This window comes from Vibrio sp. 1978 (assembly GCF_033344345.1).
Genome location: NZ_JAWPOP010000003.1, coordinates 57,291 through 172,633, shown reverse-complemented (window position 1 = coordinate 172,633; position 115,343 = coordinate 57,291). Strand labels below are relative to the sequence as shown.

The window sequence follows — 115,343 nt, the reverse complement described above, 5'->3', positions numbered from 1 at the left end:
AAAACGTTAACCGTCTCATCGGAGACCGATGATTCTGCGCCAGTCGCTGGCGTAAAACTCTCTTGGTAGAAGTTCGTCATGTCAAAACCAAGATCATTCAAATAGCCGTGAACATCTTGCATAAACTGGCTTGGACCACACAGGTAAACGGTGCGTTGCTTGAAATCAGGAACAAGCTCTTTAATCCAGTCGGCATTCAAACGACCTTGTGGGTGTGACGTTCCTTCACGGTTTTTCAGCAACAGCTTTAAATGGAAGTTGGGATATACGGCGTCTAACGTTTCTAGCTGATCGTAGTAAATCGTCTCTTCTGGGCTGCGTGCGATATGAAGAAATGCGATGTCCACATCGTTTTCGTTTTCATCTTGATTACTCAGCCAGTGTTTTGCCATCGAAAATACGGGCGTGACGCCGCAACCTGCACTGATAAGCAAGGCTTTTGTTTCGCCATCACGTAACACGGGTGGATGGTCGATGCAGTTAAATTCGCCTGCTGGTGGTAATGCTTGAACAGTATCACCGAGCAGCAGCGAGTCAACGATGTAGTTCGATACTTTACCGCCAGATACTCGTTTGATGGTGAGTTGAAGGTGATCGTCTTCATTGATCGAGCTGATTGAATAGGAACGAAACTCCATTTTTCCATCAATTTCGACGCCCAAGTTAATAAACTGGCCAGGCTTAAACTGAAACAGAAGTGATTCGGTTAGTTCGGCCAATTTGATGCTGACGGTGTCGTGTGTTTCGAAGTATTTGTCGATGCAACGGAGTGTGACGGGTTGGTTACCTTGCCATTCAAAAAACATAACGATCTCTTTGGTTGTGGCTATTTTTGGTTCGAAATAGATAGCGCCTCCGCGTAAGGAGGCGCGTAACAAGCAGGTTTATTAGGCTGCTAGGATGGCTTTTAGATCATCCTGAACATTGCCAATACTGCGCATATCGAACTTCTCTTGGATGATGGCGATTAGGTTTGGCGTTAGGAATGCTGGTGCAGTAGGGCCTGTGTAAATGCCTTTCACGCCCAATGCAAATAGCGTTAGCAAGATAACGATCGCTTTTTGCTCGAACCAAGAAAGCACAAGCGTGAGTGGCAGTTCATTGATGTCACAGTCAAACTCTTTCGCCAGTGCAAGTGCAAGCTGGATTGCAGAGTAAGCATCGTTACATTGGCCCACATCCAATAGGCGAGGGATGCCGTTGATATCTCCGAACGTATTCTTGTTGAAGCGGAACTTACCACACGCCAAGGTCAGGATTAGCGTGTTTTCTGGCGCTTCAGCCGTAAAATCGGTGTAGTAGCTGCGTTCCGCTTTATCACCATCACAACCGCCGACTAGGAAGAAGTGTTTGATGTTGCCTTGCTTCACTTGGTCGATAACCGCAGGGGCGGCGTTCATCAGTGCATTGCGACCAAAACCAACCGTGATGTGGTGTTCGATTTCATCGTGTTGGAAACCGTCTTGCGCTAGAGCACATTCAATCACTTGGCTAAAATCATCGCCTTCGATGTGAGCCACACCAGGCCAGCCAACAATACTACGAGTGAATAAACGGTCTGCGTATTGACCCACATTTGGATTCAACAAGCAGTTTGACGTCATTACGATTGCACCAGGGAAGTTGGCGAATTCTTTCTGCTGGTTTTGCCATGCGCTGCCGTAGTTACCGACAAGGTGAGAGTATTTCTTCAGCTCAGGGTAGCCGTGTGCAGGCAGCATTTCACCATTGGTGTAAACGTTAATGCCTTTGCCTTCGGTCTGTTGCAGGATTTTTTCTAGGTCATGCAAATCATGGCCAGAAACAAGAATACATTTACCTTTTACTGGCTTGACGTTCACCGTGGTTGGTTCTGGATGGCCGAAGGTCATTGTTTCACCTTGGTCGAGCATTTCCATCACTTTGTAGTTCATCAGGCCGATGCGCATTGAGCAATCAAGTAGTTCGCCGAGATCTTCAGGGTCTGTGCCCAACCACGCCATGATTTCATGGTATTCGGCATAGATATCGTTGTTGGTTTGCTCAAGAACACGTGCGTGCTCCATGTACGCGGCTGCACCTTTAAGGCCGTATAGGCAAAGTAGACGCAGGCCAATCACATCTTCATGTACTTGGTCTTTACCACGGTTAACGGCAACTTGAGGAGCAAAAGCTAAGATCGCTTCTGCGCTATTTGGTAGCTCAAAGTGAGCAACAACAGGGATGTCTGCAACTTCGGTATCAGCAAGCGTTGCTGCCGATATCACTTGCTCTTTTAGCAATGCTTTGTACGTTGCTGCTTGAGAAGTTAGCTCTAGGACACGTTCAGGGTCAAAGTTTACGTTCGTCAATGTAGAGAAAAATGCTTTTGGTGCCCATTGGTTGATTTCATCGTTAATGATGTTGAATTCAAGTGCTTTTGATGCCCAAAAAGAAACCCCTTGCAGTGTGTAAACCAACACGTCTTGCAGGTCAGATACTTCAGAAGTTTTACCACACATACCTTGTGCAAAAGAACAACCTTTAACAGCAGGGGTTTGAATTGTCTGTTCACATTGAATACAGAACATATTGGGTTCTCCAGTGATTGTTTTAATAGTCGTGATGTTGACCGCTAGAGAGCAGAATGTGTGCCAATTTTTATTTTGTTGATTTATATAGGATTTTATTGTTTTTAGGTGAATGATTGATGTAATTAAGACAACGGGGGTGATGTCTTAATTACATCGGCTTCTTGTGGTTGGTTATTTATTGATCCCGAGCTTTTTACCCATCCGATATAAGTTCCCGCGATCCATTTGCAAAAACTCCGCTGCTTTTGCCCAAACGCCACCAGTTTGGCTTAAAGCATGTTCAATTAAATCACGTTGATAGCTTTCTATCAGTTCTCGCATTGGTTGGCTTTCTTTGGGTAAATAATGCGATGTGTTTTTTACATCACCGAGAGCCAATGAGGTGTCAAAATGGTTAAGCATGATCGTGCTTGCACCTTGTTGAATGGCGTGTAAAGCCGCGCGAGTTAAAGTGTGTTCGAGCTCGCGTACGTTTCCGTACCAAGGTAAAGACTCCAGTTGAGTCAACACTTTAGGGTGAACGTGAAGATTGGACGCATTAAATTGTTGGCGTACCTTTTCTAACAGATATCCGGCTAAAACGGGAATATCACCGTCACGGGCACGAAGTGGGGGGACTTGGATTGGGAATACGTTTAAACGGTGGAAAAGGTCTGCTCGAAACGTGCCAGCTTCGACCTCTTTTTCTAATTGTCGATTGGTCGCGGCGATGATGCGCACATTGACCATCAAATGCTGATCGCTACCCACACGTTGCAGCTCGCCTTGCTGAATTACGCGCAGCAATTTTGCTTGCAAAATCATAGGCAGTTCGCCCACTTCATCAAGGAAAATCGTTCCACCGTCTGCCAGTTCAAACTTACCGGCACGGTGGCTATTAGCACCTGTAAATGCGCCTTTGACATGGCCAAACAGTTCACTCTCAGCCAGACCTTCAGGCAGGGCCGCACAGTTGACGTAAATCATCGGCTTATCGCTACGATGAGATTGCGCGTGTACCGAGTGCGCGACCAGTTCTTTACCAGTACCGGTCTCTCCTGTGATAAGTACTGCGTAATCTGATTGAGCAACAGTCGCAATGTTGTTTCGTAACTGGTTGACCTGTGGACTCAAACCCACCATTTCGCCATGTTGAGAACGGGCTTGCTGGATAAGGGTTTGAGTGACGCTTTTTTGCTTCTGGTTTTGCGCTTTGAGCGCTTTTAACTGAGCAATGTTACGCAATGTCGCAGCGGTCAAAGCCGCAAAGGTTTCGATAGCGACAGGATCGATGCCATCAAACGCGCCCACCGTTAGTGCATCCATCGTTAGTGCGCCAACAAGTTGGCCTTCGACATACAAGCTAAAGCCCATGCAATCGTGAACATCAATGCATTGGTCTTCAGTTAATAGTGTGCCGTCGAAAGGATCCGGCAGTGAACAATCGGCATCGAAACGCACCGGTTCACGGCTATGAATAATGGCATCTAAGCGAGGGTGCGCTTTGGGGAAATAGCGACGACCTAAGACCGAGCTGGATAAGCCTTTTACCGCGACAGGAGTTAGAAACCCATCCTCATCGAAGATAAACAGGCAGCTCGCATCACATGGGAATACTTGCGCGACCCCATCAATGAGGTTTTGATATTGCTGCTCATGAGAGCGATTAGAGCTGAGGTTTAGCGCGATATTAAGGAGTACGTGGTCAACAGTCGGTGTCATAACAAGCCCAAAGTTATCTGGAATGGGCTCATGCTAGCAACTTGATGTCATTTGAACATCGAAAGGTATGGGAGATTGATGTTCCATTGACGACGATCAAGTTTGATACGAAAAGAAACGCGCAAGTTAACAAGCCAGTGATGTAAGCTTGCGCGGGTTAGGTGTTTAAATTAAAGCAGGCCAAAGGTTTGGTTCGTCCGAATTAACGAGGAACGACTCTGGCGTCATTACCAGAAACATTGATTTGGACCGCTTGGCCTGGTTGGAAAATCATGTTTGGATTTGCTTCTTGAACAATAGAGATAATCTTTCCGTCCTCTAAACGAATGGTCAGATTCACGCCATTTCTTTTCGCGGTTGCTTCAGCCGCTTTGCTGCCTGCATAGCCACCCAATAGACCACCACCAATGGCAGCGATATCCGAGCCAGAACCGCCCCCAACTTTTGAGCCTAAGATCCCGCCCACGGCAGCACCAGCGATGGTGCCAATGGCATTGGATTGGGTAGAGGCATCAATGGTTACGGGTTCTACTTTTTCTACTGTGCCGTAGTAAACCTGCTGAACTTTGCGAGTGTCGGATGAGCCGTATGCATCTCCGTACGGGTTAGGTGAGCTACAGCCGCCAAGCACGAGCGCACAAGTAATGGTGAGCAACATGCCTAAATTGATCTGTTTTTTCATATAGCCTCCGAATGGTTTCTTCATTCAAAGAGTATATACCCCAATTTAACCTGCGTTTTGGTGCTTTATAAAACAGTGGCTTAGCGGCCTGTCCCTTAAGGAAACGCGATTGTCTAAGCAGTATTAATGATCGTTAAGCGTATGAAACCCTGAATAAATACGTGTAAAAGTGGTAAACCAGCATGCCGCGCCAAAGATATATGCTATGACGGCAAAGTGTTGCGGTAGCAAACAAAATAAAACCAAACAGCCAATGGTTTCTGTACCTTCGGTTAAGCCGCTCATGTAGTAAAGCGATTTGTTTTTATATACCGGATTATCGATGCCTTGTTTTCCTGCCATGATGGCAAAAGCTAAAAAGCTACTACCAGTGCCGATGAAGGAAAAAATCAAAAATGCGCCTGCAACGGCATTGTGCTCTGGGTTGGCAAGCACAAAGCCAAAAGGAATCAACGAATAGAACAAAAAATCTAAGCTGATATCAAGAAAACCACCCGCATCGGTAATGCCTTGAATCCTTGCCAGTGCACCGTCTAACCCATCACAGATTCTGTTCAGCAAAATAAACAGCAACGCCAACAAGTACTGTTCGGCGATCAAAGCAGGCAGGGCAAAACAGCCAAGCACAAAACCAAATACTGTCGTCTGATTTGCAGTGATACCACATTTATCGAGATATGTCGCACTGAGTGCCAGCGGTTTGCGGATGAGCTTTATACTCAGGCTATCAAGCATGATTTTTCTCCCACGGCCAGTTTAGGCAGCGGCTGCCATCAGGAATATCGTCTTCATCGTGCGTTACCATCAAAGTAGGGATGTTCGCTTGCTGCAATTGTTCGAGCACCCAATTGCGAAATTGCACGCGCAGGTCTTTATCCAGCTTGCTATAGGGCTCATCAAGTAGCGCAACTTTCGGCTTTGCTAGCAGCATACGAGTCAATGAGATACGGGCACGTTGCCCTCCCGAAATTTGGTCAGGAAAGGACTCTGCTAGTTTGGTCAATGAAATGTTCTTCAGTGCTTGCATAGCGTGAGCTTTACGCTCTTCACCTTTGATTGAGTTTGGTAGCGCGAAGGCAAGGTTCTCCCACACCGTTAAATGAGGGAAGAGCAAATCTTCTTGGAATAGAATACCGACCTGACGCTTATGGGCAGGGAGGGCATCCAACTTTTCGTTATCAAGCGTAATGGATCCAGAGTAGTTGAACTCGGCGGATAGGTGCCCGGCAATGGCATCCAACAAAGTGGATTTACCACAACCGCTAGGCCCCATCAGGGTAACGATTTCACCTTTTTCTACGGTCATGTTGAACGCTGAAAAAAGCGCGTCGCCATTGGTTTTACGGATGGCGAGGTTTTCGAGACAAAGACTCATTCAGTAGTAAACCTTTTATAGACAAGCGGCGATACTTCCTGTGCAAGTGGCTAAGCAGTATCGCAAAAGAAAAGAACAAGAATGGCAGCAGAGCTTGCCAAATGGCGTAAATAGCGGTGACACGTCGGTCAAAACCACTGGATAGTGCAACGGCTTCGGTTGTGATGGTGCTAATGCGCCCAGCCCCTAGCACCAATGTTGGTAGGTATTGCGCCAGGCTGACACTAATACCGACAGCCCACGCGAATGCAATTGCAGGCAGGAGGATTGGCAGTTTCACTTTTAACCAAGCTTGCATCGGTGATTTACCCAAGCTGAGTGCGACGCGAGTTAAGCCGTTATCGAAGCTGCGCCACGGACCGTCTAGCGAGAGGTAAATAAATGGGAACGCAAAGAATACATGCGCCCAACATACCCAAAAGAAATACGCATTACTGTTTAAGTACAGCGTCACTACTTGCATACCGAATAGCACGGATAGCTGAGGAATCAGCATTGGGATGGCGATGATGTAACCGGGCACCTGCCAGCGATAACGGAGACGATACTCATGTGCTATTAAAGCAAGAACTAGCGCGACAGTCGCGCTGATTAGGGCGATTGACATACTTTGTTCTAGAGTCCCTAGAATACTGTGCCATTCGTATTCCCAAAAACGCAGGCTGTAACGGCTTGGGAGCAAATCTGGAAAGCGCCAACGTTGGGCAAAGCTCCACAGCACCATGAGTGGAATCATTAGAAGTGCAAGTAGCGCGACCAGTGAAAATAGGGTTTTACCGGGTAAACGAAACCCGTTTCGACCAGAGTACTGCCAGCGTTTGAACCCTTTGGTAATACACCATTCCATTAAGCGTGCAAATCCAATCAAAAGGCTTGCGAACGCAAACAGTATTACTGCGCCAGCGGCCGCTCTTGGTAGGAGCGATAAATCTGGATCGTTAAACCATTGCCATACCAAAACCGCAAACGTGGGTGGGTTGGTAGGGCCAATAATCAGGGCGACATCGACAACGGACAAACTGTAAGCCAATACCGCCAGCATTGGGAAACGAAGTTTTGCTAACCATTGCGGAAATACGCATTTCCACCACGCTTGCGCGGAACTGTAGCCCATCGAGTGACTGACTTTTTCAACCTTATCGACTTTCAATTGCTGAAGGATCGGAATACTCATCAACAATAAAAACGGCACTTCTTTAATCGCAAGCATGATGACCAAACCGAGTGCATGTGGGTCCTTAATCAGCAATGCTAAGTCATTCACCGTTTGTGCATTCGGGTCGTAACCAAACAGTTGGTTGAGAACACGAACGCCCATACCAGTTGGGGCAAACAAGAACGCAAAGCCAATTGCAAACGCGACGTGCGGCATCGCGAGAAGTGGGGAAAGGCTAACTTCAATTTTTCGCCAAAACTTACTGCCCCAAGAGGCTTGTAGAATTGCAAATGCGATGAAGCAAGCCAAGTAGCTACTGAAAATGGCGGAGTAGAAAGTAAGCCCGATGGATGTCCAAACACCTTCCCAATCAAAGACGGCATTGAAGCCATCAAAAGAAAAGTGGTGTAGACCGATAGGAGGTACATAACCGAGCGCAGAGACCACCACTCCAAGTAGTCCCGGAATGGTAGGCAAAATACAAACTGCGATAATGACTAAATACAGCGCTCTTAACATGGATTCTTACTAATTCCCGTAGCGTTTCAACCATTCTTTTTCCAACGCCGCTTGCCAACTTGGATGTGGCTCAGCGATAGATTTGAATTGTTGAGTGTTTTTGGCCGAACCAGTTAGGTATTGGTTGCTTAGTACCGAAGGGTCGCCCCAGATGTTTAGGTTACCTTTGCGAGACTGTGCTTCAGGGCTCAATAAAAAGTTTATCGCAACTTGTGCACCAGCACTGGCATTTGCGTTCCAAGGAATCGCTAAAAAGTGGATATTTGAGAGTGCTCCTGCGTCCATTGCGTACGCTTTGGTGCTCTCTGCAAGATTACCGCTCGACTGCGCAGAGAAAACCGCGTTCGGGTTAAAGGTAATCGCCAGGTCAGTCTGACCATCATCTAGTAGCTGAAGGGTTTCTGCTGTACCGCCTGGAAACTGCTTACCACCGCGCCAAGCGACTTTATGGAACTCATCTAGATAAGACCACAGCGGTTGAGTGACTTGTTCAAACGTGTCATCGGTAACTGGTTGTTGCAGCTCAGGGGCGTTGTTAGACAGTTCAATGAGTAATGCTTTGATAAAGCTTGTGCCATGAAACTCTGGTGGTCGAGGGTAAGTCAGGCGATTCGGGAACGCTTTTGCATAGCTCAGCATTTCTGAGAATGATTTTGGAGGGTTATGGAGGGTTTGCTCGTCATGGATAAACACTAATTGTCCTACTCCCCAAGGTGCTTCTAGACCTTCTGTTGGCTCGGAGAAGTCCACATCAATTGGTAGAGATTTATCCACATATTGCCAGCTTGGCAAACCTTCGACAAAAGGACCAAATAGCAATTGGTTATCCTTCATTGATTTGAAGTTTTCGCCATTGATCCAAACCATATCAACACTACCACCGCTGTTTTTGCCTGCCGCTTTTTCTGCGATAAGTCGAGTAGTGGTCTCAGAAATATCAGTTACTTTAACGTGGTTTAGCGTCACGTTATAACGTGATTTTAGCTCTCTACTCGCCCACTGTATGTAGCGATTAATTTCTTGGCTCCCGCCCCAAGCATGAAAGTAGACGGATTGCCCGTCGGCTTGCTGTTCGATTTTTTGCCATTCGCTATTCACTGATGAATCGGCAAAAGAAGGTGTCGCAAAAGTCGTGGCTAAAATGCCAATGCTGCTGAGTAGCTTTTTCATATCTATTCCGTGTTATGTCTTTTGGTGCTTGCTTTCGTTTCTATTGATGTTTTCGCAAGTCGTTCCGCTCTGTTACAAGGATAGTAATTCATCTCTCTCTATTATCAATGCCAATCCCAAACGGAATCACTTATTGATTCAAAGAATTACTCTCAATGTGAAGCAAAACGAAGAAAGGACAAATTTGGTGTCATTTAGGAGCGGACCGTTTGTTTGAGGATATTCTTTCAAGTAATTGAAAATTATTGTCCCCAGAGATATGAATAGGTTGTTTTACAGAGCAAAATTGATGTCTAAAGCATGGAATTGAGGGCGAAAAGAGAAAGAAAGTTGGCCATTTAAATGACTTTAGCATGCATGACTAACGATTCATCGATATAAAAAAGCAGCCGTCTGGCTGCTTTCAAAATACTATTTGGTTTACTTAGTTGGGATTAGTTTACCCAGTCACGTAGTGTAAACGTCAATTCGTGATCGGCACTTTTCAGAACAAGACCATCTTTAGTTAGCGTGATATCGCTCCAGTTAGATAGTGTTTGTGTCATTGCGTTTTCGATCTTCATTTGATCTTCCATACACATCTTCATGGTCATGCCCATTTTTTCGATGCGTAGTTGGTTGTTTTTCAGCTCGGCTTGACCGAAGAAGTTGTTACAACCTGCGTTGCCGTTTGCGGTTAGATTTTCACCGATTTCTAGGCGAGCAGCTTTTTGGTGTTCGTCTAGAACGATATTTTTGCCATCAACTTGAACAAGTTCCCAGTTGTGGTGCTGCAAATCTTGAGCCGTTATTTCTTTCACATCATCACCGTTGCTAGCACAAGCAGTCATAAGAACAGGGAGAGAGATTGCTGTAACTAACGTTTTTAGGCTAAGCTTCATTTTATAGACTCCGTTTTTATATACGCGGTAAGTATAAGTAATAAAACACTGTTTTTGTCAGCATAAGGTTATGGTTTCGTATGTTTTTGACATAACGAAGTATATAGCAGATTTTGTTGCTGACTAATCTTCTCATTATTTAAACTAGGCCAATACGCCCTAATATGGAAAGAGCGGTTTTAGTATGGAGCAACTGGAGTTTTTTACTGTCCCAAGCCCTTGTGTTGGAGTATGTACCTCCGATGAAAAAGGGTATTGCAAGGGATGTATGAGAAAGAGAGAGGAAAGGTTTAATTGGCTTAACTTAACCCCCGCTCAGCAGTTGCACGTTATTAAGTTGTGTCGTCAAAGGTACAGAAGAAAGATGTTGGCGGGGAAGACGAAGCCAGAACAGCTTCAAGATGAGTCATCGCCTCAACAAGACTTATTCTAGAACTCTTGTTCAGTCTGTGGTGTTACGCCTTCGCTTTCGGTTCTGCTTAGGCTTTGACATATTCCCGGTCCTGCAAGGTGTCCTTTAAGAACCGGGAATCTCTTATCCATTTTCCCTATAAAGCGGTAATTGGCGTTATTTCATCGACCAACGGTCGCTAACCCAGCCTCCCGCTTGTTCGTCGAAGTGATTTCCTGAAAATCGATGATTGAATTCAACATCTAATTTACTTGTTGGGCGTTCATCCATGAGTTGATGAATGTATCTCGCCATAGGATCCGTACAAGCTTCACGCTCTCTACGGGTAACTACTTCTTTGATCATTTGGAGTCTGTAGCTATTGCTGGCTCGTTTCATTTTTGACCTCCAGAACTCGATGGCAGCAGTTTGAACACATTGACGTCCAGATCGCTGCTCATTAGTGTGCGCGTGGAGGCACATCACCATCGTTTGAAGTCCAAAGACAAATTGTTTGAGAGCAGTGTTTGTAACGCCATTCACATCTTTCTCAGAATCATTGACTGTGCGATTAAAAATGTTTCGCGAAATTTAGCCGATGAACCTGCATATTTAAAAGACCTTATCAAACATAGAAGCCCAACACAGGGGCGTCAATAACACAAATGAACAATTTTTGAACATATTGTGAAGGTGGCGAGTTTTCAGTAATTTATCGAAAATAAAAAACCGAAGCACAAAGCTTCGGTTTTGAGGAAAGCCCTGACGAAATTGCTTGTAAAAGCTCTTAGTGCCAGGGGTAAGGTGTTGAGTATTAGCTACCAGATGCAGGACAGCCTTTTACTGGTTGGCCATTACTGAAGTACTTGATGTTCTCTAAGTTCTTGTTGTAGTTATCCGCAGAGATTTGTTGGTTGTTTACGAAGAACTCGCGCAAAACATATGCATCGGTTAGCTGTGTAGATTGAACATCGATGATTGGATAGTTATCGCCACCAGCAGCACTGAAGCTGATTACAGAGAATGTGTACGTTGCGTCTAGATCGAAGCCTTTATTGTTAATATCGGTAATGGTTACTGAGCCAGCATCACAATTTACATCTAAAGTGATGTTATCTAGTTGAGCGTAAGCACCAGAGCCTGCAGATTTCGTCGCAACCACATCTAAGTATTCTTTAACTTCTTTACCTGTCATAGTTGCTTTAGTCACGAAGTTACCAAATGGCTGAACCGTTAGTACGTCACGGTAAGTGATATCACCATCTTGGATTGAATCACGCACGCCGCCAGAGTTCATCACACCAAAGTCAGCATTTACCGTTTTGTAAGTACGGTATGCCTCGCCGAGTAGGTGACCTAGGTTAGTTTGTTGAGAGCGAACTACGTTACGATCACCTTCTAACTTACCCGTCGTATTAGAAATCTTCTCATCTAATAACTCTTGACCTTGTTGTTGGTATGGCAGTAGTAACGCTTTTACCGTTGCATCTTGTTGAATTCGTTCACCGATAACTTCATCGTTTTCGTCTAGAAGGTTTACAGGAATCAGTGCGTAATTCGCTAAGTGAAGCTTGCCGTCGTAGTATTCGAAGTCTGCACGACCCACATATTTACCCCACTCATGCGCTTGCATAATCCAAGTGCCTTTTTGTTGGTCTGGGGCACAATCATCCCCAGGTTTGAAATCAGCATACTCATTGGTACCTGGTTCCATACATACAGGGTTTTGTGAGTGACCACCGATGATAGCGTTTAGCTGTCCTTCTTCAAGAGAGCGAGCGAGTTTCACGTCACCTGGTGCTTCACTACCGTTTTTACCATCTTCGTAGTGACCCATGTGCGTCGTTGCAAATACTAGGTCTACCTTTTCGTTCTCTTCGATTTCCTTCAGTACCTTTTTGATTTCTACTTGAGGGTCTTCGAAGTGGATGTTTGATACGTTGTCTGGATTGACTAGCTTCGCAGTGTCTTGCGTTGTTAGACCAATAACAGCGATCTTAAGGCCGTTGATAGTAAATACTTTGTAAGGGTCGAAGTAACGCTCGTTTGTATCTTTTTTATAGATATTCGCAGCCAGCATAGGGAAGTCAGCTAGCTCGGCTTGCATATCGAGAATATCTAGTGAGTTATCAAATTCGTGGTTACCGACAGCCATTGCATCGTAACCAAGTAGGTTCATCCCTACGAAGTCTGGAACCGCATCTTGCATGTCTGATTCTGGTACACCGGTATTAATATCACCGCCAGATAGCAGAATGGTTTCACCGCCTTTTGCTTCGACTTCTGCGCGGATAGATTCGATTAAAGTGTGACGTGCAGCCATGCCGTATTCGCCGTCGCTGTTATGCCAAAAGCGACCATGGTTATCGTTAGTGTGGAGAACGGTGAACTTAGTACAAGAATCTGCAGTCTCGCAGGTTACTGGAGAATTGTCGCTGTCTGAGCCGCATCCTGCTAGCGCAGCGCCCACTGCCACTACCAAAAGAGATTTGGAAAACTTCATAAGGGATCCTTTCTTTGTGATTTTGTTATTGTTACGGCGTGAAATATACGGAATTAATGTGAAACTTTAGTGATCTATCTCTTATTTATACTTCTATCGGAGAAATGAATTAATAAGCCTGCAAACTACGTCTATAAATAAACAGAATTGGTATTTAGTATTTATTTTATATCGCTAGCTCTATTTTTTGTGAGGTAGTTAATTGAATGTGTGTTGTTTGTGTGAATCAATGCGCATTTTTACGAAGTATTACGCTGATTTTGGTGATTATTTTGCCAAGTTTATGTTTTTCCTAATAGGTATGACACAAATCGTTATAAATTTTCGCTCTGATGATGAGGGGTGGCGGTTTGTATGCATAATGAACAGCACAGAGCTTAAACTCATTTGATCATGGCTTTATTCTGCCAAACTCTATCAAAAATTGTATTTATCTCTTTACTATAATTGCGATCGTTTAGAAACGTTATGCTTTAAGCATCGTTTATTTATCCTCATCCGATACCTTATCGTGCTTATTCCGCATTTGACACTCGAGTGTTTAAACAAATAGATTCAACCTAATGAGTCAAAATGAAAAGTAAATAATGGATCGTTCTTCTTCGAATATTATGATGTGAACTATCATTTAATTAATGAAAATGAAATGGATTAATGTAAAGCGTTGCGACTGTAGCCGTTATCTTTGAGCTTTGGTTTAAAGGGTAGGGTTAAAAGAATTTGTAAGTGGTGAACGCTAATAAAGGATGCTTATGAGATACACAGTAAGGGACGCACTCAAAAAGGAAGCAGCCCAAATCGCCAAGATACACGTTGATTCTTGGCAGGTGGCGTATAAAGGATTAATGCCAAAGAGCTACATAGAGCAGTTTACGATTGAGCGTCGAGAAAGGATGTGGGCACGAGTGATGACGGAGCAACTGGCCCAATTGATCGTAGTTGAGAGGCAAGGAGAAATTGTTGGCTTTTTAAGTTACGAGTTACCTAACCACACCAGCGAAGATAAAACGGCATTAGTGACATGTTGCTACGTTACGCCGCTACATTATGGGCAAGGAGCAGGAAGTGCACTGTTAGATGAGTTAGAGACACGTTTGCTCTCTACGTCAGTTATGCAGATCAGTTTGAAAGCACTGGATACTAATCAACAGGGGCTTAACTTTTACAAGAAGTGTGGTTTTGTGCGTACTGGAGAGGAAGAGTCGGAAGTGATTGAGAGTATGACGCTGACCGATCTCACTTTAGTGAAGTATATTGCCCGCTCATAAATCAAATGCTATATGCCAAATATAGTAAAACCCCGGAGGTGGTAAGACTCCGGGGTTTTGAAATTTTTTAGATGTCTCGGTTGGTAAGTCCGATTATCTTTTATGCAAAAGGTTTGGATTTAATCCGATTAATTCCTTGGTAGGGAATTAGATACGGATGAAGTCCATGTGTTCAACTTTTGGCTTGAACGCGTGACGTTGAACGTCTTGTGGCTTAACTTTAACTTCTTTGCCATCGATAACTAGAACGATGCCTTCGTAGAATTCAGGCTTGTCCATTTGGTTTACGATGTCGTCGTGGTTAAGAACGATAGCTACTGCTGCTTCTTCACCGCCGTATACAACTGCAGGGAATTTGCCAGCGTGACGTAGGCGGCGGCTCGCACCTTTACCTAGTTCAGTACGTACTACTGCTTCGAATTTCATAGTATTTACTCTCAAATTAGTAAAAATCAAATGTTCACAATCAACAATGCGACCTTGTTGTTCGTGGTAAAGCTTGAAACAGGAACTGTTCAAGCGAGCGCGGATACTATCATTCCACTTATAAATGGGCAACCCAAATCGTATCCAAATCAACAAAAGGTATGATTTAGCGGGGTGGAAGGCTATCCCTTTTAACGCTTTGCTTGGATTTTGTTCACATCGACTTCATTTTCATCGGTTTACTGATCATGGTCCGAAAAACAAAGTTTATGTGTTATATGCTTTATGTTCGGCTGAGATGTAAGACTAAAGATGCTTTTAATCCACCTAAAGCGCTTGTATCCAATGTTAATTGACCTCGGTAACTGTGTGCCATTTCACTGACTATGTTTAGACCAAGACCTGAGCCAGGGGTTGTTTCATCCAATCTAACTCCTCTCTTGATTACTTGACTCAGTTTCTCTTTAGGGATGCCTGGCCCATCATCTTCAATAATGATGTGTATATTTTCCTTATCCTGAGAGGAGTGCACACGAATCATGCTGTTGGCCCACTTATAGCCATTTTCTAGCAAGTTACCTAGCATTTCATCGAGATCGGTCTGCTCTACTGCTACATTCAGCTCTGAATCAAGTTCATTAATTAAGGTAATGCTTCGGCTCGCATACACTTTATCAAACGCCATTGAGATAGCATCCACACGATCTGCTGGGTTCGACTTCACTGATAATATGTTCATCGATCCGGCCATACGGGCACGACCCAAATGGTAATCGATATGGTCTTGTATTTGATTGATTGGAGCTCGGAGACGGGATTGTGCCTCAGGTTCTAACGTCTGAACTTCATTTTTTAGAACAGAAAGTGGCGTTTTAAGTGCATGAGATAGGTTACCTGCATGATTGCGAGCTCTCTCTAGTAATTCTTGGTAATGGAACAGCAGAGCGTTGAGGTCGAAGATTAGAGGAGAAATCTCTTTTGGGTAGGTTTCTTCTAGACTCTTTTTATTACCAGACTTCAGCTCGGCTAATTCTTTTTGTAGCTTTGTAAGCGGACTCAATGACCAAGCAATTTGCAGTAAAATGACGGTAAGTACGCCCGCGAATAATAAACCCAAAATAAGCCAAAGTTGGCCGATTAACGTTTGAAGGGTATTTTTAATGGGCTCTTCGTCAATACCAATAATAATGTGAATAGGACCATCGTAATCAGGAAGATACAGTGCTTTTTCTAGCGTAATTAGTTTTTCGCCTCTTGCTCCATACGCATCTTTATCCAAACCTTTGTATTCGATTTTTTTGTCCCACAACGAACGAGAACGTTCGAGGCTTGCCTCTGTAGAGGCACTCCAATACAAACCACTGTAAGGTCGGTTAAATCGAGGGTCTGATAGCTGAGCTGCGAGTGAAAGATGCCCGGTGTTATCGACTTCTAACTGTGCTGCGACTTCATCCATAAAAATGCTGAGCTGTGAGCGAGTGTCATCAACCATATAGTTGTAGACCTGCGTCGGTATCGTCACACCAGCGGCGAGGATCATTGCCGTTAACCAAACGATCGCCGCTAAAACGAGGCGACTTTTGATACTCAGTCGTTTTATTGCGTTCAACGGTAGCCTGTTTCTATTCGGCATTTAATTGGTATCCCAACCCTCGGACAGTTTTGATGATCTTTGGTGCGATTTTTTTGCGAATTCGGCCGATAAAAACTTCGATTGTGTTGGAGTCACGATCAAAGTCTTGTTTGTAAATGTGCTCGACGAGTTCGGTTCGAGAAATCACTTTTTCCGGGTTATGCATAAAGTAAGCGACCACTTTATACTCTAGCGCCGTCAAGCTTATCGCTTGACCTTGCCACATGACTTTAGAAGTGCGTGTATCCAAGCTCAAGTCGCCAATTTGCATCACAGGAGAGGCATTACCAGAGGCTCTTCGAAGCTGTGCACGAATACGAGCGATAAGCTCAACCATTTCAAATGGTTTAGTTAGGTAATCGTCTGCACCTGCGTTTAAGCCTTCAACTCGCTGCGTTAGGGTGTCGCGAGCGCTTAGAATCACGACAGGAGTATTAATGTTTTCATCTCTGATGCCTTTTAGGACGGTAAGACCATCCAGTTTTGGCAAGCCGAGGTCAAGAACAATGGCGTCCCATTCTTCCGAAGTCGCGCGATACAGAGCGTCTATGCCATCTTGGGACAATTCTGGTACCCAGCCGGTACTTTCTAATGTTTCGATGATTTGCTCGCCTAAACGAGGATCATCTTCAACAACAAGTATTTTCATATTGATGATTCTTATTATGTTTGGATTTTTATCGAAGTAAGCTACGCATCGTGTCTGGATGACGCATTAGACAAGTTTAGTTGTTTTGCGGCTTTAACGCTTTGTTAAAGCTGCGACCTTTGATCTCAAGCATTTCTAGCGTGGCGGCGTCGTACTCAACTTTCAGGACGCTGTTGTTGTACAGAATTTTCAATTCATACACCCAAGCATCATCATCTTCTTCAAGCTCGACCTTGATGATTCGGCCGTATAGGTCGTTTTCTACTGCGGCGTAAAGTTCCGAAAATGGTCGTATATATCCTTGTTGAACCGCGCGATAGACCTCATCTTGATCTTCATCGAATTCGATGCGTGTTCCTGGCTTTTCGACATCTTGCACGATGGCGTGGCCATTTTGTGATGTGTACTCGTTGTCATGCTTGGCAAAACTTGGTGCACACATGAATGTCGCAATAAGGCCGAAAAGTAACGCAGAATGTAGAGAAGTCGTTGCTTTATACATAGTCAAACCTTTTCTGGAGCGTTAGCCGCAGTATATCGGATATAGATGAACAGAGAGTGAATCAGCTAATTAAGTTTTGCCATGTGTTGTGGATGTTATTTCAACTCATCTTCAAAAATTTTATCTCGCAGCTTCCAAAAGCGACCAGATTTTCTAGCAATAACAAACTGAGGCAAACGGAAACGATGTTGATTAGCGACAACGCGTGTCGGTGAAGCCTCTTCAAAAGGGCGATGCTTGTCTGCTAAGTGGGGGCGTACGAACTGATCTTTAAACGTTTGTTTTTGTTTTTTGGTACTCAATGACCAAAACTCATGAACTAACGCATTGCCTTCGCCTTGGTATGGTTCACCAGAATACGTCACCTTTAGCTGAGATTTACCATCACTGGACTTAAATACAGATAGGTCCATTTCTGTGCATTCAAAGATTAATGCATCTTTGAGATTAAGGGCTTCTTTTAGCTTTTTATCTGGGTCTACGAGCGTCGCATCACACTCATGACAAATTCGTGCAGCGATATCGTTGTCTGCACCACATTCACCGCAGTATTTGGCACGAAAACGGTAGCCACAGTGTTCACGTTCGCCTGTGTCTTCATCTTCAAAGTAACCTTGGCAACGTCTGCCAAAATGTTCAACCAAGAAACCGTTACTATCCAACTTACCCCAGAAGTTGTTATTGAATCCGCAAGCCGGGCAAGGAATCGTGATAATTTCACTGTCAGAGTCTGGTTTGGGATCACCGACTTCAGGTTGGTATAAATCGTAGCTGTTGCCTGCGTAATCAAGCACTAAACATTCTGATTTTCCGTCTGATAAGCGTAATCCTCGTCCTACTATCTGTTGGTACAGACTGACTGACTCTGTTGGTCGCAAAATCGCGATTAAATCGACATGCGGCGCATCAAACCCGGTTGTCAGTACCGAAACATTGACTAAGTATTTTATTTGACGATTCTTGAACGCTTGGATGATCGCATCGCGCTCCGGCGTAGGTGTATCACCAATGACGATTTCAGTTTCGCCTTCTGGCAATAAACTGTGTATCTCCTGTGCGTGTCGAACAGTTGCAGCGAAGATCATGACACCTTGACGCTCTTTCGCATATTGCATGATTTGCTCAACAATTTGTGGAGTCGCACGTTTGGCTTTATCGATCACCATGTCCATTTCTGCTTCTTTGTAGCGTCCGGTGTTAGCGGGCTTCAGCTGAGAGAAGTCGTAAGACAAAACGGGCGCATCCATCATGCGGGCTGGAGTGAGGAAGTTTTCGTCGAGCAAGTAACGGATCGGCAGTTCGAAAATACAATCGCGGAAGAATCGAGGCTCTTCGGTTCGCACTTGACCTCGGGTGTGATACTGATAAATCCAGCCCATTCCTAAACGATAGGGCGTTGCAGTTAGTCCTAGCACCTTAATGCCAGGGTTCAGTTCTCGTAAGTGAGTAATAACTTTTTGGTAGCTGCTGTTTTTGTCATCTGGCACACGATGGCACTCATCAATAACGAGCAGAGAAAACTGGTTTTTGAACGAATCTAAGTTACGTACGACCGATTGAACCGAAGCAAACACGACTTGCTGGTCAGTTTCTTTTCGTCCCAATCCTGCTGAGAAGATGGAACCTTTTAAACCATAACCTTCATACTTTGCGTGGTTTTGCTCGACCAGTTCTTTTACGTGGGCGAGGACTAACACTCGTCCTTTCGCAAGGCGAGCAAGTTCTGCGATCACCAAGCTTTTTCCTGCACCGGTTGGCAGCACGATCACTGCTGGTGTCGAGTGTTTACGAAAGTAATGAATAACGGCTTTAACCGAGTCGGCTTGATAAGGACGAAGTGTGTACATGAAAATATGTGAAATTGCTCAACTATTCGAACGAGGAACGCTATAATACCTGACTTTTATACCCAAGTGACCTTTAAACCAAGATTTAGAGATCACTTGGGTATAATTCAATGAGGTATTCATGCGTTTAGATAAATATTTGTGTGACGCTCTGGGTGCAACACGCAAACAGGCAACAAAGATCATCAAAAGTGGAGACATCACTGTTGACGGTGAGGTTCAAAAAAGTGGTGCATTTAAAGTACCTAAAGGTGCGGAAGTGATGTGGGAAGACCGTGTTATTGGTGCTCCTGGTCCTCGTTACATTATGTTGTATAAGCCTGCTGACTTTGTTTGTTCACATGAAGATGGCTACAACCAAACTGCATTCGCATTGCTTGATGAGCCTAAAATTGAAAACCTTCACTTTGCGGGCCGATTAGATGTCGACACAACTGGTTTAGTGTTGATTACGGATGATGGTAAGTGGTCTCACCGTATTACCTCACCTAAGCATAAGTGTGAGAAAACGTACCGTGTTTGGCTCGTCGATGCTATTCAGCCTGATTATGCGGAAAAGCTCGAACAAGGCATCATTTTGCGCAATGAATCAGAAGCAACATTGCCTGCTCGTTTGGAAATCGTGAACGAGGCCGAGAATGAAGTATTGTTAACTATCGTGGAAGGTAAGTATCACCAAGTGAAACGTATGTTCGCGGCGTTAGGAAATAAAGTTGAGTACTTACATCGTGAGCGTATTGGTTCTATCGAACTTGATGAGGCACTAGAACCAGGTGATTATCGCTACCTCACGCAAGAAGAAATCGATTCTATTTGGAATTAATTGTCGGCATGGGAAATTCTTTAGTTCCTAATAGGAACTAGTCTTTTGGTAGGAATTGGCTCAAAATAAATTTTCCTACCAAAATTAGTGCCTAGACAATTCCGGTGTGCTTACTCATCTCAGTGATACGCCTTTGCATTTAGCTGAGGCATGCATACTCTTATTGCAAAGCCTTCGGCTACGGTGAATGGAATGATGGTGTCAACGCCATCATTTTTACTGCATTGTGTTTGTTTCCCATAAACACATTTCGCTTTCACATGCTTTTCTATGTCGAGTTCGTCAAGGTCACTCCTTGGTACATATTTGCCCTTATGATTCTCGAACGTTGGATAGAACAGGTTTTTGGCTTCTACATTCAGCGATATGAGAACTGTCCGTTATTTTCACTTTGTTCTGCAAGTATTGACGGTAGGGCTCCAACAAGAGGTAAAAGAATGACAGAAAAAGCTCAAAGTGCTCCGCAATCCCAAATCAGTTTTCTATTGTTTCTGGTACTAGGAGCGATTGGTGCTTTGACGCCTTTGGCGATCGATATGTATTTGCCTGCGATGCCGACAATTGCGAAAGATTTGGGGGTCGCGCCTGGCGCGGTTCAGATTACGTTGACGGCTTATACCGCGGGTTTTGCGATCGGCCAGTTAATTCACGGGCCGCTCGCCGATAGCTTTGGTCGCAGACCTGTGTTGATTTTAGGCGTACTTTTCTTCGGCTTGGCTGCCGTTGTGAGTGCGACAACAAATGGCATTGATGCGCTGACCTATGTACGTACGGCACAAGGTTTTGCTGGCGCGGCAGCGGCGGTCATTATCCAAGCCGTCGTGCGTGACATGTTTGACCGTGAAGACTTTGCACGCGCAATGTCCTTCGTTACTCTGGTCATTACTATTGCGCCGTTGGTGGCACCGATGATCGGTGGCCATCTCGCGATTTGGTTTGGTTGGCGTTCCATTTTTTGGGTACTAGCTATTTTCGCTGTAGTTGTGATTTTTCTCGTACTTTGGAAAATCCCTGAAACGTTACAGCCTGAAAATCGTCAGCCTCTTCGTTTCCGCACGACGCTGAGAAACTACGCCAGATTATGCTCCAATCCTGAAGCGATCGGTTTGATGCTCTCAGGTGCGTTTTCATTTTCCGGAATGTTTGCATTTTTGACGGCGGGTTCGTTTGTTTATATTGATTTATATGGTGTTCGACCAGACCACTTTGGTTACCTATTTGGTTTGAACATTGTGGCGATGATCATCATGACCAGTATTAATGGTCGCTTGGTGAAGAAAGTTGGTTCCCATGCCATGCTTCGTTTTGGGTTGTTCGTGCAACTTTTGGCGGGGATTGGTTTATTCGTAAGTTGGTTAATGGACTTCGGATTATGGGGCATTGTACCTTTTGTTGTGCTGTTTATCGGTACATTGTCGACGATAGGTAGTAACGCGATGGCGCTGCTTTTAAGTGGTTACCCATCAATGGCGGGTACGGCGTCGTCTCTAGCGGGGACATTAAGATTCGGTATCGGTTCATTGGTTGGTGCGCTGGTGGCATCACTGCCCGGGAATGTTGCTTGGCCGATGATCATCGTAATGTTTGCTTGTTCTGTGCTTTCAGCACTGTTTTATTGGACTTTAGGAAGAAAGGCGTAATGTCGAATTACACCAAAGAAATTCAAAACTTGGTTAACTCAGCACTTGAAGAGTTAGATCAAGAGCATCGCTCAGGTAAGTTAGCCAATGCCCCTGTTGCGAATAACCATTATTTAGTGCGTTGGGTAACAAAGGCGCTAAAATCACAACGTTTCGGACGTACGGTAGGCGATGACTTAACGCGTTGGCAAAAAGCAGGTCGCTCAAAGGGGAACGATGCTGGTTTGTTGTTTATCTTCAAGCGTATTTCTGCTTTTTATGCGCAATTCTTCCCTGAAGGTGAAGACTCCAAAGTGTTCAAAGATTCAGATATTGAGTCTTTTCTTGATTTGATGGAGCAAGCAGGCTGGGAAGTCTCGACGTCTGAGCAACTGATTGGGTGCGGCAAAGTACAAATCTTCACTGAAGGTCAAAACTCTTTAGCGTTATGTGCAGACCAATGCGAAAGCTGTTTTGATGGCGAGTTGCTCGTAAAGCCAATGAGTTGGTTTGTACGTGGCAATCATGCTGAGTTTGTTGAGAAAGCAGCGCAAGCGGGCTTTATGGTACATAAGGTAACAGACTACAAATCGATGGTGAAATACCATGGCGAGTACCTTATTTTTCCAGCAAACGAAGGCAACCAGTTAGCCGAAATTCCACTCTCGTTCAAAGCTGACTAAAGTGACATTTTGAGTGTTTAGAAGCCCCTGTTATTGGGGCTTTTTGTTTTCTAAACGGTTTGCTTCTTTCGCGATGGCTTTGACCATGCCTTTAAATATGAAAAGATGGGCTGGCATCATTGCAAACCAATAAAGCAGCCCAAGAAACCCTTGCGGGTGCCACCAGGCGGTAATATCCAGCTCTCGTTCGTCACCGAGATCTTTGATGGTAATTTCTAAACGCCCAAGGCCTGGGCCTTTCATACCAAAAAACAGTGAAAGAAACTGATTATTATCGCAGCGAATCACTTTCCAAGAGTCAATAAAATCACCGACTTTAAGCTCTGGTCCAGGAGGAGAAACGCGAATCGGTTTTCCGCCACCAAAAAAGATATCGAGCCATTCACGTGTACGCCACAAGATGTTGGCAAAGTAATAGCCTTTTTCGCGACTCCCGATCTTTTGCGCCACTTTCCATAATGCCGCAGCGGAGGCATGAGTTTTAATGCTCGCTCCAGCTTGTTTTGGGTAATAGCCATATCCTGGTTGCCATCGACGAAGCGCTGCGGGTTCAAACCCCCAGACATTACTGCGTACAAATGTGCCTTCATCTTGAATGGTATCAGTTACCGCTTGCTCGTAGCTGATCAGCGTTTGAGGAAATCGTTCTTCAATCGCTTTGGAGTCTGCAATGTAGTTGTGCTCTAAGCCCGCAAGTAATGCTTTACCGATACTAGTTGGCACTGAGGTAACTAAACCTAGCCAGTACGATGCCATTTTCGGAGTAAGTAGCGGGGTCGACCACAGCCGATACGGCTTGTTCGTGATTCGGCAAATGACTTTGAACTGCTCGCGGTAGCTAAGTGTATCTGGCCCTCCAACTTCATAAATTTCACTTTCTTCTGGATAGGGAGCTTCTGCTAACTTCAACAAATAGTGGTTGAGATTGGGCAAGGCGATAGGGTTCGCTTTTGAGTCGACCCATTTAGGCGCGATCAAAATAGGTAAGTTGTAGACAAAGTCACGCATGATTTCGAAAGCGGCAGAGCCGGGACCGATGATAACGCCAGCACGCAATTCAGTTACTGGAACACCAGACTGTCGAATTATTTTTCCCGTGGCTTTACGAGCGGCTAAATGGCGAGAGTTTCCGGTTTGAGGTTGAATGGCACTCAAATATACAACATGCTCGACGGAGCTTTGTTCCAACGCATATTTGAAGTTCAAAGCAAGGTTTAGTTCGTACTCAACAAAGTCATCACCTTGAGCCATCCCGTGCACGAGAAAAAAGACTAAATCAAAATCGTTCACTACAGCCTTCGTGGTCTCTGCGTCAGCCAAGTCGAGATACCTTAACGTTAAATTAGGGTGAGGCTGAGTTCTTGACTCTAAATAATCAATATGTCGCGCCGCTGCTGTGACGGCGTAACCTTTATCTAAAAGTAACGGAAGAAGTTGAGAGCCAATGTAACCCGAGGCGCCTAGCACCAACACCTTTTTCATTATCTGTCCTTTTATCGTTGGTGGAATAAACACCACAGAGTATAATCATGAGACACTTTCCCCATTCTATCAATAAGTTGTCGTTGGAGCGCTTGTGACTTTTCTTTCTCAACTCTCAATACACGCAGATAAAGCATTCTTACGTCGTTTATTTGCAATCGCGTTACCAATTACACTGCAAAGCATGATGTTTTCTAGCAGAAGCCTCGTCGATGTTCTTATGCTTGGTCAACTTGGTGAAGCTGAAATTGCCGCTGTTGGAGTTGCTGCGCGCGCGACTTTCGTCACCACCATCATGTTAGTTGGGGTGACAACGGGCGGTGCGTTGTTAACCGCTCAATATTGGGGGGCTGGCGATAAAGTTGGGGTGCGTCGCAGTACCGCTTTAACATGGATGATCGCAATGATGTTTGCTGCGATTGCTGTTGCTTTGTTTGTTGTTTTTCCACAGCCCATCATGAGTTTGACTACCGATTCACAAGAAGTGATTGAGCTAGGGGCCAGCTATCTCATTATTTCGTCGGTTAGCATGTTTGCTGTTGCATGTGTGGCCAGTATGTCGGTGGGCCTAAGGGCGATGCACCAACCAGGCCTAAGCACTTTTTTTAGTGGTATAGGCATTTTATCTAATGTGTTTCTTAACTGGGTTTTAATTTTTGGTCAATTAGGCTTTCCTGCTCTGGGTATTACGGGAGCAGCGATCGCAACGGTAATCAGTGGCGCGATCGAAGTAGGTTGCTTGTTTGGTTATCTATGGTTGAAAAAACACATAATCGCATTTGGTTGGGATGATATACGCGCAGGATTGGTCTTAGATAAAATTACGCGTTTCTTGAGCCTCTCTTTGCCAACCACATTTAACTTCTTGGCGTGGGCTGGTGGGCTGTTTGCTTATCACGCCATCATGGGGCAAGCAGGTGTACAAGGTTTGGCGGCACTTTCCGTAATGACACCTGTTGAGTCGATCGCATTGGCGATGATGATTGGTTTATCGAATGCGGCTGCAGTTCTAGTCGGGAACCAGCTCGGCGCTCGTAATTTTGAACCCGTTTATTATCAAGCATGGGCTACGGTCATTTTGAATGTGCTTATCGCATTTGTGGTCGCCGTCTTGTTGATAGTGTCAAATCAATGGATCCTTAATGCGTTTAGTGCACTGACAACAGACACTCGCGAGCTAGCTGAACAGTTTATGGTGATTCTTGCGTTGGGTGTCGTGCTACGCTCGGTGCCGATGATGGCGATTGTTGGTGTATTACGCGCGGGCGGTGATGTTAAGTTTTGTTTGTATCAAGACATCTTGGCGCAGTGGGTGATCGGGATTCCACTCGCAGCATTTGCAGCGATTTATCTCAATTGGGATCCACAATGGGTTTACTTACTCTTTTTGACGGAAGAAGTTGTGAAGTGGGCGATTTGCTTGCCAAGAATGGTTAGCCGAAAATGGATGAAAAACCTGATTGGCCAGTAAGAAGGAACAGAGTTTATTTTGGCTGCAAAAATCTGCTCAAAACGTCAACAAAATTAGCAACAGAAAGTGAATCGAGTTGCATTTGTACTTCCATAGTGTGATCAAGCATTCAAAATACTTTCTACTAACAGGATTTTAGTGTAGATTCTGATCCCAATTTTTAAACACCATCCGAGCGGCATAATCAATGTTAAAACTGTCAGACCTATGTAAAGGCTATGTAGACGGGGGAGAGTTTCACCCTGTATTACAAGGGGCAGAATTAACATTGCAGCAAGGCGACCAAGTTGCTCTGATGGGAGAAAGTGGTTCGGGTAAAAGTACTCTGCTGAATTTAATCGCCGGATTAGATACTGCTGACTCTGGTGAAGTGCAGTTTCCAAATTTTGCTATGCATGAAGCACCGGAGCATTTAAGAACCCTTTATCGCCGCAACAATATTGGTAATATCTTCCAACAATTCAACCTGCTTCCTACACTTAATATTGCCGACAATATTCGTTTTTGTCGTCAGTTAAAAGGTCTGCCGGAAGATAAAGAGTTGTGGCGTCAAATTCTTTCTGCTTTGGACTTAATGCCATTGCTAGGACGTTATCCGGAAGAGGCGTCTGGTGGTCAGCAACAACGTGCGGCGATTGCTCGCGCCCTTTATATGGAACCTAAAATCCTGCTTGCTGATGAGCCAACTGGTAGCCTAGACGAGCGAAACGCAGAAGCAGTAATGCGCTTATTAACGAGTCTCGCTCGCCAATTGGAGTGTACTTTGCTGTTAGTGACGCACAGTGAAAAAGTGGCCGCCCATATGGAAGGAAAGATTCGACTTCAAGGAGGGCAGCTACATGTTATGGCCCGTAGTTAAGGCACTACTCGGTCATTACCGTCGTTACCCTCTACAAATTATTCTTGTCTGGCTGGGATTAACTTTAGGCGTGTCCCTCCTTGTTGGTGTTACTTCTATCAACCAGCATGCAAAACAAAGTTATGCAACTGGGGAAAAACTTTTCTCTAATCCTTTGCCATACCGAATCCGAACGAAGCACTCTGCCAATAAAATTCCTCAAGGTTTCTATATTCAGTTACGTCGAGCTGGGTTTAACCAATGTGCACCGTTTGACGTGCTTCATCTAGATGCCAAGACCGATATGAGCCTGATGTTGGTGGGGATAGATCCTGTCGCGATGATCCCACTACAACAAGGAAAATCGCTAGGTGAGATGCCTGTTTTATCACTAATGAAGCCTCCTTATCCTATTCTTGTTAGTCAAGATTTGGCCGCTTACATGAGTTGGCAGGATGGGGACTTCATTGAGATGAATGACGGAAGCCGTCTTGGGCCTATTCAAGTAGATAAGGACAAGATGCTTTCGGGTACTCGGCTGGTTACTGATATATCGTTGTTGCGTATGCTCAAGCGGAGCTCAGGTTTGTCTGCGATTTCTTGTGGCGAAATGCCAGAGGAAAAGCTAATAGCACTGAAAAACATGCTGCCAAACGGAATGACGCTTGTTAGGAATACGCGTACTGAGCTTGAGTCGCTAACTAACGCATTCCATATGAATCTCACCGCGATGGGAATGCTGTCGTTTTTGGTCGGGTTGTTTATTTTTTATCAAGCGATGTCTCTGTCTTTCATCCAGCGACAACGTTTGGTAGGTATTTTGAGACAGACTGGTGTTAACGGAACACAGTTAGCGCAAGCCTTATTGCTAGAGTTGTCTTTGCTCGTCTTTATTGCGTGGGCGTGTGGTAACTTTTTTGGCTTGATCTTAGCAAATGAGCTTATCCCAGCAGTGTCTTCGAGCCTGAGTGATTTGTATGATGCCAACGTAGGCTTAACCATAGGATGGTCATGGCAATCTAGCTTATACAGTCTAATCATGGCAGCGATGGGTGCGTTGATATCGTGTCTGTGGCCATTAATCCGTTTGCTGAAGTCACAACCAATCCGCCTCTCTTCTCGACTGTCGCTAATGCGATTTGCTGGAAGAGAGTTCTCTTGGCAGGCACTTGCGGCGTGTGCGTTTTGTGTCGCTGCAATAGCGGTATATCAGGCCCCGAAAACACAAGAAACCGGCTTTGCTATTATTGCGCTGATGTTGGTTAGTGTGGCGTTGTTTATGCCATTTATTATGTGGCATATGTTCCAAAGTTTTTCTTATACCATGCGTTGGGTTCGTGTCCGTTGGTTTTTTGCTGATGCAGCAGCAAGCATGAGCTATCGCGGTGTGGCTACGATGGCGTTTATGTTAGCGCTGGCGGCAAACATTGGTGTAGAAACAATGGTCGGAAGCTTTCGAGATACAACCGATAAGTGGCTAAATCAGCGATTAGCCGCTGATGTGTACATCTATCCGACCAACAATTCAGCCGCTCGGATGAGCGCATGGCTCCAGAATCAGCCAGAGGTGAACTCGGTTTGGTGGCGTTGGGAAAAAGATATGCCGACCGAGCACGGTGCTCTGCAAGTTGTGAGTACGGGCTCTTCTGAAGGTGAGCTAGACTCACTTACCGTCAAGTTAGGTGTCCCAAATTACTGGTATCAACTGCACGCTACCAAGAGCTTAATGGTCAGCGAGTCGATGGCCTTGAAGTTGGATATCCGCCCTGGCGATTTCATTAACTTGCAGGAACCGCTTGGTGGTGATTGGCAAGTCGTAGGCGTTTACTACGATTATGGAAACCCATATAACCAGGTGATGATGTCGCACCGGAATTGGCTGTATGCATTTGCAGGTACGGGTAATGTTGGTCTTGGCGTAGTATTAAAAGATAACGTCAATGGAGAAGGGCTGAAAAATCGCTTAGAGAATGTATTCCGTCTTCCGCAAGATCGTGTGTTTGATAACGGTAATATTTATAGCCAAGCAATGAGAGTGTTTGATCATACCTTTGCTATAGCAGGAACCTTGGGCAATATCACGCTGATTATTGCCGTGTTTGGTTTATTCTTTGCGACGTTGGCAGGAGAACTTTCACGGCAGCGGCATTTTTCCTTATTAAGGTGCATGGGTGTGTCCGGAAAAGAACTTGTCGTATTAGGTGGTTTGCAGCTATTCGTCTTCGGAGCCATTTCTGCGATTATTGCAGTGCCGCTCGGCTTGGCGCTCGCACATTTGATCGTTGATATTATCATTAAGCAATCATTTGGCTGGTCTCTAGAGCTTCAAACGATTCCATGGGAGTATGCTCAAACCATTGCTTGGGCGATGCTTGCCATCATGGTTGCTGGCGCATTGCCAGTTATTAGAATGATCAAAAGTACACCGATGAAGTCATTAAGGGACGCGTTGTAATGAAAAAAATGGGCTCTAAAAAACGCTTGTTGGTTTCAACGCTCATTGTTGTTACGTTCGCTTTTCTGACTGGGGCTGCTTTTTACTCAACTTTTTGGTTAGAGGCGACAGCAACACGAGAAAGCGAACTTGATTCTATCTTAACGCTTGAAAATCAAACGATTTTCGAGCCTGTACTACCTAACGAGCATGTCTCTTTACCCTCAGACTTTCGCTTTCATCCCGAGTATCAGCATGAATGGTGGCACTACTTTGCGAAATTAAAAGATGAGCAAGGCAAGATCTACAATGTTCAATGGAGCTATTTCAGGGTTGCGACGGACGAGCGAGAAACCAGCGGTTGGCAGAACCCTCAATTGTACATTTCACATGTTGTCGTCAGTCATGGCTCGCATGTATGGAAAGAGCAACGGGTAGCTAGAGGTGGGATAGGCCAAGCTGGTATGATCAATCGTCCTTTCAGGTTATGGATTGATAATTGGACTTGGCGATCACTCGGTGCGACGCCTTTCCCGGGCAACTTGAATGTGAATACTGATACGTTTGGACTTGAGCTCAATACCATGACAAGCGGCCCCTTTGTGGTGAATGGAGACAAAGGCTTCCAAGTTAAACATGCGTTGCAATCTGTTGCTTCTTTCAGCTTCAGTGCTCCATTTTTAAAAGTAAAAGGCAGCTTAAGCTTAAATGGTAAGCGATTCTCAGTGACGGGTTCTGCTTGGGCGCAAAAAGAGTGGGGCAGCGGCTTAATTGGTGAGGGGCAACAAGGCTGGGATTGGTTTGTTTTCAATTTAGATGATGGTCGAGCATTAACTGTTAGCCGTTATCGTCACCATGGGCAAACACCGCACGTGTTTGGCACGTTGTCGACACGCTCAGGTAAAGTCATCAACCTCTCAGACGATGATATCAGTATTAAACCAATGCAAGTGACCAGTTTATCCAATGGAAGAAGGTTACCTTTGCAGTGGATTATCAATATTCCGAAGCATCAAATTAATTTGACTACCCGCATTATCAAGTCAGATATGTGGCTACCCTTTGTAATACCTTACTGGGAAGGGCCTACTTTAGCTTCCGGCTCCAATGAGGCTTGGGGCTTTATGCAGCTGACAGGCTATTGAGTTGTGAAGAAAACCACCCCCTACGGGTGGTTTTTTAGTGCGCGAAGCTTCGTAGCTTTTTCTCAAAAGTACGGGGTTATCATGATGGTACAAGCCGTGTTATGCTGATTTTCTCATCATCTTGATAAATATTTGGTGCGACAAAAACAAATACGATCTCCGATCAAAATTGAGTGTCATGTTGGAAAATACGATGTATAGTAAACTTAACATCGAAAAAACCGAAGTTTATACTCTGAAGAAGCGATTATTCTAAAGTTTTCGACAGCTATACACTCTTATCACTCTTTGTTAATCGTTTATTAAGATAATAAATATAAGGACGAAACCATGAACGATGTCATTCGTGACTTTTTCAAAATGGAATCAGCAGGTGGTATTCTTCTCGTAATTGCAGCGGCAATTGCGATGACCATTGCTAACTCACCGCTGGGCGAAACTTATCAATCTGTACTGCATACTTATGTATTCGGTATGTCAGTTTCTCACTGGATTAATGACGGCCTAATGGCTGTTTTCTTCTTACTTATTGGCCTTGAAGTGAAGCGAGAGCTACTTGAAGGAGCGCTAAAATCAAAAGAAACCGCAATTTTCCCTGCGATTGCAGCGGTTGGTGGTATGTTAGCCCCTGCTCTTATTTACGTTGCGTTTAATGCTAACGACCCAGAGGCGGTTTCTGGCTGGGCAATTCCAGCTGCGACGGATATTGCATTTGCTCTAGGTATCATGGCGCTACTAGGTAAGCGCGTACCAGTAAGCCTTAAAGTGTTTTTGTTAGCTCTCGCTATCATCGACGATTTAGGCGTGGTTGTTATTATTGCACTGTTTTACACAGGTGATCTTTCTAGCATGGCGCTGCTTGTTGGCTTCATCATGACTGGTGTCCTGTTCATGTTGAATGCGAAGGAAGTAACGAAACTGACGCCATACATGATAGTCGGCGCGATCTTATGGTTTGCGGTACTTAAATCTGGTGTTCACGCAACACTTGCAGGCGTAGTGATCGGCTTTGCTATTCCTCTTAAGGGTAAACAGGGCGAACATTCCCCACTTAAGCACATGGAGCATGCACTTCATCCATACGTGGCATTTGGTATCTTACCTCTATTCGCATTTGCAAATGCGGGGATTTCGCTAGAAGGCGTATCGATGTCAGGCCTAACTTCAATGCTGCCATTAGGTATTGCTTTGGGGCTACTGGTTGGTAAGCCTCTAGGTATCTTCACCTTTAGTTGGGCTGCTGTGAAAATGGGTGTAGCTAAGCTACCGGAAGGCATTAACTTCAAGCATATCTTTGCGGTATCTGTGTTGTGTGGTATCGGTTTTACAATGTCTATATTCATTTCCTCTTTAGCGTTTGGAAATGTAAGCCCTGAGTTTGATACCTATGCTCGACTAGGTATCTTAATGGGCTCGACGACAGCCGCGTTACTTGGCTACGCGTTACTGCACTTTTCTTTGCCTAAGAAAGCGCAAGCGTAAGATACACACTGTTTAGTAAAGCCTCCCATTCGGGAGGCTTTTTTATGTCTGCAGATCGGCACATCAACCACTTCAGGCTGGTTACTTTTGTGACCAACTAAGGTCTAGCTTATGGAGTTGGGGCAAATCATCGAAAGAGGCGCTTGGTAAATCTACAGGCGAAAAAAAGCCCAGCCGAAAATTTGACTGGGCGGATACAAACATAGGAGTTAATAAGAAAAAAGCAGCAACGTAACAATTAGATGGAAACAAGTTTGACGGCCAGTGAAACTTCAAATGCCCTAACTGTTACGTATATTCAGACCGAGCCTTTTCCAAACAGTTCCATTTTTTTTCAAAAAATTTCTACTTAATGCTTTCTAGCTTCTTACACACCCGAAAGTAATAGAAAAATCGAGATGGATTACCAACTTGGCGAAGTTACTAACTTCTGTGTTTCTCATTTTATCTCCCCTAGAACCGAAGATGTATTTCATTCTCTCGTCGCTCACTCCGAGCCGCCAAGGCTATTGTTAGCGTTTCAATTGCGATGGACTGAGAAATTTGATCGTTTTCTTCTGACAAGCTTCACTGGAGTATTCGATTGAATTTCAAAAGATTAGATCACACCTTTTATTGTCTGGTCAGACCAATTGGTTAAAGTGTGATGTTAATCATTTGTTAATCTGAAGTTTCGGGAGTATATTTTCAAACAGTTGTTTAATACGAGTGATTAAAATGGCCCCGAGAACATCAACAAAAGAAAAAATACTCGATGTCGCAGAAGGACTCTTTGCTGAACATGGCTTTAATGATACTTCGCTAAGAACGATAACAGGTAAAGCTAACGTTAACCTAGCATCGGTAAACTATCACTTTGGCGATAAAAAAACGCTGGTTAGAGCGGTTTTAGATAGGTATTTAGAAGCACTAATGCCGAGCATTAAGACTTCATTAATTGAGTTAAACACGCGCGATAGCTACAACATGGACGATGTCTTTGAGTCATTGCGATTACCTTTACGTACATTAAATGATGTACGCCCAAATGGTACTGCGCTATTTATGTTGTTAATTGGCCGCGGTTATACAGACGTTCAAGGTCATCTACGCTGGTTCATTACCACCAGATACGAAGAGGTACTGAACCTTTTCACTTTCTCGATAATGAAGGCGAACCCGGAACTATGTGAAGAACAGTTGTTTTGGCGACTGCACTTCACGTTAGGAACCTGTGTATTTACGATGGCTTCAAGCCAAGCTCTTTCGGAGCTGGCAGAAAGTAAGTTTGAAAAGGAAGTCGATGTGAAATCTGTCGTCGATTTACTGATTCCATATTTGTCAGCAGGAATGTCAGCAAAGCAGTTGGCATAAGACAAATAAGAAAGTTAAACCAATAATAAGATTATACCCCGAGCGGTTACGTGAACAAAAGGATCTGAACTATGAGCTCTCTACGAAGAAAATGGATTAGTGACCCGGCTTTTAAAGTGTTCAAAAAAGTATTGCCACCTCTGTCTAGCACCGAGAAAGAGGCGATGGAAGCGGGTAGTGTATGGTGGGATGCCGAACTATTCACAGGCAAGCCAAACTTCACAACATTGCATCATTATCCAACGCCTACACTGACGGCAGAAGAGCAGTCATTTATGGATAATGAGCTTGAAACTCTGCTAGAAATGCTTGATGACCAGAAGATTGTCAAAGAAGACAGGGATTTACCGCCTGAAGTATGGGAGTACCTACGTAAAGAGCGATTTTTCTCTTTGATCATCTCGAAAGCATATGGTGGTCGTGAATTTTCCGCTTTGGCGAACTCAACCATTGTTTCTCGTATTGCGACTCGAAGTATCAGTACCGCGGTATCGGTAATGGTACCAAACTCTCTTGGCCCTGGTGAGCTGCTATCGCACTATGGTACGCAAGAGCAAAAAGATTACTGGTTGCCTCGTTTAGCTGATGGTACAGACATCCCTTGTTTCGCCCTAACTGGCCCTGAAGCAGGTTCTGATGCAGGTGGCATACCTGATCAAGGCGTGGTTTGTTACGGCACCCATGAAGGCAAAGAAGTGCTTGGCGTGCGAGTTAGTTGGAATAAACGCTACATCACGCTTGCGCCAGTTGCGACAGTGCTCGGGTTAGCATTTAAACTGCAGGATCCTGAAGGGCTACTTGGTGACAAGAAAGAGGTTGGCATTACATGTGCGTTGATTCCCGCTGACCATGAAGGTGTCGAGATAGGCGAGCGCCATGATCCTCTGGGGTCTGCGTTCATGAATGGTCCTACTCGTGGTGAAGATGTCTTCATCCCTATGGACTGGTTGATCGGTGGCGCTGATTACGCAGGTAAAGGTTGGCGTATGCTGGTTGAGTGTCTTTCTGCTGGTCGTGGTATCTCTCTCCCAGCGCTTGGCACAGCGATTGGTCACCTTACTACACGTACAACAGGTGCTTATGCTTACGTGCGTAAACAGTTTGGAATGTCGATCGGTAAGTTTGAAGGTGTTGCAGAAGCAATGGGGCGCATTGGTGGTCTTACTTACCTACTAGAAGCGACGCGTACGCTAACGACGACTTCTCTCGATATGAAAGAAAAACCTGGGATTGTAACCGCGATTGCCAAGTACCACATGACGGAAATCGCGCGTACCATTCTAAATGATTCGTTTGATATCCATGCGGGTCGTGCGATTCAAGATGGCCCAATGAACTATCTTGCTAAACATTACCTTGGTATCCCGGTTGCTATCACCGTTGAAGGCGCGAATATTCTGACTCGTAACCTGATGATTTTTGGTCAAGGTGCGACTCGATGTCACCCATATGTTCTAAAAGAAATGGAAGCCGCGGCGAATCCAGATTCTGAACAAGGTGCGAAAGAATTTGACAACTTACTCTTTAAACACATCAAGCACGCGCTCGGTAATACATTCGGTGCATTTGGTGCAGCACTAACTGGTTCTCGATTTGTTAACGCGCACATGAGTGGCCCAACGCAGCAATACTACAAAGACATTACTCGTCTCAGTCGTGCACTTGCAGTAAGTGCAGACTTTGCGATGTTAACCTTAGGTGGAGACTTGAAGCGTAAAGAAATGATCTCCGCACGTTTGGGTGATGGATTAAGCTATCTATACATGGCATCTGCTGCTTTGAAAAAGTATGAAGATGAAGGCCGTCAACAAGGCGATCTAGACTTCGTTCATTACGCTGTTCAACACTGTTTGTATAACGCTTCTAAGTCATTAAATGAGGCTTACACCAACTTCCCTGTGAAATACGTTGGCGGTGTGCTTAAGGGGCTATTGTTCCCGCTTGGTAATCATTTCAATAAGCCAAGTGATGAGCTGTGTGTGAATTTGGCTGAAGCGATGATGACACCAGGCGCGCAACGTGATCGCCTCACGCATCTGTGCTACATCGGAAAATCAGAGGATGACAGCGTAGGCTTAATGGAGAATGCATTCCTTGCAATGTACGACATTAAACCTTTGGAGCGTAAACTTATGAAGGCTGCGAAGGATGGTAAAGTGGCTCGTAAAGGTCTGCTACATGATCGTTTGCAGCAAGCATTTGAAGCAGGCGTGTTAACTGAACAAGAAATTGATCAAATCATGGCTGCAGATAAATTGCGCTACAAGGCGATTCAAGTTGACCACTTTAGTCATGACTTTTCTGAAGTGCGAACTCATAGCCCAAAAAAGTCGCAGTTGAATCCGGCGGCATAATAGACAACTAATGTTAAGAAAAGCACCTCAATGAGGTGCTTTTTTGTATTCTTGGGGAGTGGATGGTGGGATAGTGCTCCAACCACTTGCCTTTTAAGAGCATTTTTACAGAAATTAGATGCGAAATCCCAACGAAACTTTTATCCTAACAAGGTTTTTTAAAGGAAGTTGAATATGATCATCAAACCTAGAATTCGTGGATTTATCTGTACTACAACGCACCCTGTTGGTTGTGAAGCTAACGTAAAAGAACAAATTGCGTACACCAAAGCGCAAGGTCCAATCAAAAACGCACCTAAGCGTGTTCTTGTTGTTGGTGCATCAAGTGGCTACGGTCTATCTTCTCGTATCGCTGCGGCATTTGGTGGCGGTGCATCAACTATCGGTGTTTTCTTCGAAAAAGAAGGTACTGAGAAGAAGCCAGGTACAGCAGGTTTTTACAATGCCGCTGCTTTTGAAAAGCTAGCGCGTGAAGAAGGTCTGTACGCAAAAAGCTTAAACGGCGACGCTTTCTCAAATGAAGCGAAACAGAAAACTATCGAGCTGATCAAAGAAGACTTAGGTCAAATCGATATGGTGGTTTACTCACTGGCATCTCCAGTACGTAAAATGCCAGAAACTGGTGAATTAGTTCGTTCATCTCTTAAACCTATCGGTGAAACTTACACATCAACGGCTGTTGATACCAACAAAGATGTGATCATCGAAGCTAGCGTTGAGCCTGCAACAGAAGAAGAAATCAAAGACACTGTCACGGTAATGGGCGGTGAAGATTGGGAACTTTGGATCAATGCGTTGTCTGATGCTGGTGTTCTTGCTGAAGGTTGTAAGACCGTCGCGTACAGCTACATTGGTACTGAGCTAACTTGGCCAATTTATTGGGATGGTGCACTAGGTAAAGCAAAAATGGACCTAGACCGTGCAGCGAAAGCGCTAAACGACAAGTTAGCAGCAACAGGCGGCAGTGCCAATGTTGCGGTACTTAAATCTGTTGTAACTCAGGCGAGTTCTGCAATTCCTGTTATGCCACTGTACATCGCAATGGTATTCAAGAAAATGCGCGAAGAAGGTGTACACGAAGGCTGTATGGAACAAATCTACCGTATGTTCAGCCAACGTCTATACAAAGAAGACGGTAGCGCGGCAGAAGTTGATGAGATGAACCGCCTACGTCTGGATGACTGGGAACTTCGTGACGACATTCAGCAGCACTGTCGTGAGCTATGGCCTCAAATTACGACTGAGAACCTAAAAGAGCTGACTGACTACGTTGAGTACAAAGAAGAGTTCTTGAAACTATTTGGTTTCGGCGTTGAAGGCGTAGATTACGAAGCGGATGTGAATCCAGCAGTTGAAGCAGACTTCATTCAAATCTAATCGAATCACAGACTAGATAACCAATAAACAAAAGGCGCTCATTGAGCGCCTTTTTGTATTTCATAGTCAAAGTGAGTATTAACTTAGTATTATCAGAATCGTACCAGCTAGCGTCATTAAAATATTCGCAATCGCATAGGTACCCGCATAACCAAGGGCTGGGATGGTGGACTTAGCGTAGTCGTTAACGACATCCATAGCCGGAGCGCAAGTACGGGCGCCAATAATGGCACCGAAGAGCAGGGCACGGTTCATCTTGAGTACGTGTGCGCCAACTAAGTAAGCCAGAACTACAGGCACAACACTGACAATAAATGCCAAACCAATGACTTTTGGACCTACTTGCGTTAGGTGCTCGAACATCTTTCCACCTGCACTTAGACCAATTCCCACCATAAAGAACATTAACCCTAGATCTTTGACCATATTCAGCGCCCCTTGTGGGACATAACCGAAAGTAGGGTGATTTGCTCGTAAGAAACCAAGCGTAATACCGGATAACAGAAGACCCACCGCATTACCCAAACTGAAAGACACCTGACCGAACGTCATTGTGATGAGGCCAAACAGAATACCCAAAATAAAGAAGCTACAAAAAGCGAGCAAATCGGCCATTTGACTGTGGATCGAGATGAAACCGATTTTTTCCGCCAGTCCATGTACTCGGCTTTTCTCGCCGCTCACTTGAAGGACGTCCCCTTTAGCGAGCACAATGTCTAAGTCCATAGGCATTTCAATCTGAGCGCGAACTACGCGGTTTAAGAAACAGCCAAACTCAGACAAATTCAAATCCGATAAACGTTTACCAGCGATAGCGTCACTTTTTACGACGATTTCTTCTTCAACGATGCGTAAATCAAGCAAGTTACGGTCGAATACTTCTTTACCATTACGGAAGCTAGGGTCTAATCGAGCATGGCTGTCAGGGAAGCCAACCAATGCAATTTCATCTCCCTCTTGCAAGATAGCATCACCATCTGGGTGGGCGAGAATACCATTGCGGCGGATTCGTTCAATGTAACAGCCAGTTTGACGATAAATACCCAGTTCTCGTAAGTTTTTACCATCAGTCCAGTCAATTAGCTCTGGGCCCACTCGGTAAGCTCGAATAATGGGTAAATACACTTTTCTCTGGCTTGAATTTCCAAGGCCACGCTCTTGTGCGATTTGCTGCGCGGAATCAGAAAGGTTTTGTTTTTGCAGTTTTGGCAACAATTTAGCAAACATGATCATGCTAATTAAGCCGACCAGATAAGCCATCGCGTAGCCTACGGATAGATTTTCTAATACCAGAGAAAATTCCATATTCCGCGGTATAGTCGCAAGGCCAGAGTTAAGAGCATCTTGTGCACCAACCAGTACTGGCGTTGCGGTCAATGCGCCTGCCATCATACCGGCAGATAAGCCAAAATCGAGGCCGAAATAGTGACTCAAGCCATACGTTAAGCTGACCGCAGACACGAGAACGGTCATGCTTAAAATAAAATAATGCTTACCATCTCTGAAGAATATACCAAAAAAGTTTGGTCCAGCTTCAATGCCAACGCAGTAGATAAACAGCATAAAGCCAATGGTTAAAGCTTCTGCATTAAATGAGAAACCAAGGTGGCCCATTACCAAAGAGGTAATAAGAACGCCAATAGAGTTGCCTAATTGTAATTTGCCAAATCGAATTTTTCCGATGGCAAGGCCAATGGCTAATACGACGAAGATTAGAAGGATAGGGTTTTGCTCGAGAAGGTATACGACGTCTATGTTCACTGTGTGGCTCGGTAGAGTGTGTGCCAAAAAAGATTAAGAACTGTGAATTGTAACTAAATATAGCAAAAAGATAAGTGAATTTTTTTAGGTTTTACCATTAGTTGACTTAACGTAATAACCAGCTGAAAAATAATAAAAAAGCCGCATGAAGCGGCTTTTTTGAAAACAGTCTTTATTACTCGTCAAATAGACCTAGGTGCTCTTTCGCGTATGCTTCGAACTCGTCGCAGCCACCGATATGCTCTTGGTCGATAAAGATCTGAGGAACGGTTTCAACTGGTTTACCAACTGTTTTCTCAAGATCTGCTTTAGAAATACCTTCAGCGTGAATATCAACGTAACGGTAGTTGAAGTCATCACGTTTTGCTTTTAGCGTTTCTGCGTGCTCTTTTGCACGAACACAGAAAGGACATGCAGGGCGACCAAAGATAACAACGAACATAATCTTATTTCTCCTAAATCTATTCTTTTTTGAAAGCGTACAAAACGTAGCGGCTGAGTGCGCTTTCTTTTGTTGGAGTAACTATGCCCGATCCAGATACGGAAATAAAGCGGCAATTACCTCTTGGTTCTATAGGTGAAATCTATCGAATAAAAACTAAACGCGTGTTCTTATTTTACGGCTCTGAAGTATGTGAAGTGACGCATAAAAAACATACATTCTAAAGGGTTAATGATGGCAAGGTGGAATTGGTCAATTTTTTTTGTTTAAAAAAATAGCAATCTATTTTGGCTATACGCAAATAACTTCAACTCTAACATAAGTGTTAAATCAGAGGGCGAGAGGTTATTTGGGGATATTCTTTTGGGAGGGTGTGCATGTTTCAGTTTATGACTGCAACAAGGATTATATTTGGTGAAGGTGCACTTCAATCTTCATTATCCGTTATTAACCAATTTGGCTACAGTGTTTTGCTGGTCACTGGGCAGGATACCCAACGAGCCGCCCCCATTATCCAATATCTTAAAGCTCAAAATATGCGTTACCAGCACGTAGCTATCGTTGGTGAACCATACATCACGATGGTAGAAGAGACCGCAGTGCTCGGTAGAAAATTCCAACCTGATATGGTGGTTGCGATAGGTGGTGGCAGCGTCATCGATATGGGCAAAGCCTTAGCTGCCATTATTCCCAATCAAGGCAATGTTTACGATTACGTAGAAGTGGTAGGAAGAAGCGTCCCTTTAAAAGCAAAGCCTCTTCATTTTATTGCAATTCCTACGACAGCAAGCACCGGTTCAGAAGTGACCAGAAATGCTGTGCTGAAATCTGGACAAGATAAAGTGAAAGTGAGTCTTCGAAGCCCTGATATGCTCGCAGACGTTGCCATTGTAGACCCGACACTTACTTACGGGACCGACCAATACACATCTGGACGTGGCGCAATGGATGCGTTCACTCATTTAATGGAAGCGTATGTGTGTGGTGAGCCAAACCCTCTTACTGATATGGTCTGCGAAGAGGGGCTACGCCGTTTAAGCCGTTCAGTGATTGCCGCTTGTAAGCAAGATAATCATAAGGCGCGCTCTGATTTATCGTTCGCTGCATTGCTTGGTGGTATGGCGATTACTAATGCCAAATTAGGTGCCGCTCATGGGTTAGCATCGGCGTTAGGAGGCAAGTTAGACGCCCCCCATAGCGTTATTACGGCTCGCCTAGCTCCGCACGTGATGCAGGAGAACATTAACGCCGCTAAACTCGCGGGTAGGAATGATGTGATAAGTCGTTATCGCAAGCTGGCCCAATTAGTCACTGAGCGAGTAAATGCTAACGAACACGATGGAATTCTTTGGGTAAATATGGTGCTAGATAAGTTAGCGTTACCGCTACTGGCTCAATTTGGAGTATGCCAAACCTCTTTTGAGCAAGTGGCGAATGATGCGCTTAAATCAATGGCAATCAAAGGGAATCCTTTACCTCTTAATCAGGAACGTTTGATACACATATTGCAGCAAGTCTGTGATTGTAGTGGAGAGTGTGTAGCAGAGAGTGCACAACATGTCAGTTCTGTTGAAGTACTGGAATCAAGAACGGACTTATCGAGTGTCAACGACTTAGGGTGATTGCTCCCTTAGCAGCATTAAAACAAAAGGGGAGCCTTGAGCTCCCCTAGATAAAGTATTGACTAAGCTTTAGTGCTTAGTACTGGCTTAGTTTGTCATAGCGACTGTCTTTCAACGCATCTTTTACGCGTTTTAGGTTCTCACGGAAACCTGTACCACGGCGAAGAGTGAAGCCAGTTGCTAGCACATCAATCACTGTCATTTGTACAACTCGGCTTGCCATTGGCATGTAAACGTCGGTATCTTCTGGAATATCGAGCGTGATGGCCAGCGAGCTTGCCTTTTCTAGAGGAGAATCCTTCGCTGTAATCGCAATAACCGTTGCGCCATTTTCACGAGCAAGGTTCGCTATTTCTACCTGACTCTTTGTTCGACCAGTATGAGAAATAAGAACCACAACATCATTATCACTGCAGTTGATACAACTCATGCGCTGCATAACAATATCTTCAAAACAAGTAATTGGAATATTAAAGCGAATAAACTTGTTTTGTGCGTCTCGGGCAACAGAAGATGATGCGCCAAGGCCAAAGAATGAAATGCGCTTCGCTTGCGTTAGCAAATCGACCGCACGGTTCACTTGCATTGGATCTAGGCTATTTTTCGCGACATCTAAACACGCCATCGTCGATTCGAAAATCTTATGGGTGTACGCGTCTGGGCCATCGTCTTCTTCCACATTACGGTTAACGTAAGGGGTGCCGTTTGCTAGGCTCTGTGCCAAGTGAAGCTTAAAATCTGGAAAGCCCTTGGTGTCCAGACGACGACAGAAGCGGTTTACAGTGGGCTCACTAACGTCAGCCATTTTAGCCAGCGTTGCAATGCTTGAATGAATTGCAGTTTGTGGAGACGCCATAATTACTTCCGCAACTTTGCGCTCTGACTTACTGAAATTCTCCAGGTTTTTTTGAATTTTTTCTAATGTATTCATAGTGTTCACGAGGGTATAGAGAACAACTCGCTGGCTCTGCTAACGAAAGGAAACACGAAGATTCCGGAGTAGAGTGGGGCGTTAACGAAAACAACCAGCGCCATAGAATCAGTATAAACCTGATCTTCAATCAGTCTAAACCAATAACGGGTACTATTTAGTGAGAATTTGACAGGCCTCAAACAAAATGTTGTAAAAACTACAGAATTGGATGTGTAAACGAAGTTTTGTTGCGCTAGTCGCACGATAATGATGTTTGAGTTACATCAAAACGAAAAAAAATTTCAAATTGATGTAACTTGATCTGGCCGTTAAGACGATTGAATATCAACAACCAGCTGCTGAATTCTTTTCATCAAATTTGGTGCTTGCTTGGCGATTTCGCGTTGTTCATCAAGCACTGAGCTCAAAATTTCTTTTGTGGTCAGTGGATTTGCCAAAACCACTCTAAACACTATCGTATTCATGCGTTGCCATTGGTCTGGGTTCAGTCTTGTACGTGAAACGAACGATTTGCCCGTTTCGCGCTGACGCTTTTGAATAAACTGTGTTAACTCATTGATCAGCTCATTCAGTTGTTCTTTTTGTGAGCCTTCTGCTTGTGCTAATGCTTCACGGATGAATGGCGGCAAATAACGGTATGTGAGCAGACAAAGCTCTGGTTCAGAAACTAATTCGAAATCATCTTGCTGTTTGATTAAATCCGCAAAGTAGCGAGCTTTTTCAATGCTTTGGTCAATCAGAAGCTCGTAACCTGGGCGACTTATGATGTGCATTGCGGCGTAGACCAACATCGCCATGCCCGAACGTGAGCCTTCTAGTGTATGGCTGCCTAGGTCTTTTGAACCTTTGCGCAATATATATTGAGCGTGATGCTCTATGGATTTCATTGCGTCAGGGTCTTTGAACAGAACCATACCAGCGCCCATCGGGATATAGAGCTGCTTGTGTGCATCAATAGTTACTGAGTCTGCCATTTCCACACCTTTAAGAAGATGACGGTGATGGTTAGACATCAGTGTTGCGCCACCCCATGCGGCATCCACATGGAAGTGACAGCTGTGAGCTTGGCAGACTTCAGCGATTTCAGGCAATGGATCAACATTACCTGTCTCTGTTGTGCCAGCCACACCAATAACAGCAATAGGCTTGATGTTTTGTTTTTCGAGCTCAACAATTTTCGCTTTCAGGTCGTTGACAATAATACGGTTGTTGGCATCGGTTTTAACCGCAACCAAGCCCTCTTGGCCTAGCCCTAATACATCGGCTGCTTTCTTAAGGGAGTAGTGACCACGCTCAGACACTAGCACCGCTAAGCCATCATAGCCATAGTGCTTCATGGCTTTAAAAAGGCCTTCCTTTTCAACGCCTTTAAATGAGCCATTGGCTCTTAACGCTTTGTTACGTGCTACCCAAAGCGCAGTGATATTGGCAATGGTGCCGCCGGAACAAAATGCGCCTAATGAGTGGTTTGCACTGTGCATCCACTGATTGTAAAACGTATCATTCTGACCATATATCAAGCGATGCAGCATACCCAAAACTTGACGCTCAAGTGGCGTAAAGGCTTTGGAAGTCTCTATTTTTACCAGGTTTTGGTTTAAGGCGATCATGATCTTTGACAGTGGCATCAAGAAATAAGGCAGTGCCGATGTCATATGACCAATGAAGCTTGGTGAAGATGTGTGAACTGAGTGCGACACCAAAGTGTCGAGTAAGTGCTCTGTATGATCTGACACGAACTCTGGCTGCTCAGGAATCTGAGCAGAAGAAAAGTCTTTTTCGATTTCGCGTAAAGGCTTTTCTTCTGCCACGATGTGTTCACGAAGAAATTGATTTAGATTTCGCGAGAGGCTCTCGTCAATTTTAGTTAACGTTGAGTCCGGACCTTCTGGGACAGTGAAGATCTTTAGCAAGCTCTCAAAGCTAACATCAGCGGTTTTTTGTTCCTTAACCATAGCAAAGAATCTTTGTAGTTATTTTGGTAATGCGAGCGGCACAATCTAAACTAAAACGGGCGCAAAGTCCCGTTTTAATTGTTGAAACCCAAGTTGTAGAAATGAAAATTTTAGGTGAAGGTTACGATATTCACATTAAAAAATTCTAGATTGAGTACGTTAAAACATTCTAGTGTTTTTGAATGCTAATCAACGACTAATGCGAGCAACCTTAGTCACATTTCTGCTTTTCAATCTTTTCTATTGACTGATTGTACTTATTAAGTGCGGTATCAATTTGTTGGGGATGACTAAGCAGATCAGCGAATGCTGAACGAAGCTCGTAGTTTTTTGGGTGGTTAGTTGATTGACGGTCGCTAAATGTCTGTTTTGCAACTTCACCTAACTTATCGCTTCGGGTCGCTAACTGCTTAACGTCATGTTGCTCTAGTTTTAACCATGCTTCGATTGGCTGTTCCGTCGCAACGCGGCTAGGGTCGTTCTCTAGAAAGTAGTGAACCGCTTCGCGGTTTAATTCAAAGTGATGTTTACGTCCATCCAAGAACCATTGGCTAACTTCTTTCAGATCTGGATATTGGGTAACCGTCAAATCAACTAGATCTTGATACCACTGTAGTGAGGCATCGACGTAGCCATCGTATTTGCTAGCAAGACATTGTTGATCTGCGGCAAGCGTAAAAGTTGAGCTTGTAGCGAGGAGCGCTGCAACGACAAAGCGTTTCATTCTTCTTCCTTCTGGTTGTTATCCCTTTATTAACGCAATGCACATCAGTTGATGTTTCTCCCTTCTTTCTATTTGGTCGTGACAAATCGTTGGGCTGAATGACGAAAAGAAAGAGGGGTCTTGCCAAAAAATATTGACCACTTTGACGTTAACTGGGTATTTAAATTTTTGCCGTATTGTAATGGATGTTAAAGCGAAAACCTGAGATCTAGCTAGCAAGTGATACAAAGAAAAGCATCATAACTGGTACCAATAAACTCAAAATAAAGCCGCTAACGATAGCAACAGGAACACAACGCACACCACCGGTGGTTTGAATAACGGGTAGGGTGAAGTCCATTGCTGTTGCACCGGCATAACCAATTGCGGTGCACGGATAGCTACGAATAAAGAGAGGAATGGCAACCAGTGCGACTAGCTCTCTCATCAATTCAATCAAGAACGACGCGCCACCAAATACCGGACCAAAAGCGTCACCCATTAAAATACCTGCGAGGGAATACCAGCCAAAACCTGAAGCCATTGCGAGTGCTTGATAAAGAGGAAGATCCAAAAGCACCGCTGCAAGAACGCCACCAAGCATACATGTTGCGATGACAACAGCCGCAATGGCCATTCCTTGTTTATTTAATAGGATTTGACGCAGAGTAAGTCCACTATTGCGCAGCTGAATACCAATAAAAAATAGAAGTAGAAAGAGTATCCATTCGCTTGCTGTATCTACCCAACTCAAATCAATGGGTAACAGCAGGCCAACCACTAACCCTCCGCCAACGACCACGATAAGCTTAACAGACTCTAAAGCCATCGAAGATAACGGTAGCTTCTTTTGATTCTGATTGGTCTGGAGTGGAATAATTTTATCAATAATAGGCAGAGCCAACAGGTTGCAGGCACTTAGACACAAAAAAAACGTACTCGCATAGAGGAGAATACTTTGTAAGTTGCTGCTTAAATTATCGAGCGCCGCCAAGCTAAGACCCATCAACGACAAAATGACGTAAATAAGGTAGGACGTTGACTGATTGATCTTCTCCAATAACGAAGATCGAGATATAGGAATTAGATACCCCACCACAAGCGGAGCGAAAATAAATAGCATCCCTGAAAACATAAAGCTCAATGATTCCTTTTTGAGATAACATCAACACGCATAAATCAAATTATCTATCGGTTGAAATTAAAGACATTTCACCACACACAGCTCAGCCTTGAGCGAATCGTTTTATCACGGATAAGGTATTATCAGAAAGCGATAAATTACAAACCGCTAGCATTGAGTACAGCACGGATTTGATCATTGAAGTCAGTATCACTCATGTTACTAAGTTCATACAAGACTTCTGCACCAGTTAAGTTGAATTCAACTTCATGTTCGTCAATGCGTTCATCGTGATTGCGGAACATCAATAAATGATGCGCAATTCTAGCGATGTCGAGATAACTCACTTCTGGTCGCGTTAACTCGTATTTTTCATTTGAGGATACTTCTCTAAAGTCGTTGTCAAACCCCCAACGCTCAAGTACCAGTTTACTTGTGGCAGAACAACGTGTTTGGAAGATCTGCAATGCAATATCTGGGTCTAAGTAATTGCCCCTATCTAAGTACAAGTGGTACTCATTAATTAGGCAAAATAACCCAATATCGGCTAATAGACCGACCAATAACGCCTTTTCTTGCTCTAGATGGCCATAAGTGCCTGGCTCGTGGCTACGAAACGATTGAACCAACATCACCATGACGGCACCGAGCTCACGAGATATCGCGGCACTCTTCACCAAGATGGCATTGCATTCTTTAGTGAGATTAACTGAGTGTTTAAGTTGCTCAATCGCTTGTGCGGTAACAATATCACGTACACGAAGTATTCCGAGACGAGATACCGCTGTAGTTAAGTCGTTGCAGGTGATATTTCTGCGATTGAAAATCACAGAGTTAGCGACTCGTAAAACGACCGCTGCTAATCCGGGATCTTCCAATAAACAGTTAGCAACATCGGCAATCGTGGTGTGTTCTTCGACACATAACTGCTGAATTTTAAGCACGACATCAGGAATAGGAGGTAACGAAATCTTACCCGTGGCGATGGACTGTTCTACCAGCTGAGCAAACTCGGATTCCAGTGCGTTGATAAGCTTATCTTTATTATTTGGCAGCCAAAAAAATGATAAATGTTCCATTGTGACGCTGTACTTGAGATCTTTCGTACAGTGTACCCTTACAGCGTATTCTTTATCAATTAAATGCGTATTATGTGCCCGTAATTGCCAGCGAGATCATAATGATGGCGTGTTTTAGGCATGCTATGCGTCAAAAAAATATCACCACACAAACAATAAGTGTGAAACTAATCACGTATGCAGGATTTATACTTTTTTATATGTGACCTATGTCCTAACTTATTTTTCAACGTTAAGTATGATTAAGCAAGTTGGTGAGCACAACTCACAAAAATATCGCCAACAAATCGACATTTATAATTCGCTATAAGCTGCTGTTTATCTGGTGACATCGCTAATCGGGGTAATTTATTCAGATTAAAGAGGTCAATGGACATGACAGACCAAGCTTTTTTTAAATATGTACGCACCTTCAGTGAGTACCAAAAACGTTCTATGTTCGGTGGTATTGGTTTATTCACCGATGATGCTATGTTTGCGCTTGTCAGCAATGATTGCTGCTACTTACGTGGTGGTAATGGGCTAGATGAAGTGTTTACTCAACTGAGCTGTGAGAAGTATAAGCACGTCAAAAAACAGACGACGGCAACCGTAAATTATTATGATGTAACCGATTTATTCGAATCCGGATATGTAGGGCTTGATGAACTGGTACAGAAATCAATTGAATACTCAATTAAGGAACGGAAATATCAAAAGTCCTCTGCCAGTAGACGCTTAAGAGACTTACCCAACATGCAACTAACCCTTGAACGTATGGTCAAGAAAGCCGGTGTTGATGACGTAGAAACCTTTTTAGAACTTGGACCTGTAAAAGTCTTCAACAAAGTTAAAACGGCTTACGGTAATGATGTTGATGTAAAGCTACTGTGGAAATTTGCTGGTGCAACTGATGGCGTACATTGGAAACTGATCCAAGAGCCGCGTAAAAAACAGTTATTGGCACTGTGTGACTAAGCGAAGCTGATCGCACAATGATTGACTCGTTTCGATGGAGTTAGCGGGTCGTAAAAGCAAGTGTGAAAAGCGGAAAAAGGACGTTGAAGTTTTTTACCACTTCATTGAGTTAGTCATTAAATTAGACAAAAAAACCGAGGCAGAGACCTCGGTTTTTGTTTTTTTAATTTGCTCTTTTCTTACAGCACAAATCTTAAAACTTAAAACGCGTAGTGAACATTACCTGATCACCGTAAAAATCGTTGATACGAGCTTCAGCACCCAAAGAGAAAAGCTCTGTTGAGTGGAATCGAGCGTAGGCAGAGCCAGTCCAATCGTCATCGTTATCGATAGAAACGTAGCCGACTTTGCCGCCTACTTCTAATTGAGGGCCCAACCATTGGCGAACACCTAAGTTAAGCTCCATACCAACATCTGTGCTGCTCTCATTCGAAGGTTGCACAACGCGCATTAGCATTTCACCAGTAAGATCTGCCCAGTTGTTTAGCGGAGAATGGAAGCCAAAGCCTGCAGCTGAGTCAAAATCACTTTCAAACTCAGAGTCAATACGAGCAATAACATGCGCGTTCGGGTGAATTGATTTGCTGAATCCAGCACCAAATGTCACAGGACTTGCGCCAATACGTGCTTCGAAATAGTCGTAGCTAAAGTTGCTCATAGTTGCTGGCGCATTGCGATCGTTTGCAGCTAGGGCATGGCTTGATGCCACTAGTAAGGCAGCGGCTAATAGTGTTTTACGCATAACTAACGATAAACCTTGTTCATTATTTCCATGGATTCAAGCAACCACTTGAACCGTAATCTGATTTGTCCGACATCATAATAAAAAGGAAGGTCCACGACCAACAAAAATGTGTCGATGTTTTGTCAATTAACTTAATAGTTCCTTGGTTTAAGCAAAAACTACGCCATATACGTAGTGTCCGAGAATTTCACTCGGACAAGTAACGATGTTTTTCTAACCTCATTCGACTATGCGAGGTTAGGTGGTGCAATGAGCATCGTTGAGTTCAAGTTAGAACCAAACACTTTATTACTCGCCAAAGCTTGCTCTTCTTTCTGCCATGGCGTTGAGGATTGCCTCAGAATCAAGGATTTGAGTCCAGGATAGCAGGTTATCATCATTCTCAATCACAAACGCGGTAAGCTGAGACACGATTGCTTTTCTCAATGCTTCACCTTTCCAAGGTTTGGCAATGTAATAATCGAGACTCGCGTTATTTACGGCTTCTACGGTGTCTTCCAAACCAGCTTGTCCTGTGAGTAAAACTTTGCGCGCTGCTTTTGTGTCACCATTTTGACTGAGTTCGATTAAGAAGCTGATCCCAGTTTGTTCCGGCATAATGTGGTCACATAAAATGAGCGCAAGCTGAACTTCTTCTTCCGCCATCTCCTCAATCACTTGCCGAGCTTCAGTCACCGATTCCGCTCCTTCGACGACAAAGTTCTCCTCGAAGGGAGCAAGATCTTGGAGCACGCTATCCAAGACTTCTCGTTCGTCATCGACACATAAAATTAGATACTTGGTCATGTTTCATCTCCTTCTTCGATGACTGGTAACCAGACGGTCATTCGTGTGAACTGGCCGATCTCTGATTCGACGTCAATCCACCCTCTGTGTGCTGTTACGATTTGCTGGCAGATGGACAGTCCGATGCCTAAGCCAAAATTACCTTCTTTTTTTGTGGTGAAGTTCAGCTCGAAAATGGCGTCTCTTTGCGATTCAGGAATGCCACATCCATTATCTTCAAATGAGATAACGGCATAATGTGTGTGCTCTTTTTCTATAAGGCGTGTTTGTATGTTTAACACACCTTTCTCTGGAAATGCGTCAATGGCGTTAGAGACCAAGTTCGTCCACACCTGTTGGAGTGCGATCGGTTGACAAAGGATGGAAGGCAAGTTTGCATAGTCGGTTGAAACTTGGTGCATTTTTAATTTGTTCTCGAAAATCACCAAGGTGTCTTCAATGCCCTCATGAATATCGGCATAGTGCAGGGTCTCATCATCTGACCGAGCATATCCTTTCAGGCTTTTTACCATATCAGCAATTCGTGCTGCACAGACATTAATTGAGCGAAGTGTAGAACCTGCTTTGTGGTATTGCTCTAGTGTATTGAGAGCATGATAAGACGCTTTCTGCTTTCTCGTTAGTTGGGTAAGTAGCTCTTGATCGGACTCTAATCCAAGGCTCACCACTTTTTTTGCCAATGCTCGGTCTGGAAGAGTATGGCTAAGCGCTTTTACGCGTGATCTGAGCTCGGCGGTTGAAGCGGGTTTTGAGGTTTGCGCTTTGCTCAGTAATTCAATGCCTTTGCTTTGTATATCGGAACTGGGCGCATCGTTAAGTAATCGTTCTAGCGTATGCGTTAAATTCTCTACGCCCCTCAATATCGCGGCTACTGGATTGTTTAGTTCGTGTGCCACTCCCGCAACCAATTGGCCAAGCATCGCCATTTTTTCTCTTTCAATGAGCTGCTGGTGGGCTGATTCTAAAGATTCGAGCGTTTTTTGAAGTTGCAGTTTGGTGTTGATGCTTCTTTGCAATCGGCGGTTGAAGTGGCGTAAAAGCAAGTTTGTAAAAAGAGGCAGTAAGTTTGAGTCGCTTTGCATCACTTTATTGAATACGTTGCGATCGAGTTTGATAACTTCTGTTTTGGTTAGTGTTAGAGCTGTCGAGAAAGAACATTCCCCAGTAACAAACGACATGCCTCCGACAATATTCCCTTTGTTATGGCGTACAACCTCTCGCTGCATGCCTTGCTCATCGCGCTTGTACAGAGCCACTTCACCTTCGGTGATAAACCACAAAAAGCAATTTGGCTCGCCTTCCACGGTTAATAAGTGTTCAGGTGAGTATGTACGGCACGCTCTTGTTTCGTCATTATCTTTGAAAAATTGCTGGAGAGCGGAGATCACTTGCTCGGCTAACTCGGCATCAGACATCGAGTGGTAGTCGTGTAAGAATCCGGCTTGATAATGGCTCATCTGGTTATTGATGTGCGCTCGCAACAAGCTGTGATGATCCAATATCTGACTGTAACTTAGCAGGTCTTCTTTGCCATTTCGCAAGATAAATTGGGTCAGCTCTTTTTGCACTGTGTTAAATAAGACGTGATCTGGCAAAGGTTTAGTGAGGCAGTGGTCGAGCCTGCCCTCATTAACGGCAGTGAGAATTGCCTCTATATCAGACGAGCAGCTAATAAGAATTTTTCTTGCTTGCTCGGTATGTGGCATCCGGTCTAAACCAATAAGAAAATCCACGCCGTTAAAATGAGCGTGATGGCTCGCTATAACTAAAGCAACAGTCTGTTCTCTTTCTTCTAGATACTCTAAAGCGCTTTGAGCCTCTTCTATCGATTCGACAGAAAAAATATCAAACTTACTTGAGAAGGCAGACAGCTCCAATCGAAACTGTTCAGCACTGATTGGGTTGTTGTCGAGACACAACACAGCATAACGATTCACAGATGTTTTAGCTCCGGTTAAAACTTCGCCACGCAAACTTTAACAATAAAAGGACATGATGAGTGGGAGCCAAGTATGATTCCTGATTAATGGGCTAGAATAAGCATCAATAGTCTGATTTGTCTCAATGTTTTCTCCGCAGGTGGTTTGGGGTAGACTGACCGAAAATATCTAATAAGTGACGTTATGCAAAATCTTAAAAAAATCGGCGCCATTGGTGGTGCTATCTCATTAGCACTGTGTTGGCCATTGGCTGTCGGACAAATTGGTCAGTCCATCATTGAAGATGGTATTACCAATATGAATGATGAAATGATTAAAGGCGAAGTGGTCGAGTATCAGCGTGGCTATTTGTCTTCAGTCGTGCTGACTCGTTATTCAGTTGTTGATCCTGAGCTTAAAACGCAGTTAGAGCGTGATGGTATGCCAACGACGTTTGACGTAACCAGTGATGTTAGCCACGGTCTAACAAGCCTAACAGCAGATTCAAAATTGGTGGACAATGACTTTTTGCCTCTCACGATGCATAGCCAGACTCAACTAAATGGCAATACAGCATTTATCCTCGACCTAGACAGTTGGCATTATCGTAACGAAGCGCAAGGTGTTTCTGTTTCTACAAGCCCTGCAAAAGTAACAGGTGATGTGACGGTATTGGGTGATCTCAATTACCAAGTTTCCGTTCCTTCTGTTCAAGTGGATTTTGAAAACGGTGAAGAGCTTCATCTGAATGCATTGACAGGGCAAGGTAAAGGAAAGCAAGCAAAAGGCTATTGGCTGGGTGAGCAATCTTTTTCTCTAGAGAAGCTGGATGTGGTTGATGCGAACTTGACGCCTGTCTTTTTGATTGAAAATGCGAGCTACCGTGGTAACACTACGATGAGTGAGTCTGGTGATAAGCTGAACAGTCAATTAAACCTAGATGCTAAGAAACTACGTTTAACTGATGGGACGGATGTCGATAACTTTAAGTTGGATTTCTCAATTGCAGATGTGGATAGCCAGTCTTTTGATCAAATTATGTCTATCTATCAAAGCTCTCCTATGCTAGATGAACAGGAAATTGCGAATTTATTGCCGCATGTCGATACGCTGTTTAGCAAAGGTTTTGATTTATCCGTGAACGAGCTTTCACTCGCGTTCGGTGACGGCAAGTTCCACAATGAGTGGCAACTATCCATCCCTGAAGGTACTGAGCATATTTCTCAAGATCCAATGAAGTTGGTGACGGCCACTACTGGTGAACTTAGCACTTACTTCTCTGATGAATTAGTAACGCATTACCCATTTATTCAAGAAGGGATTGATGAGCTCCTTATTATGGAGTTGATCGAAAAAGTAGAGGGCGGTTATCAATTAAAAGCAGAAATTGGTGAAGGCAAATTGAAGTTCGAAAATGGGCATGAGTTCCCATTGGTGGCTCTACTTATGCCTGCTTTGATGCAACAACAGTAATTCGTGTTGTTGCGAATTTGTTCCAATTCAACGCTTAGTCTTTAAAAAGAGGTCGTAAGACCTCTTTTCTTGTTTTTATCACTGCGAAAACGTGATATTAATTTCGTAATATTTACATAGCAGGAGCAATGAGCATCATGGAACAAAATACGGACAACGTATTTAACTTCAGTGCAGGGCCAGCAGGTCTGCCTAAAGCAGTTATGCAGCAAGCACAACAGGAACTAATCGATTGGCAAGGCCTTGGTACTTCGGTCATGGAAATCAGCCACCGAAGCAAAGAGTTCATCAAAGTTGCAGAAGAAGCCGAGCAGGATTTACGTGATCTTCTGAATATTCCGGACAACTATAAAGTACTGTTCTGCCAAGGTGGTGCTCGTGCTCAGTTTGCTGCTGTTCCTCTAAACTTACTTGGTGATGCCGATACGGCAACTTACATCGATGGTGGTTATTGGGCTGAAAGCGCGGTAGCTGAAGCGAAAAAATACTGCGAACCAGACGTGTTTGATGCAAAAACAGAAATCAACGGGAAAGTCGCGGTTCTACCTGCAAGTGAATGGAAAATTGCTCCAGAAGCGGCTTACGTTCACTTCTGTCCAAATGAGACCATTGATGGTATTGAGATTAACGATCTTCCTATCACCGACAAACCGATTGTTGCTGACATGTCTTCGACAATTCTTTCTCGTGAAATTGATGTGTCGAAATACGGTGTGATTTACGCGGGCGCTCAGAAAAATATTGGTCCTTCCGGCATTGCTATTGCTATCGTGCGCGATGATTTATTAGGTATGGCGAAGCAGGTACTACCAAGTATTTTGGATTACACTGTTTTGGCAGAAAAAGAATCAATGTTCAACACGCCACCAACCTTTGCATGGTACCTGTCTGGTCTTGTTTTCAAATGGCTGAAGGCACAGGGCGGAGTAAAAGCGATTGAGCAAGTGAACCGCGCTAAAGCCGCGCTACTGTATGATTACATCGATCAGTCTGATTTCTACCGTAATGGCGTGCACTCAGCAAACCGTTCTTTGATGAACGTGCCATTTCAACTTGCTAAGCCTGAACTGGATGCAACCTTCCTTGAGCTAGCAGACTCTAAAGGGCTGAAAGCGCTAAAAGGTCACCGAGCAGTTGGTGGTATGCGAGCATCCATTTATAACGCAATGCCGCTTGAAGGCGTTCAAGCGTTAGTAGACTTCATGCAAGAGTTTGAGAAAAACTACGCGTAAGCTCAAACTGATAACTGATATTTGTTCTCCAAAGCGTCGCTATTGCGGCGCTTTTGTTTATCTCAACTCACATCATTCCAGGAAGGTAAAATGACCAAGGCAAATATTGAAGCGCTGACTAAGCAGTTCCCACTCTTGGCAGCACTTATTGATCTTGAAGAGGTTTGTTGGTTTAACCCCCATATCACTTCCTTGGAGGAAGGCTTACCTCATGTCGGGTTAGATGAAAAAGATATTCAAGCGGCGAGTGAACGGCTAGCACGATTTGCGCCTTATTTGATGAAAGCGTTTCCCGAAACGGAAACGTCGCGTGGCGTTATTGAGTCCGCAGTGGTGGATATTCCCAATATGAAAGTGCGTTTGGAGCAGCAATACGACACACCAATATTGGGCCATTTAATGCTCAAAAAAGACAGTCATTTGCCAATTTCTGGTTCGATCAAAGCGAGAGGTGGTATTTATGAAGTGCTCACTCATGCAGAAAAGTTGGCGTTTGAAGCTGGCTTGCTCTGTGAAAGCGATGATTACAGCAAATTGTTCAGCAATGAGTTTCGGCAGTTTTTTAAGCAGTACAGTATTGCAGTTGGCTCAACCGGCAATCTTGGTATGTCCATCGGTATCATGAGTGCGAAGCTGGGTTTTTCAGTTTCAGTCCACATGTCTGCGGATGCGCGGGAATGGAAGAAAAATAAGCTCCGGTCACATGGTGTTAATGTCGTAGAGCACCAAGAAGATTATAGTATTGCTGTCGCGCAAGGTCGTAAAGAGGCAGAAAAAGATCCCAACTGTTTCTTTATCGATGATGAAAACTCACGGACGCTGTTTCTAGGTTACTCTGTTGCGGGTGAGCGTCTTAAGCAGCAATTTGATGACTTGGGAATCGTTGTTGATGAGCATCATCCATTGTTTGTTTATCTTCCTTGTGGTGTTGGCGGCGGGCCTGGTGGCGTGGCATTTGGCTTGAAGGTAGCGTTTGGCGAGCATGTCCATTGTATTTTCGCGGAGCCAACGCACTCCCCGTGCATGCTGTTGGGCGTACATACAGGCTTGCATGACGATATTTCGGTACAAGATTTGGGTATCGATAACATCACCGCCGCTGATGGCTTGGCAGTCGGGCGTGCCTCGGGATTTGTCGGAAGAGCGATGGAAAGGCTACTTGATGGTTTTTACACCATTGATGACGCTCGTATGTATCACCACTTGGGTGAGTTAAGTGAACTGGAAGGTATTAATCTAGAGCCTTCTGCATTAGCCGGTATGATTGGGGCAGTGCACGTCTCGAATAACCATGCTTATCAGTCTCAAATGAAATTTGACGAAGAAAAACTCAAAAACGCAACACATCTTGTTTGGGCAACTGGTGGGGGCATGGTTCCGGAAGATGAAATGGCGGCTTATCTCAAAAAATCTGGTCGGTAAATCAGCACTGTATACGTGCTTAATTAGGTAACTAATTAATACAGGAATAACAAAAGGGCTCATCGTTTGATGAGCCCTTCTCGTCACTGAAAATCGAATTATAGAGATTGTAATAGCTGGTAGTAACGACCTTTTTGAGCGAGTAGCGTTGGATGGTCGCCTTGTTCGATGATCTCACCTTGTTCCATCAAACAGATGCTATCCATACTTTCTAACTCTATCAGTCGGTGTGTAATGAATACTACTGTCTTATTAGCAAAGTGTTCATTGAAAAGCGCCATCACTTTTTGTTCCGTACGCTTATCGAGGCCTTCAGTCGGTTCATCTAAGAGTAGGATTGGGGCATCACGTAGCAATGCTCGAGCAATGCCGATTCGACGTTTCTCACCGCCAGATAACTGACGACCGCCGTCGCCTAACCAAGCGTCTAACCCCGGCTCTTCAAGAAGTCCGCCAAGCTCGACTTTTTGTAAAATAGTAGACAGTTGCTCATCACTTGCATCCGGAGCGGCCATGAGTAAGTTGTCACGTAGTGTCCCGTTTAGTACATCTACGCGTTGACTGATCACAGTCATTGCTGATCGCAGGTCCGACTCGCTCCAATCTTGCAGTTTTGTACCACCGATTCGAACTTCACCTTGGTTAACATCCCAGTAGCGGCAAAGAAGCTGAATCAGTGTTGATTTACCTGAACCTGTTTGACCTACAATTGCAGTTTTAGTGCCCAACGGTAGTGAGAGTGACAAGTCTTTCAGCACCTTTTGCTGACCGTCAGGGTAAGTAAAATCTATGTTGTCGAATTCAATGTCTAACGTTGTGTCTTTATGTTTCGACTGCTCAGGGAAGACAACGTCAGGTTCAGCCAAAATTACTTCATTTAAACGACGAGCAGAGGTCAACGTTTGACCGAGATACTGGAATGCGCCCGCGATAGGCATCAGAATCTCAAAGCTCGCCATGGTTGCAAACGCAAACAGCGCAATCCAAGGATCAGGAGCACGACCACCTACGCCGTCTGCAGCAAACCAAAGCATCACAACCAGTGTAATGCCGTTCACCAGCATAAGCAGGCCTGAAGCCATGCCCGTTAAGTTCGCGTTCACAAATTGGTTAGACAGCAACTGCTTCTGCTTCTCTAGAATGAGATTACGATAACGTTCTTCTGCTCCAAAGATACTCAGTTCGCTGTAGCCTTGAAGCCAGTCCAGTGTCGCCACTCGCAATTGCGCTTTATGATGAGTGAGATTCTCGCCATTGTTTTTACCCAGTTTATAGAACAGCACTGGCCATACAAACAACATGACGGTAAGAATCGAGCCAAGCAGTAGGGCGAGATGCCAATCAAAGAACGCTAGGACAGCCGTTAAACTCAATATGCCAAAAATACCAATCACGACAGGGCTGATAAGTCGAAGGTATACGTGATCCATCGCATCTACGTCCGCTACTAGACGGTTGAGCAGATCGGCATCACGCATCGTAGAAACACGACCCGGAATCAGTGGTGCAAGTTTCTTAAAGAAGAAGATACGTAGATCGGTAAGCAGCTTGAACGTTGCATTGTGGCTAACGACACGTTCTCCCCATCGACCTGCGGTTCGAGCCATTGCAGCGCCGCGTACCCCGGCACCTGGTAACATGTAGTTGAAGGTCTCACGAGCAACCGTCAAGCCTGCCACCGCTGCGGCTGAAATAAACCAACCTGATAGCGTTAATAAGCCAATAGATGCCGCTAAGGTCAGAAATGCCAGTAGCATACCTAGCGAAAGACCAAACCAGTGTTTCTTATAGAGTTTTAGATAAGGGAGTAAATCACGCATCTAAGTTCCCCTTGTCTGTTTCACGTTGTGCGAGGTTCGCTTCCAACATGTCTTTAAATAAGCCATCTTCTGTCGACAGTGTGGCGTAATCACCACGTTGAACAATCTGGCCGTCCTGCATAACAAGAATTTGCGATACGTTTTGTAAAGGCGCAAGTTGGTGAGTAATCATCAAATTCGTTGTGGCATGCGCATACTTGTTAATGCCTTCCATCACGAGTTTTTCACTGCGAGCATCTAAGCTTGCGGTTGGTTCATCTAATAACCAAAAACGACCATTTTGTAGCATGGCGCGAGCCAGTGCTAAACGCTGCGCTTGGCCGACAGATAAACCACCAGAACGATCAGATATCGGATAATCCAACCCATGCATTTCAACAAATTCAGCAGCGTGAGAGTCATTCAACACAGAATGTACGTCTGCATCCTGAACATTGTGCTTACCTAGTGTGATGTTATCTCGAATGCTACCGTGTAATAGCATCGGGTTTTGACCAATCCAGCTTACTGCCTCTCGCCATGTGGCTAGATCCAGTTGCGACAATTCACAACCATTAATCTTCAAGCTACCTTGATAAGGCATGAAACCGAGGATGGTGTTTACCAAGCTTGTTTTACCTGCGCCACTTGGTCCAACTAAAGCCGTACTTTTGTTGGCTTCAAGAGAGAAGGATAGGGGACCTGCGAGCTGCTTACCTTCCGGACTAAAAATGGTTAACTGGTTCGCTTCAATATGGATAGGGCTGTTTTTATCTAACGCTTGGGTACCATCTTTGATTTGATCGACTTCCAAATCCAGAAACTCGACAATGCTTTCTGCTGCCCCAACCGCTTGCTGTTTCGCATGATAGAACGTGCCCAAATCACGTAATGGCTGATAAAACTCTGGAGCAAGAATCAGAATGAACAAACCAGCAAAGAGCGTAACACCTGTGCCGTAGTAGCCGAAGTCCAGCTCCCCGATATAACTAAAGCCAAAGTAGACAGCGGTAATTGCGATAGAAATGGAAGTGAAAAACTCTAACACCGCAGAAGACAGAAACGCGATTTTCAGAACGTCCATGGTACGAGTACGAAAGACTTCTGAAGCACCCTTTAGCGTCTCAGTTTCAGATTTTGTTCTATCGAATAAGCGAATGGTTGTCATTGCTTGCAAGCGGTCATAAAAGTGACCCGACAAACGCTGCATCGCTTTAAAGTTTTTACGGTTTGCTTCTGCGGCTTTCATCCCAACCAGTGCCATGAAAATAGGCACTAGTGGTGCAGTGACCAGGAAGATCAAGCCTGCTGCCCAGTTTACTGGGAATACGACAACCAAAATGATGAAAGGCACTAGTACCGATAATGACATTTGAGGCAAGTAGCGTGAGAAGAAATCTTGCATATCTTCTACCTGCTCTAAGATGAGCGTTGCCCAACTGCCAGCAGGTTTGCCTTTGATGTAAGCTGGCCCAAGCTTATGAACTTTATCTAAAATGAGTTGGCGAATATAAACTCGAATTTGCTCCCCGCAACGGTAACCGGCAAGCTCTCGACCCCAGGTACAAGCAGCTCGACCGATAACCGTGCCACCGAGCCCAACAAAATGCCAAATGAGCTCGGCTTTGTCGACTTGGTCAATGATTAACTGGTGCAGAATGGAGGCGAGCAGGGCTGCTTGAGCCAATAAAAACACGCTTGAAAGTACGCCTAGGCCTATCGCAATCATAAGCCAGCGCTTGGCTAACTTACTTTGTTGCTTCAGCCACTTATTCAAGCTGCTTTGCTTTTTCTTATCCATCGTGAAGGCTTAATGATAATTGTTTTAATGAGGCGGTAGTATACAAAAGAAAACCCAGCGGGAATACCGCTGGGCTTTAAGGATATGACACAAATGTGAAAAGTTATTTGTCACCAAGTGAGTCTAAGAAACGTTCAGCATCTAATGCAGCCATACAACCTGTACCTGCAGAGGTGATCGCTTGACGGTAGTTGTGGTCCATTACGTCGCCAGCTGCAAATACACCTTCGATACTAGTTTGTGTTGCGTTGCCTTCAAGACCTGATTGAACGATGATGTAGCCATCTTTCATGTCTACTTGGCCTTCAAAGATTTGTGTGTTTGGCTGGTGACCAATTGCGATGAATGCACCCATTACATCGATATCTTCTGTCGCACCGCTGTTCACGTCTTTAATGCGGACGCCCGTTACGCCCATATCGTCACCCAGTACTTCATCGAGAGTGCGATCGGTATGAAGAACGATATTACCGCTTTCAACTTTATCCATCAGACGTTTCACAAGGATCTTCTCTGCGCGGAATGAATCGCGGCGGTGGATCAGGTGAACTTCTGACGCAATGTTAGATAGGTATAGCGCTTCTTCAACAGCCGTGTTACCACCGCCCACAACTGCAACTTTCTGATTACGGTAGAAGAAACCGTCACAGGTTGCACAAGCAGAAACGCCGCGACCTTTAAATGCTTCTTCAGACTCAAGGCCAAGGTATTTTGCTGATGCGCCGGTAGATATGATTAAGGCATCACAAGTGTACTCACCTGAGTCGCCTTTTAAACGAAATGGGCGTTGTGATAGCTCTACTTCATTGATGTGATCAAATACGATTTCAGTTTCAAAACGCTCGGCGTGTTCTTTCATGCGATCCATCAATGCTGGACCTGTCAGTCCCTCAGCATCGCCTGGCCAGTTTTCAACTTCAGTTGTGGTGGTTAGCTGACCACCTTGTTGCATTCCCGTCACAAGCACAGGGTTTAAGTTTGCACGCGCTGCGTAGACGGCAGCTGTGTATCCTGCAGGACCAGAACCAAGAATTAATAATTTACAGTGTTTTACGTCGCTCATTATGGCTCCAAAAAGGGCGTAACATTTCCCTCGATTGTATGGAAATTCTTAGTGCTTTAAAAGCATAAACAACGATTGTGATCGAATAATTGGTTATAGATTAGAACCCACTAAATATTGATTGAGAACGTTGACTTCTAGCATAAAATTCTATTCGTAGTAGAGAAGTCTAGTTTCAAATATTGTCAAAGCGTAAAACTGAAACATGGCTCTGTTTTTGTGGTTTGGTTTGGTTTGTTATGTTGTTTTCGTCGTTTTGTTGAAGCTATCAACGTTAAAAGCTGGTAATTGCAGAATATTTGCGTAACCTAGTGTGTAAATTAAATGTTAATTAATGTGCCTCATTAAAGGAGCAAATGATGTTACATTCACGTGAGAATACTCTACATTTAACACAGCTCAGCATGGCAGCAATTGAGCAGCTTTCCCCATCGTTTGAAGAACTGCCTCGTACCGAACATGCAGATGGTCAGTATCGACTACGACGTTATTCTGTGGTTGGCTTTGATAACGGCAAAGTCATCGACTTAAATAAAAATAGCTTTGTTCAATCCTCTGATATCAACCGATTTCAAGGTGATGTAGTAAGACAATTCGAGCCAATTGAGAAGGATATTCTTACCAGCGATGGATTTCGAGAAATGTGTGAATTGTTTGTCAATGCGAATCATCTGCCAAACGGTCAAGAAATAGAAATTCACCAAATCCGTATCAGGGCACTGGAAGAAGAAACCCAAGTAGCACCTGAAGGTGTGCACCAAGACGGTTTTGATCATATTGCAATGGTTGGTGTGGGACGCCATAACATCATCGGTGGCGACATCATGCTGTACAGCAGCCATAACCAAGCCCCATTTTTCCGTAAAGTGCTAGAAACCGGAGAGGTCGCAATCTTGGCTGATAGCAAGCTGTGGCATAACGCGTGCCCAATCCGCTCTGTTATTGATGACGAAGCGGGCCATATGGATGTATTTGTACTTACTGCTACGGATAAGCGTAATGAACTTCAATCTTAATCAGATCAGAGAGCAATTTCCGGCGTTGGCTCAATACCACAACGACAAGCCCGTGACGTTTTTTGATGGTCCAGGTGGCTCACAAGTGCCTCAACCAGTACTAGACAGCATGGTTGGGTATTTAGGTCGTTTCAACGCTAACTTAGGCGGGCATTATTTTTCTAGCCAAGTGACCGTTGACGTAATGCAAAATGCGCGTGAGTCGGCTCAGGCTCTACTTAATGCCCCTTCATCTGGCAATATTGTCTTCGGTGCCAATATGACCTCACTAACCTTTCAGCTTAGTCGCGCGATTAGTCGAGATTGGCAAGCAGGAGATGAGATCATTGTCTCCGCTTTGGATCACTATTCAAATGTATCCAGCTGGCAGCAAGCGGCAGAAGATAAAGGCGTTACGGTTCATCAAGTTCGTATCAACGAAGAAGATTGTACGCTTGATATGGAGCATTTAAGCCGCCTTCTTTCTGATAAAACGCGCCTTGTCGCTGTGACTTATGCATCGAACACGACGGGCTCTATTGTGGATGTACAGCAAGTAGTCAGCATGGCGCACAATGTTGGGGCACAAGTTTATGTGGATGCCGTCCATTATGCGCCTCATCATTTGGTTGATGTTCAAGCGTTAGGTTGTGACTTTTTAGCTTGCTCAGCTTACAAGTTTTTCGGACCACACGTTGGTATTGCTTACATAGCCGATCAGTGGCTCCACAGTATTCGCCCTTACAAAGTCGAGCCTGCCACTAATATAGGCCCTGGTCGATTTGAAACAGGAACGCAAAGTTTTGAAGGTCTTGCTGGTGTCGTTTCTGCGGTTGAGTATCTGGCTCAATTTGGTGAAGTCGGTTTACCTCTTCGCCAACGATTGGAGCAAAGCTACCAACTGTATGAACAACATGAGCAGCGCTTGAGTGAGCGTTTCTTGCAGCGTTTGAATGCATTAGATGGTGTCAATCTATTCGGTATCGCAAAGGAAGATAGCCAACTCCGCACGCCAACTTTTGCGCTAACGTTTGACCGATATTCTCCAGAGTTCATCGCGAAAACACTGGGTGAACATAACATTTGTGTATGGAATGGTCACTTTTATGCGTTGGGCTTAGTTCGTCAACTTGGTTTAGAAGAATCGGGTGGTGTAGTGCGAATTGGTTGTATGCATTACAACACAATAGAAGAAGTCGATATGTTATTCGATGTGCTAGAAAGCATCCTTGACGCATAACTAACGATTTCTTCCTAATAGAAAAACAAAAGCTCGAGTCAAAATCGAGCTTTTTTCATTTTTATTTGAATCAACGCGTTCTGCAAGCGATTACTCACTAACTTCAACTTCATAGGAAGTGAATTTTCTTACATTAATAACGCCGGTATCAAAGATGAGGTATTGACCTTTGATGCCTTGCAAAGTGCCAGTAACAACCGGGTTTTTATCGAAGTTATGCGAAGTGATCTTCGTTGGGTGCTGTTGTACCGGGTAGCTAAGGTCGGTAATGCTTTCGTTTAATACTTCAATGGCATCTTCGCCGAATTGCTGTTTTATCTCGGCAATTTTCTCTTCGACTAAAGGCAATAGCTCAGCAAAACGGTCCTGCAATGCCATAGGTTCACCGTCACCTTTTAGCAGTGTGCGCCAATTGGTCTTGTCTGCGATATGTTTCGCCAGTTCAACTTCAATTAAACCGGAGATATGGCGAGTTTTTACTTTAAAAATTGGCAAGCCCTGAGTCGCGCCTTGGTCAATCCAACGAGTCGGGATTTGAGTATGACGAGTAATACCAACTTTTAAGCTGGATGTGTTGGACAGGTAGACAAAGTGATCCACCATGCAATTCTCTTCACCCCATTGTGGTTCGCGACAAGTCCCTTGATCGTAGTGGCAGGTCTCTGGCTTCATGATACACATGTCGCAGCTTGCTAGCTTTTTCATGCATACAAAACAGTGGCCTTGCGAATAACTCTTTTTCGTTTTCTTTCCACATGAGCAACAAAAAATATTGCCAGTGTGAGTCAGTGTGAGCGTTTTACCCAGAAAAGGAGTTAAGTCGATTTCTTCCTCACCGACAGGAAGACGGTAGTTGACGGCACCGTCCAGAGAAGCACGCATTTTGTTTAGCGTGCCAGTTGCAATTAATGACATGACATTACTCATTATTGTGTTTTTGCACAGTATATACTGAAGTGGAGAAGAGATGCAGGGTTGACAGGAGCTTTAAAGTAAATGTCTTGCACTAAATTATTATGCATCGTGTTTTATTTTCTAAAAATTATGGCTGTGAAATGCTTCGCAAATAGAAGTTGGGCTGCACTTTTTAGAAATTTTAAAACGTGATAACGGTTCAAAATCCGTTACCATGTGTCGAAACTAAGAATTGAATGAAAAAGCGATTTTATTTCTTGATAAATCACCTTGATTTCATTTTTGAAATTATTGAACCCCACGTATTGTATAATCTCAGCAGGTCACTTGCCCATGAAGTGGATCCATAACTTTATCTTTGCTCTTTCTATTTGCACTATCAGTTTGGTTGCCCTTTATAGTGTGCTTGGCGATACGCGAAAGCTGACCATTACACCTGAGCATTTCAATATCTATGCAACTAAAGATGCCAGTGAAGGAGGTGTGAGTGAGGCAGATATCACATACGATCGGCAAAGCCTAGTCCTTAGCTGTGAACTAAAGCAGAGCTCGTATGCTTGGCCTTACTGCGGAATCTCGGTTTATACCGATTCAGCAACGCCAACACAGGGTATTGACCTTTCCAACTACCATACGATTCGATTGAAGGTGCGATATGAAGAGGCAGGAATAGGGGCTAACCCTAGCCACGACCTACGTTTGTATCTTCGCAATTATAATTCTGAGTATTCCAAGCCGGACGACGAGTACACCATTAAATATAATGGCATGCAGTTTTCTCCGTCGGGTTCGAGCGATATTGTCGAAATTCCGATTAAAAATCTTCAGGTGATGACCTGGTGGTTAGCAGATAACGGAGTCGCGATTGAGCACTCTGCACCTGAATTTTCAAACATCACACGTATTGATATTGCAACTGGGTCTGGTGCGGCACTTGGTAAACATAGAATTGTGATTGATAAAATTGAGTTTGAAGGCGCTTACCTTGCGCAAGAAACATTGTTGTATGCATTATTACTCTCTTGGATGGCGCTTGGACTGGCTTTTTCACTGCATGAGTTACGAAAAAATAGAGTGGCTTATGAAAAAGCGCAAAAGCGTCACCGTCATTTGGAAAAGGTGAATGATACTTTGCGAGCTCAAAACTATGAGTTTGCAGAGCTAGCGCATCGAGATGCTTTGACGGGCGCGATGAACCGATATGCTGTGCAACACTGGCTGGAACAACAATCTCGTCAGGTTCGCTGGGGGCATAACACCTTCAGTATTCTCTATTTGGACTTGGATAAGTTTAAAAAGGTGAACGACAAATTTGGGCACCAAATGGGGGATGACATATTGCGCGAATTTGTCATGGTGGTAGCGACTTCTATTTACTCAGACGATCGACTCGTTCGTTGGGGCGGCGAAGAGTTTGTCGTATTTTGCCCTGATACCAATATTGAACAAGCGTTAGAGAAGGCAGAAATGATTCGCAAAAATGTGGAGGATCATTTGTGGGTGCACGGTGAATCATTAACTTGCAGTATTGGCGTTGCCCAAATGCAGAATGAACGCGTCTCAGAAACCATGGCGAGAGCTGACGAAGTGCTGTATCAGGCGAAGCGCAATGGTCGCAACCGAGTGGAAGCTCATTATGGTTTACTTGCTTGCGAAAAGAAGCAAGCCTGATAGCCGTTCACTAAAAGGAAAGAAAAAAGGTGGCCAACTGGCCACCAAGAGGGAAACTGCTGAACACCACTTAGGGGGGAAGTTTGGGTTATCGATACGATTACCGTGAGCAGCAGTGTAGTGCTAATCGAACTTGCTATTTTTACCAGAACAACCAAGCGAAAAGCGTTAGTGCAGCAATACAGGCAATGTTTAATACGAAACCAATTCGCATCATTTCTTTTTGCTTGATATGACCCGTACCGAACACAATCGCGTTTGGAGGTGTTGCAACAGGTAACATAAATGCACAAGATGCAGCGACGGCAATCAGTGCAGAGAGAATAACCGGAGACATGCCTAAGGCTTCTGCAATGGTCGCAAATACAGGGACAAGTAGCGCAGCACTGGCGGTGTTACTCGCAAACTCAGTTAAGAAGACAACAAAAGCAACCACTGCAAGAATCGTTAAGAGAATACCGGCTTGCTCAAGGAAGCCTGACAAGCTATGAGCCAAAAATACGCTTGTTCCGGTTGCTTTTAGGACGTTACTCAGACAGATACCACCACCAAATAGGATTAACACACCCCAGTCGGTTGTTTTCTCAATATCTTTCCACTCGACGGCGCGAGAAGCACCAAGTAGAAGGATGGCGCCAATGGCTACAAGAGTATCGAACTTCGCGAAGCCACCCAGCATAGCGTTAATAGGCTTACTGAATATCCACAAAGTTACGGTCAGTAAGAAAATCGCCAACGTAATCATTTTGCCGTTTGTCCATTCGACTGGTTGATGGTCAAGGTCAAACTTGTGGCTAAGGTCAGGCTTAGTCATCGTGTACAATACGAGGATAGCGATTGGCATTAATACTAGGGAAATAGGTACACCAAACTTCATCCATTCAGTGAAGCTAAGGCCAACTTCAGCTGCTGCAATTGCGTTTGGTGGGCTACCAACCAGTGTTGCAATACCACCAATTGAAGCACTGTAAGCGATACCGAGTAGAACAAACAAAAAGGTGTTGTGGTTTTTCTTGGCGTCTAGCTTTGTCATCACACCCAGCACAAGCGGTAACATCATCGCGGCGGTGGCGGTGTTTGAAATCCACATTGACAGGCCAGCACTCACACCAAATAGCATGAATACAGCGACAGACATTTTTCCTCTTGCCAGCAATAGTACTTTATCTGCAATAGCTTGATCTAACTTTTGTTTATGTAGAGCCGCAGCTAGTGCAAAACCACCCAAAAATAGAAAAATGATGGAGTTGGAAAAGTTATTCAGTGCGGCTTGAGTGTTGAACACACCCAAAAATACCGCAAGTAGTGGTATGAGCAGCGCAGTAATGCTGACGTGAATCGCTTCGGTTAGCCACAAAATAGCAACAAAAACTAAGATGCTCAGGCCGGTTACTACTTGTGGTTCAAAGGGTAAGGTATTAAACAAGATAATGAACAATAGGATATTCGCGTTCAAAATCATGCTGTTGCGAGTGAAGAACCAATTCTTCAATGTCACAGCGAGTGCGGTCATGGGTAGTGCTCCTTTTGCATTGCCTTTTGTCGGTTTTTTTATGGCAAAGTAACTGACTTGTAGTTATTTATTGATGAAATGTTACTTTGAATGCGAAAAAGAGTTTTGCCTGAATCGTAGAGCAAATTAGAAAGTGTGATGTTGAGAATTGGAAATGGGTAGAAAACTACCCATTTGTTTTATAGAAATGTTACTAGGCTTGTGAGCCACGTTATTCCTCTATTCGACGGGGACTTGAAGAGGCTCGTTAGCTGCTTTATTTGGCTCTTTTACTGCGACGATAGGTTCTTGAGGGCCAAGAAACTTAGGCTGCGTATTGATAATGTACAGGTCTAAAAACGCTTTCACACGGGCTAGCAGTTCTCGAACACGCATCGATGTTTTTTGCTTGTTGGCCGTCGGCCCTGCTACCGCGAGACACTGCGCATCAATGCTGTAAGCATCAGCGATGAACAGTGCGCGTTCGCAGTGAAAGCGTTGAGTCACAATCAGAAATCGCTCCGAAGCAAAAATTTTTTTTGCTCGTACAATCGAATCTAAGGTACGAAAGCCAGCATAATCAAGGTGAATCACTTCTTCAGGCACGCCTGCTTTAAGTAAGTCGCGTTTCATTGTCCACGGTTCGTTGTATGAACGGTGGGCGTTATCACCACTCAATAAAAACTGTTTTACTTTGCCTTGGTTGTAAAGCTCAATCGCCGCATTAATGCGATGAGTGTAGTAAGTGTTGAGGATCTTTCCGATGTATTTACTGGTACCAAGAACTACGGCAACCTCATGTTGAGGGATTTGCTCGTATTCAGTGAAAATGCTCTCTTTGGCTTGTAAAACCACCCACCGGTCGATGGCTATAACAGAAACAAGCAGACTAAGTGCAGAGATCGACAAAATCAAAGCAAATCGCTTCCAGGAAAATTTCAGCTTCCACTTTGATCTTATGCGAGAAAACAACAAAACGTTTTATATCCTTAACTAAAAATGTAGTTCTCATCATATCTGATAGAAACAAAAAGAGAGAAGCCCATTTATGCCAAAATCTGGTTAGGATGATAAAAAAATAAAAGCCCCTACATGGTAGGGGCTAATTATTAAACGAATTGTCTCAAGCTTAGAACGCAGTGCGTTTGTAACGGCGGTAAACAGGTTGCCAGAACGACTGTTCAATCGCCACGTTCAATGCTTCATCAGTAATTTCTAATGCGACACCTTGTTCAATTGCCTTTTTACCAACGGCGAATGCGATTTTTTTCGACACTAAGTGGATTTCTTCCAGTGGTGGAAGTAGAGCCCCACGACCGTTGATTGCTAGAGGAGAACATGTTGCGAGCGCGCGGCTTGATTCCATTAGCATCTCGTCAGTGACACGTTTTGCATTGACAGCAAGTACACCAAGGCCAATGCCTGGGAAGATGTAGCTGTTGTTACATTGTGCAATAGGGTAAGTGCGACCTTCATGAACCACTGGCTCAAATGGGCTACCTGTTGCAACCAGTGCTTCACCATTTGTCCAACGAATGATGTCGTTCGGTGTCGCTTCCACGCGGCTTGTTGGGTTCGACAGTGGGAAGACAATCGGACGCTTACAGTGTTTATGCATTTCTTCGATGACTTCTTGGCTAAATAGGCCAGGCGCACCAGAAACACCAATTAATACCGTTGGCTTGGCGCTACGCATAACATCGAGTAGTGAGAAGCCATTTCCTTCATTTTCCCACTCTTTCGTATTGGTATGCTTTTGCACCAAGCGTTGTTGGAAATCAAGAAGGTTAGGCATGCCTTCTTGTAACAGACCCCAACGGTCAACCATGTAAACTTGTGAGCGAGCTTGCTCGTCAGAAATTCCTTCCGATACCATTTGTGCGATGATCGCTTCTGCGATACCACAACCAGCAGACCCTGCGCCTAGGAAGGTAATACGTTGTTTAGAAAGCTGAGTTCCTGCTGCTTTACAAGCTGCAAGTAGGGAACCAACAGTAACAGCTGCAGTACCCTGAATATCATCATTGAAGCAACACACGCGGTCTTTGTAACGCTCTAGAAGAGGCATCGCATTTTTCTGAGCAAAGTCTTCGAACTGGATCAAAGCATCAGGCCAACGGCGCTGTACCGCTTGGATAAACTCTTCTACAAATGCATCGTATTCTGCACCCGTAATACGAGGATGACGCCAACCCATGTACATCGGATCAGCTAAGCGTTGCGGGTTATTGGTACCCACATCAAGAACGATTGGTAGCGTGTAAGCAGGGCTGATACCACCACACGCGGTATATAGTGACAGTTTACCGATTGGAATACCCATGCCGCCGATACCTTGGTCACCCAAGCCAAGGATACGTTCGCCATCTGTCACAACAATCACTTTAACGTTGTGGTTTGCTGCGTTGTTCAGCAAGTCGTCAATACGGTCACGGTTCGGGTATGAAATGAACAGACCGCGACCACGACGGTAAATGTTAGAGAAGTTTTCACATGCTGCGCCAACAGTCGGCGTGTAGATGATAGGCATCATCTCAGAAATGTGATTTTGCACTAGGCGGTAATACAATGTTTCGTTGGTGTCTTGGATGTTACGCAGATAAATGTGCTTATCCATATCGCTTTCGAAACTTTTGTATTGCTGGTAGGCACGTTCCACCTGCTCTTGGATAGTTTCGGTCGACTCTGGAAGCAGACCTTCTAAGTTGAATGAACTACGTTCTTCAGCAGAGAATGCACTGCCTTTGTTCAAAAGAGGGGTTGCTAAAAGAGCCGGACCCGCATATGGAATATATAGTGGGCGTTTATCGTTGTTCATTGGGTGCCTTATGTAGGGTTGAAGGATGCGCACCAAATTTTAACGGGTTCACTATTTAGTTGTAAACATGCGTTGATGCACATCAATGTAATGTCGCAAAAAAATTCAGATACCGACGAAAATATCGGCAATATTGGTTGTTTAGAGATACCTAAAGCAGGATTTTTTTACTTGGGTATAATGTTTTGCATCATCAAATCAAATCCAATTTCTATGTTTCAACTACCTATCGACAGCCTGCAAGCCGAGTTTGACCATCATGTAAGCCTTAACCATCTTGTGGTGGAAGCCGAAACCGGGTCGGGTAAATCTACCCGCTTGCCCATGTGGGCGGCAAAACACGGACGCGTTCTGGTTATTGAACCACGTCGAATTGCTTGTACCTCGCTGGCTGAATTTCTTGCGGAGCAATCTGGAGGGCCAATAGGTCGCAAAGTCGGTTACGCGATCAAGCTTCATGCCTACTTTGATGAAAAAACCGAAGTTGTATTTGTGACTCCGGGGGTTGCACTGCGTTGGTTTTCGGAAAACAAGCTAGCAGACTTTGATGTCGTGATAGTGGACGAATTTCACGAGCGACGCTGGGATATTGATCTATTAACCGCCATTTTGAAGCAAGAAAATCAACATCGATTGATCGTCACTTCCGCTACCTTAGAAGGCGAAAAGCTTGCTCGTTACCTGAATGCTAAGCGCCTGAGTTCGGAGGGACGTTGCTTTCCAGTCACGGTGACACATCGTTCCACAGACAGCCGCTATTTACCGAACAAAAAGGGATGTGAACAGGAAGTTGTCGGAGCGGTAAAAGAAGCACTGGAAGATGAAGATGGCGATATTCTTGTTTTTCTCCCAGGACGTAAAGAGATCGCCCAATGCGCGCAGATGCTACAAAGCAGCAGTGATGTCATGGTGGTTAAACTTCATGCCTCGGTCAGTGATGAAGAACGACATCGTGCGCTGACGGTACAAAAGCAACGGAAAGTCGTATTGGCAACCAACGTCGCGGAAACCTCTCTGACCATTCCTAATATCCGTGTGGTAATCGATAGTGGTTTAGAGCGCAGAACTGTACAACGAAATGGACGTACAGCACTGACATTAACCAACATTTCTAAGGCCAGTGCCGCGCAGCGAATGGGGCGAGCAGGTCGCGTTACCGAAGGGGCTTGTATTCGTCTATATGGTGAGCACGCGCCTTTAGAGTTGGTGACACCTCCAGAATTACACAGAGAAGAGCTCGTCGAGCCCATGCTGGCAGCGGCTTGTTGTGGGTACCGTCTTTCAACACTCGATTTTCTCGACTCAATTCCTCCAAAGTCGCTAGAGGCATCTCATTCGACGTTGTTATCTATGGAAGCGATTGATGAGGATGGCAATGTCACGCAGCATGGTAGAAAAGTATATCCACTACCCATTGATGCACTGTTTGCCGATCTCGTTACCAGAATTCAAGCGAAGCCAGAGAAGGAAGCAATGATTGATTTGGCTGCCGCCTTATCTGTGCCTGCGCAGCTCTATCAGCGACAAAGTGGTGAAGTTGCTGAGCTTCTATCTCAAGAGGAGCCATACGGATGTGATGTCTCTTTGTTGATCCGTTTGGTTCGGGGGGAGCGACTTCCGGGCATTGTCATTGATGCCAGCGCACTCGAAGAGGCACAAGGTTTAGCGAAACAAATGCGAGAAGTATTTGAATTACCGGAACTTGACGTTGCCTCTCGATATAAACGTGAAGCGCTCTTTTTCTCCATCGCCTCATTGCACCCTGAGCTTGTGTTTGTCCGACGAGCTCGTCGAAGGGATGCTCTAGGAAATGGCGTAGTCGAGATGCTGGTTGGGCGTAACAGCCGCTTTCCTGATAAAGAAGAAGCGGCCATCGTGCTAGATAGCCATAGCGTGCCAGGACGAGGCGTTAAGCAAACACTGAACCTCGCATCGGTTATGATGCCTATCCCGCTGACATTATTACGCGAACTTGAGCTAGGGGAGTGGCAACAAGGTGAGACGAATTATGAAGAGGAGACCCCAAGAGCAACGATGCATTTGGTCTACGCCGGACGAACAATCTGTACTGAACATCAAGCGTTAAAAGGTGATGTTGCTGTTCAGTCTATTGTCGAAATGATAGAAGACGAGACACTGTTACCAGGATTTGCTTCTCAAAGAAAACAACAAATCCAACACTGGAAACTCTACAACGCATTGGGCCTTAATGTCGAAGGAGAAGAGGTTAACGACTTGGCCTCCTTGACATTTTCTAGCTGGTTAAAGGATCAGTTGGAAACATTAGGCGTTGAAAATGTCGATGATATGGCGTTGTTTGAACCGGAAGACTTGACATTTAACGGTGTTCCAGAATGGGAATACGACGATTTCACGGAGCAGTACCCTTTAGAACTTTCGCTGCCAGAACTCCAACTGGATGTTGAGTATTACGCGTCTCGCAAGCTAGTACAGGTCGTTTATCGAGAGGGAAACCGTAAGGGAGACCCGAAGCGTTGGGAGCTGCCACGTTGGGCTGGTTGGAAGATACAGTATAAAAAGGCCAGTCGAGTGATTGATGTAAAGTAGGTCGGCGGATGACGTTGTGACAAGAATTGATATTTTCTTGGTGAATCTATAATGATTTCATATTGATAGCGTTACTTGCGTGTTGTTTTTAGTTTCTTAATTGAAATATTAATCAATTGAATGCTTATATATGGCGAAGCTGTACATCAGTTGTTACAAAGCTGGTTTTAATATTTCCTTTTGTATGTAAATTAGGGCATAAAAGACGAATGTTTTATATCCCATTGCTATATCAAAACAGTTGAACGATATTTGGTATATCTCATTTTCGAGTGTCGGGGGCATAGAATGGATCAACAAGGAAAGACGTGCATTGAATTCGACTACACTAGCTTTTTAGGAGCGACAGGTAGTAAAAAATGGACCTTTTTAGAGGCATTTGCCACCATCGCGCCTATTTTCGGTTTGATGTGGAAACAGAACATTGCGGAATTGCGCAAGCCTGAAGATCGGTTGTGGGATGCCGCATTAAAATCGATGTCTTCTCGTAAAAGTGATGAATCCAATTTGGTCCGCTTAACCCAGCTAGCTAAACATGAAGGGATCAATGAATTGCGAGTCGTTATGCCATATTCGCTCGATGTTCAGCAAATCGAGTACATAGAATCTCGCAGTCAGTTGAAGGTGGACACGTCAGAACAAGATGTTCTTAACATCAAGTTTTAGGCTGAGTATTTCCACTTCATCGATGTACTACTTAACAATAGTGCAATGAAAAGCGACCTCAAAGTAGGTCGCTTTTTTATTTTGAGGTTTTTGTCACAGGTCTTAGGAAGTGTGATGAATATAGAGTATTTGCACTTAAATTAACAAAAATGTAACGTTTGGAAATGCAATTGTCATAACTAGCTTCTAACTTTGTGTTTTTAGGACAAATTACCGACTAAGTGGTTGGTACTGTAAGTTCGAATTAACGTCCCTTATTGGCATACAAGGATGATTGAGTCACCACGTCATTTGGGCATAAAAACAAACACAATAAGAAAGGAAGTCAATATGTCTTTGTCTCGTCGAGACTTTATGAAAGCTGCCTCTTCAACGGCGATTGTTACCGGGCTGGTGGGCTGTGGTAGCGATGCTAGTGAATCTGTTGCGGTTACCTTTGAGCACGGAGTGGCGAGTGGAGATCCTACTCAAACACAAGTAATCATTTGGACTCGTGTTACGACCTCAGCAAGCTACGCAGATGTAAGCTGGCAAGTTTCATCTAACGAAAATTTTACTGATATCGTGCAAAGTGGCACTTTTGCCACAGACACGAGCCGAGATTTCACGGTAAAAGTCGATGTTCAAAATCTCAACGCAAATTCTCGCTACTACTATCGATTCATGGTTGGAGATGTCACTAGCGAAGTCGGGCAAACTCAAACATTACCAGAGGATGGTGTAGAAAAGGCATCCATGGCGGTTGTTTCTTGTGCAAACTATCCTGCTGGCTATTTCCATGTGTATCGAGAGATTTTAAATCAACATGAGCAAGACCCGTTTGATGTGGTGCTTCATCTCGGTGATTACATTTATGAGTATGGTGCTGGTGGCTACGCTAGTGAAGATGCTGAGGCACTAGGGCGAGAGCCAAGCAAAGGCACTGAATGTATTACCTTAGATGATTACCGAAAACGGTATGCGCAATATCGCCAAGATGCTGATCTGCAAGCGTTACATGCGAGCCTACCAATGATTGCTGTCTGGGATGACCATGAGCTTGCAAATGATACTTGGAAAAATGGTGCGGAAAACCATCAAGAAGAGGAAGGCAGTTTTAATGATCGTCGTGCATCTGCGGCTGCCGCGTGGACAGAATGGTTGCCCGTTCGTGAAAACACTTTCTCAAACATGCTGATTTACCGTCAGTTTTCGTTTGGAAGTTTAGTCAATTTGATGATGCTCGACACGCGACTTGTGGGGCGTGATAAACCGTTGGATTATTTCTCGCTCAGCTCACCAACGATGGAAGCTATTGGCGGTTTAGTTGCCCAGTCGCGCAGTCAAGACCGAGAGCTGTTAGGCGCTGACCAACTCGCTTGGCTGATGGATGCGTTCAGTACGCACGACGCAACTTGGAATGTGCTAGGGCAACAAGTGTTAATGTCTCGTATGGAGTTGCCAAGTTCGGTTATGACCGCGATGTTTCAATTGTTTACTGCCACTGAAGAACAAAAAACAGAGGCGTTATTAGCGGTAAACTCTGCGATTACGGGTTATCTCTCTGACCCAAGTTTAGATACCATTGCTTTGCCATATAACCTAGATGCATGGGATGGTTACTACGTTGAGCGAGAGAACGTTTATCAACTGGCCAAAGCCAGCAGTGGTAACTTTGTCTGTTTGGCAGGAGATACGCACAACGCATGGGCAAGTGAGCTTAAAGACGTATCTAAGCATCCTATCGGGGTAGAGTTTGCGACTAGCTCTGTGAGTTCCCCTGGGTTAGAGGCCTACCTCGCGTTAGACCCTGTTGCGATCGCTCAAATGGAATACACGCTGCCGCACTTAGTGTCAGAATTACAGTGGGCAGACATCAAACAGCGTGGCTTTATGCGCGTTACTTTTACGCCCGACAAGGCAGAGTCGACCTGGTATTTCGTATCAACGATTAAAGACAAAACATATCAGGTGACGACCAAGTCAGCCTCTACAACAGATGGCACTACGTTAAATATCGGCTAAACTGAGCCTAATACGAAAAAAGTCCGCAAGCTAGTGCGGACTTTTTATTGGAAAGCATTTAGCAATCTAGCGACAGTGCTAGTCAATCAATCCGTATTCTTTGCTCAGAACTTCGATGATTTCCGCTTTCGGATTCTCACTCAAATGAATCGGCTTGCCTGTAATCTTCTCGGCAATACCAATGTAGGTGCTCGAAATCGCCATCAAAGATTCGACGGGTAAAGCATTATCACGAGCGAGTGCTTCACGCTCTGGCATACGTTCTTTATTTAGCAAGATATCTGGGTCAGGGAAGTGGTTAAGTAGGAACTGGCGGAAACCTTCTTTTGAGTTCTCTACGATGTGACCTGCTTGGTACTCTTTAGCATCCCATATACGAGACGAGTCTGGTGTACCCACTTCATCCATGTAAATCAGCTTTTCATTGCCAGCAGCATCATGAACATAACCAAATTCGAATTTGGTATCGACAAAGATTTGGTCAATTGCTTCTAATGCTTGGCTGATAACGTTAAAGCCTTCTTTCAGCAGTTTTTCGTAGAGTGCGATATCGTCCGCACTTGAGAAGTTAAATGCTTCGTAGTTGTCTACGATATTTTGACGAGTAATATTAACGTCATCCGCTTCTGGCACACCGGGAATGCCTTTTAGAATGCCTTTTGTGGATGGGGTCATTAGCAACTCTGGCAGTGCTTTGTCTTTTTCTAACCCTTCAGGAAGTTGGATTCCACAAAACTCGCGCTCGCCATTTGCGTAAGCGCGCCACATCGAACCCGTGATGTATTTGCGGCAGATGGCTTCGATTTTTACCGGTTTGGCTTTTTGTACAATCCAAACAAAAGGGTGAGGAATGTCTAGAATATGGCTATCTGCTAAGCCATTTTCTTTGAACAGTTTGAACCAGTGATTAGAAATCGCATTAAGCGCAGCCCCTTTACCCGGGACACCATTAAGACCACCTTCAGCATGCCAAATACAATCGAACGCAGAGATTCGGTCGCTAATCACCATGATAGCCAAAGGCGCATCTGGCGCGACATTGTATCCTTTTTCTTTGATCAGTCGGGCGCTGTCTTCATCAGTTAACCAGTAAACTGAACGAACTTTTCCACTATGAACGGGTTTATGGGTGCGAATTGGCAGGTCGTCATTGACGGCAAGTACTTGATTAGCAAGGCTCATTGCGACATTCCTATCATCTTAATCAAACGTCAGAAAGAGAAGATATTCAGCAAAATGTGGGCGCTGAATAAATCGAATGTGGGCATCATACCAGAACTATTTTAACTCGCCAGAGAAAAAGCAAACGTTTGCCTATTTTCTTTAACACAAAAAAAGCCCCCTTAAAAAGGAGGCGAGATGCAGGATGGATAACGTCGAACTTATTAGTGGTACTTATTAACTCTGCCTTCGACGAAAAAGACTTCACACTGATAGCGCTGCGCCATGTCGCGCAACATAGATTGATTCATAAGTGCAATTTTATTGGATGCGACAACAGCACTGGCATTGCCTGATCGGATGGCTTTTATCACGATCTCGACTTCTGAAAGCTGTTGAGAGGGCTTCATTTGAATAACGTTTTTACAGCAAATATTAGAAGCAGTGAGTTGTTCAAAGTCTGGACGAGGGCAGTCTGCTGTAAACAAAATCCATTGTTTCTGCTGCGATAAAACAGCCAGCTTAGATAGAAGCTGATCCGAAACGGCCATGGGCTTAGTTGCTTGTGCCAATACGTTGTAACGAGAGTATGTATGAGATTGACTTTGTAACTGCATCTTACTGTTCCTTTATACATGCTGTATGCCTATACAGTAGTTTGTTTTGGCGACCTGATCAACAAGTTTCTCAAAAGTTATTTGCGGTTTTTTGAAAAGGAAATAAAAGAATTTTACTTTAAGTAATTGAATTTATTTGTTTATTTTTTATTTCTGATATGTCTAACATCAATTTAAAAATGTGAGGTGAGTAGAAAGTTGGACGAGAGACATACAGGGGTTTACTACTGTATATACAGGTGTTTTTCACGGACAGTGGTTTGTATACAGTGGAAGAGGGCTGATAACCGATGCGACATGCTATGTAGGATAGGAGGGAATACGAGATAGAGATTGGAAATAGGCTTGGGAGATCAAAAAAGCGCCTTATAAAAGGCGCTTTTGAAAATCAGTTCCATTGATTCCGTCTTGCTTAGCTCGCTCGTTGCAAACGTTCGCGCATTTGCAATTCGCCTTGGTTAAATAGGCGCACGTCGATTTTTGCCATATCGTAACAAGCTTTACATGAGTAGTGGTGCTTGCCATCTAAATAATCGTGACGAGTTACAAGACTAGGTTTTTTACACCAATCACAGGTGCCTTCTTCAGTGAACATTGATTTTCTCCCCACCTAGATTAATTTGAGTCGTTAGGTGTTATTTTGCGCCGGGCATTATGGCATAAAAGCGCGACTTAAGTTAAATGTCTGTTAATTTCTTTGAGAGGGAGATCGATTGCGGTGTTTGATTATATGGGAATAAAAGCATGGTAGCCAAAGTATCCTGACCTATTTTTACTGTTTTGTAACATTTTGTGAGACGAGCTTAAAGGCATGATTGAGTCGCTTCATTTCTTCTTCACTGCCCCTTGTGTCAGGATGATAAAGCTTTGATAACTGTCTATAGCGTAGCTTGATTGCCTGTAAATCAGGGATGGTTTGTGGTGTGTAGCCAAACATAGCACACGCGACGCTTAGCTTATGGTTTTCTGCCTGAGTTTTGGATTTCTTAAATTCTCTGAATACTTTCTCTAACTGACGCTTCAGTTGCTTGTTCGTAAACTCTAGCTCTTTTATTTTTTCCGCCATTCGTTGATTTTGGCTTTCCCCTTTGGCTTCACGCGCTTTTCTATTCTGCTTGAGTTTTTTGATCACGAGGAAACTTAAGCCGCTGATGATGAGTATCGCCGCTAGCCAAATCAGCCATAGAAACGGCGAGTGTTCTACTTTGGGGTTTGCAACTGTGCTTTTCTCTTCCTGTGCTTGCTCCGCCTTTTTATCGAGCGACTTTATTTGCGAGACTTGTTTAGCTCGCAGTTGGTTGAAGCGCTGCTCTAACAGTTGATTATAAGCCTGTTCTGCTGCTGGATTATGCTGAGAAGCCATTTGATACAAGGCTTCAGTCAATTGAGAAGTTGTGACCTTATCTGGATTGCGCTGAATAAAATCGGCGAGAAGAAAGCCACGATCGGTTGGGTCATTGAGTGCGATAGAGGTTAGCCAATATAACGCTTGTGTTTCATTTTTTTCACCATTGATCCCTTTAGCAAAGTCGTTCGCGAGCTGTTTTTGTGCAGGGAGGTAACCTTGGTTGGCGGATTGCTCTAGCCAGTAGCGCGTTTCTGGTGAGGCTTCAGCTTCGTTTGATGCCAATAATTGTTGTGCGTACTCGTATTGTTCGATGGGGTCATTTGGAGCTTGAGAGGCAAGCGAGTAACCAGAAAAGCTGAGGCTAAATAAGCAGAGTAGGGCAGACGTTTTGACAGACATTAATATGTCAGGCCTAACGATAATGGTTAGGCCTGCTCCGGTAATTTTTTATTATTACCGTTATGGTGCAACCAAATTACTTCAGTGGCAAGATCTGGATTTCAACACGACGGTTGCACGCACGACCTTCAGAAGTTTGGTTTGAGCAAATTGGGTTACGTTCGCCGTAGCCGCGTGCAATTGCACGACCAGGTGCAACGTTTTGAGATACTAGGAATTGACGTACGGACTCTGCACGGCGCTCTGACAACGTTTGGTTGTATGACTCACTACCTGTGCTATCCGTGTAACCGTCAATAACGAGACTGGTATCTGGGTACTCAACTAGGATGCGAGCAACACCGCGTAGAGTATTATGGATACTAGCATCAAGCTGGTAAGAGCTTGAAGAGAAGCCGATACCGTTTTCCATACGCAGTAAAAGCTGATTTTCACCAACACGCTGAACTTGTACGCCAGAGTTTAGCAAAGCGCGACGTAACTCCGCTTCTTGTTGGTCAAAGTAGTAACCAACGCCAGCGCCAGTCGCTCCGCCTGCGGCTGCACCAATGAGTGCATGCTGACGACGTTCTTTAGCATCATCACCCGTTGCTAGGCCGATTGCTGCGCCAGCGATCGCACCAATAAGCGCGCCTTGCGTGGTGGAGTTAGTTTCGTATTCACCCGTTGTTGCATTTTGGCGTTGAGTGGCTTGACAGCCAGTAAGAGCTAGCACTAGAGCTAGTGCAATAGGCATCTTTTTCAAGGGAAAATCTCCGTATAAAACTGAGGCGAAACCATGCCTCATAATGGGATGCGAATTATGAATAAACAAGCATTAATATTTGTTATGAGAAAGTAAGATTGATAAGAGTTTCTGTAAGAAAATTCCTACCAATACTGCCAAAGCTCTCAAAGTAAGCCCCATCGACATCGAAGTCATTGCTGCTTATGTGAATCCTTTACTATTCTGGCTATTTCGATGAATCGCCCAACATTTTGCGTGCTTGTTCGCCGCCCACTCCACGGTTAACTGAAACCTTTCTACCTTTCTTTAAGCCCACTTCGTAGTCTTCAGTTAGGTTTTTCATTGCTTCTTTCAATTGCTTCTTGAACGTTTCGCGGTCAATGTTTTGGAATTCTTTATCAATATAGTCATTAATTTTATTGGCCGACTCTTCATCTGGAGAAATAATTGGCAATTTTTCAATCGCGCCTTCCACCCAGCCAGATACAAATGAGTTCACACGGCGAGTCACTTCCTGAGAAGAGGTGCCGGTGCCAGCAAAGCTGTTTCGGAATTGTCCGGTACTTTCGTTCATCTCGCGATAAACAATATCGAAAGCAAATGCAGCAAAAATAGCGCGATCTGCTTCACCGATAAATTCGACACGTTTGAGCCCTTTGTGATTCAACAATACTGCTTCGACACCGAATTTTGTGTTAATGCCGCGAATCACTCGCAATATGGTAGAACTGATGTTCGCTGGTAGCAGATGAGAAGATTGTGTTTTTCCCATTCTGATGAACTCAATATCGTCTTTATCGAGACCATATTTAAGCATGAGGCGATGTGCCATTTTGATAGCATTGGCAGCCTCATTAACATTAGCGGAATTGCCCAGTTCTAAGCACTTGGCGATTTTTTTCAGAGCTTTTTGTTTATCCATCGACAACCAGTAACGAAAGCAGAAAATTTATGAAGTCAGACATATTACCTTTTTTGACATAAAAACGAAATACAAGGTGGGACTGAAGATAATTTCAGCACATAAAAAGAAGCCTCGCATTAAGCGAGGCTGGCGTTTTAGTTCGTCGTAATCAGTATGAAGTCGTACTTGTGTCTAAGAAGCCATTCTTCATTAAGATTCGTTAGAATTACAACCCGAGCTGGTTGAGCAAGTCATCGGCATCATCGTTTGATCCCGACGATTTAGATTCTTTCTCAGCCAACTGTTTACGTGTTGCCTCTAAAATGTCGTCTGGGTTTTCGTCTTCAGCAACTTCAAACTCTTCCAGTTGGATGAACTCAGTTTTATCCATTGCTAGTTCGAGATAGAAAATATTGTTGTTTTCGGTGGAGAACGTCACTCTGCGCGCTTGAGGGCGGTCAAGGTTGGTATCAACTTGTAAGATAACTTGCTTATTCAGCGCCAGCATTTTTGGTTGGTTTTGTGTGATGTTCGTTTGCAGGTCTTTACGAATTTTATTAGTGAAGTCTCCGACCAGTTGATTCATGAGTTCACCCAGAACATCGCCTACCTCGTCAGAAGTATGAGATATTGCCAGTTCTTCTTCTGGCATGCCCATATTACGCATGTAGTTGGTGTAGATCTCCAGTGCGGCTTTTGCCGTAAAATTAATCACAACTAGCCCGGTAAATCCGCCATCAAACAGAACAAAACAGCCAAAATCTGGTTTGAGGCTAGTCTTGTGGATTTTTTGCACCATTGCTGAATAATTTACTTGAGAAGATGTCGCCGAAGTAAGTACGCCAGAAACAGACTGGCAAAGTTTGAGAAGGATATCTTCAGTGGTCACAATTTTATTTTTTTTCATTCTGAAAACTCATCTAGAAACGCGATTCGTTCCCCAATGTAGGCATCAAGCGTGAAAAAATAAAGCATAAGTTTAATTATTGTATCGAGATTCTGATTTGCTCGTCTTTTTAAATGTTGTAAAGTGACGAAATTCAAAGAATATTACTTCACTAACTCTTTTGTGGTGTTTTTTCGCTTAGCGCCAATTTGTATGAGAAGTGAGCAAATAATTACACAACCCGCAGCTGATCGGATCAGCGTCGTAGGGGCAGGAAGCAAATGTTACCAAGATTACACTCGCAAACTGATGTCGATCCTCTTGTTCTTAGTTTTCTGAAAGAGCTTGAGCACGCCGGATTCACTGGTGATATCGAAAGCCAATATTCAAGCCGACTAGCGGTTGCCACTGACAACAGTGTTTACCAGCAACTTCCTCAGTCTGTCGTTCATCCCAAAACGACAGAAGATGTTTCTCTCCTCGGGAAACTGAGCAATAAAGAAAAGTACGAACGAATTACCTTTTCACCTCGTGGTGGCGGCACAGGGACCAATGGTCAGTCGCTAACCAAAGGTATTGTGGTGGATATGTCTCGCCACATGAACAAAGTGCTTGAGATTAATGAGAAAGAAGGCTGGGTTCGTGTACAAACTGGTGTAGTGAAAGACCAGTTAAATGACGCTGTTCGCCCTTATGGCTACTTCTTCTCTCCAGACTTATCTACCAGTAACCGTGCAACGATTGGCGGCATGGTCAACACCGATGCTTCTGGTCAAGGTTCTCTGAAATACGGAAAAACATCCGATCATGTTTTGTCGCTACAAGCGGTGTTTGCTGATGGTTCAATTTTAGAGTCGGACTTGTCCCATGGTTACCCAAAAGAAGGCGAGTTTGCTGCCAAGGCGCTACGTGTAACGGAATCCGTATGTCGTGAAAAACGCCAGCAGATCGTAGATAAGTTTCCTCCTCTTAACCGATTTTTAACGGGCTACGATTTAAAAAATGCCTTGAATGAAGACGGTGACCGTTTCGATATCACACGAGTACTTTGCGGCGCGGAAGGTTCATTGGCATTTATTACCGAAGCAAAGCTGAACCTGACGCCAATTCCGAAAGCGCGTACGTTGGTTAACGTTAAATACAACAGCTTTGATTCTGCACTGCGTAATGCACCGTTTATGGTAGAGGCGAAAGCGCTGTCTGTAGAAACCGTTGACTCAAAAGTGCTTAATCTCGCGAAGCAAGATATCGTTTGGCACACCGTGAGCGATTTACTTACCGATGTTCCAAATAAAGAGATGCTTGGCATCAATATGGTGGAATACGCAGGTCAGGACGAAGAGGAAGTTGCTGCTCAGGTTGCAGCGTTGACCGCCAAGCTCGATACCATGTTGGAAACAGAAGAAGCGGGCATTATCGGCTACCAAGTTTGTAACGATGTAGCGAGCATTGGGCGTATTTACAACATGCGTAAAAAAGCGGTGGGTTTGTTAGGCGCAGCAAAAGGTCGTGCTAAACCGGTCGCATTCGCTGAAGATACCTGTGTGCCACCAGAAAACCTGGCGGACTTCATTGTAGAGTTTCGAGAACTGTTAGACAGCAAGTCTCTGAATTACGGCATGTTTGGTCACGTCGATGCTGGGGTGCTTCACGTACGTCCTGCGTTGGATTTGTGTGACCCGCACCAAGAAGCATTGATGCACGAAGTTTCTGATGAAGTGGTCAAGCTGGTGGCGAAATACGGCGGTTTGATGTGGGGTGAACACGGCAAAGGTTTCCGTTCAGAATATGGCCCTGAGTTTTTCGGCGACGAGTTGTTTACTGAACTGAGACGTGTGAAAGCGGCATTCGATCCACACAACAAAATGAACCCGGGCAAAATCTGTACACCGCTGGATAGTGATGCAGAGCTTGTCAAAGTTACCGATACCAAACGTGGTTACTATGACCGTCAGATTGACGTTCAAGTACGTGACAGCTTTAAACAAGCGATGGAATGTAACGGTAACGGTTTGTGTTTTAACTACGATACCAGCTCGCCAATGTGTCCATCGATGAAAGTAACAGCCGATCGTCGTCATTCACCGAAAGGTCGTGCGGGTTTGGTTCGCGAGTGGTTGCGTCAGCTTACTGAGCAAGGCATTGATATTCTTGACTTAGAAAAGCAAACACTAGAAAACAAAACATCAATCAAAACCATGATTGACCGCGTACGTCATTCTATCAATCGTCGTCACGAGTATGACTTCTCTCACGAAGTGTATGAAGCGATGAATGGTTGTTTGGCGTGTAAAGCGTGTGCGAGTCAGTGTCCGATTAAAGTCGATGTTCCGAGCTTTCGCTCGCGCTTTTTAAACATCTATCACTCTCGTTACCAACGTCCTGCAAAAGACTATCTGGTTGCGAACATTGAGACTATGCTGCCGATGATGGCGAAAGCGCCAGGTGTCGTAAATGGTGTTTTGAAGCAGTCGTGGGTGAAAAGTTTAACGGCATCTACGGTCGGGTATGTCGATGCGCCGTTGTTATCAGTACCCACCTTGAAACAACGAGTAGAGTCGCTGACAACGCCTTATGATCTGCAAGCGCTCAGTGGTTTGTCTTCGTCTGAAAAGAGCAAACATGTTTTAATTGTTCAAGACCCATTCACTAGTTACTACGACGCTGATGTCGTTGAAGACTTCGTTAAGTTATTGAAAAAGCTGGGTATGAATCCGGTGCTTCTGCCGTTTAAGCCGAATGGTAAAGCACAACACATTAAAGGGTTTTTACGTCAGTTTAAGGACACAGCAGCCGACACAGCGAAGTTCTTGGCGATGGTAGCGGATCTGGATATTCCATTAGTTGGCGTCGATCCTGCTTTGGTGCTGTGTTATCGAGATGAATACGCTGAAGTGCTTGGCAGTAAGCGAGGTAATTTCGATGTACTAACAGCCCACGAATGGCTTTACCCAAGACTAGAAGCGTTTGAAAGCGGAGAGCATAAGGCGCAGGAACCTTGGTATCTGTTTGCGCACTGTACTGAAAAAACCAAAATGCCAAATGCGGAAAAAGAGTGGGGCGCTATTTTTGCTCACTTTGGTGCAGTTTTGAATACGGTACCTGTTGGTTGTTGTGGTATGGCGGGTACGTTTGGTCATGAGGTTGATAAGTTGTCGATGTCGAAAGACATTTACAATTTAAGCTGGAAGCCAAGCTTAGATAAGTTGGATAGCGAGAGATGTTTGATTACAGGCTATTCTTGCCGCAGCCAAGTGAAACGCTTTGAAGGAACGAAGCCCAAGCATCCCGTTCAGGCATTGTTAACTTTGTTGTAATCGGACTAAATCAAGCCCAGTTTTACTGGGCTTTTTAGAAACCGTACTTAGACCCTTTCAAAGGATATGAATCTTGAGAAAACTTGAACTCAAAGTCCCACCTGTTGCGGTGTTTTTGCTAGTCATACTTTTGATGTACGGACTTAAAGTTTTGACGCCGAGCATGAACATTCGAGTCCCCTTTGTTGAATTTGTAGTAGGTGTATTAACTTTGTTGTCTGGCTACATGGGCATTGCTGGCGTGTATGAATTTCGCAAAGTAAAAACCACAGTGAACCCAGTAAAACCTGAAGCGGCATCTTCTGTTGTAAGAACTGGTGTGTTTGCCTTTTCACGCAACCCTATGTACACGGCATTATTGCTTCTAATCATAGCAACTGGTTTGTGGTGGCAGCACTTGAGTGTGGTGCTTTGTGGCGTGATATTTGTCAGTTATATGAATCGGTTTCAAATCAAGCCTGAGGAACGCGTTTTAGAGCGATTGTTTGGTGAAGAGTATGTGGATTATAAAAACCATGTTCGTCGTTGGCTCTAAGCATTGCGTTTAGTTTTGTTTGGATGAGACATAAAAAGAAAGCCCAACGGTCGACGTTGGGCTTTCTTTTAGTAAACACGTTTTTTGTGCGCTTCTGATAGGGCAGTCGACTAGGCTGCCTTAACGAACTTTGCTAGGAATGCATCCTTACGTTCATTAAAGCGGCGTACAAGGTCGTCAACCGCTTCTTGGTCATATGGCTTCAAGCCACTTGCAACCATGCGCTTAATACCTTTACCAACGACTTCACCGTCTTCTTTGAACGCAAAGTTTAAGGTGACTACACCTCGTTTTCCTTCTACATCGAATGTTGCGCCAGTGAAATCCACCTCTGGATGCGTAAGGTCTAAGCGTGAAAATTCGACTTCCATGCTTTCATAAATAACTAATGGACGCTGGCAGTTAATCATCATTTGCTTCTCTTCCATAAGAGGAACCATGATGTGAGGGAAGTTCATACCAGAAAATTGCACGTAATTTGTCACTACATGCTCAATAAATGCCGGATCGTGGTTAGTTTCACCTTCACGGGACATGTGTAAGTATTCTTTACCTGCCTCGTCAACAACAGCGCTTTCTTTGTCACACTTATTTTCAATATGAAGTGCTACACCATCGTTTACCATGCCAGAGAAGTTAAAACGCATCTTTTGGCTAACGCCTTCTTTACTAAGGAGCACTGCGAAAAGTAAATCCCCAGGGACACAAAAGCGTTTGTTGTCTTCATCATGAATTGGGTTGTAGTCACCTGCGACACGTTTTGCAAAGTGGCTTGCTTGTTCGCGAGTGAACTGAAACTGGTGATTAGTGTTTGAAAAATAAGGTGTTAGAAACATAATTTTTACGTAGTAACCAAAACTGTGTGGGATTATATGCGAATATCTGCGTAGCAATGGTCCATCCAGTGAAAACTTCACCGTATCCTAACAATAAGACACTATTTCGGCGGATAAACCGTTAAAAACGCATACTTTAGCAACGCTTTTTTTTGTGAAAGCAATAAACAACGACCTTTTCGCTCGCCTATCTTTTAAAGTATAGCCATCAAAGTAGACAGGCGTTCATAAACAGTGCCATCAACATGTTTAATCGTATGTAAAAAGGCTCCACGCAGAACGTAGAGCCTTCAAGTCATCATCTGTTTATTCGATGAAATGCCAGTTATGCTTAATTATTGAATACTTGGTAACAAGCTCTCTGGCATGAGCGTGTTGTGGATAGCCAGCTTAAGCAGAGTGTTTGCCTGTTCAATGTCCGGCGCAAAGTAGCGATCTTTATCGTAGAACGATACTTTTTCACGCAACATTTGTTTCGCAATCTCAATACGCTCAGAGGACTTGTTTGGCGCTCTAAAGTCTAGGCCTTGTGCTGCTGAGAGGTATTCGACAGCCAGAATACCGCGAGTGTTTTCGCCCATTTCTTTCAATCTGCGAGCCGCGAATGTTGCCATTGACACGTGATCTTCTTGGTTTGCAGATGTTGGCAAGCTGTCTACTGACGCTGGGTGAGCGAGTGTTTTGTTTTCACTTGCTAACGCAGCAGAGGTAACCTGAGCAATCATGAAACCAGAGTTCACACCACCATTGTCGACTAAGAACGGTGGCAGTTTTGATAGCGCGCTATCGATAAGTAATGCCATACGACGTTCAGACAAGCTGCCGATCTCGGCAATCGCAAGTGCTAGGTTGTCGGCTGCCATTGCAACAGGCTCCGCATGGAAGTTACCGCCAGAGATGATGTCACCATCTTCAGCAAACACCAACGGATTATCTGATACGGAGTTCGCTTCTACTTGTAATACTTCCGCCGCATTGCGGATTTGCTGTAAACACGCGCCCATCACTTGAGGCTGACAGCGCAAAGAATACGGGTCTTGTACTTTTTCACAGTTAGTGTGCGAATCACCTATTTCACTCGATGTGTCTAACAAATGACGGTATGCGAGTGCTGCGTCCATTTGGCTGCGATGACCACGTACACGGTGAATGCGCGGATCGAATGGACGTCGGCTGCCGAGAGCGGCTTCAACAGACATTGCACCACAAACGGTTGCTGACGCGAAAAGGTCTTCCGCGATAAACAGGCCTTCCAATGCGAACGCTGTGGATGCCTGAGTCCCATTTAGTAGCGCTAAGCCTTCTTTTGGCGCCAGAGTGATAGGCTCTAGACCTGCGATTTTTAATGCTTCTTGCCCGGAAATGATTTTACCGTTGTGGCGAGCTTGTCCTTCTCCCAGTAATACAGTGCTCATATGGGCTAGAGGAGCTAAGTCACCTGATGCGCCAACAGAGCCCTTTTTAGGTACGCAAGGGTAAACTTGTGCGTTGACTAGGTCGGTCAGCATATTAATGACTTTTAGGCGAATCCCAGAAAAGCCACGAGACAGACTATTGATTTTTAATACCATCATCAGACGAACCGTTTCATCTGACATAAACTCACCGATACCTGCCGCATGAGAAAGAACGATACTGCGTTGCAGTGTTTCTAAATCTTCTGGTGCTATTCGTGTGTTAGCCAATAGCCCAAAACCAGTGTTAATTCCGTAAACCGTTCTATCTTCCGCGATGACTCGGTCTACGACCTGTGTGCTTTCTTCAATGGCCGGAATGGCTTCAGGATCCAAAGTAAGGTTGACTGGTGAACGGCTCACTTGGCGTAGTTCGTTTAAGCTAATATGACCTGGCTTTAGCGTTAAATTTAACATCTCTTTCATCCTTACTTGAGCTTCTTCAGTTCTTCGTTGAGCATTGGCAAATCTAGCCCTTGCTCTGCTGCACATTGTTTAGCGATATCGTATCCCGCATCAGCATGACGCATCACGCCTGTTGCTGGGTCGTTATGCAGCACGCGGGCAATACGTTCTGAGGCATCTTCACTGCCGTCACAGCAGATAACCATACCTGAGTGTTGCGAGAAGCCCATACCTACGCCACCACCGTGGTGTAGTGAAACCCAAGTTGCGCCGCCCGCCGTGTTGAGTAGCGCGTTTAATAATGGCCAGTCTGATACGGCGTCAGAACCGTCCATCATACCTTCGGTTTCACGGTTCGGGCTTGCTACAGAGCCAGAATCTAAGTGATCTCGACCAATGACAACGGGCGCTTTAAGTTCGCCATTTTTCACCATTTCGTTGAATGCTTGACCAAGACGCTCACGATCTTTAAGACCAACCCAGCAAATACGCGCAGGTAAACCTTGGAACTGGATGCGTTCGCGAGCCATATCTAGCCAGTTATGTAAGTGCGGATTATCTGGAATTAGCTCTTTTACTTTTTGGTCGGTTTTATAAATGTCCTCAGGATCGCCAGAGAGAGCAGCCCAACGGAAAGGACCGATACCTTCACAGAATAGAGGACGAATGTAGGCTGGAACGAAGCCAGGAAAATCGAATGCGTTTTCTACGCCTTCTTCCAAGGCCATCTGGCGGATGTTGTTACCGTAGTCGAGTGTTGCGGCGCCGCGATTTTGCAGCTCTAACATCGCTTGAACTTGCACAGCCATGGATTTTTTCGCTGCTTTTACGACCATTGCTTCATCTTGCAAACGCATTTCTGCTGCGTGAGACATGCTCCAGCCTTGTGGTAAATAGCCATTGAGCGGGTCGTGTGCAGACGTTTGGTCTGTTACGACATCAGGCGTGATATTACGTTCTACCAGCTCAGAGAAAACGTCTGCTGCATTACCTAGTAGACCAACCGATACTGGTGTGTCTGACTCTTTAATGATAGCTAGCGCTTCATCTAAAGAAGTCGCTTTCTTATCGACATAGCCTGTACGTAGGCGGTAATCGATACGTGATTCATCACACTCTACTGCAATCATGGAGAAGCCCGCCATTGTACCAGCGAGAGGTTGAGCACCACCCATGCCACCAAGACCACCTGTTAGAATCCAACGGCCATTTGCGTCACCGTCAAAGTGTTTTTTTGCAACAGATACGAACGTTTCGTATGTGCCTTGTACGATACCTTGCGAGCCAATGTATATCCAGCTGCCAGCGGTCATTTGGCCGTACATCATCAAGCCTTGTTTATCGAGCTCGTTGAAGTGTTCCCAGTTTGCCCAATGCGGAACAAGGTTTGAGTTTGCGATAAGCACGCGTGGGGCATTTTTATGAGTAGGGAAAACACCAACAGGCTTGCCTGATTGAACTAAAAGCGTTTGGTCATCTTCGAGTCTTTCAAGTACTTCAACAATCTTGTCGTAACATTCCCAGTTTCGCGCTGCTCGGCCAATGCCGCCATATACAACCAGTGAATGTGGATGTTCTGCAACATCAGGATCAAGGTTGTTCATCAGCATACGAAGAGGGGCTTCGGTTAGCCAAGATTTTGCGCGCAGTTTATCTCCGTGAGGTGCACGAATTGTTCTGCTTGTATCAAGTCGTGGATCTTGTCCCTGGCGCTGTGTCATTTCAGACTCCTTTAGTTTCTCGTGATGACCAAGTACTTGCTTGGTCGTAATAATCAGTGGCATCTGGGATGCATTATGGTTTGTGCTGTTTTTCCGCCATTGCGTTGGCGATATCCCAACACAAACGGGCAGCTAATCGTGCTGTTTGACTATCGACGTCATAATTTGGGTTGTATTCGGCGATATCAGCCAGCATTAACTTATTTTTGTAATGAAGAATTCGATCTAAAAAGGGGGTAATTGTGTCGTAACTCACTCCCCGAGCTGCTGGTGCGCTGACTCCAGGTGCGGTTGCAGCAGGGAATACATCCAGATCAATAGTCAAATAGAGGTAGTCACAGTCGTCAATAAAATGCTGAAGCTGAGTTAAGTGATAACTGTGGTTTAAGTAGCAGAGCTGATTGTCCTCTACATACCAAACATTTAACGCATCTGCTTTTTCAAATAGCGCTTTAGTGTTGCTACTGCGGCTTACACCAATACAAGCGTAATGAAAGTCCCAATCGTTACGTTGACAAAAATGGTGAATTTGGTTGAAGGGTGTACCAGAGCTCGGTCTTATGTCGGCGAGGTTACTCTCGAATGCGCGCAAATCGAAATGCGCATCGAAATTGATAATGCCGATTTTAGGCTTCTTCTCTGGATGGTGCGCTTTAAAATATTCCGCTAAGCCGGAAAACGAGGCCCACGCAATCTCATGCCCACCACCCAGCACGATGACTGGCGTATGGGGCAGTGCGCTTGAAATGGTTGCTGCACATAGAGCTTGGCTCTCTTCCAGTAAGTCGTCTTCACACACCACAGTACCTAAGTCATATAGTGGGGCGTCTTGGTGCCATGCTAAATTAGCGAGTGCTCGTCGGATTAAGTCTGGCGCTTTTTTCGCGCCAATGCGTCCTTTGTTTCTCGCAACGCCAGCGTCGGTAGCAAAACCGAGTAATGAGACGCCATGCGCAACGGCACTCAACTCATCTGCTTTTTGGCGTTGAACAACGTGATGAATTCGCTGACCAAGCTTGCCGTCCTCGGCATCATGACGGCCTTGCCAATGAAATAGGGGAGAGTGTAGGTCGAATTGAGACATATTATTGGCCTCCGTGTGAAATGTATTCACCATTTACTATACGACCTACCAGACGTTTTGCTCCGACTTGATAGCTTAAATCCGCAGGGCTTTCGATATCCCATATAGAGAAGTCCGCATCAAACCCTACTTTGATTTCGCCACGTGAGTTTTGATAACCCAGAGCTTTGGCTGCATGTTGCGTTACACCACGCAGTGCTTCTTGCGGTGTAAGGCGAAATAGCGTGCACGCCATATTCAGCATGAGTGTGAGATCAGAAAATGGTGATGTACCTGGGTTGACGTCCGTAGCAATTGCCATCGGCACGTTATGCTCTCTCAACAACTCAATCGGTGGTAACTGAGTTTCTCTTAGAAAATAAAAAGCGCCAGGCAATAGAGTGGCGACGGTGTTTGATCGAGCAAGTGCTTTAACACCTTGCTCATCTAAAAACTCGATGTGATCCGCTGACAGACCGTTGTATTGCGCAGTGAGGGCTGTACCACCGAGATTAGAAAGTTGCTCAGTATGCCCTTTAACCTTTAAGCCGTGGCGTTTTGCAGCTACAAACACTTTTTCTGTTTGTTCAAGATTGAAACCAATCGATTCACAAAAAACATCGACACTCGTAGCTAATTCTTCCTTTGCGACAACAGGGATTATGTCCTGACAAATGTGCTCAATATAATCATCTGCACGACCTTGGAACTCTGGCGGAATGGCGTGAGCGGCGAGAAGTGTAGTCGTGATTTTAACTTTGCGCTCTTGTTCAAGCATTTTGGCTGCACGGAGCATTTTTACTTCATCATTCAGTGTCAATCCGTAGCCTGATTTCACTTCGACAGAAGTGACGCCGCTCGCGAGTAGCCCGTCTAAACGTGGCAACGCTAACTCAACTAACTGCGCTTCGGTTGCTGAACGCGTCGCATGCACCGTTGAAAGTATCCCACCGCCTTGTTTGGAAATTTCTTGATATGGCACGCCGCTTAAGCGCATTTCAAATTCGTTGGCACGATTGCCCGCGTAAATAAGATGAGTGTGGCAGTCGATCAAACCTGGCAGAACTAACTTGCCTTGAAGGTCGATACTCTGAGCGTAATGTTGGGCAGACAGCAGAGACTCGGTTTGCGGTTCGTCTTCACCAATTGCACAGGTGCTGATCGCAACGATTTTTCCAGATTGAATGCCAATACGAGCAGGAGACGTTGGCAGATAACCGCGCTCTCCCGACTGCATGGTGACCAGACGTGCGTTTTCAATCAGCAAATCCATGTTTGTGTCCCTGTGTTTATTTGTATCATTAAATGTATATACAAATAAATAGAGCAAAATAAGAACACTGACAAGATTGATGTTGCTAAAATGTGATCAAAACGTAGATCTAGAGGACCAATCTTGCCCTTAAATGAGCACTTTTGAGCTCAGCTTATATTTGTTACCAGGGTGATAAAGTAGGGCGGTACTGACTAACTTATCTTGGCTCCACGTTCTGCGATTCAAGAGAAGGCAAGGCTCATTGGCTTGCATTTTTAAGTCTTGCTTAATACGGCTTTCAGGCACAATTGCCTCTACAGTATGTTCTATCGCGCTGAGTGGGCAATTATCTGACAGGTATTGATTTGGAGTGATTTGTGTGAAGTCTTGATTTAAATAACTCGGGGCATATTGGCTATTCACCCAGCGGAGCTCCAATTGAATCGGCGTTTGGTCTTCATAGTGAATAATTTCACTGTAAAACACTGTCGTGCCTAGCATAACGCCGAGTTTTATCGCAATGTTGTCATCTGCTTTTATGGCAATCTGTTTGAGCACTTTACTGCCATACTTTCGCCCTCTATCGCTGACTTCTTCGGCAATGTTTCGAATGTCTAGCAGGGGAGATTCTGACTTTTCACCAGGATCACACACGAACGTGCCTAAGCGTGGGCGACGTTGTAATCGGCCCTCATTTACTAAATCCCGAATTGCTTTGTTCACTGTCATTCTACTGACACCAAATTGCTCGGTAAGCTCAATCTCGGTGGCGATGCGATGACCAACTACCCACTCTCCAGCATCAATTTTATCCAGGATAAATTGTTTAATTTGAATGTAGAGTGGTGCAGACATAATGATTTCCCTTTATTTGACTATACAAATACTGCTTAATTTAGGTACAAATTGCAAACATTTCTCGACGAATGTACCGCTTAGTGACCGAACAATCCTATTGCAGAGCTGAATGACTCTTGCTGTTGAGCATTATTTGGATTGATGATTGAATTCAAACATTTTCTTGTGGTCTATTGCTTGCACAGCAGAAAACAATTGTGTAAACAAACGATTATTAGAAGAAAAGTCGTTAAAAAAGGAAAAGTATGTTTAAAAAATTGAAAGCATCACTGGGGATCGGCTCTGCAAAAGTAGATACCATTTTGGACGAAATGAGCGTGTTTCAAGGAGCGACGCTGAAAGGGCATGTTCATATCAAAGGCGGAGACGTCGAACAACAAATTGATGCTATTACGATTAAATTGAACACGGAAATGAAAGTCGAAGTGGATGATAGCGTAAGTTACCAAACCTTCACTATTGATCAATTGAAAGCAGTTGACCCTTTTGTGATTCAACCTAATGAAGAAAAGCAGGTTCCGTTTGAGCTAAAACTGCATGATGAAACGCCAATTACTGCGGTTAGCGCACTTAAGAATCAATGTCATGTTTGGGTCGAGACGACGTTAGATATTGATTTTGCGATTGACCCGCGTGACCGTGACTATATTGAAGTGAAACCACTACCAGTAGCATCTCGGGTTATTCAAGCGATCGAGCAAGCTGGCTTCACTATGGTTAAAGCCGATGTTGAAAAAGGCTTTTTGCGCGGTGGCTCGTTTGCTTCTCGCTCTGGTATTTATCAAGAGCTAGAGTTCCGTAACAGCGGCTTTATCTCATCAAAAGAAATTGAGCTCTCTTTTATTCTGGAAGGGCAGGTCATGCATTGTTTGGCAGAGATTGACCGTTCGCTCAGTTTGGCTGGTGACCAATATCGCTCGTTTACGTTGCCGATCAATGCAACCGATGCTCAAGTCGCAGCCGCAGTGGCACCAACGCTAAATCTATAGCTCTCATCACCTTGATGAAAATATGTACCGATATCCTATTGTGAAAGCGATATCGGTACTGTTATCCATGTTTCTTGCGTTCTCTACGGCTAAAAACTCAAGCGCTGAATTTTCCATTAGATATCGATAGCCCAATACCAGTTCATTAGAGGCATCAGCAAACTCTGTGGGCCCTTCTGTTGACCCTTGATACCAATGATATTCCAACATCAGGTGATGGTTATCTTCTAAGGCATAACGGTACCCACCCGCAATGGCAATCGTATTATGTCGATAGGGCAGATCGAGCAAGGCACGGTCATCCGAGCGAAAAGTCATGCCAATCATCGAATAAAATGCATGAGCATCACTTAAGTAGCTGTAGTTTAATTGGAAGCCTTGCTCGAAACTGCTACCTTGAAAAGTACCGTGAGCCACATCGTTAAAATACAAACTGCCGCCAATCGATAGGCCGTGATGTTCATTTTGGAACACTTGATACTGTAAGTAAGTAGATAGGTTATTGGCTAGTGTTTGTCCTTCGAAATCATCTTCAAGCACATTATATTGCGGCATTGAAATGTAAAAACGATCTCTGTCTACTTTATCCCGCCCATTTTGTCCGATACCGAAAAGTTTATGGAAGCTTTTCGTCAGTCCATCTAAATGGTTGTCAGCGGCAAAGACCCATCGATAGTTGAGCTCCCACTGCCAACGGTTGCTGACTTGCCATTTGCTGCCTAATTCGATTTGATTGTGGTAATAATCCAGTGCGTATTCATCAGTATGAGCCCAAACACTTGCCACGGTTCCCGAACCATAGGCTTCGACAAAACCAGAGGGCAGACTATGCCCTGAACGCAGTATGTTGGTGTGACTAACCACTTGCATTGGGGATTGTGCGTAAGAACGCAGCGGGCCATATAAGTCATTTGATGCGAAGGCTTGCAAAGAACATATCGAGGTGCTTAGAAGTACCATAAAGCGCGATTTGAAATAGACCATGATGAATACCTACATACAAACTACTCTATAAAACAACTATATACCTAAATCGCACGTTGAGCTCTCGCCAAGCGTGTTAAGCTTTGTATCGGTTCAAACGTAATAGGCGATATTGTAATTTGTTGTGTAAGTTCATTGGGGGGCAATTCCGTTTACAAGTTATGCGGTCTCTTAAAAAGCATGATCAGATTGTCGTGACGGGTCTGCGGTTAAGTTCTTATGACAAAACAAAATCGCGCTTTGCATTCTAAATGTGAGCTAGGTACAATCCCATTTTCGATAACGGTCCGGTATTCGTGTTACCGAGAGGCCTTTATTGACTCTCAACTATTTTCAACAAATAGCTTCTAATTTGAATAACATGTGTTGCTTGGTGTGCAACACCACTGTAAAGGACATAGCATGCCTATTATTACTCTTCCTGACGGCAGTCAGCGTCAATTTGACAACCCAGTTTCTACTATGGAAGTTGCGCAATCGATCGGTCCTGGTCTTGCAAAAGCAACTATCGCTGGTCGTGTAAACGGTAACCGCGTTGATGCGTGTGATCTAATTGAAGAAGACGCAAGCCTTGAAATCATCACAGTTAAAGATGAAGTAGACGGTCTAGAAATCGTTCGTCACTCTTGTGCTCACCTTCTTGGTCACGCTCTTAAGCAGCTTTATCCTCAAGCTAAAATGGCGATCGGTCCAACCATCGACAATGGCTTCTACTACGATATCGACCTAGACGAATCTCTAACGCAAGAAGATCTTGAAAAGATTGAAAAGCGTATGAAAGAGCTAGCGAAAACCAAGTACGAAGTGGTTAAGAAAAAAGTAAGCTGGCAGGAAGCGCGTGATACGTTTGAATCACGTGGCGAACCATACAAAGTTGAAATCCTAGACGAAAACGTATCTCGCGATGATCGTCCAGGCCTTTACCACCATGAAGAATACATCGACATGTGTCGTGGTCCTCACGTTCCTAATATGAGCTTCTGTCAACACTTCACTTTGCTGAATGTTGCAGGTGCTTACTGGCGTGGTAACAGCGACAACAAAATGCTTCAACGTATCTACGGTACGGCTTTCCACGACAAGAAAGCACTGAAAGCGCACCTAACTCGCCTAGAAGAAGCGGCGAAGCGTGATCACCGTAAGATTGGTAAGCAACTAGACCTATTCCACATGCAGCAAGAAGCACCGGGTATGGTGTTCTGGCATCACAATGGTTGGTCTATCTTCCGTGATCTAGAAGTATTCATCCGCGCTAAGCTAGATGAGTACGGTTACCAAGAAGTGAAAGGTCCACTTATGATGGACCGTGTTCTTTGGGAACGCTCTGGGCATTGGGACAAATACGCTGATGCAATGTTCACAACTTCTTCTGAGAACCGCGAATACGCGATTAAGCCAATGAACTGTCCAGGTCACGTACAGATCTTCAACCAAGGTCTAAAATCGTACCGTGACCTACCGCTACGTATGGCTGAGTTTGGCTCATGTCACCGTAACGAACCATCTGGTGCACTACACGGTATTATGCGTGTACGTGGCTTTACTCAGGATGACGCTCACATTTTCTGTACTGAGAGCCAAATTCAAGAAGAAGTAACAAACTGTATCAAGATGGTGTACGATACGTACCAAACATTTGGTTTCGACAACATCGTAGTGAAACTGTCTACTCGTCCAGAGAAACGTGTAGGTTCAGATGAAATCTGGGATCAATCTGAAGAAGCATTGAAGCAGTCTCTTGAATCGATGGATATCCCATACGAAATTCAAGAAGGCGAGGGTGCGTTCTACGGTCCTAAGATTGAATTCACACTATACGATTGTCTAGACCGTGCGTGGCAGTGTGGTACTGTCCAGCTAGACTTCAACCTACCAGGTCGCTTAGGTGCAACTTATGTAGGTGAAAACAATGAACGTCTTGTACCGGTAATGATTCACCGTGCGATTCTAGGTTCACTAGAGCGCTTCATTGGTATCCTTATCGAAGAATATGCTGGTTTCTTCCCAACTTGGTTGGCGCCAGAACAAGCAGTTCTTATGAACATTACTGATAAACAGTCAGGTTATGTTCAAGAAATAGTACAAAAACTACAAAAAAGTGGAATTAGAGCTAAAGCGGACTTGAGAAATGAGAAGATTGGCTTTAAAATCCGCGAACATACTTTGAAGCGTGTACCGTATATGCTTGTTGTTGGTGACCAAGAAATGGAAGCTGGCGAAATTGCAGTGCGTACTCGTAAAGGTAAAGATCTTGGTAAATTTAAAGTGGATGATTTTATTGCATACATCCAAGACGAGATCTCTAGCCGTAAGCTCAATCTGGAGGAATAAGCTATTAAAGGCGGAAGACGTGGCCAACAGCCGGTAAAACAAAACCCGCACCGTATCAACGGTGAAATTCGTGGTATTCGTGAAGTTCGACTAACAGGCGCTGACGGTGAATCAGTTGGTGTTGTATCGATTCAAGAAGCCATTGCAGCTGCTGAAGAAGCTGGTATGGATCTCGTTGAGATCAGTCCTAACGCCGAGCCACCTGTTTGTCGTGTGATGGACTATGGTAAGTTCCTCTTCGAGAAGAGCAAAACTGCTAAAGAGCAGAAGAAGAAGCAAAAGCAGGTCCAGATCAAGGAAGTAAAATTCCGTCCTGGAACTGATATTGGAGACTATCAGGTAAAACTACGCAACCTGACGCGTTTCCTTGAAGAAGGCAACAAAGTGAAAGTAACAATTCGCTTCCGTGGCCGAGAGATGGCACACCAAGACATCGGTGTTGACGTTCTAAATCGTCTTAAGGAAGATACTGCAGAAATTGCTGTAGTTGAATCTTTCCCTAAGAAGATTGAAGGTCGCCAGATGATCATGGTGCTAGCCCCTAAAAAGAAGTAATTAACGGCTCATCAAGTAATTAAAACCTAGCCGCTTTCCTTTATATAAAGGCATATGGCTGGGTTTTGTTCGCCCTAATTACGTTGTTTATTAAACCTACTCAATGCGGAGTTATTCATCATGCCTAAGATGAAAACCAACAAAGGTGCTGCTAAGCGTTTTAAGAAAACTGCTGGTGGTATTAAGTACAAGCACGCTACAAAACGTCACATCCTGACTAAGCGTACTACTAAGAACAAGCGTCAACTACGTCCGAATGCAATCCTTCCAAAATGTGAAGTGGCTGCAGTAATCCGTATGTTGCCATACGCTTAATTCTTTTTAGTTATCAATCGTTTAGTTTAGGAGAAGCATAATGCCTCGCGTAAAACGTGGTGTACAAGCTCGTGCACGTCATAAGAAAGTTCTAAAACAAGCTAAAGGTTACTACGGTGCGCGTTCACGTGTTTACCGCGTAGCTTTCCAAGCAGTTACTAAAGCTGGTCAATACGCTTACCGTGACCGTCGCGCTAAGAAACGTCAATTCCGTCAACTATGGATTGCACGTATCAATGCGGCATCTCGTCAAAATGGTCTATCTTACAGCCGTTTCATCAACGGTCTGAAGAAAGCATCTATCGAGATCGACCGTAAGATCCTTGCGGACATCGCTGTATTCGACAAAGCTGCATTTGCAGTTCTAGTTGAAAAAGCGAAAGCTGCTCTTTAATTAGCAGTTTAGGATTAAGAGAAGGAGAGCATTAGCTCTCCTTTTTTATTGCTAAAATTTATACCCAAATGACTTTTAGCTTGGCTATTTAGAGTATTGTTTATCAGTGTTCTCAATTTATTGGTTAGCATCTTATGTTAGTTATAAGGTAGCTTGGGTATAAATTTTTACGTTTATAAGGGATTAAAAATGATCTACACAACGACCGAAAGCATTCCTGGCAAGCAGATCTCTGAAATCAGAGGGGTTGTAACTGGTAATGTTGTTCAATCAAAGCATATTGGCCGTGACCTCATGGCGGGTATCAAGAGCATTGTTGGCGGCGAAATTCGTGGTTACACGGAAATGATGACCGACGCGCGTGATATTGCTATACAGCGCATGGTGGCGGACGCTGAATCTAAAGGTGCCGATGCAATAGTAGGGATTCGATTTACCACAAGCTCAATCGTAGATGGTTCTTCGGAAATTTTGGCATTTGGTACTGCAGTGAAACTAGCGGACTAGTCTACTTGAATAGCATTGCAAAAATGCTAATAGAGAGCGGTGAATTATTATGCATTTACCGTTCTGTTCCTTTTAGGTTAATTATTCTAGATTTTTGTAGAGAGAATAGGTTTATATTCTCAACTTTACGTTACTATTAAAATTAATCACGATGATTTAGAGTAATTGCTTTTATTTTGCATATTATTTTATATCTATAATGAAATTGAATTCATATTGAATTTTTCATTTGTTGTGTGAATTCTCTTTTCGGTATATTAATTCATGTTTTTCTTATAAAAATATGAACTTATACCTTGCCAAGCGGTTCTAAATTGTTACAAATACTATACAGCTGTAACATTGCCAAAAGGAATTGTAGATGAGAGATCTGACTCCCGAATACTTGCTAGCCGCATTACGCCAAGCGATTAAAACAAAAGGGCTAACATATCGAGAGCTATCTGAGAAAATGGGTATGCCACTATCTACCTTTAAGAGACATCTTACAAGCACGAATCTCGCTTTAGATAAGTTGCTGGAATATTGTAGAGCGGTTGATTGCACGTTAGATGAACTACAAAAGCTCGCAAATCAATTGCAAGGTGAAGACGAGGATTACTTTAGTCGCACACAGGATGAAGTATTCTTTCAATTCCCTCACCTTTACGACTTTTATCGTGAATTGAGAATGCTTCGAGGTAAAGACGGTTATTCTATTTTAAAGAAAAAGTATGACTTGTCTGAGCAGAGCATGTCTGATTACTTAAAAGCATTAGAGTTGTTGGATCTCGTTTACGTTGATGAAGATAAAAATATAACGCTGCACGGGCCTTTATATTATAGCTATGCAGAGAACTCCAAGCTCAACGACAAATATACCGAAATCATAAAAGAGCAGACGACTACCCACGATAAGTGTGTTCGCGTTGCTTTGGCGCGTATGAAAATTACTGAAGAACAGCTTTTGTTACTGGAAGATCAAGTTGCAAAGACCGTCATTGATTTTCATTCCAAAAATGTTGTAGCAGAGAACTTTAATGTCTCTGATTTTACTAATATTGTTCTACTTGCTGGGCCACATCAGCCAGTCACATTCTCTGACGGCATTATTGAGACAGAGGGGCGATTTATTGATGATATTCGTTATGCCATCGCAGCTGCAGGTGATAAGCCAAGCCTATCTATATAGATTTTGAGCCTTTTTTGAAGAGAGTTTCTGAAAGGGCGTTGCAAAAGAAAAAGCCTAAGACAGCAAATACTTTGTAAGTAGGGCATTCAGCGGTGTTTGCTCTTAATTCAGACTTAAAGTGTGTTGGGCTTATTTCGAATAATACCTGTTCAGCATCTACTTTCGTTATTTTTAACATGCTGATTTCCTTCGTTGTTCCTCCCAAAGCCTCTCTCGCTTCCTCTACAAAGAAACCATTCTCGTTGAACCAAGCATCCTGTAGCTACTTGGGTATGCATAATTGGTAGCTATTTATCTTCTAATTATAAATTCATACTTGAAATGTTTGTTTTTTGATCTATTATGACGAAGTGTCATTTGTGACGGTTCGTCAACTTTAGTTGCGTTCCCGTATTAAAGAATCGTGTTACAATTATTGGGAGTGTGTTGGTATACGGATCAAAGGATTATGTTTAACTTTCGCTGTAAAAAATATAGCAAGCAAGACGGATGTCGTGTGTCTTCAGGGCTAACAAAAAAGCAACAGGCGATTGCTGATCGTGAGATAGAGCTTATTCAATTGGCTAAGTCTTTAGTTCAAGAGCAAGGCTTTGCCAACTTAACGATGGACAAGCTTACAGCGTCAAGCCCTTATTCTAAAGGGACGATCTACAATCATTTTTGCAGCAAAGAAGATGTGATTCTTGCGCTTTGTATTCATTCGCTGAAAAGCGAAGCAATATTTTTCGAACGTACCGCCAAATTTAATGGCAATACCAGAGAAAAAATCATTGCGATGCATGTAGGTTATCGTATTTACGCTCGTATGGAGCCAGTACTATCAACTTGTGCGATTGTTGCAAAGACGCCTTGGGTTCTAGAGAAGGCTTCGCCTAAACGTGTGAATGAACTGAATAACTTGGAAGAACAAGTAATAGATGGTGCTGATGCGCTGGTGAACAATGCGGTAGAATGTGGTGATCTTAAGTTTTCTCCCGCAATTGGTTCTGATGCTATTGTATTCGCCAACTGGTCTATTGCATTCGGTTCAAACGCTTTGGCGCAAAATGCATCGAACAGTCGATGTATTCAGCGAATTCAAGACCCATTCTCAGTACTGCACAACGCGAATATGTTACTTGATGGTTTAGGTTGGTCGCCTTTATCTACAGAATGGGACTACCGTAAAACCTGGCGTCGAGTGGAGCAGGAGTTATTTAGTGAAGAGCTTGCTTATTTAGAGTCAGTGAATCGCTAATAAACTGGAAAGGCCAATCTGACGTTATGGTTGGCTTTTTTATCGCACTATTGTGACGAATCGTCATTAAATCTCGAGGGTTGGCGTTCAGCCAATGATCACGAGAAGCATAGGAAGTTACTAAAAACTGACTTATGTAGCCAAATTCATTCGATCTAAAGTTTGCATGTCGAGTTTGTCTGGTTATTTACAGCATTTGCTGTTTTTTTAGTTTTTAAATTTGACGAAACGTCACAAAAGGAGAGTGTGATGCCACATCACAACGTTCAACAATACGCCCGTTCAGGGTGGGGTAAGCTACCAACGAATTACAGTGTATTGGTGATGCTTGCTACCGTTTTATTGATTGTCATAGCAACTATTGGAGGAAAAAATCTTTACTTTAGAGGAGATTACGACATCTTCTTTGATGGAACAAATGAGCAGTTACTTGCGTTTGATGAAATTCAAACCACCTTTGCAAAATCTGACAGTCTTGCTTTGGTTATAGCGCCAAAGAGCGGCACTGTTTTTACTCCTAGTACATTATCTCTTATTCAGCAGATCACTGACGAGGCGTGGCAAGTTCCATACTCCACCCGCGTTGATTCCCTCGCCAACTACCAGCATACCGAAGCGTTTGAAGATGATCTTCTTGTCGAAGACTTACTGTATAGCGAATATGAATTGACACCTCAACGAATAGAGAAAGTCAAAAGTATTGCGTTGAGTGAGCCGGTTTTGAAAAGTTCACTGATTTCTGAAAAAGGAGATGTCACGGTCGTAAACATTACGGTCCAACTCCCTGAAATAGATAAAACTGCTGAAGTACAAGAGGTGGTTGCTTACATAAACGGAATGATTGAACGTTATCAGCAAGTGTACCCAGACACGGAATTCCACAAGGCTGGTATTATTGCAATGAACTACGCATTTATGACCGCAGCCCAAGATGATAGCGCAACATTAGTGCCTACTATGTTACTAGTGATATTGGTGTTTCTGACCATCATGTTGCGCTCATTGCTTAGCGTCATCGCGACGCTCATCGTTATTATCGGCTCGGTTATGGTGACAATGGGCTTGTCAGGATGGGCTGGTATGTTCTTAAGCACGGCGACCGTTAATGTGCCTACCTTGGTGATGACGCTTGCCGTCGCAGACTGTGTACACATCATCGCGACAATGCGTCAGTCTATGCAAAACGGCTTTAGTAAAGCCCACTCTATTGAGCGAAGTATTGCGCTCAATTTCATGCCTATCTTGATTACCTCCATTACCACCGCGATCGGCTTTTTAATGATGAATATGTCGGATTCTCCAATCCTGAGAGATTTCGGCAACCTATCAGCCCTTGGCGTCATGGTTGCTTGTTTCCTTTCCATCACGTTACTTCCCGCCTTGCTTAATATCCTTCCGGTTACGGTGAAGTCGGATACTTCTGATGAAAGAAAGCACTTTATGGATCATTTAGGAGATTTCGTGGTGTCAAAGCGACATGCGTTATTGCCGTTGTCGGTGCTTGTTATTGTCGCGAGTGCGAGCTTGATTCCGCTGAACAAAGTCAATGATGAATCCGTCGAGTACTTTGGCCATAGCAATGAATTTCGCCGAGCGGCTGATTTTATGGAAGAGCGAATCAGTGGCATGGCGAACATCAGTATCGCGATAAAAACTAACGAATCGCAGGGCATTGCCGATCCTAATTTTCTCAATTCCGTGGGTAAATTTACTGACTGGCTAAGGTTGCAGCCAGAAACGGACCATGTTGCGACCTTGAGCGATGTTTATAAGCGCCTAAACAAGAACATGCATGGAGATGATCAGGCTTATTACTCGCTCCCTCAAGACAGAGAATTAGCGGCTCAATATCTGCTGCTTTATGAAATGTCACTACCGTATGGTTTAGATTTGAACAACCAAATCAATGTAGATAAGTCGTCGATCAAGATGGTTCTCACCGTGGAGAACTTGGGCAGCGTCGAGCTTGTTGATTTGGAAAATCGCATTTACCAATGGTTTAACGAAAACGCGCCTCAATATGATGTTGTTGCGTCTAGTCCTTCATTGATGTTTGCGCATATTGGTGAAACGAATATGGCCAGCATGCTGTCAACCTTGCCCATTACTCTTGTCTTAATCTCTGCATTACTGATCTTTGCCTTGCGTTCGTTCAAGCTTGGCTTAATTAGTCTTGTCCCGAATATTGCTCCTGCGCTTATTGGTTTTGGTATTTGGGCGCTGGTTTCTGGCGAGATTAACTTGGGATTGTCTGTCGTTGTGACATTAACGCTTGGTGTTGTTGTCGATGACGCCGTTCACTTTCTTTCTAAATATCAACACGCTCGTAAAGATGGCCACAGTGCGGAGCAAGCGGTTCGCTACGCCTTTCGCACCGTGGGGCGCGCGCTTTGGATTACGACGGTCGTGCTTGTTGCTGGTTTCTCTGTTCTGGCGATGTCGAGCTTCCGCTTAAATGCCGATATGGGACAGTTGAGTGCCATTGTTATCTTCATTGCTCTTGTTGTGGATTTCATCTTTCTACCGACTCTACTGATGTTGTTTGACAAAGGCGTTTACGACGAGGTAGAGCGCCGAAATAAGCTTAAATCAACTGACTCTCAAACCAAGACTGTTACTCAGTCATAACGAATTAAAGGATTGAACATGAATTTAGTAAAAAATGCCTTAAAAGTATCAGTACTTTCTGTCTCGCTTATTATGAGTCATGCGGTGTTGGCGGATGAAGCCAAAGGACTAGAAATTGCCCAAGAGCGCAAAGCCCGTGATGGAGGGTGGGGGGATTCTGTTGCTACGATGCAAATGATTCTGCGAAACGCGCAAGGAGAAAGCAGCACACGTTTAATGCGCTTACAATCACTTGAAGTTGATGGCGATGGTGACAAAGGGCTCACGATATTTGATGAACCGAGAGATGTAAAAGGCACGGCGTTTCTCAACCATTCTCATACGGTGGGTGCCGATGACCAATGGCTTTACCTTCCTGCACTGAAACGTGTGAAACGTATTTCCTCGCGTAACAAATCAGGTCCTTTTATGGGCAGTGAATTCGCGTATGAGGATCTCAGTTCCTTTGAGATTGAAAAATACCGTTTCAACTACCTAAAAGATGACAGCATAAACGGGCAAGATGTTTTCGTCGTAGAGCAAATTCCGACCGATAAGAACTCAGGTTATACCAAGCAAACGGTGTGGTTAGATAAAGCGCATTATCGTCCACTTAAAGTTGAGTTTTACGACCGCAAAGGCTCTTTGTTAAAAACGCTTTCTTTTTCCGATTACAAGCAATATCTCAACCAATATTGGCGAGCGCACACTATGGCGATGACAAACCATCAAACAGGAAAAAGTACTGAGCTAACGACTAGCGAAATGCGTTTTAACACTGGATTACAAGACAATGACTTTCATAAGAATGTGTTGAAGCGAGTGAGGTAGTGGAGGAAAAATGAAGCGATTAAATGTTGGGTTGTTGCTTAGTGCAGCAGCCTTTTTTTACTCGATGCCTCTGACTGCCGTCGAGCTCGCAGGACAAGTCAATATTGAGCATCGTCAGTTTTTTAAAACGGGCTCTCAGGGTCAGAGCAAAGCGCAAACGTCATTGGTTTTGCAGCCAGAATTTTACTGGGAGATGCAAAATGGTGATGCAAACTTTACTTTCACACCTTTCTATCGTCTGGATGGTCTAGACGATGAGCGAAGTCATGGTGACATACGAGAGGCACTTTATCTGACTTATTGGGATGATTATGAGCTTCGAGTTGGGATTAGTAAGGTCTTTTGGGGAGTGACTGAATCAGCCCATTTAGTTGATGTAGTAAACCAAACAGACTCTATTGAAGCCGTTGATGGTGAAGATAAGCTCGGTCAGCCGATGTTACATTTTACCTCTTTCAAAGACTGGGGTACCGTCCACGCAATGTTGTTACCTTACTTTAGGGAACGAACGTTTGCGGGTACAGATGGCCGCTTGCGAACCGAACCCGTTGTCTCTGATGATGCTATCTATGAATCAAGCAGAGAAGAGAAGCACGTAGATGTGGCTTTTCGATATTCGAAAATGCTTGGCGATTGGGACGTAGGCCTAAGCTATTTATATGGAACAAACCGGGATCCCTACTTTCGTTTTGAGTACGGAGAATTAAAGCCTTACTACGCTCTGATGAGTCATGTCGGTCTCGATGTGCAAGGAATTGTTGGCGATTGGTTATGGAAACTAGAAAGTGTTTATCGAGATAGCGCTGATAATCATGTCGGTCTTGTGACGGGTTTTGAGTATACCTTCGTCGGTGCATTTGACACGGTTTGGGATGTGGGAGTTATTGGTGAGTACCTCTATGACAGTCGAGGGAACAACGCACAAACTATCGGTCAAAATGATGTGTTTGCAGGTATTCGTTGGGCGCTCAATGATGAGGACGGAACGGAAGTATTGACGGGAATCACGAAGGATTTAGATAACGCTGATGTTTACAATGCTAAGTTAGAGGCGTCGAGCCGAATATCGAATCACGTTAAGTGGCAAATTGATGCTTGGTTGTTTAAAAATGAAACACCAAATGATTTGCTCTACTTTGCTAGAGATGACGATTTTATCGAGCTATCTATTCAATACTATTTCTAAAACAAAAGGGCACAACTAAACGGCAGATTAACTAAAGATGACATTTTTGACGTTTTTGTGCTCTTTTTATTCAATAACCTCTTCTTTTCGTAATTCAATTTGGCATTGGTGCCCGGTTTGGCTACTATGTACAGCTATCAAAAAACCAATCACTCCCTTATGGACACTACCTACAGGTAGATGAGGAAACGATGCAACATCTAGAAGAGATCATTGCTAGCGCGAGCACTGCAATTGAAGCTGCCGAATCGCTAGTCGCACTTGATGAAGTGCGTGTTCAGTATCTGGGTAAAAAAGGTGAGCTAACTGCTCAACTTCAAAGCCTAGGCAAACTACCACCAGAAGAACGCCGTGAAGCTGGTCAAGAGATCAACAAAGCGAAAGGCGTAGTTCAGCAAGCTATCGCAGCTCGTAAAGATGCACTACAACGTGCTGAGCTTGAAGCGAAACTAGCAGCAGAAACAATCGACGTAACACTACCAGGTCGTCGTATTGAAAACGGTGGTTTACACCCAGTAACTCGTACTGTAGAGCGTATTGAGAAGTTCTTTGGCGAACTCGGTTTTAACACCGAGGCAGGCCCAGAGATCGAAGATGCATTCCACAACTTCGATGCGCTAAACATCGCAGCTGATCACCCAGCGCGTACTGACCACGATACTTTCTTCTTCAACCCAGACTTGATGCTTCGTACTCATACGTCAGGCGTACAGATCCGTACGATGGAAAATGGTAAACCACCATTCCGTTTCATCGCACCAGGCCGTGTATACCGTAACGACTACGACCAAACGCACACGCCAATGTTCCACCAAGTGGAAGGCATGCTGGTTGATGAGAACGTAAACTTTGCTCAGCTGAAAGGCATCCTGCACGATTTCCTATGTAACTTCTTCGAAGAAGAAGTAGAAGTACGTTTCCGTCCATCTTACTTCCCATTCACTGAGCCTTCAGCTGAAGTAGACGTGAAAGGCAAGAACGGTAAATGGTTAGAAGTACTAGGCTGCGGTATGGTTCACCCGAACGTGCTACGTAGCGTAGGTATCGATCCTGAAAAATACTCTGGTTTCGCATTCGGTATGGGTGTTGAGCGTCTAACAATGCTTCGTTACGGCGTGAACGACCTACGTGCGTTCTTCGAGAACGATCTTCGTTTCCTAAAACAGTTCAAGTAATCCAGAGGGTTCATCAACATGAAATTCAGCGAATCATGGCTTCGTGAGTGGGTAAACCCTGCGGTTACTACTGACGAGCTAACTCACCAAATTACAATGGCCGGTCTAGAGGTAGACGACGTTCTTCCTGTTGCAGGTTCTTTTACTGGCGTTAAAGTCGGTCACGTTGTTGAATGTGGTCAACACCCAGATGCAGACAAACTGCGCGTAACTAAAGTTGACGTGGGTGAAGAAGAGCTTCTAGACATTGTTTGTGGCGCACCTAACTGTCGCCAAGGTCTGAAAGTAGCAGTAGCAACAGTTGGTGCTGTTCTTCCAGGTGATTTCAAAATCAAAAAAGCGAAACTACGTGGCCAGCCATCTCACGGCATGCTTTGTTCATTCACTGAACTAGGTATCGACGTTGAGTCAGACGGTATCATGGAACTAGCAGAAGACGCAGTAGTCGGTACCGATTTCCGTGAATTCCTAGGTCTAGACGACGTAACAGTAGACGTAGACCTAACGGCAAACCGCGCTGACTGTTTCAGCATTCGTGGTCTAGCTCGTGAAGTTGGCGTACTAAACCGTGCTGACGTGACAGAGCCATTAGTAGAAGCAGTTGCCCCTTCAATCGACGATAAAGTGTCTATCGAAGTGAAAGCTCCTGCTGCGTGTCCTCGTTACCTAGGTCGTGTTATTAAGAACGTAAACGTTCAAGCTGAAACACCACTATGGATGCAAGAGAAACTGCGTCGTTGTGGTATTCGCTCTATCGACCCTGTAGTAGACATCACTAACTACGTTCTTCTAGAGCAAGGCCAACCAATGCACGCATTCGATCTAGCGAAGATCGAAGGTGGCATCGTAGTTCGTATGGCTGAGCAAGGTGAGAAGCTAACGCTTCTTGACGGCAACGAAGCAGAACTAAACGCAGATACACTAGTAGTTGCTGACCACAACAAAGCACTTGCAATCGCAGGTATCTTTGGTGGTGAAGAGTCTGGTGTAACAACTGAGACTAAAGACGTTCTACTAGAGTGTGCATTCTTTGCACCTGACCACATCCGTGGCCGCGCACGTAGCTACGGTCTTCACACTGATTCTTCAATGCGTTTCGAGCGTGGTGTGGATTACGCACTACAAGTGAGCGCAATGGAGCGTGCAACACAGCTTCTTGTTGAAATTTGTGGTGGTGAAGTTGCACCTGTTGTAGCTGTAGAATCTGAAGCAGACCTACCTAAGCCAAACAAAGTTGCACTACGTCGCACGAAACTAGACAACCTACTAGGTCACCACATCGCTGATGCTGATGTAGTAGAAATCCTAGAGCGCCTAGGTTTGACTGTTGAAGCTTCAGAAGAAGGTTGGGTGGCAGTAGCGCCAACATGGCGTTTCGATATCGCTATCGAGCAAGATCTGATTGAAGAAGTTGGCCGTATCTACGGTTACGACAACATTCCTAACCAAAACCCAGCAGCAGCACTTAAGATGCACAACCACGTTGAAGCGGATCTTCCACTGAAACGCGTTCGTGATCTTCTTGTTGACCGTGGTTACCACGAAGCAATCACATACAGCTTCGTTGAGCCTGAGCAGCAAAAGCTAGTTGTACCTGGTGTTGAGCCTCTAGTACTTCCAAACCCAATTTCTGCAGACATGTCAGCAATGCGTCTTGGTCTTATCCAAGGTCTGCTGAACACGGTTGTTCACAACCAGAAGCGTCAACAGCCACGCGTTCGTCTATTCGAATACGGCCTACGTTTCATCCCATGTGAATCTGCAGAAAACGGCATGCGCCAAGAGCCTATGCTAGCGGGTGTTATCGCTGGTACTCGCGGTGAAGAACATTGGGATATCGAAACTAACACGGTTGATTTCTTCGACCTTAAAGGCGATCTAGAAGCGATTCTAGAGCTATCTGCGAACGAAAAAGCGTACTCTTTCGCTGCACTGTCACCTGAAAGCAAAAAAGCTAACCCAGCACTTCACCCAGGTCAATCTGCGGCAATCATCGTAGATGGCAAAGAAGTGGGCGTGATCGGTACCGTTCACCCTGAGCTTGAGCGTAAGTTCGGTCTAAATGGTCGTACTATCGTATTCGAAATCGAATGGTCTGCAATTAACAGCAAAGTGATCCCAGAAGCGGTAGCACTTTCTAAATTCCCTTCAAACCGTCGTGATATCGCGGTAGTAGTGGATGAAGCTGTTGCATCTGGTGACATTGTTAACGCTTGTCTAGAGCAAGGTGGCGAGTTCCTTAAAGATGCAAAACTGTTCGACGTTTACGTAGGTAAAGGCGTTGAAGAAGGTAAGAAGAGCCTAGCAATCGCTCTGACTCTACAGTCACTTGAGCGTACGCTTGAAGATGCAGATATCGCTGGTGCGGTTGACGCTATCGTTGCTCACGTTTCTGAGAAGTTTGGTGCGTCTCTACGTGACTAATCTCGCGTAACGTATCTTCTTAAGAAATGAAAACCCTGCTAGTTTGGCAGGGTTTTTTTATTTTTAGGATTACCTTATCGTTGTTCAAGTTCCTTACTGCTCGCACCACCCCTCATTATTTTAAAATACTAGACCAAACTAGGGATGGCCCTTACCCGAGATTAGGAACGTATTGTTTTTCAGCTAATACACGCTAACGATAGCTTATTGGCGGTTAGGCAGCGAGTGAGAGGGTATAGCTAAGCAGAAGAGGCAGCGTAAGAATGCTGAAAAAGTTGCCAAATAGTACCATTGACGCCACCTTCATGGGTTCTATATTCAGTCTTTCCGCAAATAGGTAATTCATGACGGCTGGCGGCAGCATTGTGAAGAGCACCATCATTTGCAATTGCATCGTTGGAAGGGGAATTAACCAATAAATAAGTGCAAAAGCGACAGCACCAGTTGCCAGTGACTGCACGGTACACAACACACCAATCTTTAAACCGTCCAACCGTAAATGACACATTTGTGCCCCCAGAGATAAAAGCATCACGGGTACGGCCGCTTGCCCAAGTAGAGCAGTGGCTTCGTATAAAGGCGCCCATGCACCCACATTTGACACGTTGAGAAACAGAGCCAACGACGCTGCTAAAAAGATTGGCATCTTGACTATTTGCTTAAAAGGGTTGCCATGACTAAGCAGCATTACGCCTAAGCTGATATGCAAGCATGCTGACACGACAAATAAAAGCACTGCTGACGACAGCGCAATTTCTCCAAACGTATAGGTAAACAAAGGAATAGCTAGATTTCCGCTATTCCGAAACATATGTGGTGGCGCCCAGGTTTTAAACGAGAGTGACGTCCATCGACATACCGGGATCATGAGTAGTGCGGGAATTAAAACCGCAACAATTGCCGCCAAAAGAAGCGGCCCCTGATTTGAATCGAGCGGCATGCTAACGAGTGACGAAAATACCAGTGCTGGCGTAAAAACCTCAATATTAATGCGGTTTATTGGGCGAAAGTCAGGCTTGATGTAACGACCGACCAAATAGCCAACTCCGACAAGAGCAAAAACAGGGAAAAGAATATTTATGATTTGATTAATCATGGTCGCCTAGAAGCAGTGTAAGAAGCTAATGAGGAAATACACGAACTTCCACATTATCAATCTTTATATATGGCGTCATCGTTAAACAGCGAGAAGCGTGGGTTTAATCAAGCTTTCAAAGCACAGTTGCAAAGTACAGGTGGTCATACCTTTTAATCTAATTGTTACGTATCGAGTTACATACAAATCACTGAATTTACGACAAGTTCTATGTCAAGTGTCTGTTAAATAACCAATATCTGATATTTTTATTAAATAGTGTTTAATGTTGATATTTAAACTACTTTTAGTTTTATAATCTGGATGTTTTTCCTGATAAAGATGAAACAAAAACAAAAATATCAAATTTCTGGCGTTTAACAATAATTTACGTAGTGCTATTCCTTTTGTTCGCCAAGAAAAAAGTTGGCGAAAATCATAAGCTTGTCATACACTTCCTGATGTAACCCCGATATGTTGTTGAATTGGTAGGGTAAAACTGCTCTGGCGCTACACTAACGTAGCATTGTTTAACATAGCTTTGAGGAAAGTTTTATGGCGCTCACAAAAGCCGAACTGGCAGAAAACCTGTTTGATAAATTAGGATTTAGTAAGCGGGACGCCAAGGAAACGGTGGAAGTGTTCTTTGAAGAGATTCGTAAGGCACTGGAAAGTGGCGAACAGGTAAAACTGTCAGGTTTTGGTAACTTTGATCTTCGTGACAAGAATGAACGACCTGGTCGTAACCCGAAAACTGGTGAAGATATTCCAATTACTGCTCGACGTGTAGTGACTTTTCGCCCGGGTCAGAAGTTAAAAGCTCGTGTAGAAAACCTGAAGAAAGTACAGTAAGCCGAATAAATGGATCACGCTAAGGCGTGGTCTTTTTTTGCGTAAAATTCGTGTGCATACAAATGAAAACCACCGCAATGCGGTGGTTTTTCTGTTTATGAGAGACGCTTAATGATATCGGTTACGCCGCTTCTAGATGCGTTGTTAAGTATGGTTGCCATGCTTGTTGGTACAAGTTCTTAGACTGTGTACGCATGTTGCGAATAGAGGCAAGCTCTATTTCGCTTAGCTCACGTTTTTCCAACATCGCTTGACGTTCTAGTTTCTGGATTTTTTCGTATAGGTCGTGTTCGGGACCGCTTTTTACATCTGCGATTGCTTTCAAGTGCAGTTGAACTTCGGCTACTAGGTTTGTTTTTGGTAAACGAACGAGCAAGTTCAAGTCTCTATATCCTGAAGGGCCAGGTTTTTTGAATCGATTTTTTACTTTCACAATAGTTGTTTCACGCTCTAACGTTTCATAAATGGAGACTAAGCTCGCGACGTCTTCAGCTACAATCGTTGCACGTGCTAGGTCAGTAATACGTTCAACTTTCCCATCTAACTCTAAAGCTATCTTTTCTTCTGCTCGTTGTTTGGATTTCACGCCTGCGAAGTATGGCTGAGCGTCATTAAGAAGTGCGGTACTCTTACAGATAGTTTCAAGTTCAAATTGTGCTTGGTGAGCTTTGCTGTAAAGAATGTCGAAGTCAGAATATGGCTGAGTTGGTGTGGTGTCGATTGACTGAATGCCATATAAACCGCTAAGGCTGTGTTTAAAAAGTTTCGAACAAACTTCGTTTTGGCTGGTTGAACGATTTTGTTCGCCACTAGGCGCAGGGGTAATTGGAAGTGCGGCAAATGCCGGTGCACGGCTAAGTACCAAAAGCATCAATGCTGTAGTACGAAGAAATAAGCTCATTCACTCTCCTTAACTTGCTTGTACTTAGAAAATAGGGAACATAAAGGTCGCTAAGTTCGGCAAATCAGGTACTAACTTATAAATGGGGCCATTACGAAAGATTCCAAGGTTTCAGTTTTATCTTGAAGTAGAATCGTGCGTTAGATCACCATTCTCTTTTCTTTATTCTGATTATCAGATAAAGGCGCGTCTCCTATGAGACCGATTACATCCTATCACCGCAGTATTAACCAAAGATGAACGGCATAGACAAATTGAAAAAAAACGTTAGTCTTACCTCTCAAAATGAAAACAGCCGACAAGTAGAAAGTAAAATGAGAGACCAAGAATTTTGGCATAACAAATGGGCCAGCAATCAAATCGGATTTCACTTGGAAGATGTAAACCCGCTATTACCAGTATATTGGAAACACACTAATCCAAAGCGTGAAGATAAAGTGTTAGTTCCTTTATGTGGAAAGTCAGAAGACTTGATTTGGCTAGCGATGAAGCATGATTCGGTTGAAGGCGTTGAGCTAAGCCATATTGCTGTGCGTGCCTTTTTTGCTGAACATTTTTACACGCCAACGGTAACGCCTCTTAATGGCATGCACGAGCTTTATCAATTTGATGAGCTCTCTATTTATACTGGGGACTTTTTCACTGCACCAGTATCTCAAGCCGATATCATTTATGATCGCGCCGCGTTGGTTGCTTTACCGCAAGATATGCGAGAGGAGTATGTAGAGCGTCTCAAGCAACTTTTGAACCCAGGCGGTCGTATTTTGCTTGTTACACTCAACTATCCTCAAGAAGAGATGGCGGGGCCTCCATTTAGCGTGCCGGTCGAAGAGATTGAGCAGTTATTTTCAGGTTACAAAGTTACTTGTTTGAACGTAGATGAAGCTGACGAGAATCATCCTAAAATTGCGAAAAAAGGCTTAAGTCGCTTCTCTGAAGAAGTGTACTTAATCGAGAGTGAATAGGCTCTCTTCGGTTTGGAACACGAAATAGCGCAGCAATTTGAGCTGCGCTATTTTTGTATGAGTGGTTCGTATTTAATAAATGATATTCACTTTTGAAGCACTTTCAACAGCATCTTGAACGGCTTCTTCGGTGGTTTTTCGTCGCGTAAGGACAACACCTAAACGGCGGCGACCATCGATTTCTGGCTTACCGAATAGACGAACTTGTGTTTGAGGTTGAGCTAAAGCTTTGCTTAGGTTTTCAAAGCGAATGTTTGTGGAAGTCCCTTGTCCAAGAATAACAGCAGACGCAGATGGGCCATATTGCACAATATTATTAATTGGCATTCCGGTAAACGCGCGCACGTGGAGAGCAAACTCAGACATTTCCTGCGAAATCATTGTAACCATACCCGTATCGTGAGGGCGAGGAGAGACCTCATTGAAAATGACTTTATCGCCTTTGACAAACAGCTCTACACCAAAGATGCCGTAGCCACCGAGCGCGTTTACCACTTTCTCAGCCGTGTATTCAGCTGCTTTTACTGCGTTTTCTGACATAGCTTGCGGTTGCCATGATTCGCGGTAGTCGCCATCTTCCTGACGATGACCAATTGGAGCACAGAAATGCACACCGTCAACGGCTCTGATGGTCAATAAAGTTATTTCGTAATCGAAGTCGATAAAACCTTCCACGATAACGCGACCTGCACCCGTACGTCCGCCTTCCTGAGCGTAATCCCATGCTTTTGTAACGTCGTCTTCGGTCTTGATAACACTTTGCCCTTTACCTGAAGAGCTCATCACAGGCTTCACCACGCACGGAAGACCCACATGCTCAACCGCGGCTTTGAAGTCTTCAAAGTTATCTGCAAAACGATAAGGTGAAGTCGTCAATTCCAGTTCTTCTGCTGCCAAACGTCGGATACCTTCACGATTCATTGTTAGCCTGGTTGCCTTAGCGGTTGGAACAACATTCAGTCCTTTCTCTTCAAGCTCTACCAGTTTGCCGGTTGCGATGGCTTCAATTTCTGGTACGACGTAAGTAGGTTGTTCCTTCGTAATAACTTCTTCTAAGGCGTTTCCATCTAACATGTCGATAACATAACTACGGTGAGCGACTTGCATCGCTGGAGCATTGGCATAGCGATCACAAGCAATCACTTCTAAACCAAGTCTCTGGCATTCAATGGCGACTTCTTTACCGAGTTCGCCAGAGCCTAAAAGTAATACACGGGTAGCATTTGCGCTAGTTGCAGTGCCAAACATAGTGTTCCCTTACAAAATAGAGTGATGAGACAGAAATTGCAGGAGATCATACTGAAGTTTTATGACAAAGCAAACGTTTGCTTTTGGTTTTTAGGTAATAAAAAAGCTCTACATGTTGTAGAGCTTTTTGTTGAATTTGTCGTTTATACGTTGACAAAACTAAGCGGAATATCTGGATTCAACGCTTCCAACGTTGATTGCGTATCGGCTAAATGACTGATCTTACCTTCTGAGTTCTCTACCAATGCAGCGGCTTTGATGCTGTCAAAGGTTTCACCCGCAAGTAAAACTTGGATTAGCGCAACTTGTAACGGCGGCAAGCTAGGATTGAACGCTGCATTTTCTGCATAAGCGCCTTGGAATACACGGCCGCTAGTCATCTCTAATGCTAAACCACTCAAGTTGTTGGTGTATGGTGAGTGGCTCATGTTCATCGCTTCAACTGCACTTTGGATGAGTGCGTCTTCATCATCACATGAGAACTGGTGTTTAACTTCTGCCATTAAGCCGGACTCGATACCGAGATCGTTTGGTCCAAAGGCTTCAGGCAGGTATTCATGAAGTGACTTTTCTTCGCGTTCTGGGAGCTGGATTTTAAGCTCGTTTGCGGTAGATAACTCATTCATGAACTGGCGGCAGTGACCACATGGGCTGAAGTTGATAGTGATATCCTTAACACCACGTTCGCCTTTCATCCAAGCATGGCTAATCGCAGACTGCTCTGCGTGAACCGTTTGACCCAACTGTACACCAAAGAATTCCATGTTGGCACCGAAGTAAAGGCGACCTGAAAGACCACGAACGATAGCGCCGACATAAAAGTCAGAAAGGGGAGCATAGGAGTACGCTGCGGCAAAAGGAAGTAGCGCAACACGAAGCTCTTTGTCTGATAGACCGGTAGCTGAAAGCAACTGCTCAAATTGTTGAACTGAAAGCGTAGCATCAAAATCATCAGCTTGGATGATAGGAGCAAGTTGTTTGGAAAGTGCTTCTGGAGCGCCTGCTAGCGCCTGTTCAATGCGACTTTTCATGTTGAATCCTTGTTATTGCATGGACAGTTATTCTATGTGAAAGATAGAAATGTTCCGTGCGTTAGATCACGATAAATAATGCAATTGATAATTCTGTTACATAATTAGAGTGAGCTCACACATGTATTCGATTGCACAGGTGTGAAGCGTTATCTCCGTCTCACAATTAACCATATCAGTATATATTCATATGACCAAGGAGCAGGAGTATGTTACTAACGCGACTTTTACCGCTATGCTACTTTATACCTACGTAATCTAGAGCGAGTGGTAGCACCTAGAATGCTAATGCTATGAATGTATATCTCGATCAAGTCCCTTCACGATATTACTGGGTGAGGTTGATAGATAAGATAGGGTTTTGAAAAGGGTAAGGAAGAAGCGGAAAGGCTACGGCCTGCCGGAAGGAGGGCAGACCGAGAGCGCTTAACTATTGATATAGCCAGACAGCCAAAGCAAAAAAGCTTGGAGCCAAAATAGAAGTTATGATCCCACATAAAACCAATGCGAGTGATGAGAACGCGGCATCTATGGGCTGTTTCTCTGCACAAGTAGCGGTGCCTAAGGCATGAGAGACTGTACCCATTGTCAGACCACGTGCAATCGGGTGTTTAATTCCAATCAAATTGTAAATTGGGTATGCCAAAATTGCGCCCAATAAACCGACAATCAGAACCAAGATCGCTGCAACGGCGGCTTCACCACCGAGGTGACTCGATATTTCCATCGCTATTGGTGTAGTGACGGACTTACCCACTAGACTCGCGATTAAACTAATATCCGCTTTGAAAGCGACTGCGATCAAGGTGGTTGTCATCATCGACATCACACTGCCTACTGTGCAAGCAAAAGTGATGATTCGCCAGTTTGCTTTAATCTGTGGTAGTTGTTCATATAGTGGATAAGCCAGAGCAACTACGGCTGGTTGAAGTAAAAAACTGATCCCTTCGTTATCCGCATAATACGTTTCAAACGGTACATTTAAGTAAGTAAGCAAAGGAATGAGCACTGCAATACTGATCAGCAAAGGATTTGCTAGAGGATTATTCACTTTGATTGCAATTTGGCGCGCGACAAGAAAAACCGCAATGGTAACAACTAACCACATATCAGTGCTTCTCCTTTAACAAGTAGTCCAGCAGCCAAGCGAGGCTGACTAGTACAATGAGTGAGCCTCCAACTGCGCTAGCAATGATAGGGAGGGCATTAGCGAGTAGCATATCGAAATGTTGCATTAATCCGACGCTAATAGGAACGAACAATAAGATCATATAGCGGATAAATAGCGTGGCGCCCGGTTTGACCCAGTCGACTTTTACAAGCCCAAGAGTCATGGAGAAAAACAGTACGAGCATACCGATGACACTTCCTGGAACGGAAACGCCAGTGAACTTTTGAATGGTAATTCCGATGCCAAGTGCTCCCATGATGAGGAAGATTGAAATGAGCAGTTGGATCAGTTGTAAGAATCGTTCTTTAATCATTTTGACAGTATATAAACAACAAGCACACCATAAGGTGCGCTTGTATTAGGAGGAGTTAGGAAGCTAAGCTCTCTACATAACAGTACACGGATTT

The 115,343-nt window shown here is 44.3% G+C and carries 97 protein-coding genes (2 of these 97 cut by a window edge); 41 read left to right on the top strand and 56 right to left on the bottom strand.

What is annotated here, in order from left to right; translation table 11 throughout:
* From R8N49_RS04515 to R8N49_RS04475, 9 genes are all read right to left on the bottom strand, one after another.
* Nucleotides 1-806, bottom strand: the 5' portion of a protein-coding gene (locus R8N49_RS04515; RefSeq protein WP_064353814.1) for a hybrid-cluster NAD(P)-dependent oxidoreductase. It extends 250 nt beyond the left edge of the window; the window shows 806 of its 1,056 coding nt (coding positions 1-806); the start codon lies at nucleotides 804-806; its stop codon lies off the left edge, out of view.
* 81 nt (nucleotides 807-887) lie between these two features.
* On the bottom strand, nucleotides 888-2,549 hold the full coding sequence (gene hcp / locus R8N49_RS04510) for a hydroxylamine reductase (RefSeq protein WP_064353815.1): 1,662 nt from the start codon (nucleotides 2,547-2,549) through the stop codon (nucleotides 888-890).
* Nucleotides 2,550-2,723: 174 nt separating this feature from the next.
* On the bottom strand, nucleotides 2,724-4,253 hold the full coding sequence (gene norR, locus R8N49_RS04505) for a nitric oxide reductase transcriptional regulator NorR (RefSeq protein ID WP_213986319.1): 1,530 nt from the start codon (nucleotides 4,251-4,253) through the stop codon (nucleotides 2,724-2,726).
* Nucleotides 4,254-4,455: 202 nt separating this feature from the next.
* Nucleotides 4,456-4,935, bottom strand: a complete 480-nt coding sequence (locus R8N49_RS04500; RefSeq protein WP_005386695.1) for a glycine zipper 2TM domain-containing protein — start codon at nucleotides 4,933-4,935, stop codon at nucleotides 4,456-4,458.
* 123 nt (nucleotides 4,936-5,058) lie between these two features.
* The gene (locus R8N49_RS04495) at nucleotides 5,059-5,670 is read right to left on the bottom strand and encodes a CDP-alcohol phosphatidyltransferase family protein (protein ID WP_033905112.1); all 612 of its coding nucleotides are present in this window, start codon (nucleotides 5,668-5,670) and stop codon (nucleotides 5,059-5,061) included.
* Nucleotides 5,663-6,310: an ATP-binding cassette domain-containing protein gene (locus R8N49_RS04490; protein WP_017634892.1), complete on the bottom strand. Its 648-nt coding sequence runs from the start codon at nucleotides 6,308-6,310 to the stop codon at nucleotides 5,663-5,665. Before R8N49_RS04490 ends, R8N49_RS04495 begins: the two co-directional genes overlap by 8 nt.
* Entirely contained in the window at nucleotides 6,276-7,985 is a 1,710-nt protein-coding gene (locus tag R8N49_RS04485) for an ABC transporter permease (protein ID WP_213986320.1), read from the bottom strand. The genes R8N49_RS04490 and R8N49_RS04485 overlap by 35 nt, the downstream gene beginning before the upstream one ends.
* Before the next feature lie 9 nt (nucleotides 7,986-7,994).
* A complete protein-coding gene (locus R8N49_RS04480) occupies nucleotides 7,995-9,155 on the bottom strand; it encodes an ABC transporter substrate-binding protein (protein ID WP_005378079.1) in 1,161 nt (386 codons plus the stop codon).
* A gap of 434 nt (nucleotides 9,156-9,589) precedes the next feature.
* On the bottom strand, nucleotides 9,590-10,036 hold the full coding sequence (locus tag R8N49_RS04475) for an META domain-containing protein (RefSeq protein ID WP_005378077.1): 447 nt from the start codon (nucleotides 10,034-10,036) through the stop codon (nucleotides 9,590-9,592).
* Between the two features lie 184 nt (nucleotides 10,037-10,220).
* Between R8N49_RS04475 and R8N49_RS04470 the strand changes: the two genes are divergently transcribed.
* A complete protein-coding gene (locus R8N49_RS04470) occupies nucleotides 10,221-10,469 on the top strand; it encodes a DUF1289 domain-containing protein (protein ID WP_005378062.1) in 249 nt (82 codons plus the stop codon).
* Nucleotides 10,470-10,604: 135 nt separating this feature from the next.
* Here the strand turns inward: R8N49_RS04470 and R8N49_RS04465 are convergent, their stop codons facing one another.
* On the bottom strand, nucleotides 10,605-10,826 hold the full coding sequence (locus R8N49_RS04465) for a hypothetical protein (protein WP_005386686.1): 222 nt from the start codon (nucleotides 10,824-10,826) through the stop codon (nucleotides 10,605-10,607).
* 415 nt (nucleotides 10,827-11,241) lie between these two features.
* The gene (gene ushA, locus R8N49_RS04460) at nucleotides 11,242-12,930 is read right to left on the bottom strand and encodes a bifunctional UDP-sugar hydrolase/5'-nucleotidase UshA (RefSeq protein WP_258489344.1); all 1,689 of its coding nucleotides are present in this window, start codon (nucleotides 12,928-12,930) and stop codon (nucleotides 11,242-11,244) included.
* Nucleotides 12,931-13,682: 752 nt separating this feature from the next.
* On the opposite strand from ushA, the gene R8N49_RS04455 reads away from it, so the two are divergent.
* The gene (locus R8N49_RS04455) at nucleotides 13,683-14,198 is read left to right on the top strand and encodes a GNAT family N-acetyltransferase (protein ID WP_017634886.1); all 516 of its coding nucleotides are present in this window, start codon (nucleotides 13,683-13,685) and stop codon (nucleotides 14,196-14,198) included.
* A 147-nt stretch (nucleotides 14,199-14,345) separates the two neighbouring features.
* Here the strand turns inward: R8N49_RS04455 and rplY are convergent, their stop codons facing one another.
* The 5 genes from rplY to R8N49_RS04430 all read right to left on the bottom strand — a co-directional run bounded on the left by rplY (nucleotide 14,346) and on the right by R8N49_RS04430 (nucleotide 19,255).
* Nucleotides 14,346-14,624 carry a 50S ribosomal protein L25 gene (gene rplY, locus R8N49_RS04450; RefSeq protein ID WP_005378066.1) on the bottom strand — a complete coding sequence of 93 codons (279 nt, stop codon included), beginning with the start codon at nucleotides 14,622-14,624 and terminating at the stop codon, nucleotides 14,346-14,348.
* A gap of 283 nt (nucleotides 14,625-14,907) precedes the next feature.
* On the bottom strand, nucleotides 14,908-16,257 hold the full coding sequence (locus tag R8N49_RS04445; RefSeq protein WP_005378071.1) for an ATP-binding protein: 1,350 nt from the start codon (nucleotides 16,255-16,257) through the stop codon (nucleotides 14,908-14,910).
* Nucleotides 16,247-16,906 (bottom strand): response regulator transcription factor, encoded by a 660-nt coding sequence (locus tag R8N49_RS04440; protein WP_238952273.1) that lies wholly within the window; start codon nucleotides 16,904-16,906, stop codon nucleotides 16,247-16,249. The genes R8N49_RS04445 and R8N49_RS04440 overlap by 11 nt, the downstream gene beginning before the upstream one ends.
* A 76-nt stretch (nucleotides 16,907-16,982) precedes the next feature.
* Complete coding sequence (locus R8N49_RS04435) at nucleotides 16,983-17,348, bottom strand: PepSY domain-containing protein (RefSeq protein WP_372036143.1); 366 nt, start codon at nucleotides 17,346-17,348, stop codon at nucleotides 16,983-16,985.
* Nucleotides 17,349-17,503: 155 nt separating this feature from the next.
* Complete coding sequence (locus tag R8N49_RS04430; protein WP_021707635.1) at nucleotides 17,504-19,255, bottom strand: DEAD/DEAH box helicase; 1,752 nt, start codon at nucleotides 19,253-19,255, stop codon at nucleotides 17,504-17,506.
* Between the two features lie 121 nt (nucleotides 19,256-19,376).
* On the opposite strand from R8N49_RS04430, the gene rsuA reads away from it, so the two are divergent.
* From rsuA to R8N49_RS04415, 3 genes are all read left to right on the top strand, one after another.
* Entirely contained in the window at nucleotides 19,377-20,078 is a 702-nt protein-coding gene (rsuA, locus tag R8N49_RS04425; protein ID WP_005388670.1) for a 16S rRNA pseudouridine(516) synthase RsuA, read from the top strand.
* A gap of 437 nt (nucleotides 20,079-20,515) precedes the next feature.
* On the top strand, nucleotides 20,516-21,718 hold the full coding sequence (locus tag R8N49_RS04420; RefSeq protein WP_017820848.1) for a Bcr/CflA family multidrug efflux MFS transporter: 1,203 nt from the start codon (nucleotides 20,516-20,518) through the stop codon (nucleotides 21,716-21,718).
* Nucleotides 21,718-22,380, top strand: coding sequence for a DUF2913 family protein (locus R8N49_RS04415; protein ID WP_005378053.1), 663 nt, complete (start codon nucleotides 21,718-21,720; stop codon nucleotides 22,378-22,380). Before R8N49_RS04420 ends, R8N49_RS04415 begins: the two co-directional genes overlap by 1 nt.
* Before the next feature lie 30 nt (nucleotides 22,381-22,410).
* On the opposite strand, the gene R8N49_RS04410 is transcribed toward R8N49_RS04415, so the two are convergent.
* Complete coding sequence (locus tag R8N49_RS04410; RefSeq protein WP_025766853.1) at nucleotides 22,411-23,862, bottom strand: DUF2867 domain-containing protein; 1,452 nt, start codon at nucleotides 23,860-23,862, stop codon at nucleotides 22,411-22,413.
* Between the two features lie 94 nt (nucleotides 23,863-23,956).
* On the opposite strand from R8N49_RS04410, the gene R8N49_RS04405 reads away from it, so the two are divergent.
* The 8 genes from R8N49_RS04405 to fabV all read left to right on the top strand — a co-directional run bounded on the left by R8N49_RS04405 (nucleotide 23,957) and on the right by fabV (nucleotide 36,316).
* Entirely contained in the window at nucleotides 23,957-25,333 is a 1,377-nt protein-coding gene (locus R8N49_RS04405) for an MATE family efflux transporter (RefSeq protein WP_005378048.1), read from the top strand.
* Between the two features lie 187 nt (nucleotides 25,334-25,520).
* The gene (locus R8N49_RS04400; RefSeq protein ID WP_005378040.1) at nucleotides 25,521-26,192 is read left to right on the top strand and encodes an ABC transporter ATP-binding protein; all 672 of its coding nucleotides are present in this window, start codon (nucleotides 25,521-25,523) and stop codon (nucleotides 26,190-26,192) included.
* Nucleotides 26,173-28,626, top strand: a complete 2,454-nt coding sequence (locus tag R8N49_RS04395; RefSeq protein ID WP_005378038.1) for an ABC transporter permease — start codon at nucleotides 26,173-26,175, stop codon at nucleotides 28,624-28,626. Before R8N49_RS04400 ends, R8N49_RS04395 begins: the two co-directional genes overlap by 20 nt.
* Nucleotides 28,626-29,750 (top strand): lipocalin-like domain-containing protein, encoded by a 1,125-nt coding sequence (locus tag R8N49_RS04390; protein ID WP_318132975.1) that lies wholly within the window; start codon nucleotides 28,626-28,628, stop codon nucleotides 29,748-29,750. Before R8N49_RS04395 ends, R8N49_RS04390 begins: the two co-directional genes overlap by 1 nt.
* A 330-nt stretch (nucleotides 29,751-30,080) precedes the next feature.
* A complete protein-coding gene (gene nhaA, locus R8N49_RS04385; RefSeq protein WP_005378034.1) occupies nucleotides 30,081-31,232 on the top strand; it encodes a Na+/H+ antiporter NhaA in 1,152 nt (383 codons plus the stop codon).
* Nucleotides 31,233-31,949: 717 nt separating this feature from the next.
* Complete coding sequence (locus R8N49_RS04380; protein WP_005378033.1) at nucleotides 31,950-32,585, top strand: TetR/AcrR family transcriptional regulator; 636 nt, start codon at nucleotides 31,950-31,952, stop codon at nucleotides 32,583-32,585.
* Nucleotides 32,586-32,656: 71 nt separating this feature from the next.
* Nucleotides 32,657-34,939: an acyl-CoA dehydrogenase gene (locus tag R8N49_RS04375; RefSeq protein ID WP_169628410.1), complete on the top strand. Its 2,283-nt coding sequence runs from the start codon at nucleotides 32,657-32,659 to the stop codon at nucleotides 34,937-34,939.
* Between the two features lie 174 nt (nucleotides 34,940-35,113).
* Complete coding sequence (gene fabV / locus R8N49_RS04370) at nucleotides 35,114-36,316, top strand: enoyl-ACP reductase FabV (RefSeq protein WP_005388648.1); 1,203 nt, start codon at nucleotides 35,114-35,116, stop codon at nucleotides 36,314-36,316.
* A 78-nt stretch (nucleotides 36,317-36,394) separates the two neighbouring features.
* On the opposite strand, the gene R8N49_RS04365 is transcribed toward fabV, so the two are convergent.
* Together R8N49_RS04365 and R8N49_RS04360 are read right to left on the bottom strand one after the other, a co-directional pair.
* Nucleotides 36,395-38,077, bottom strand: a complete 1,683-nt coding sequence (locus tag R8N49_RS04365) for an aspartate:alanine antiporter (RefSeq protein ID WP_005378028.1) — start codon at nucleotides 38,075-38,077, stop codon at nucleotides 36,395-36,397.
* A 175-nt stretch (nucleotides 38,078-38,252) separates the two neighbouring features.
* Nucleotides 38,253-38,519 carry a GrxA family glutaredoxin gene (locus R8N49_RS04360; protein ID WP_005378026.1) on the bottom strand — a complete coding sequence of 89 codons (267 nt, stop codon included), beginning with the start codon at nucleotides 38,517-38,519 and terminating at the stop codon, nucleotides 38,253-38,255.
* A 377-nt stretch (nucleotides 38,520-38,896) separates the two neighbouring features.
* On the opposite strand from R8N49_RS04360, the gene R8N49_RS04355 reads away from it, so the two are divergent.
* The gene (locus tag R8N49_RS04355; protein WP_054576427.1) at nucleotides 38,897-40,141 is read left to right on the top strand and encodes an iron-containing alcohol dehydrogenase; all 1,245 of its coding nucleotides are present in this window, start codon (nucleotides 38,897-38,899) and stop codon (nucleotides 40,139-40,141) included.
* A 76-nt stretch (nucleotides 40,142-40,217) separates the two neighbouring features.
* Here the strand turns inward: R8N49_RS04355 and R8N49_RS04350 are convergent, their stop codons facing one another.
* The 5 genes from R8N49_RS04350 to R8N49_RS04330 form a co-directional block, all read right to left on the bottom strand.
* Nucleotides 40,218-41,072: a MurR/RpiR family transcriptional regulator gene (locus R8N49_RS04350; RefSeq protein ID WP_005378021.1), complete on the bottom strand. Its 855-nt coding sequence runs from the start codon at nucleotides 41,070-41,072 to the stop codon at nucleotides 40,218-40,220.
* A gap of 311 nt (nucleotides 41,073-41,383) precedes the next feature.
* The gene (panP, locus tag R8N49_RS04345) at nucleotides 41,384-43,030 is read right to left on the bottom strand and encodes a pyridoxal-dependent aspartate 1-decarboxylase PanP (protein ID WP_025766849.1); all 1,647 of its coding nucleotides are present in this window, start codon (nucleotides 43,028-43,030) and stop codon (nucleotides 41,384-41,386) included.
* A gap of 211 nt (nucleotides 43,031-43,241) precedes the next feature.
* Nucleotides 43,242-43,754 carry a hypothetical protein gene (locus R8N49_RS04340; protein ID WP_017634875.1) on the bottom strand — a complete coding sequence of 171 codons (513 nt, stop codon included), beginning with the start codon at nucleotides 43,752-43,754 and terminating at the stop codon, nucleotides 43,242-43,244.
* A gap of 208 nt (nucleotides 43,755-43,962) precedes the next feature.
* Nucleotides 43,963-44,868, bottom strand: a complete 906-nt coding sequence (locus tag R8N49_RS04335) for a lysine exporter LysO family protein (RefSeq protein WP_005378011.1) — start codon at nucleotides 44,866-44,868, stop codon at nucleotides 43,963-43,965.
* Nucleotides 44,869-45,014: 146 nt separating this feature from the next.
* Nucleotides 45,015-45,935 (bottom strand): HDOD domain-containing protein, encoded by a 921-nt coding sequence (locus tag R8N49_RS04330; protein ID WP_005378009.1) that lies wholly within the window; start codon nucleotides 45,933-45,935, stop codon nucleotides 45,015-45,017.
* A 369-nt stretch (nucleotides 45,936-46,304) separates the two neighbouring features.
* On the opposite strand from R8N49_RS04330, the gene R8N49_RS04325 reads away from it, so the two are divergent.
* A complete protein-coding gene (locus R8N49_RS04325; protein ID WP_005378007.1) occupies nucleotides 46,305-46,892 on the top strand; it encodes a TfoX/Sxy family DNA transformation protein in 588 nt (195 codons plus the stop codon).
* Between the two features lie 193 nt (nucleotides 46,893-47,085).
* Here R8N49_RS04325 and R8N49_RS04320 read toward each other — a convergent pair whose 3' ends face one another.
* From R8N49_RS04320 to R8N49_RS04310, 3 genes are all read right to left on the bottom strand, one after another.
* The gene (locus R8N49_RS04320; RefSeq protein WP_005378006.1) at nucleotides 47,086-47,634 is read right to left on the bottom strand and encodes a hypothetical protein; all 549 of its coding nucleotides are present in this window, start codon (nucleotides 47,632-47,634) and stop codon (nucleotides 47,086-47,088) included.
* Nucleotides 47,635-47,925: 291 nt separating this feature from the next.
* Complete coding sequence (locus R8N49_RS04315) at nucleotides 47,926-48,423, bottom strand: response regulator (RefSeq protein ID WP_005378005.1); 498 nt, start codon at nucleotides 48,421-48,423, stop codon at nucleotides 47,926-47,928.
* A complete protein-coding gene (locus R8N49_RS04310; RefSeq protein ID WP_053349539.1) occupies nucleotides 48,420-50,360 on the bottom strand; it encodes an ATP-binding protein in 1,941 nt (646 codons plus the stop codon). The genes R8N49_RS04315 and R8N49_RS04310 overlap by 4 nt, the downstream gene beginning before the upstream one ends.
* Nucleotides 50,361-50,546: 186 nt before the next feature.
* On the opposite strand from R8N49_RS04310, the gene R8N49_RS04305 reads away from it, so the two are divergent.
* The 3 genes from R8N49_RS04305 to R8N49_RS04295 all read left to right on the top strand — a co-directional run bounded on the left by R8N49_RS04305 (nucleotide 50,547) and on the right by R8N49_RS04295 (nucleotide 54,469).
* Nucleotides 50,547-51,815, top strand: coding sequence for a DUF945 family protein (locus R8N49_RS04305; RefSeq protein ID WP_005378002.1), 1,269 nt, complete (start codon nucleotides 50,547-50,549; stop codon nucleotides 51,813-51,815).
* A 137-nt stretch (nucleotides 51,816-51,952) separates the two neighbouring features.
* A complete protein-coding gene (gene serC / locus R8N49_RS04300) occupies nucleotides 51,953-53,047 on the top strand; it encodes a 3-phosphoserine/phosphohydroxythreonine transaminase (RefSeq protein WP_005378000.1) in 1,095 nt (364 codons plus the stop codon).
* Nucleotides 53,048-53,137: 90 nt separating this feature from the next.
* Nucleotides 53,138-54,469, top strand: coding sequence for a D-serine ammonia-lyase (locus R8N49_RS04295; protein ID WP_213910999.1), 1,332 nt, complete (start codon nucleotides 53,138-53,140; stop codon nucleotides 54,467-54,469).
* A gap of 98 nt (nucleotides 54,470-54,567) precedes the next feature.
* On the opposite strand, the gene cydC is transcribed toward R8N49_RS04295, so the two are convergent.
* From cydC to trxB, 3 genes are all read right to left on the bottom strand, one after another.
* Nucleotides 54,568-56,289, bottom strand: coding sequence for a heme ABC transporter ATP-binding protein/permease CydC (cydC, locus tag R8N49_RS04290; RefSeq protein ID WP_054574046.1), 1,722 nt, complete (start codon nucleotides 56,287-56,289; stop codon nucleotides 54,568-54,570).
* Nucleotides 56,282-58,069 (bottom strand): heme ABC transporter permease/ATP-binding protein CydD, encoded by a 1,788-nt coding sequence (cydD, locus tag R8N49_RS04285; RefSeq protein ID WP_042521981.1) that lies wholly within the window; start codon nucleotides 58,067-58,069, stop codon nucleotides 56,282-56,284. The genes cydC and cydD overlap by 8 nt, the downstream gene beginning before the upstream one ends.
* A gap of 103 nt (nucleotides 58,070-58,172) precedes the next feature.
* Nucleotides 58,173-59,132, bottom strand: coding sequence for a thioredoxin-disulfide reductase (gene trxB / locus R8N49_RS04280; protein WP_005377991.1), 960 nt, complete (start codon nucleotides 59,130-59,132; stop codon nucleotides 58,173-58,175).
* Between the two features lie 359 nt (nucleotides 59,133-59,491).
* Here trxB and R8N49_RS04275 point away from each other — a divergent pair, with 359 nt between their 5' ends.
* Nucleotides 59,492-60,148 (top strand): 2OG-Fe dioxygenase family protein, encoded by a 657-nt coding sequence (locus tag R8N49_RS04275; RefSeq protein ID WP_005377989.1) that lies wholly within the window; start codon nucleotides 59,492-59,494, stop codon nucleotides 60,146-60,148.
* Nucleotides 60,132-61,367 (top strand): cysteine desulfurase-like protein, encoded by a 1,236-nt coding sequence (locus R8N49_RS04270; RefSeq protein ID WP_005377986.1) that lies wholly within the window; start codon nucleotides 60,132-60,134, stop codon nucleotides 61,365-61,367. The genes R8N49_RS04275 and R8N49_RS04270 overlap by 17 nt, the downstream gene beginning before the upstream one ends.
* Before the next feature lie 90 nt (nucleotides 61,368-61,457).
* Here the strand turns inward: R8N49_RS04270 and R8N49_RS04265 are convergent, their stop codons facing one another.
* Nucleotides 61,458-62,282, bottom strand: coding sequence for a DUF2797 domain-containing protein (locus tag R8N49_RS04265; protein WP_005377984.1), 825 nt, complete (start codon nucleotides 62,280-62,282; stop codon nucleotides 61,458-61,460).
* Nucleotides 62,283-62,615: 333 nt separating this feature from the next.
* Here R8N49_RS04265 and R8N49_RS04260 point away from each other — a divergent pair, with 333 nt between their 5' ends.
* Nucleotides 62,616-63,953, top strand: coding sequence for a GGDEF domain-containing protein (locus tag R8N49_RS04260; RefSeq protein WP_031781257.1), 1,338 nt, complete (start codon nucleotides 62,616-62,618; stop codon nucleotides 63,951-63,953).
* Nucleotides 63,954-64,095: 142 nt separating this feature from the next.
* Here R8N49_RS04260 and R8N49_RS04255 read toward each other — a convergent pair whose 3' ends face one another.
* From R8N49_RS04255 to R8N49_RS04245, 3 genes are all read right to left on the bottom strand, one after another.
* Complete coding sequence (locus tag R8N49_RS04255) at nucleotides 64,096-65,466, bottom strand: SLC13 family permease (protein ID WP_017634863.1); 1,371 nt, start codon at nucleotides 65,464-65,466, stop codon at nucleotides 64,096-64,098.
* A 219-nt stretch (nucleotides 65,467-65,685) separates the two neighbouring features.
* Nucleotides 65,686-66,420: a vancomycin high temperature exclusion protein gene (locus R8N49_RS04250; protein ID WP_005388862.1), complete on the bottom strand. Its 735-nt coding sequence runs from the start codon at nucleotides 66,418-66,420 to the stop codon at nucleotides 65,686-65,688.
* A gap of 154 nt (nucleotides 66,421-66,574) precedes the next feature.
* Complete coding sequence (locus R8N49_RS04245) at nucleotides 66,575-68,263, bottom strand: NAD-dependent malic enzyme (RefSeq protein WP_186584323.1); 1,689 nt, start codon at nucleotides 68,261-68,263, stop codon at nucleotides 66,575-66,577.
* Nucleotides 68,264-68,476: 213 nt separating this feature from the next.
* On the opposite strand from R8N49_RS04245, the gene R8N49_RS04240 reads away from it, so the two are divergent.
* From R8N49_RS04240 to R8N49_RS04230, 3 genes are all read left to right on the top strand, one after another.
* Nucleotides 68,477-70,831, top strand: coding sequence for a helicase-related protein (locus R8N49_RS04240; protein ID WP_161441510.1), 2,355 nt, complete (start codon nucleotides 68,477-68,479; stop codon nucleotides 70,829-70,831).
* A gap of 288 nt (nucleotides 70,832-71,119) precedes the next feature.
* Nucleotides 71,120-71,497 (top strand): hypothetical protein, encoded by a 378-nt coding sequence (locus R8N49_RS04235; protein ID WP_005388859.1) that lies wholly within the window; start codon nucleotides 71,120-71,122, stop codon nucleotides 71,495-71,497.
* A 330-nt stretch (nucleotides 71,498-71,827) separates the two neighbouring features.
* The gene (locus tag R8N49_RS04230; RefSeq protein ID WP_158173811.1) at nucleotides 71,828-73,501 is read left to right on the top strand and encodes an alkaline phosphatase D family protein; all 1,674 of its coding nucleotides are present in this window, start codon (nucleotides 71,828-71,830) and stop codon (nucleotides 73,499-73,501) included.
* 78 nt (nucleotides 73,502-73,579) lie between these two features.
* Here the strand turns inward: R8N49_RS04230 and R8N49_RS04225 are convergent, their stop codons facing one another.
* The 7 genes from R8N49_RS04225 to R8N49_RS04195 all read right to left on the bottom strand — a co-directional run bounded on the left by R8N49_RS04225 (nucleotide 73,580) and on the right by R8N49_RS04195 (nucleotide 79,564).
* Nucleotides 73,580-74,683, bottom strand: coding sequence for a phosphoribosylaminoimidazolesuccinocarboxamide synthase (locus R8N49_RS04225; protein ID WP_064376418.1), 1,104 nt, complete (start codon nucleotides 74,681-74,683; stop codon nucleotides 73,580-73,582).
* Between the two features lie 203 nt (nucleotides 74,684-74,886).
* Nucleotides 74,887-75,279 carry a SulA-like leucine-rich domain-containing protein gene (locus R8N49_RS04220; RefSeq protein WP_005377962.1) on the bottom strand — a complete coding sequence of 131 codons (393 nt, stop codon included), beginning with the start codon at nucleotides 75,277-75,279 and terminating at the stop codon, nucleotides 74,887-74,889.
* Nucleotides 75,280-75,691: 412 nt separating this feature from the next.
* Entirely contained in the window at nucleotides 75,692-75,874 is a 183-nt protein-coding gene (locus R8N49_RS04215; RefSeq protein ID WP_005377960.1) for a hypothetical protein, read from the bottom strand.
* Nucleotides 75,875-76,051: 177 nt separating this feature from the next.
* Nucleotides 76,052-77,026 (bottom strand): J domain-containing protein, encoded by a 975-nt coding sequence (locus R8N49_RS04210; RefSeq protein WP_186584321.1) that lies wholly within the window; start codon nucleotides 77,024-77,026, stop codon nucleotides 76,052-76,054.
* A 76-nt stretch (nucleotides 77,027-77,102) separates the two neighbouring features.
* Entirely contained in the window at nucleotides 77,103-77,762 is a 660-nt protein-coding gene (locus R8N49_RS04205) for an OmpA family protein (RefSeq protein ID WP_005377956.1), read from the bottom strand.
* Nucleotides 77,763-77,979: 217 nt separating this feature from the next.
* The gene (locus R8N49_RS04200) at nucleotides 77,980-78,675 is read right to left on the bottom strand and encodes a DUF2786 domain-containing protein (protein WP_005377954.1); all 696 of its coding nucleotides are present in this window, start codon (nucleotides 78,673-78,675) and stop codon (nucleotides 77,980-77,982) included.
* Nucleotides 78,676-78,883: 208 nt separating this feature from the next.
* The gene (locus R8N49_RS04195) at nucleotides 78,884-79,564 is read right to left on the bottom strand and encodes a DUF3334 family protein (protein ID WP_005388843.1); all 681 of its coding nucleotides are present in this window, start codon (nucleotides 79,562-79,564) and stop codon (nucleotides 78,884-78,886) included.
* Nucleotides 79,565-79,824: 260 nt separating this feature from the next.
* On the opposite strand from R8N49_RS04195, the gene R8N49_RS04190 reads away from it, so the two are divergent.
* Both R8N49_RS04190 and R8N49_RS04185 read left to right on the top strand, forming a co-directional pair.
* Nucleotides 79,825-82,860 (top strand): FAD-binding and (Fe-S)-binding domain-containing protein, encoded by a 3,036-nt coding sequence (locus tag R8N49_RS04190; RefSeq protein ID WP_064368092.1) that lies wholly within the window; start codon nucleotides 79,825-79,827, stop codon nucleotides 82,858-82,860.
* Nucleotides 82,861-82,933: 73 nt separating this feature from the next.
* Nucleotides 82,934-83,395 (top strand): methyltransferase family protein, encoded by a 462-nt coding sequence (locus R8N49_RS04185; RefSeq protein ID WP_033905135.1) that lies wholly within the window; start codon nucleotides 82,934-82,936, stop codon nucleotides 83,393-83,395.
* 110 nt (nucleotides 83,396-83,505) lie between these two features.
* On the opposite strand, the gene R8N49_RS04180 is transcribed toward R8N49_RS04185, so the two are convergent.
* The 6 genes from R8N49_RS04180 to hutC form a co-directional block, all read right to left on the bottom strand.
* On the bottom strand, nucleotides 83,506-84,231 hold the full coding sequence (locus R8N49_RS04180) for a DUF3581 domain-containing protein (RefSeq protein WP_017821813.1): 726 nt from the start codon (nucleotides 84,229-84,231) through the stop codon (nucleotides 83,506-83,508).
* A gap of 335 nt (nucleotides 84,232-84,566) precedes the next feature.
* Nucleotides 84,567-86,102, bottom strand: coding sequence for a histidine ammonia-lyase (hutH, locus tag R8N49_RS04175; protein WP_064368094.1), 1,536 nt, complete (start codon nucleotides 86,100-86,102; stop codon nucleotides 84,567-84,569).
* Nucleotides 86,103-86,113: 11 nt separating this feature from the next.
* Complete coding sequence (hutU, locus tag R8N49_RS04170) at nucleotides 86,114-87,811, bottom strand: urocanate hydratase (protein ID WP_033905347.1); 1,698 nt, start codon at nucleotides 87,809-87,811, stop codon at nucleotides 86,114-86,116.
* 73 nt (nucleotides 87,812-87,884) lie between these two features.
* Nucleotides 87,885-88,895 (bottom strand): formimidoylglutamase, encoded by a 1,011-nt coding sequence (gene hutG, locus R8N49_RS04165; RefSeq protein ID WP_318189868.1) that lies wholly within the window; start codon nucleotides 88,893-88,895, stop codon nucleotides 87,885-87,887.
* Between the two features lies 1 nt (nucleotide 88,896).
* Nucleotides 88,897-90,147, bottom strand: coding sequence for an imidazolonepropionase (hutI, locus tag R8N49_RS04160; RefSeq protein ID WP_053306946.1), 1,251 nt, complete (start codon nucleotides 90,145-90,147; stop codon nucleotides 88,897-88,899).
* A 129-nt stretch (nucleotides 90,148-90,276) separates the two neighbouring features.
* Nucleotides 90,277-90,984, bottom strand: a complete 708-nt coding sequence (gene hutC, locus R8N49_RS04155) for a histidine utilization repressor (protein ID WP_042521962.1) — start codon at nucleotides 90,982-90,984, stop codon at nucleotides 90,277-90,279.
* Between the two features lie 248 nt (nucleotides 90,985-91,232).
* On the opposite strand from hutC, the gene R8N49_RS04150 reads away from it, so the two are divergent.
* The gene (locus R8N49_RS04150; RefSeq protein WP_017821818.1) at nucleotides 91,233-91,976 is read left to right on the top strand and encodes a sporulation protein; all 744 of its coding nucleotides are present in this window, start codon (nucleotides 91,233-91,235) and stop codon (nucleotides 91,974-91,976) included.
* Nucleotides 91,977-91,982: 6 nt separating this feature from the next.
* On the opposite strand, the gene R8N49_RS04145 is transcribed toward R8N49_RS04150, so the two are convergent.
* Nucleotides 91,983-92,960, bottom strand: coding sequence for a DUF3187 family protein (locus R8N49_RS04145; protein WP_017821819.1), 978 nt, complete (start codon nucleotides 92,958-92,960; stop codon nucleotides 91,983-91,985).
* 402 nt (nucleotides 92,961-93,362) lie between these two features.
* On the opposite strand from R8N49_RS04145, the gene thrS reads away from it, so the two are divergent.
* The 6 genes from thrS to R8N49_RS04115 all read left to right on the top strand — a co-directional run bounded on the left by thrS (nucleotide 93,363) and on the right by R8N49_RS04115 (nucleotide 98,233).
* The gene (gene thrS, locus R8N49_RS04140) at nucleotides 93,363-95,291 is read left to right on the top strand and encodes a threonine--tRNA ligase (protein ID WP_005395892.1); all 1,929 of its coding nucleotides are present in this window, start codon (nucleotides 93,363-93,365) and stop codon (nucleotides 95,289-95,291) included.
* A gap of 3 nt (nucleotides 95,292-95,294) precedes the next feature.
* Nucleotides 95,295-95,846: a translation initiation factor IF-3 gene (infC, locus tag R8N49_RS04135; RefSeq protein ID WP_080276913.1), complete on the top strand. Its 552-nt coding sequence runs from the start codon at nucleotides 95,295-95,297 to the stop codon at nucleotides 95,844-95,846.
* 120 nt (nucleotides 95,847-95,966) lie between these two features.
* Complete coding sequence (gene rpmI, locus R8N49_RS04130; RefSeq protein WP_005377932.1) at nucleotides 95,967-96,161, top strand: 50S ribosomal protein L35; 195 nt, start codon at nucleotides 95,967-95,969, stop codon at nucleotides 96,159-96,161.
* Nucleotides 96,162-96,201: 40 nt separating this feature from the next.
* On the top strand, nucleotides 96,202-96,555 hold the full coding sequence (gene rplT / locus R8N49_RS04125; RefSeq protein WP_004727974.1) for a 50S ribosomal protein L20: 354 nt from the start codon (nucleotides 96,202-96,204) through the stop codon (nucleotides 96,553-96,555).
* 189 nt (nucleotides 96,556-96,744) lie between these two features.
* On the top strand, nucleotides 96,745-97,062 hold the full coding sequence (locus R8N49_RS04120; protein ID WP_005377919.1) for a heavy metal-binding domain-containing protein: 318 nt from the start codon (nucleotides 96,745-96,747) through the stop codon (nucleotides 97,060-97,062).
* A 361-nt stretch (nucleotides 97,063-97,423) separates the two neighbouring features.
* Entirely contained in the window at nucleotides 97,424-98,233 is an 810-nt protein-coding gene (locus tag R8N49_RS04115; RefSeq protein WP_005385480.1) for a helix-turn-helix domain-containing protein, read from the top strand.
* On the opposite strand, the gene R8N49_RS04110 is transcribed toward R8N49_RS04115, so the two are convergent.
* On the bottom strand, nucleotides 98,226-98,411 hold the full coding sequence (locus tag R8N49_RS04110; protein ID WP_031780965.1) for a hypothetical protein: 186 nt from the start codon (nucleotides 98,409-98,411) through the stop codon (nucleotides 98,226-98,228). The genes R8N49_RS04115 and R8N49_RS04110 overlap by 8 nt on opposite strands.
* Before the next feature lie 270 nt (nucleotides 98,412-98,681).
* Between R8N49_RS04110 and R8N49_RS04105 the strand changes: the two genes are divergently transcribed.
* The 6 genes from R8N49_RS04105 to pheT all read left to right on the top strand — a co-directional run bounded on the left by R8N49_RS04105 (nucleotide 98,682) and on the right by pheT (nucleotide 107,693).
* Complete coding sequence (locus R8N49_RS04105) at nucleotides 98,682-99,470, top strand: TetR/AcrR family transcriptional regulator (protein ID WP_005377913.1); 789 nt, start codon at nucleotides 98,682-98,684, stop codon at nucleotides 99,468-99,470.
* 249 nt (nucleotides 99,471-99,719) lie between these two features.
* A complete protein-coding gene (locus R8N49_RS04100) occupies nucleotides 99,720-102,098 on the top strand; it encodes an efflux RND transporter permease subunit (protein ID WP_064353837.1) in 2,379 nt (792 codons plus the stop codon).
* Between the two features lie 18 nt (nucleotides 102,099-102,116).
* Nucleotides 102,117-102,908, top strand: a complete 792-nt coding sequence (locus tag R8N49_RS04095; RefSeq protein WP_064353838.1) for an outer membrane lipoprotein-sorting protein — start codon at nucleotides 102,117-102,119, stop codon at nucleotides 102,906-102,908.
* 10 nt (nucleotides 102,909-102,918) lie between these two features.
* Nucleotides 102,919-104,094, top strand: coding sequence for a hypothetical protein (locus R8N49_RS04090; RefSeq protein WP_064353839.1), 1,176 nt, complete (start codon nucleotides 102,919-102,921; stop codon nucleotides 104,092-104,094).
* A 191-nt stretch (nucleotides 104,095-104,285) separates the two neighbouring features.
* A complete protein-coding gene (gene pheS, locus R8N49_RS04085) occupies nucleotides 104,286-105,269 on the top strand; it encodes a phenylalanine--tRNA ligase subunit alpha (RefSeq protein WP_005385470.1) in 984 nt (327 codons plus the stop codon).
* Nucleotides 105,270-105,287: 18 nt separating this feature from the next.
* The gene (pheT, locus tag R8N49_RS04080) at nucleotides 105,288-107,693 is read left to right on the top strand and encodes a phenylalanine--tRNA ligase subunit beta (protein ID WP_053303165.1); all 2,406 of its coding nucleotides are present in this window, start codon (nucleotides 105,288-105,290) and stop codon (nucleotides 107,691-107,693) included.
* A 214-nt stretch (nucleotides 107,694-107,907) separates the two neighbouring features.
* Here the strand turns inward: pheT and R8N49_RS04075 are convergent, their stop codons facing one another.
* Complete coding sequence (locus R8N49_RS04075; protein WP_005377901.1) at nucleotides 107,908-108,789, bottom strand: AEC family transporter; 882 nt, start codon at nucleotides 108,787-108,789, stop codon at nucleotides 107,908-107,910.
* Nucleotides 108,790-109,323: 534 nt separating this feature from the next.
* On the opposite strand from R8N49_RS04075, the gene ihfA reads away from it, so the two are divergent.
* The gene (gene ihfA, locus R8N49_RS04070) at nucleotides 109,324-109,620 is read left to right on the top strand and encodes an integration host factor subunit alpha (protein ID WP_005377899.1); all 297 of its coding nucleotides are present in this window, start codon (nucleotides 109,324-109,326) and stop codon (nucleotides 109,618-109,620) included.
* 121 nt (nucleotides 109,621-109,741) lie between these two features.
* Here the strand turns inward: ihfA and R8N49_RS04065 are convergent, their stop codons facing one another.
* Entirely contained in the window at nucleotides 109,742-110,521 is a 780-nt protein-coding gene (locus tag R8N49_RS04065) for a phosphoribosylglycinamide formyltransferase (RefSeq protein ID WP_025766820.1), read from the bottom strand.
* Between the two features lie 314 nt (nucleotides 110,522-110,835).
* On the opposite strand from R8N49_RS04065, the gene R8N49_RS04060 reads away from it, so the two are divergent.
* The gene (locus tag R8N49_RS04060; RefSeq protein ID WP_021707633.1) at nucleotides 110,836-111,486 is read left to right on the top strand and encodes a thiopurine S-methyltransferase; all 651 of its coding nucleotides are present in this window, start codon (nucleotides 110,836-110,838) and stop codon (nucleotides 111,484-111,486) included.
* Between the two features lie 72 nt (nucleotides 111,487-111,558).
* Here R8N49_RS04060 and purT read toward each other — a convergent pair whose 3' ends face one another.
* The 5 genes from purT to sbcB form a co-directional block, all read right to left on the bottom strand.
* Entirely contained in the window at nucleotides 111,559-112,734 is a 1,176-nt protein-coding gene (purT, locus tag R8N49_RS04055) for a formate-dependent phosphoribosylglycinamide formyltransferase (RefSeq protein ID WP_054866055.1), read from the bottom strand.
* 143 nt (nucleotides 112,735-112,877) lie between these two features.
* Nucleotides 112,878-113,765 (bottom strand): cytidine deaminase, encoded by an 888-nt coding sequence (gene cdd / locus R8N49_RS04050; protein WP_005377892.1) that lies wholly within the window; start codon nucleotides 113,763-113,765, stop codon nucleotides 112,878-112,880.
* A gap of 430 nt (nucleotides 113,766-114,195) precedes the next feature.
* On the bottom strand, nucleotides 114,196-114,873 hold the full coding sequence (locus R8N49_RS04045) for an LrgB family protein (protein WP_005377888.1): 678 nt from the start codon (nucleotides 114,871-114,873) through the stop codon (nucleotides 114,196-114,198).
* 1 nt (nucleotide 114,874) lies between these two features.
* A complete protein-coding gene (locus R8N49_RS04040; protein ID WP_005397786.1) occupies nucleotides 114,875-115,249 on the bottom strand; it encodes a CidA/LrgA family protein in 375 nt (124 codons plus the stop codon).
* 55 nt (nucleotides 115,250-115,304) lie between these two features.
* Nucleotides 115,305-115,343, bottom strand: the end of a protein-coding gene (sbcB, locus tag R8N49_RS04035; RefSeq protein ID WP_047100708.1) for an exodeoxyribonuclease I. It continues 1,383 nt past the right edge of the window; the window shows 39 of its 1,422 coding nt (coding positions 1,384-1,422); its start codon lies off the right edge, out of view; it ends in the stop codon at nucleotides 115,305-115,307.

Bases quoted from the DNA above. Each gene is read 5' to 3' on its own strand.
- hcp (WP_064353815.1), bottom strand. From the start codon at position 2,549: ATGTTCTGTATTCAATGTGAACAGACAATTCAAACCCCTGCTGTTAAA.
- norR (WP_213986319.1), bottom strand. From the start codon at position 4,253: ATGACACCGACTGTTGACCACGTACTCCTTAATATCGCGCTAAACCTC.
- R8N49_RS04500 (WP_005386695.1), bottom strand. From the start codon at position 4,935: ATGAAAAAACAGATCAATTTAGGCATGTTGCTCACCATTACTTGTGCG.
- R8N49_RS04495 (WP_033905112.1), bottom strand. From the start codon at position 5,670: ATGCTTGATAGCCTGAGTATAAAGCTCATCCGCAAACCGCTGGCACTC.
- R8N49_RS04490 (WP_017634892.1), bottom strand. From the start codon at position 6,310: ATGAGTCTTTGTCTCGAAAACCTCGCCATCCGTAAAACCAATGGCGAC.
- R8N49_RS04485 (WP_213986320.1), bottom strand. From the start codon at position 7,985: ATGTTAAGAGCGCTGTATTTAGTCATTATCGCAGTTTGTATTTTGCCT.
- R8N49_RS04480 (WP_005378079.1), bottom strand. From the start codon at position 9,155: ATGAAAAAGCTACTCAGCAGCATTGGCATTTTAGCCACGACTTTTGCG.
- R8N49_RS04475 (WP_005378077.1), bottom strand. From the start codon at position 10,036: ATGAAGCTTAGCCTAAAAACGTTAGTTACAGCAATCTCTCTCCCTGTT.
- R8N49_RS04470 (WP_005378062.1), top strand. From the start codon at position 10,221: ATGGAGCAACTGGAGTTTTTTACTGTCCCAAGCCCTTGTGTTGGAGTA.
- R8N49_RS04465 (WP_005386686.1), bottom strand. From the start codon at position 10,826: ATGAAACGAGCCAGCAATAGCTACAGACTCCAAATGATCAAAGAAGTA.
- ushA (WP_258489344.1), bottom strand. From the start codon at position 12,930: ATGAAGTTTTCCAAATCTCTTTTGGTAGTGGCAGTGGGCGCTGCGCTA.
- R8N49_RS04455 (WP_017634886.1), top strand. From the start codon at position 13,683: ATGAGATACACAGTAAGGGACGCACTCAAAAAGGAAGCAGCCCAAATC.
- rplY (WP_005378066.1), bottom strand. From the start codon at position 14,624: ATGAAATTCGAAGCAGTAGTACGTACTGAACTAGGTAAAGGTGCGAGC.
- R8N49_RS04445 (WP_005378071.1), bottom strand. From the start codon at position 16,257: ATGCCGAATAGAAACAGGCTACCGTTGAACGCAATAAAACGACTGAGT.
- R8N49_RS04440 (WP_238952273.1), bottom strand. From the start codon at position 16,906: ATGAAAATACTTGTTGTTGAAGATGATCCTCGTTTAGGCGAGCAAATC.
- R8N49_RS04435 (WP_372036143.1), bottom strand. From the start codon at position 17,348: ATGTGTGCACCAAGTTTTGCCAAGCATGACAACGAGTACACATCACAA.
- R8N49_RS04430 (WP_021707635.1), bottom strand. From the start codon at position 19,255: ATGTACACACTTCGTCCTTATCAAGCCGACTCGGTTAAAGCCGTTATT.
- rsuA (WP_005388670.1), top strand. From the start codon at position 19,377: ATGCGTTTAGATAAATATTTGTGTGACGCTCTGGGTGCAACACGCAAA.
- R8N49_RS04420 (WP_017820848.1), top strand. From the start codon at position 20,516: ATGACAGAAAAAGCTCAAAGTGCTCCGCAATCCCAAATCAGTTTTCTA.
- R8N49_RS04415 (WP_005378053.1), top strand. From the start codon at position 21,718: ATGTCGAATTACACCAAAGAAATTCAAAACTTGGTTAACTCAGCACTT.
- R8N49_RS04410 (WP_025766853.1), bottom strand. From the start codon at position 23,862: ATGAAAAAGGTGTTGGTGCTAGGCGCCTCGGGTTACATTGGCTCTCAA.
- R8N49_RS04400 (WP_005378040.1), top strand. From the start codon at position 25,521: ATGTTAAAACTGTCAGACCTATGTAAAGGCTATGTAGACGGGGGAGAG.
- R8N49_RS04395 (WP_005378038.1), top strand. From the start codon at position 26,173: ATGTTATGGCCCGTAGTTAAGGCACTACTCGGTCATTACCGTCGTTAC.
- R8N49_RS04390 (WP_318132975.1), top strand. From the start codon at position 28,626: ATGAAAAAAATGGGCTCTAAAAAACGCTTGTTGGTTTCAACGCTCATT.
- nhaA (WP_005378034.1), top strand. From the start codon at position 30,081: ATGAACGATGTCATTCGTGACTTTTTCAAAATGGAATCAGCAGGTGGT.
- R8N49_RS04380 (WP_005378033.1), top strand. From the start codon at position 31,950: ATGGCCCCGAGAACATCAACAAAAGAAAAAATACTCGATGTCGCAGAA.
- R8N49_RS04375 (WP_169628410.1), top strand. From the start codon at position 32,657: ATGAGCTCTCTACGAAGAAAATGGATTAGTGACCCGGCTTTTAAAGTG.
- fabV (WP_005388648.1), top strand. From the start codon at position 35,114: ATGATCATCAAACCTAGAATTCGTGGATTTATCTGTACTACAACGCAC.
- R8N49_RS04360 (WP_005378026.1), bottom strand. From the start codon at position 38,519: ATGTTCGTTGTTATCTTTGGTCGCCCTGCATGTCCTTTCTGTGTTCGT.
- R8N49_RS04355 (WP_054576427.1), top strand. From the start codon at position 38,897: ATGTTTCAGTTTATGACTGCAACAAGGATTATATTTGGTGAAGGTGCA.
- R8N49_RS04350 (WP_005378021.1), bottom strand. From the start codon at position 41,072: ATGAATACATTAGAAAAAATTCAAAAAAACCTGGAGAATTTCAGTAAG.
- panP (WP_025766849.1), bottom strand. From the start codon at position 43,030: ATGGTTAAGGAACAAAAAACCGCTGATGTTAGCTTTGAGAGCTTGCTA.
- R8N49_RS04340 (WP_017634875.1), bottom strand. From the start codon at position 43,754: ATGAAACGCTTTGTCGTTGCAGCGCTCCTCGCTACAAGCTCAACTTTT.
- R8N49_RS04335 (WP_005378011.1), bottom strand. From the start codon at position 44,868: ATGTTTTCAGGGATGCTATTTATTTTCGCTCCGCTTGTGGTGGGGTAT.
- R8N49_RS04330 (WP_005378009.1), bottom strand. From the start codon at position 45,935: ATGGAACATTTATCATTTTTTTGGCTGCCAAATAATAAAGATAAGCTT.
- R8N49_RS04325 (WP_005378007.1), top strand. From the start codon at position 46,305: ATGGACATGACAGACCAAGCTTTTTTTAAATATGTACGCACCTTCAGT.
- R8N49_RS04320 (WP_005378006.1), bottom strand. From the start codon at position 47,634: ATGCGTAAAACACTATTAGCCGCTGCCTTACTAGTGGCATCAAGCCAT.
- R8N49_RS04315 (WP_005378005.1), bottom strand. From the start codon at position 48,423: ATGACCAAGTATCTAATTTTATGTGTCGATGACGAACGAGAAGTCTTG.
- R8N49_RS04305 (WP_005378002.1), top strand. From the start codon at position 50,547: ATGCAAAATCTTAAAAAAATCGGCGCCATTGGTGGTGCTATCTCATTA.
- serC (WP_005378000.1), top strand. From the start codon at position 51,953: ATGGAACAAAATACGGACAACGTATTTAACTTCAGTGCAGGGCCAGCA.
- R8N49_RS04295 (WP_213910999.1), top strand. From the start codon at position 53,138: ATGACCAAGGCAAATATTGAAGCGCTGACTAAGCAGTTCCCACTCTTG.
- cydC (WP_054574046.1), bottom strand. From the start codon at position 56,289: ATGCGTGATTTACTCCCTTATCTAAAACTCTATAAGAAACACTGGTTT.
- cydD (WP_042521981.1), bottom strand. From the start codon at position 58,069: ATGGATAAGAAAAAGCAAAGCAGCTTGAATAAGTGGCTGAAGCAACAA.
- trxB (WP_005377991.1), bottom strand. From the start codon at position 59,132: ATGAGCGACGTAAAACACTGTAAATTATTAATTCTTGGTTCTGGTCCT.
- R8N49_RS04275 (WP_005377989.1), top strand. From the start codon at position 59,492: ATGTTACATTCACGTGAGAATACTCTACATTTAACACAGCTCAGCATG.
- R8N49_RS04270 (WP_005377986.1), top strand. From the start codon at position 60,132: ATGAACTTCAATCTTAATCAGATCAGAGAGCAATTTCCGGCGTTGGCT.
- R8N49_RS04265 (WP_005377984.1), bottom strand. From the start codon at position 62,282: ATGTCATTAATTGCAACTGGCACGCTAAACAAAATGCGTGCTTCTCTG.
- R8N49_RS04260 (WP_031781257.1), top strand. From the start codon at position 62,616: ATGAAGTGGATCCATAACTTTATCTTTGCTCTTTCTATTTGCACTATC.
- R8N49_RS04255 (WP_017634863.1), bottom strand. From the start codon at position 65,466: ATGACCGCACTCGCTGTGACATTGAAGAATTGGTTCTTCACTCGCAAC.
- R8N49_RS04245 (WP_186584323.1), bottom strand. From the start codon at position 68,263: ATGAACAACGATAAACGCCCACTATATATTCCATATGCGGGTCCGGCT.
- R8N49_RS04240 (WP_161441510.1), top strand. From the start codon at position 68,477: ATGTTTCAACTACCTATCGACAGCCTGCAAGCCGAGTTTGACCATCAT.
- R8N49_RS04235 (WP_005388859.1), top strand. From the start codon at position 71,120: ATGGATCAACAAGGAAAGACGTGCATTGAATTCGACTACACTAGCTTT.
- R8N49_RS04230 (WP_158173811.1), top strand. From the start codon at position 71,828: ATGTCTTTGTCTCGTCGAGACTTTATGAAAGCTGCCTCTTCAACGGCG.
- R8N49_RS04225 (WP_064376418.1), bottom strand. From the start codon at position 74,683: ATGAGCCTTGCTAATCAAGTACTTGCCGTCAATGACGACCTGCCAATT.
- R8N49_RS04220 (WP_005377962.1), bottom strand. From the start codon at position 75,279: ATGCAGTTACAAAGTCAATCTCATACATACTCTCGTTACAACGTATTG.
- R8N49_RS04215 (WP_005377960.1), bottom strand. From the start codon at position 75,874: ATGTTCACTGAAGAAGGCACCTGTGATTGGTGTAAAAAACCTAGTCTT.
- R8N49_RS04210 (WP_186584321.1), bottom strand. From the start codon at position 77,026: ATGTCTGTCAAAACGTCTGCCCTACTCTGCTTATTTAGCCTCAGCTTT.
- R8N49_RS04205 (WP_005377956.1), bottom strand. From the start codon at position 77,762: ATGCCTATTGCACTAGCTCTAGTGCTAGCTCTTACTGGCTGTCAAGCC.
- R8N49_RS04200 (WP_005377954.1), bottom strand. From the start codon at position 78,675: ATGGATAAACAAAAAGCTCTGAAAAAAATCGCCAAGTGCTTAGAACTG.
- R8N49_RS04195 (WP_005388843.1), bottom strand. From the start codon at position 79,564: ATGAAAAAAAATAAAATTGTGACCACTGAAGATATCCTTCTCAAACTT.
- R8N49_RS04190 (WP_064368092.1), top strand. From the start codon at position 79,825: ATGTTACCAAGATTACACTCGCAAACTGATGTCGATCCTCTTGTTCTT.
- R8N49_RS04180 (WP_017821813.1), bottom strand. From the start codon at position 84,231: ATGTTTCTAACACCTTATTTTTCAAACACTAATCACCAGTTTCAGTTC.
- hutH (WP_064368094.1), bottom strand. From the start codon at position 86,102: ATGTTAAATTTAACGCTAAAGCCAGGTCATATTAGCTTAAACGAACTA.
- hutU (WP_033905347.1), bottom strand. From the start codon at position 87,811: ATGACACAGCGCCAGGGACAAGATCCACGACTTGATACAAGCAGAACA.
- hutG (WP_318189868.1), bottom strand. From the start codon at position 88,895: ATGTCTCAATTCGACCTACACTCTCCCCTATTTCATTGGCAAGGCCGT.
- hutI (WP_053306946.1), bottom strand. From the start codon at position 90,147: ATGGATTTGCTGATTGAAAACGCACGTCTGGTCACCATGCAGTCGGGA.
- hutC (WP_042521962.1), bottom strand. From the start codon at position 90,984: ATGTCTGCACCACTCTACATTCAAATTAAACAATTTATCCTGGATAAA.
- R8N49_RS04150 (WP_017821818.1), top strand. From the start codon at position 91,233: ATGTTTAAAAAATTGAAAGCATCACTGGGGATCGGCTCTGCAAAAGTA.
- R8N49_RS04145 (WP_017821819.1), bottom strand. From the start codon at position 92,960: ATGGTCTATTTCAAATCGCGCTTTATGGTACTTCTAAGCACCTCGATA.
- thrS (WP_005395892.1), top strand. From the start codon at position 93,363: ATGCCTATTATTACTCTTCCTGACGGCAGTCAGCGTCAATTTGACAAC.
- rpmI (WP_005377932.1), top strand. From the start codon at position 95,967: ATGCCTAAGATGAAAACCAACAAAGGTGCTGCTAAGCGTTTTAAGAAA.
- rplT (WP_004727974.1), top strand. From the start codon at position 96,202: ATGCCTCGCGTAAAACGTGGTGTACAAGCTCGTGCACGTCATAAGAAA.
- R8N49_RS04120 (WP_005377919.1), top strand. From the start codon at position 96,745: ATGATCTACACAACGACCGAAAGCATTCCTGGCAAGCAGATCTCTGAA.
- R8N49_RS04115 (WP_005385480.1), top strand. From the start codon at position 97,424: ATGAGAGATCTGACTCCCGAATACTTGCTAGCCGCATTACGCCAAGCG.
- R8N49_RS04110 (WP_031780965.1), bottom strand. From the start codon at position 98,411: ATGTTAAAAATAACGAAAGTAGATGCTGAACAGGTATTATTCGAAATA.
- R8N49_RS04105 (WP_005377913.1), top strand. From the start codon at position 98,682: ATGTTTAACTTTCGCTGTAAAAAATATAGCAAGCAAGACGGATGTCGT.
- R8N49_RS04100 (WP_064353837.1), top strand. From the start codon at position 99,720: ATGCCACATCACAACGTTCAACAATACGCCCGTTCAGGGTGGGGTAAG.
- R8N49_RS04095 (WP_064353838.1), top strand. From the start codon at position 102,117: ATGAATTTAGTAAAAAATGCCTTAAAAGTATCAGTACTTTCTGTCTCG.
- R8N49_RS04090 (WP_064353839.1), top strand. From the start codon at position 102,919: ATGAAGCGATTAAATGTTGGGTTGTTGCTTAGTGCAGCAGCCTTTTTT.
- pheS (WP_005385470.1), top strand. From the start codon at position 104,286: ATGCAACATCTAGAAGAGATCATTGCTAGCGCGAGCACTGCAATTGAA.
- pheT (WP_053303165.1), top strand. From the start codon at position 105,288: ATGAAATTCAGCGAATCATGGCTTCGTGAGTGGGTAAACCCTGCGGTT.
- R8N49_RS04075 (WP_005377901.1), bottom strand. From the start codon at position 108,789: ATGATTAATCAAATCATAAATATTCTTTTCCCTGTTTTTGCTCTTGTC.
- ihfA (WP_005377899.1), top strand. From the start codon at position 109,324: ATGGCGCTCACAAAAGCCGAACTGGCAGAAAACCTGTTTGATAAATTA.
- R8N49_RS04065 (WP_025766820.1), bottom strand. From the start codon at position 110,521: ATGAGCTTATTTCTTCGTACTACAGCATTGATGCTTTTGGTACTTAGC.
- R8N49_RS04060 (WP_021707633.1), top strand. From the start codon at position 110,836: ATGAGAGACCAAGAATTTTGGCATAACAAATGGGCCAGCAATCAAATC.
- purT (WP_054866055.1), bottom strand. From the start codon at position 112,734: ATGTTTGGCACTGCAACTAGCGCAAATGCTACCCGTGTATTACTTTTA.
- cdd (WP_005377892.1), bottom strand. From the start codon at position 113,765: ATGAAAAGTCGCATTGAACAGGCGCTAGCAGGCGCTCCAGAAGCACTT.
- R8N49_RS04045 (WP_005377888.1), bottom strand. From the start codon at position 114,873: ATGTGGTTAGTTGTTACCATTGCGGTTTTTCTTGTCGCGCGCCAAATT.
- R8N49_RS04040 (WP_005397786.1), bottom strand. From the start codon at position 115,249: ATGATTAAAGAACGATTCTTACAACTGATCCAACTGCTCATTTCAATC.